Annotated in this window: 102 protein-coding genes and 1 tRNA gene; 11 read left to right on the top strand and 92 right to left on the bottom strand. The window is 53.6% G+C overall.

Annotated elements, in window-relative coordinates; all coding sequences use genetic code 11:
* From GX030_01335 to pdxA, 4 genes are all read right to left on the bottom strand, one after another.
* A partial coding sequence (locus GX030_01335) for a hypothetical protein (GenBank protein NLV91022.1) occupies nucleotides 1–1,644 on the bottom strand: 1,644 nt, incomplete at its 3' end.
* 261 nt (nucleotides 1,645–1,905) lie between these two features.
* A complete protein-coding gene (locus GX030_01330; protein NLV91021.1) occupies nucleotides 1,906–3,246 on the bottom strand; it encodes an oligosaccharide flippase family protein in 1,341 nt (446 codons plus the stop codon).
* Between the two features lie 53 nt (nucleotides 3,247–3,299).
* Nucleotides 3,300–4,454 carry an MFS transporter gene (locus GX030_01325; protein ID NLV91020.1) on the bottom strand — a complete coding sequence of 385 codons (1,155 nt, stop codon included), beginning with the start codon at nucleotides 4,452–4,454 and terminating at the stop codon, nucleotides 3,300–3,302.
* Entirely contained in the window at nucleotides 4,441–5,460 is a 1,020-nt protein-coding gene (pdxA, locus tag GX030_01320; GenBank protein NLV91019.1) for a 4-hydroxythreonine-4-phosphate dehydrogenase PdxA, read from the bottom strand. The genes GX030_01325 and pdxA overlap by 14 nt, the downstream gene beginning before the upstream one ends.
* 134 nt (nucleotides 5,461–5,594) lie before the next feature.
* Here pdxA and GX030_01315 point away from each other — a divergent pair, with 134 nt between their 5' ends.
* The gene (locus GX030_01315) at nucleotides 5,595–6,677 is read left to right on the top strand and encodes a Gfo/Idh/MocA family oxidoreductase (protein NLV91018.1); all 1,083 of its coding nucleotides are present in this window, start codon (nucleotides 5,595–5,597) and stop codon (nucleotides 6,675–6,677) included.
* A gap of 91 nt (nucleotides 6,678–6,768) precedes the next feature.
* Here the strand turns inward: GX030_01315 and GX030_01310 are convergent, their stop codons facing one another.
* From GX030_01310 to GX030_01160, 31 genes are all read right to left on the bottom strand, one after another.
* Complete coding sequence (locus tag GX030_01310; GenBank protein NLV91017.1) at nucleotides 6,769–7,017, bottom strand: DUF1540 domain-containing protein; 249 nt, start codon at nucleotides 7,015–7,017, stop codon at nucleotides 6,769–6,771.
* Entirely contained in the window at nucleotides 7,010–9,175 is a 2,166-nt protein-coding gene (locus tag GX030_01305; GenBank protein NLV91016.1) for a thioredoxin domain-containing protein, read from the bottom strand. Before GX030_01305 ends, GX030_01310 begins: the two co-directional genes overlap by 8 nt.
* 87 nt (nucleotides 9,176–9,262) lie before the next feature.
* Entirely contained in the window at nucleotides 9,263–10,069 is an 807-nt protein-coding gene (locus GX030_01300) for a LysM peptidoglycan-binding domain-containing protein (protein NLV91015.1), read from the bottom strand.
* A gap of 366 nt (nucleotides 10,070–10,435) precedes the next feature.
* Nucleotides 10,436–11,380 carry a hypothetical protein gene (locus GX030_01295; protein ID NLV91014.1) on the bottom strand — a complete coding sequence of 315 codons (945 nt, stop codon included), beginning with the start codon at nucleotides 11,378–11,380 and terminating at the stop codon, nucleotides 10,436–10,438.
* A 51-nt stretch (nucleotides 11,381–11,431) separates the two neighbouring features.
* Complete coding sequence (locus GX030_01290; protein NLV91013.1) at nucleotides 11,432–12,928, bottom strand: hypothetical protein; 1,497 nt, start codon at nucleotides 12,926–12,928, stop codon at nucleotides 11,432–11,434.
* Nucleotides 12,929–13,087: 159 nt separating this feature from the next.
* Nucleotides 13,088–13,936 (bottom strand): class II fructose-bisphosphate aldolase, encoded by an 849-nt coding sequence (locus GX030_01285; protein NLV91012.1) that lies wholly within the window; start codon nucleotides 13,934–13,936, stop codon nucleotides 13,088–13,090.
* Between the two features lie 42 nt (nucleotides 13,937–13,978).
* Nucleotides 13,979–14,899 carry a sugar kinase gene (locus tag GX030_01280; protein NLV91011.1) on the bottom strand — a complete coding sequence of 307 codons (921 nt, stop codon included), beginning with the start codon at nucleotides 14,897–14,899 and terminating at the stop codon, nucleotides 13,979–13,981.
* 103 nt (nucleotides 14,900–15,002) lie between these two features.
* Complete coding sequence (locus GX030_01275) at nucleotides 15,003–15,410, bottom strand: pre-16S rRNA-processing nuclease YqgF (protein ID NLV91010.1); 408 nt, start codon at nucleotides 15,408–15,410, stop codon at nucleotides 15,003–15,005.
* 113 nt (nucleotides 15,411–15,523) lie between these two features.
* Nucleotides 15,524–17,284 carry a hypothetical protein gene (locus GX030_01270; GenBank protein NLV91009.1) on the bottom strand — a complete coding sequence of 587 codons (1,761 nt, stop codon included), beginning with the start codon at nucleotides 17,282–17,284 and terminating at the stop codon, nucleotides 15,524–15,526.
* A gap of 290 nt (nucleotides 17,285–17,574) precedes the next feature.
* Nucleotides 17,575–18,387, bottom strand: a complete 813-nt coding sequence (locus tag GX030_01265; protein NLV91008.1) for a hypothetical protein — start codon at nucleotides 18,385–18,387, stop codon at nucleotides 17,575–17,577.
* A gap of 34 nt (nucleotides 18,388–18,421) precedes the next feature.
* Nucleotides 18,422–19,903, bottom strand: coding sequence for a DUF3084 domain-containing protein (locus tag GX030_01260; protein NLV91007.1), 1,482 nt, complete (start codon nucleotides 19,901–19,903; stop codon nucleotides 18,422–18,424).
* Nucleotides 19,904–19,944: 41 nt separating this feature from the next.
* Nucleotides 19,945–21,030 (bottom strand): YjgP/YjgQ family permease, encoded by a 1,086-nt coding sequence (locus tag GX030_01255; protein NLV91006.1) that lies wholly within the window; start codon nucleotides 21,028–21,030, stop codon nucleotides 19,945–19,947.
* Nucleotides 21,027–21,746: an LPS export ABC transporter ATP-binding protein gene (gene lptB / locus GX030_01250; GenBank protein NLV91005.1), complete on the bottom strand. Its 720-nt coding sequence runs from the start codon at nucleotides 21,744–21,746 to the stop codon at nucleotides 21,027–21,029. Before lptB ends, GX030_01255 begins: the two co-directional genes overlap by 4 nt.
* A gap of 126 nt (nucleotides 21,747–21,872) precedes the next feature.
* A complete protein-coding gene (lpxB, locus tag GX030_01245) occupies nucleotides 21,873–23,027 on the bottom strand; it encodes a lipid-A-disaccharide synthase (protein ID NLV91004.1) in 1,155 nt (384 codons plus the stop codon).
* Nucleotides 23,024–23,851 (bottom strand): LpxI family protein, encoded by an 828-nt coding sequence (locus tag GX030_01240; GenBank protein ID NLV91003.1) that lies wholly within the window; start codon nucleotides 23,849–23,851, stop codon nucleotides 23,024–23,026. The genes lpxB and GX030_01240 overlap by 4 nt, the downstream gene beginning before the upstream one ends.
* A gap of 84 nt (nucleotides 23,852–23,935) precedes the next feature.
* Nucleotides 23,936–24,550, bottom strand: a complete 615-nt coding sequence (locus GX030_01235; protein NLV91002.1) for an isoprenylcysteine carboxylmethyltransferase family protein — start codon at nucleotides 24,548–24,550, stop codon at nucleotides 23,936–23,938.
* 18 nt (nucleotides 24,551–24,568) lie between these two features.
* Nucleotides 24,569–25,387: an acyl-ACP--UDP-N-acetylglucosamine O-acyltransferase gene (gene lpxA / locus GX030_01230; GenBank protein NLV91001.1), complete on the bottom strand. Its 819-nt coding sequence runs from the start codon at nucleotides 25,385–25,387 to the stop codon at nucleotides 24,569–24,571.
* A 67-nt stretch (nucleotides 25,388–25,454) separates the two neighbouring features.
* A complete protein-coding gene (fabZ, locus tag GX030_01225) occupies nucleotides 25,455–25,898 on the bottom strand; it encodes a 3-hydroxyacyl-ACP dehydratase FabZ (GenBank protein NLV91000.1) in 444 nt (147 codons plus the stop codon).
* Nucleotides 25,899–26,060: 162 nt separating this feature from the next.
* Nucleotides 26,061–27,044, bottom strand: coding sequence for an NTP transferase domain-containing protein (locus GX030_01220; GenBank protein NLV90999.1), 984 nt, complete (start codon nucleotides 27,042–27,044; stop codon nucleotides 26,061–26,063).
* 89 nt (nucleotides 27,045–27,133) lie between these two features.
* Nucleotides 27,134–27,967 (bottom strand): UDP-3-O-[3-hydroxymyristoyl] N-acetylglucosamine deacetylase, encoded by an 834-nt coding sequence (lpxC, locus tag GX030_01215; GenBank protein ID NLV90998.1) that lies wholly within the window; start codon nucleotides 27,965–27,967, stop codon nucleotides 27,134–27,136.
* A 151-nt stretch (nucleotides 27,968–28,118) separates the two neighbouring features.
* Nucleotides 28,119–28,847: an amino acid ABC transporter ATP-binding protein gene (locus GX030_01210; GenBank protein ID NLV90997.1), complete on the bottom strand. Its 729-nt coding sequence runs from the start codon at nucleotides 28,845–28,847 to the stop codon at nucleotides 28,119–28,121.
* A 37-nt stretch (nucleotides 28,848–28,884) separates the two neighbouring features.
* Nucleotides 28,885–31,011, bottom strand: coding sequence for a hypothetical protein (locus tag GX030_01205; GenBank protein NLV90996.1), 2,127 nt, complete (start codon nucleotides 31,009–31,011; stop codon nucleotides 28,885–28,887).
* 237 nt (nucleotides 31,012–31,248) lie between these two features.
* The gene (locus GX030_01200; protein NLV90995.1) at nucleotides 31,249–31,983 is read right to left on the bottom strand and encodes a hypothetical protein; all 735 of its coding nucleotides are present in this window, start codon (nucleotides 31,981–31,983) and stop codon (nucleotides 31,249–31,251) included.
* Nucleotides 31,952–32,653, bottom strand: a complete 702-nt coding sequence (locus GX030_01195) for a hypothetical protein (protein ID NLV90994.1) — start codon at nucleotides 32,651–32,653, stop codon at nucleotides 31,952–31,954. Before GX030_01195 ends, GX030_01200 begins: the two co-directional genes overlap by 32 nt.
* Before the next feature lie 31 nt (nucleotides 32,654–32,684).
* On the bottom strand, nucleotides 32,685–34,964 hold the full coding sequence (locus GX030_01190) for an LPS-assembly protein LptD (protein ID NLV90993.1): 2,280 nt from the start codon (nucleotides 34,962–34,964) through the stop codon (nucleotides 32,685–32,687).
* Between the two features lie 104 nt (nucleotides 34,965–35,068).
* The gene (locus GX030_01185) at nucleotides 35,069–36,154 is read right to left on the bottom strand and encodes a YjgP/YjgQ family permease (GenBank protein ID NLV90992.1); all 1,086 of its coding nucleotides are present in this window, start codon (nucleotides 36,152–36,154) and stop codon (nucleotides 35,069–35,071) included.
* A 96-nt stretch (nucleotides 36,155–36,250) separates the two neighbouring features.
* Nucleotides 36,251–37,033, bottom strand: coding sequence for a hypothetical protein (locus GX030_01180; GenBank protein NLV90991.1), 783 nt, complete (start codon nucleotides 37,031–37,033; stop codon nucleotides 36,251–36,253).
* 111 nt (nucleotides 37,034–37,144) lie between these two features.
* Nucleotides 37,145–37,792 (bottom strand): YjbH domain-containing protein, encoded by a 648-nt coding sequence (locus GX030_01175; protein ID NLV90990.1) that lies wholly within the window; start codon nucleotides 37,790–37,792, stop codon nucleotides 37,145–37,147.
* Nucleotides 37,793–37,953: 161 nt separating this feature from the next.
* A complete protein-coding gene (gene lpxD / locus GX030_01170; protein NLV90989.1) occupies nucleotides 37,954–38,997 on the bottom strand; it encodes a UDP-3-O-(3-hydroxymyristoyl)glucosamine N-acyltransferase in 1,044 nt (347 codons plus the stop codon).
* Between the two features lie 58 nt (nucleotides 38,998–39,055).
* On the bottom strand, nucleotides 39,056–39,490 hold the full coding sequence (locus GX030_01165) for an OmpH family outer membrane protein (protein ID NLV90988.1): 435 nt from the start codon (nucleotides 39,488–39,490) through the stop codon (nucleotides 39,056–39,058).
* A 155-nt stretch (nucleotides 39,491–39,645) separates the two neighbouring features.
* Nucleotides 39,646–40,941, bottom strand: a complete 1,296-nt coding sequence (locus GX030_01160; protein ID NLV90987.1) for an alpha-glucosidase/alpha-galactosidase — start codon at nucleotides 40,939–40,941, stop codon at nucleotides 39,646–39,648.
* A 179-nt stretch (nucleotides 40,942–41,120) separates the two neighbouring features.
* Between GX030_01160 and GX030_01155 the strand changes: the two genes are divergently transcribed.
* Nucleotides 41,121–41,744 carry a DUF3298 and DUF4163 domain-containing protein gene (locus GX030_01155; protein ID NLV90986.1) on the top strand — a complete coding sequence of 208 codons (624 nt, stop codon included), beginning with the start codon at nucleotides 41,121–41,123 and terminating at the stop codon, nucleotides 41,742–41,744.
* 74 nt (nucleotides 41,745–41,818) lie between these two features.
* Here GX030_01155 and GX030_01150 read toward each other — a convergent pair whose 3' ends face one another.
* The 38 genes from GX030_01150 to GX030_00965 form a co-directional block, all read right to left on the bottom strand.
* A complete protein-coding gene (locus GX030_01150; GenBank protein NLV90985.1) occupies nucleotides 41,819–42,934 on the bottom strand; it encodes a hypothetical protein in 1,116 nt (371 codons plus the stop codon).
* A 34-nt stretch (nucleotides 42,935–42,968) separates the two neighbouring features.
* Entirely contained in the window at nucleotides 42,969–43,415 is a 447-nt protein-coding gene (locus GX030_01145) for an OmpH family outer membrane protein (protein ID NLV90984.1), read from the bottom strand.
* A 179-nt stretch (nucleotides 43,416–43,594) separates the two neighbouring features.
* Complete coding sequence (locus GX030_01140) at nucleotides 43,595–45,274, bottom strand: BamA/TamA family outer membrane protein (GenBank protein ID NLV90983.1); 1,680 nt, start codon at nucleotides 45,272–45,274, stop codon at nucleotides 43,595–43,597.
* 160 nt (nucleotides 45,275–45,434) lie between these two features.
* The gene (locus GX030_01135) at nucleotides 45,435–49,361 is read right to left on the bottom strand and encodes a hypothetical protein (protein ID NLV90982.1); all 3,927 of its coding nucleotides are present in this window, start codon (nucleotides 49,359–49,361) and stop codon (nucleotides 45,435–45,437) included.
* A 176-nt stretch (nucleotides 49,362–49,537) separates the two neighbouring features.
* The gene (locus GX030_01130; GenBank protein NLV90981.1) at nucleotides 49,538–51,550 is read right to left on the bottom strand and encodes a hypothetical protein; all 2,013 of its coding nucleotides are present in this window, start codon (nucleotides 51,548–51,550) and stop codon (nucleotides 49,538–49,540) included.
* Between the two features lie 13 nt (nucleotides 51,551–51,563).
* Nucleotides 51,564–53,033 (bottom strand): AMIN domain-containing protein, encoded by a 1,470-nt coding sequence (locus GX030_01125; protein NLV90980.1) that lies wholly within the window; start codon nucleotides 53,031–53,033, stop codon nucleotides 51,564–51,566.
* Nucleotides 53,034–53,167: 134 nt separating this feature from the next.
* Nucleotides 53,168–53,407, bottom strand: a complete 240-nt coding sequence (locus GX030_01120; protein ID NLV90979.1) for a hypothetical protein — start codon at nucleotides 53,405–53,407, stop codon at nucleotides 53,168–53,170.
* Between the two features lie 145 nt (nucleotides 53,408–53,552).
* Nucleotides 53,553–53,915 carry a nucleotide pyrophosphohydrolase gene (locus GX030_01115; protein ID NLV90978.1) on the bottom strand — a complete coding sequence of 121 codons (363 nt, stop codon included), beginning with the start codon at nucleotides 53,913–53,915 and terminating at the stop codon, nucleotides 53,553–53,555.
* A gap of 81 nt (nucleotides 53,916–53,996) precedes the next feature.
* Nucleotides 53,997–54,410 carry a hypothetical protein gene (locus GX030_01110; GenBank protein NLV90977.1) on the bottom strand — a complete coding sequence of 138 codons (414 nt, stop codon included), beginning with the start codon at nucleotides 54,408–54,410 and terminating at the stop codon, nucleotides 53,997–53,999.
* Between the two features lie 15 nt (nucleotides 54,411–54,425).
* Nucleotides 54,426–55,661, bottom strand: coding sequence for a flagellar basal body P-ring protein FlgI (locus GX030_01105; GenBank protein ID NLV90976.1), 1,236 nt, complete (start codon nucleotides 55,659–55,661; stop codon nucleotides 54,426–54,428).
* 34 nt (nucleotides 55,662–55,695) lie between these two features.
* Entirely contained in the window at nucleotides 55,696–56,292 is a 597-nt protein-coding gene (locus tag GX030_01100; protein ID NLV90975.1) for a flagellar basal body L-ring protein FlgH, read from the bottom strand.
* A gap of 38 nt (nucleotides 56,293–56,330) precedes the next feature.
* A complete protein-coding gene (gene flgA / locus GX030_01095) occupies nucleotides 56,331–57,188 on the bottom strand; it encodes a flagellar basal body P-ring formation protein FlgA (protein NLV90974.1) in 858 nt (285 codons plus the stop codon).
* 7 nt (nucleotides 57,189–57,195) lie between these two features.
* Nucleotides 57,196–57,987: a flagellar basal-body rod protein FlgG gene (gene flgG / locus GX030_01090; GenBank protein ID NLV90973.1), complete on the bottom strand. Its 792-nt coding sequence runs from the start codon at nucleotides 57,985–57,987 to the stop codon at nucleotides 57,196–57,198.
* Nucleotides 57,988–58,074: 87 nt separating this feature from the next.
* Nucleotides 58,075–58,845 (bottom strand): flagellar basal-body rod protein FlgF, encoded by a 771-nt coding sequence (flgF, locus tag GX030_01085; protein ID NLV90972.1) that lies wholly within the window; start codon nucleotides 58,843–58,845, stop codon nucleotides 58,075–58,077.
* Nucleotides 58,846–58,978: 133 nt separating this feature from the next.
* Nucleotides 58,979–59,989 carry a rod shape-determining protein gene (locus GX030_01080; GenBank protein ID NLV90971.1) on the bottom strand — a complete coding sequence of 337 codons (1,011 nt, stop codon included), beginning with the start codon at nucleotides 59,987–59,989 and terminating at the stop codon, nucleotides 58,979–58,981.
* A 123-nt stretch (nucleotides 59,990–60,112) separates the two neighbouring features.
* Nucleotides 60,113–60,391 (bottom strand): sporulation transcriptional regulator SpoIIID, encoded by a 279-nt coding sequence (spoIIID, locus tag GX030_01075; protein ID NLV90970.1) that lies wholly within the window; start codon nucleotides 60,389–60,391, stop codon nucleotides 60,113–60,115.
* 172 nt (nucleotides 60,392–60,563) lie between these two features.
* Nucleotides 60,564–61,424, bottom strand: a complete 861-nt coding sequence (locus GX030_01070; protein NLV90969.1) for a M23 family metallopeptidase — start codon at nucleotides 61,422–61,424, stop codon at nucleotides 60,564–60,566.
* Nucleotides 61,425–61,437: 13 nt separating this feature from the next.
* Nucleotides 61,438–62,382: a hypothetical protein gene (locus GX030_01065; protein ID NLV90968.1), complete on the bottom strand. Its 945-nt coding sequence runs from the start codon at nucleotides 62,380–62,382 to the stop codon at nucleotides 61,438–61,440.
* A gap of 117 nt (nucleotides 62,383–62,499) precedes the next feature.
* Nucleotides 62,500–62,916, bottom strand: a complete 417-nt coding sequence (atpC, locus tag GX030_01060; GenBank protein NLV90967.1) for an ATP synthase F1 subunit epsilon — start codon at nucleotides 62,914–62,916, stop codon at nucleotides 62,500–62,502.
* A 2-nt stretch (nucleotides 62,917–62,918) separates the two neighbouring features.
* Complete coding sequence (gene atpD, locus GX030_01055) at nucleotides 62,919–64,346, bottom strand: F0F1 ATP synthase subunit beta (GenBank protein ID NLV90966.1); 1,428 nt, start codon at nucleotides 64,344–64,346, stop codon at nucleotides 62,919–62,921.
* A 55-nt stretch (nucleotides 64,347–64,401) separates the two neighbouring features.
* A complete protein-coding gene (gene atpG, locus GX030_01050) occupies nucleotides 64,402–65,298 on the bottom strand; it encodes an ATP synthase F1 subunit gamma (GenBank protein ID NLV90965.1) in 897 nt (298 codons plus the stop codon).
* Nucleotides 65,299–65,311: 13 nt separating this feature from the next.
* Complete coding sequence (locus GX030_01045; GenBank protein NLV90964.1) at nucleotides 65,312–66,820, bottom strand: F0F1 ATP synthase subunit alpha; 1,509 nt, start codon at nucleotides 66,818–66,820, stop codon at nucleotides 65,312–65,314.
* A gap of 18 nt (nucleotides 66,821–66,838) precedes the next feature.
* Nucleotides 66,839–67,381, bottom strand: coding sequence for an ATP synthase F1 subunit delta (gene atpH, locus GX030_01040; protein NLV90963.1), 543 nt, complete (start codon nucleotides 67,379–67,381; stop codon nucleotides 66,839–66,841).
* Nucleotides 67,378–67,869 carry a F0F1 ATP synthase subunit B gene (atpF, locus tag GX030_01035; protein ID NLV90962.1) on the bottom strand — a complete coding sequence of 164 codons (492 nt, stop codon included), beginning with the start codon at nucleotides 67,867–67,869 and terminating at the stop codon, nucleotides 67,378–67,380. The genes atpH and atpF overlap by 4 nt, the downstream gene beginning before the upstream one ends.
* A gap of 204 nt (nucleotides 67,870–68,073) precedes the next feature.
* Nucleotides 68,074–69,228 carry a UDP-N-acetylglucosamine 2-epimerase (non-hydrolyzing) gene (gene wecB / locus GX030_01030; GenBank protein ID NLV90961.1) on the bottom strand — a complete coding sequence of 385 codons (1,155 nt, stop codon included), beginning with the start codon at nucleotides 69,226–69,228 and terminating at the stop codon, nucleotides 68,074–68,076.
* A 110-nt stretch (nucleotides 69,229–69,338) separates the two neighbouring features.
* Nucleotides 69,339–70,376, bottom strand: coding sequence for an undecaprenyl/decaprenyl-phosphate alpha-N-acetylglucosaminyl 1-phosphate transferase (locus GX030_01025; protein ID NLV90960.1), 1,038 nt, complete (start codon nucleotides 70,374–70,376; stop codon nucleotides 69,339–69,341).
* A 189-nt stretch (nucleotides 70,377–70,565) separates the two neighbouring features.
* Nucleotides 70,566–71,033, bottom strand: coding sequence for a cytidine deaminase (locus GX030_01020; protein ID NLV90959.1), 468 nt, complete (start codon nucleotides 71,031–71,033; stop codon nucleotides 70,566–70,568).
* A 40-nt stretch (nucleotides 71,034–71,073) separates the two neighbouring features.
* The gene (gene upp / locus GX030_01015) at nucleotides 71,074–71,703 is read right to left on the bottom strand and encodes a uracil phosphoribosyltransferase (GenBank protein NLV90958.1); all 630 of its coding nucleotides are present in this window, start codon (nucleotides 71,701–71,703) and stop codon (nucleotides 71,074–71,076) included.
* A 59-nt stretch (nucleotides 71,704–71,762) separates the two neighbouring features.
* Nucleotides 71,763–72,197, bottom strand: a complete 435-nt coding sequence (gene rpiB / locus GX030_01010) for a ribose 5-phosphate isomerase B (GenBank protein NLV90957.1) — start codon at nucleotides 72,195–72,197, stop codon at nucleotides 71,763–71,765.
* Entirely contained in the window at nucleotides 72,198–72,683 is a 486-nt protein-coding gene (locus GX030_01005) for a low molecular weight protein arginine phosphatase (GenBank protein ID NLV90956.1), read from the bottom strand.
* A gap of 90 nt (nucleotides 72,684–72,773) precedes the next feature.
* Nucleotides 72,774–73,406: a hypothetical protein gene (locus tag GX030_01000; protein NLV90955.1), complete on the bottom strand. Its 633-nt coding sequence runs from the start codon at nucleotides 73,404–73,406 to the stop codon at nucleotides 72,774–72,776.
* 59 nt (nucleotides 73,407–73,465) lie between these two features.
* On the bottom strand, nucleotides 73,466–74,536 hold the full coding sequence (locus tag GX030_00995; GenBank protein ID NLV90954.1) for a threonylcarbamoyl-AMP synthase: 1,071 nt from the start codon (nucleotides 74,534–74,536) through the stop codon (nucleotides 73,466–73,468).
* Between the two features lie 31 nt (nucleotides 74,537–74,567).
* The gene (gene prmC / locus GX030_00990; protein NLV90953.1) at nucleotides 74,568–75,446 is read right to left on the bottom strand and encodes a peptide chain release factor N(5)-glutamine methyltransferase; all 879 of its coding nucleotides are present in this window, start codon (nucleotides 75,444–75,446) and stop codon (nucleotides 74,568–74,570) included.
* The gene (gene prfA / locus GX030_00985) at nucleotides 75,443–76,519 is read right to left on the bottom strand and encodes a peptide chain release factor 1 (GenBank protein ID NLV90952.1); all 1,077 of its coding nucleotides are present in this window, start codon (nucleotides 76,517–76,519) and stop codon (nucleotides 75,443–75,445) included. The genes prmC and prfA overlap by 4 nt, the downstream gene beginning before the upstream one ends.
* Nucleotides 76,520–76,656: 137 nt before the next feature.
* Nucleotides 76,657–77,574: a DUF1385 domain-containing protein gene (locus GX030_00980; protein NLV90951.1), complete on the bottom strand. Its 918-nt coding sequence runs from the start codon at nucleotides 77,572–77,574 to the stop codon at nucleotides 76,657–76,659.
* 105 nt (nucleotides 77,575–77,679) lie between these two features.
* On the bottom strand, nucleotides 77,680–78,948 hold the full coding sequence (gene hflX / locus GX030_00975) for a GTPase HflX (protein ID NLV90950.1): 1,269 nt from the start codon (nucleotides 78,946–78,948) through the stop codon (nucleotides 77,680–77,682).
* Nucleotides 78,949–79,110: 162 nt separating this feature from the next.
* Nucleotides 79,111–79,371 (bottom strand): hypothetical protein, encoded by a 261-nt coding sequence (locus GX030_00970; GenBank protein NLV90949.1) that lies wholly within the window; start codon nucleotides 79,369–79,371, stop codon nucleotides 79,111–79,113.
* Entirely contained in the window at nucleotides 79,368–79,607 is a 240-nt protein-coding gene (locus tag GX030_00965; GenBank protein ID NLV90948.1) for a hypothetical protein, read from the bottom strand. Before GX030_00965 ends, GX030_00970 begins: the two co-directional genes overlap by 4 nt.
* A gap of 146 nt (nucleotides 79,608–79,753) precedes the next feature.
* Here GX030_00965 and dinB point away from each other — a divergent pair, with 146 nt between their 5' ends.
* Nucleotides 79,754–80,929: a DNA polymerase IV gene (dinB, locus tag GX030_00960; GenBank protein ID NLV90947.1), complete on the top strand. Its 1,176-nt coding sequence runs from the start codon at nucleotides 79,754–79,756 to the stop codon at nucleotides 80,927–80,929.
* Between the two features lie 88 nt (nucleotides 80,930–81,017).
* Here dinB and GX030_00955 read toward each other — a convergent pair whose 3' ends face one another.
* Nucleotides 81,018–81,800, bottom strand: a complete 783-nt coding sequence (locus GX030_00955; GenBank protein NLV90946.1) for a GTP-sensing pleiotropic transcriptional regulator CodY — start codon at nucleotides 81,798–81,800, stop codon at nucleotides 81,018–81,020.
* Between the two features lie 475 nt (nucleotides 81,801–82,275).
* Between GX030_00955 and GX030_00950 the strand changes: the two genes are divergently transcribed.
* The gene (locus GX030_00950) at nucleotides 82,276–83,088 is read left to right on the top strand and encodes a sugar phosphate isomerase/epimerase (GenBank protein NLV90945.1); all 813 of its coding nucleotides are present in this window, start codon (nucleotides 82,276–82,278) and stop codon (nucleotides 83,086–83,088) included.
* 99 nt (nucleotides 83,089–83,187) lie between these two features.
* Here GX030_00950 and GX030_00945 read toward each other — a convergent pair whose 3' ends face one another.
* From GX030_00945 to GX030_00920, 6 genes are all read right to left on the bottom strand, one after another.
* Nucleotides 83,188–83,682, bottom strand: coding sequence for a ferritin family protein (locus GX030_00945; GenBank protein ID NLV90944.1), 495 nt, complete (start codon nucleotides 83,680–83,682; stop codon nucleotides 83,188–83,190).
* A gap of 198 nt (nucleotides 83,683–83,880) precedes the next feature.
* Complete coding sequence (locus GX030_00940) at nucleotides 83,881–85,485, bottom strand: prolyl oligopeptidase family serine peptidase (protein NLV90943.1); 1,605 nt, start codon at nucleotides 85,483–85,485, stop codon at nucleotides 83,881–83,883.
* 36 nt (nucleotides 85,486–85,521) lie between these two features.
* Nucleotides 85,522–85,902, bottom strand: coding sequence for a hypothetical protein (locus GX030_00935; protein NLV90942.1), 381 nt, complete (start codon nucleotides 85,900–85,902; stop codon nucleotides 85,522–85,524).
* A 36-nt stretch (nucleotides 85,903–85,938) separates the two neighbouring features.
* On the bottom strand, nucleotides 85,939–87,156 hold the full coding sequence (locus tag GX030_00930; protein NLV90941.1) for a Gfo/Idh/MocA family oxidoreductase: 1,218 nt from the start codon (nucleotides 87,154–87,156) through the stop codon (nucleotides 85,939–85,941).
* 87 nt (nucleotides 87,157–87,243) lie between these two features.
* A complete protein-coding gene (locus GX030_00925; GenBank protein ID NLV90940.1) occupies nucleotides 87,244–88,314 on the bottom strand; it encodes a Gfo/Idh/MocA family oxidoreductase in 1,071 nt (356 codons plus the stop codon).
* 111 nt (nucleotides 88,315–88,425) lie between these two features.
* Nucleotides 88,426–89,484, bottom strand: coding sequence for a methyltransferase domain-containing protein (locus tag GX030_00920; protein NLV90939.1), 1,059 nt, complete (start codon nucleotides 89,482–89,484; stop codon nucleotides 88,426–88,428).
* A 147-nt stretch (nucleotides 89,485–89,631) separates the two neighbouring features.
* On the opposite strand from GX030_00920, the gene GX030_00915 reads away from it, so the two are divergent.
* Nucleotides 89,632–90,375: a hypothetical protein gene (locus GX030_00915; GenBank protein NLV90938.1), complete on the top strand. Its 744-nt coding sequence runs from the start codon at nucleotides 89,632–89,634 to the stop codon at nucleotides 90,373–90,375.
* Nucleotides 90,376–90,405: 30 nt separating this feature from the next.
* Here GX030_00915 and GX030_00910 read toward each other — a convergent pair whose 3' ends face one another.
* The 12 genes from GX030_00910 to GX030_00855 all read right to left on the bottom strand — a co-directional run bounded on the left by GX030_00910 (nucleotide 90,406) and on the right by GX030_00855 (nucleotide 103,559).
* A complete protein-coding gene (locus GX030_00910) occupies nucleotides 90,406–91,203 on the bottom strand; it encodes a hypothetical protein (protein ID NLV90937.1) in 798 nt (265 codons plus the stop codon).
* A 5-nt stretch (nucleotides 91,204–91,208) separates the two neighbouring features.
* Nucleotides 91,209–91,646 (bottom strand): DNA-binding protein, encoded by a 438-nt coding sequence (locus GX030_00905; protein ID NLV90936.1) that lies wholly within the window; start codon nucleotides 91,644–91,646, stop codon nucleotides 91,209–91,211.
* Complete coding sequence (locus tag GX030_00900) at nucleotides 91,647–92,774, bottom strand: hypothetical protein (GenBank protein ID NLV90935.1); 1,128 nt, start codon at nucleotides 92,772–92,774, stop codon at nucleotides 91,647–91,649.
* Between the two features lie 4 nt (nucleotides 92,775–92,778).
* Nucleotides 92,779–93,219 (bottom strand): dehydratase, encoded by a 441-nt coding sequence (locus tag GX030_00895; GenBank protein ID NLV90934.1) that lies wholly within the window; start codon nucleotides 93,217–93,219, stop codon nucleotides 92,779–92,781.
* Between the two features lie 184 nt (nucleotides 93,220–93,403).
* On the bottom strand, nucleotides 93,404–94,276 hold the full coding sequence (locus GX030_00890) for an ABC transporter permease (protein ID NLV90933.1): 873 nt from the start codon (nucleotides 94,274–94,276) through the stop codon (nucleotides 93,404–93,406).
* A gap of 6 nt (nucleotides 94,277–94,282) precedes the next feature.
* Nucleotides 94,283–95,314 (bottom strand): ABC transporter permease, encoded by a 1,032-nt coding sequence (locus tag GX030_00885; GenBank protein NLV90932.1) that lies wholly within the window; start codon nucleotides 95,312–95,314, stop codon nucleotides 94,283–94,285.
* Between the two features lie 125 nt (nucleotides 95,315–95,439).
* The gene (locus GX030_00880) at nucleotides 95,440–97,260 is read right to left on the bottom strand and encodes an ABC transporter substrate-binding protein (GenBank protein ID NLV90931.1); all 1,821 of its coding nucleotides are present in this window, start codon (nucleotides 97,258–97,260) and stop codon (nucleotides 95,440–95,442) included.
* A gap of 64 nt (nucleotides 97,261–97,324) precedes the next feature.
* On the bottom strand, nucleotides 97,325–98,356 hold the full coding sequence (locus GX030_00875; protein NLV90930.1) for a dipeptide ABC transporter ATP-binding protein: 1,032 nt from the start codon (nucleotides 98,354–98,356) through the stop codon (nucleotides 97,325–97,327).
* 36 nt (nucleotides 98,357–98,392) lie between these two features.
* Nucleotides 98,393–99,382: an ABC transporter ATP-binding protein gene (locus tag GX030_00870; GenBank protein ID NLV90929.1), complete on the bottom strand. Its 990-nt coding sequence runs from the start codon at nucleotides 99,380–99,382 to the stop codon at nucleotides 98,393–98,395.
* A 432-nt stretch (nucleotides 99,383–99,814) separates the two neighbouring features.
* A complete protein-coding gene (locus tag GX030_00865; GenBank protein NLV90928.1) occupies nucleotides 99,815–100,729 on the bottom strand; it encodes an isoaspartyl peptidase/L-asparaginase in 915 nt (304 codons plus the stop codon).
* 17 nt (nucleotides 100,730–100,746) lie between these two features.
* Entirely contained in the window at nucleotides 100,747–101,934 is a 1,188-nt protein-coding gene (locus tag GX030_00860) for an anaerobic nitric oxide reductase flavorubredoxin (protein NLV90927.1), read from the bottom strand.
* Between the two features lie 206 nt (nucleotides 101,935–102,140).
* Nucleotides 102,141–103,559: an AAA family ATPase gene (locus GX030_00855; protein NLV90926.1), complete on the bottom strand. Its 1,419-nt coding sequence runs from the start codon at nucleotides 103,557–103,559 to the stop codon at nucleotides 102,141–102,143.
* 180 nt (nucleotides 103,560–103,739) lie between these two features.
* Here GX030_00855 and GX030_00850 point away from each other — a divergent pair, with 180 nt between their 5' ends.
* The 6 genes from GX030_00850 (at nucleotide 103,740) to GX030_00825 (ending at nucleotide 108,661) form a co-directional block, all read left to right on the top strand.
* Nucleotides 103,740–104,276 (top strand): HAD family hydrolase, encoded by a 537-nt coding sequence (locus tag GX030_00850; protein NLV90925.1) that lies wholly within the window; start codon nucleotides 103,740–103,742, stop codon nucleotides 104,274–104,276.
* A 132-nt stretch (nucleotides 104,277–104,408) separates the two neighbouring features.
* Nucleotides 104,409–105,869 carry an IMP dehydrogenase gene (guaB, locus tag GX030_00845; GenBank protein ID NLV90924.1) on the top strand — a complete coding sequence of 487 codons (1,461 nt, stop codon included), beginning with the start codon at nucleotides 104,409–104,411 and terminating at the stop codon, nucleotides 105,867–105,869.
* Nucleotides 105,870–106,009: 140 nt separating this feature from the next.
* On the top strand, nucleotides 106,010–106,759 hold the full coding sequence (locus GX030_00840; protein ID NLV90923.1) for a CPBP family intramembrane metalloprotease: 750 nt from the start codon (nucleotides 106,010–106,012) through the stop codon (nucleotides 106,757–106,759).
* Between the two features lie 36 nt (nucleotides 106,760–106,795).
* Nucleotides 106,796–108,178 carry an MATE family efflux transporter gene (locus tag GX030_00835; GenBank protein ID NLV90922.1) on the top strand — a complete coding sequence of 461 codons (1,383 nt, stop codon included), beginning with the start codon at nucleotides 106,796–106,798 and terminating at the stop codon, nucleotides 108,176–108,178.
* Nucleotides 108,179–108,267: 89 nt separating this feature from the next.
* Complete coding sequence (locus tag GX030_00830) at nucleotides 108,268–108,486, top strand: hypothetical protein (protein NLV90921.1); 219 nt, start codon at nucleotides 108,268–108,270, stop codon at nucleotides 108,484–108,486.
* A gap of 88 nt (nucleotides 108,487–108,574) precedes the next feature.
* Nucleotides 108,575–108,661: transfer RNA gene (locus GX030_00825), tRNA-Leu, on the top strand.
* The last annotated feature ends 1 nt before the right edge of the window (nucleotide 108,662 follow it).

The following is a 108,662-nucleotide window of genomic DNA, read 5'->3' as shown; positions in this document are numbered from 1 at the left end:
CACGAGACCGATCATTTCCCCAGGCTTAATCTTGACGTTGATCCCCTGGAGTACCGGCTCAGAGGCATCGTAGGCAAAGTGCACATTGCTAAACTCGATCTCTCCTCGAATGGGCTGGGAAGTAACGGTGGTGATGACGGGCTTCGGCTTTACCTCCGGTTCAGTATCCAGGATTTCAAAGACCCGCTCCGCGGAGGTAGAGGCCCGTTGAATCACGTCGGCAAAACCCGACAAGCCCCGCAAGGGGTTGTAGAACTGGTTGACGTAGTAGAGGAACGCGACTAGATCCCCGACACTCAGGCCCGATCCTGAAATCACCAGATACCCACCGTATCCCCAGATGATTACCGTCCCCAAGGCAGTGGCAAAGGAGAGAAAGGGCATGAAGATGCCCCGGTACTTGGCCGCGACCAAGTGCCGATCAAAGAGCTGGTCGCTGCGGTGATCAAACTTATTGATTTCCCTGGCCTCTTGGGTGAAGGACTTAACTACCTGAATTCCGGGAATGGAGTCCGCTAGCACCGAGTTCATCAGTGCCCGGCGAGTCCAAATGCCCCGATACACGCGGTGTATTCTGCGGGAGAAAACCCTCGCTGCATACACGATGAGGGGCATCGGCACCAGGGTCACCAAGGCCAAGCGCCAGTCATAGCGAAACATCACCGCGCCAACGCCGATGACCATGACTACCTGGAGCAGCAACTCCTGGGAACTTTGGACCACAAAGTTTTGCAGGTTCTGAGTATCATTGGTCACCCGGGACATTACCGCCCCGGTACGCACGGAATCAAAGTACTCCATCCGCAGATATTGCAGATGCTGAAAGACGGAACTGCGAATATCCCGGATCACCCTTTGGCCCAGCCAAGCAACGACATAGGAGCGAACACCGGAGATACCGGCATTCAGTAAATGGGTCCCCGCCAGAAGGGCCACCATGAAGGCCAAGCGAGTATAGTTGCTGGTCATCAAAACATCATCGACCAAGCGACCCGTCAAGAAGGGCTGCACCATCGACAGGCCACCATTGATGATGAGAAGTACCGTACTCAAAATGGCCTGGGGGTAATAGGGCTTGATGTAGGACAACATCCGCCGAATCAGTTTACCCTTTTCCAGACAATACTGACAGACTGAGCCCATCATGATCCGCCCACACTTGGGACAGCGATTGCTGTCCTTCTCCATTTTCTTCAGGCGGATTTTCTTAGCGGTATCGTGAGTCCTCGCGAAGTTGACCGCGCCTTGATCTTCCAGGAGGGCTTCCATATCAGCAACGGCGTTTTCAACATCTAAAGACAGTTTCCGAGAAAACCGGGCCAAATGAATGGTTTTCTCGGGAGTCTCCACTGACAACATCCCGTTTCCCACAAAGTGCTCTACATTTAGCTGGACTATCTCATCGCATCTTACTTGCTGTAACTGGTCGGGAAGCTCCGGTGTATAAGCCAACAACCGGTGGTCCGTCAACACCACCCAAGTGTCGGTATAGGTGCCTCCCAAGGACATATCGGTGACTACTGCGAACAAAATCTTCTCATCTGCTGCCACAATTTCTCCAAGAGCGCTCCGGGCTGCCTCAACTAACTGGGCTTGAGGCAACCGGTTGCGAAGATATGGATCCCACTGCTCTTCCAGCGTCAAACCATGACCCTCCTACTTAGATTATCTGACTCCCGACGCAAAAATCGAGGCGGAAGCCTCTCCTTCCACCCCGATCCTTTGATTCCCCAACATTCTACCTCCATTCATTATTCTTCGCAATTCAGGAATATCGGAAGAAATAACTTTCAGGCGCCTTATATCCGACTCCGATAACATCTTCTCATAGTTACGCAAGGTTCCTCCATAAACTTCCATGTTTCGGGCAATCGCCGCAATATCGGAATGCTTAGAGAATTAGATCTATTGTCCAGCCCTCATCCGCCGCAAGACCAAGGCTAAGCTAATCAGATTCAAGGCACCGGTAAGACCGGTATCGGCCACCAGGGCCCAGGCCGCCCCCAAAATCCCCCAGTGGGAATCGGACACCAACTTGAGGATGATGAGAAATCGGGCAGTGTTGCCAACAAAGGTGTTCACCATCACTGTTCCCATCCGTCCCAACCCGTACAATGTGCTGGCTGCCAGCAATCCACAGAAAACAAAGGGAGCAGCAAAGGCCAGGGGACGCACTAGGTCGGCAATATGCGGCGCTCCGTAGAGAATCTGGCCCAGTTGCTCAGGGAAAAACCAGAAAACTACAGAGGTGACGGCACTGACGACTACCGCAACGGAAAAACCCTTGATCAGCAACTGCTTCACTTTCTCCCATTGGTTCTGAGCCATTCGTTCCGCCACCGCTGGAATCATCACCTGGCTAATGGGACCCACCAGGACCAACGGCATGAAGAGTATCGGGGTAACCATTCCGCTCAAGGTACCAAAGGCGGCCGTTGCCTCGGACTGGGACAATCCCGAGATCAGGAGTTGTTTGGGGATCATCGCCGTATTGATTAATCCCATCGCGTTGTTCAAAAGGCCCGAGATCATCACAGGAAGCCCGATGGCCAGGAGCGTCGATCCATAACGAAGGCTAAGGAGAACCCCCTTCTGGGAAGAAGTGCTGTGCAAAAGCGACCGTAACCTTGTTCCCAAGACCACCAGGGATCCGAATTCTCCCACCACCATTCCCAAGAGAATGGCAGTTGCAGCGGGCCCCTGCCCCCAGGGAAGGAAGAGAGATAACATTACCAAGACCGCGGGAACCCGAAGGGCCGCTTCGGTGGTGCCGGCGATGGCAACGGTAGAAACATGACCCCACCCCTGGATACTACCCCGCACAATGGCACAGATGGCCGCAGGTAAGAGCAATAATCCCAGGCAGCGCAGGGGCGTTTCCAGTCTGGGATCGCCATAAAGGGTGTGGGCCAGGGTCGGACCAGTAAACCACAGCAAGGTGGCCAGAAGGCAGCTGAGCGCGGTAACGGTAACCAAGGCAAAGCGAATGTAGCCCTTGGCATCGTCGACTCGCCGGCGACCCAGACTGTCGGCAACCAGCTGTACCAGAGCAACGTGAAAACCGATGGCGGCCACATCAATCAGCAATCGATACAGGGGCATTGTCATTTGAAACAGACCCAGTACCTCTTCCCCGGCGGTTCTGACGAGGGCAATGCGATACACTGCGCCGATCACCCGAGAGACAGATCCCGATGCCATCAGTGACAGGGCCCCGGCTACCACCGGTCTTCTGGTTCTCGCCATGAAAAATCCCTCCAGTTCTGGTAAAACCTATGCCGGAACTGAAGGGATCAGACCTACGATGCCTCGGTCTTACCGGGACTACCATCGATGAGCACTATCATCAGCAGCGCGGTGATAAAGGCCAGGCCGCTGCCCAGTTGAAACATAGAAAAAATCCCAATGCGATCCACCAGTCGTCCCCCGACGGTGTTACCAATAATCGAACCTAGACCCCAGTAAACGGCACCTAACATCGATTGACCCGTGGTGCGCAAATTGGTGGGGCACAGGCTGTCAACGTAGTTCACCGCCGAGGCGTACATCAAGGAAAAGGACAGCCCGTGCAGCAGCTGAAAGGCCAAAGCCAGCTCCGGCACCCGCACCAGGGAATAACCCAGCATGCGCAGACCGTAGGCAGCGGCTCCGATGACAACACCCCATTTGGCGCCGATGCGGCGAATGAACCAACCGGAGAGCAAGAAGAGAGGAATTTCGCTTAACCCCTCAAGCAGCGTTGCCGTACCGATCATGGTGGCAGAGGCGCCGATGTTGTCCAGGTAAATTGAGAGGAAGGAAAACACCGGACTGGAAGCGGATTGGAGCAGTAGGATGCACAGCAAGAATAGCACCAGCCGGCGATCCCCAATCAAGGCCTTCACCTGACTAAAATCGACGCTGCGCTCCTGGGCCCCTTCCTGTTTCACCTCTTCCACCCTGGTACCCAAAAGTAGGGTAAAGAAATTGCCCAAGGAGTTCAACACAAACATGATGGGAAGTCCAAAGGCAGCAATGGCTCTACCGCCGACGTAGGAGAGACTGGACCAGCCCAAGGCACCCCACAGCCTCACCTTCCCATAATCAGCCTTCCGGTCCCTAAGCTCCAACTGCTCCAGCACCAGGCTATCGGTAATGGGCACAACGGGACTGCGAAATAAGGCCATCAAAATCGCCAGCACCAGAAAGTGCCAAAAGACCGATGCCGGCAGGTACAAAAGCACCATACCGACACTGATGCCCAGGGCAAACACCAGGATCTTCTTCCGACCCTTGGCATCACTTACCAAACCCCAGATCGGCTGCGTCAGGACAGTGATCAAAGGACCCACCGCCCAAATCATCCCCAACTCCGTTCCCGACAGGCCTTGATTTCGCAGGTAGACACTGAGGAAGGGACTCATCACTGCACCGGCACCAAACACCCAAAAGTTGAGAGCTCTATATACCCACATTTTTATCTAAACCCCTCGCTAGTCTTGCTCCCAAAAGGATGGCTGCAATCATACTGGCGGGATCGGCCACGCCGGTTCCGGCAATATCAAAGGCGGTACCATGGTCCACGGAGGTACGCACTATCGGGAGACCTAAGGTCACGTTGACGCCGGTTTCAAAGCCCAAGAGTTTTGCCGGGATATGGCCTTGATCATGGTACATCGCCACCACAAAGGAAAACTCACCGCGATGGGCCCGCAGAAAAACAGTATCGGGAGGAAGAGGCCCCACAACCTTCATCCCCCGCTCCCTTGCAGCCTCGATCACCGGAACGATGACCTTTACCTCCTCATCGCCGAAAAGGCCCTCTTCCCCGGAGTGGGGGTTAAGGCCGGCAACAGCGATGGGATGGTGGGTTGGTCCCAAGGTTCTAGCCATATCGGCGGTTAACTCCAGCACTCGCTGCAAACGCTGGGGAGTTACCAGATCTGGGACTTCCCGCAGTGCCGCATGGGTAGTGACATGACTGATATACAATGAATCCAGAGCTAGAAGCATTGCCACCTCTGGGGCTCCCGTTAACTGAGCTATGTACTCAGTGTGGCCGGTGAATCCCTGGTGACCGGCGGCGTTGACTGCAGCCTTATTCAGCGGTGCCGTAACTATCCCATCGGTTTGGCCCTGCAAGGCCAACTCCACGGCCTTGGTGACATACTCCAGCGCCGCTTGACCAGCCGCACCTTGCACCTTACCCAGGGAAAGCCCCTCTGGTACGTTACCAAGGTCCAATACCCAGATCCCCTTCCGGCCAGGCTGGATAGCATCAACTCCGTCGACCACGCGGACTTCTCCAGGCAATCGACACCCCTGGAGGGTCCGATCCAGCCACTGGGCATCACCTACCACCAGGGGACAACAGGCCTCTTGTACCCTGTCGTCCAAAACTGCCTTTACCACAACTTCCGGACCGATTCCCGCGGGATCCCCCATGGAGATTCCCAGAATCGGCAGATCCTTTGCCTTCATTGCTTCGCCTCCTCCCCTGTGTGTTTCCCCAGGAGGAGCGATTTTCCTCTAGGGACACAGTTCCGGTGGCTACAAGGTTTCCCCGGGACAAGGCCATACTAACTCATACCATGTTCAGCAAAGGAAGTGAGCCTGTGCATAGGATTCGACTTGGAGTAATTGGAACAGGCCTGGCCTGGGAGGGCTTGCATTGGCCGGCCCTACAAAGACTGCAGGACAGGTATGAAGTAGTGGCCGTGGCTGACATCGACGCCAGCCGGGCCCACCGGGCCGCCGAAGGGATTGGCCTTAGTGCCGATCGGGTTTACACCGATTACCGCGAGATGCTGCGTCGGGACGACATTGATGCCATCGATGTTCTGGTTCCCATCGCCAAGAACTACTCCGTCGCGGAGGACGTAGCCAAACACGGTTTTGATATGATCTGCGAAAAACCCATGGGAGCCAATCTGCGGGAAGCACGACTGCACCGAGACCTCCCGGAGAAGTACAATATCAAGGTGCTCATCGCGGAGAACTACCGCTACGATGAGGAGTACAACCTGATCAGAGACTTGGTTCGCCAGGGGCGAATTGGCGACATAGTTTATTTTGTCTGGAACTCCGTTTCCTGTTTTCCCTGTCAAATGACCCAGGATACCTTTGCCGCCACAGAGTGGCGTCAACACCCCGATTATCCCGGTGGAGACTTCCTGGATGCGGCCCTGCACGATATTGCCGCGATGCGCCACATCTTCGGTGCCATCGATCGGGTTCACGCCCTAGGGCGGCGCCAAAGACGGGATTTCAGTCCCTACTTGTCCTATCACGTCAACATCGGCTTCAAGAGCGGAGTCATCGGTCAGTTTGCCTATTGGCCCAGTGGTAAAGACAGCCAAGGACCGATGCTGGGCACCCGCATCTTTGGGACCAGGGGGGTAATCTACCTAGAGGATCGAGCCTGTGGAGTGGTCAATGTCTTTAACCCTGACGGCACCTCACAGCAATTGTACTACACCCCCTACCAAGGGTATTACAACGAGTTTGTCAACTTCTATAACGCCCTAACGGGCCAAGAAGCCATCGCGGTTCCCCCGGAGATGGAGTATGGTGATGTAATTACCGTCCTGGCCATCCTGTCGTCACTGGAAACCGGTGGAGTCTGTACCGTGGATCCCACGGCAGATTATCTCGGTCAGGTCACCGAAACCCCGGTGCCCCAACTATCCCTTCATTAAGCCGACGCCGGTGGCAGGGAACACCATCGACACAAAATAAGCCCGGAGTGGTTTTTCCACCCGGGCCTTTCCTGTTACTTGGAAAACGCAATTACACCCGATAGACGCCGTCATCTTCGATCTCCGCTGCATCCCGATAGACAAAGGTCTTGCAGCAGGTATCAACACACACCGCCACCTCGGTTTGTTGTGCCGTGGTGGCCTGGGGTGCGTCAAAACTGTCGTCCAGGGATTCCGCCATCTCGTTGGAGGTGATGAGAATCTGGTTAGCATCGCAACGATTCCCCTGGGCCCAGTAGTGACAGCTGCTCACAGTACACATGATCTCCTGGTTAGCCATCGACTTCCCTCCTTGCTCCTAAGTCGAATCTCCTTTCTAACTTTCCACGGGAGTCGATTTCATATCCCTTCCCCAACTGAAAGGCAAGATCTTGGGCACTGGTCAGGGGCGGGCTGCAGGTGCCCTCTCGGCAAACAAAGGCCACCGCCGGAGCTTCCGAAGAAAGAGCCCCTTGCCGACTAACCCACACCTGAGGTGGCGACTGCCAAATCTCTTCCCAGCCTGGAGTTAGCCCAAAGAGAACCAGACGGGGAATGAACTGAGCCCTCAGACATTCAACCATTTGCTGCCATTCAGACCGCTGGCTGTCACCAAGAAGCATAACCTCCGTACTGGTAGACTGCCACCACTGCAAGGCCGTCAGCAGCGCGGCACACCCCCAGGGGTTGTGGGCCATCTCATCGGCATAGACATCGAAGGTCCTGTCGATGAGAGCAGGAAACCGATGATCTACTTCCGCGAGCCGAATGAGTGCCAAAACCGCTTGGCTGGCGGCCGAGGGATAGGACTGATCAGTAATCCCCTTGGTCCTTAAGAGGGGTGAATCATGTTCCTCATCGCTATCAAACCAGCCGCCATTGGCTTCATCCCAAAATCTCTCCACCATCACTTCCGTCAAGGATCGGGCCTGGGTCAACCAGGAGTGGTCAAAGGTAGCGGCATGCAGATCCAATAATCCATTGATCAGCCAACCATAGTCTGAGAGAAATCCCGGGATTTGCGAAGGTCTGTCCTTGAAGGCGCGCAGCAAGCGGCCTCGACCATCCATCAGGTTCTCCAAGATAAAGTGGGCAGCTGCCTCAGCCTGCTTACCATACCCTGGCACATCGAGAATTCTCGCGGCCTGGGCAAAGGCGGAAATCATCATTCCGTTCCAGGCGGTAATAATCTTTGTGTCACAAAAGGGTTTCTCCCGGTGAGTTCGGTGGGCGAGCATCTGCGCCCTGCCCTGGGCAAGGATGTCCTGTATCCCTGGGAGACTTAATCGGTACTTGTCAGCCAACTGTTCTTCGCCCGTTGACCGATGGAGTACACTGGTTCCCTTGGCGAAATTCCCCTCTGGGGAAATACCGAAATAGTCGCAGAGAATCTCGCCCGGCTCCTCTCCCAAAAGGTCAATTACCTCCTGATAACGCCACACATAGTACCGACCTTCTTCTCCCTCGGTGTCGGCATCGAAGCTGGAATAGAAACCTCCCCCGGGAGCAGTCATTTCCGAGGCCACAAACTGAAGGGTTGACTCCACGACCTCGCGAAATTCCGGTTCACCGGTCAGCTGGTACCCGGCAAGATACAGCGGAACCAGAAGGGCATTGTCATAGAGCATTTTTTCAAAGTGGGGAACCAACCACCGGGCATCCGTTGAATAGCGATGAAACCCACCGCCCAGATGGTCCCGGATCCCACCCCGAGCCATGTGGAGCAGGGTGTCCACCACCATATCAACGCTGGCGGGGTCAGCCTCATAGCCAACGTGGAGAAAAAGCTGCAGCAGATTGGTGGTGGGGAACTTGGGAGCATCGCCGAAACCTCCATGTCTGGTATCGTAACTATACTTAAGTCTAGACACCGCCTCCCGGGGCAGATCTGTCCAATCCCAGGACTCCAGGGAAATGCCAGGCTCCGTATTTTCCGGCAGCAATTGCCCCTTCATCCCTTTGACTATGTCCTGGGCAATTGCCTCCACCCGCTCCCTTTCTGTCCTGTAGACCCGAGCTACCGTCTGGAGAATCCTAATAAAACCCGGTCGCCCGTATTTGTCTTCTGGGGGAAAATACGTGCCGGCATAAAAGGGCTTTAGATCGGGGGTCAAAAATACCGTTAGGGGCCACCCACCGTGCCCCGTCAGGAGCAAACAAGCGGTTTGGTAGGTCTCATCGAGGTCGGGGCGTTCCTCCCGGTCCACCTTGATACAAACGAAGTTCTCATTCATCATCTGGGCAATCCTTGGGTTGGTAAAGGATTCCCTCTCCATCACATGACACCAATGGCAGGCACTGTACCCGGAGCTGAGCAGAATAGGGCGATCCTCGGCCTTCGCCCTGGACAAGGCCTCGGAGCCCCAGGGATACCAATCCACCGGATTGTGGGCATGCTGGAGTAGGTATGGACTTTGCTCATGGATCAGACGATTAGTCGTAACGGTACCTTGTCCCACTATCCCATCCCCTTACCTTGACTCATAGTTAAGTTTAGCCTGCCCGGAAATACCGCCGCCATACAGGTACAAAAAAAGCGACTAACACTAGTCGCCGAGCAATTCCCCTTGGGGACCCTGTGGGATCCTAAGGGCCATCCCTGTCTGTAGTTTCCGAGGATCGCTGATCTGGGGATTGGCCTTCCAAATCTCTTGATACCGACTTCCGTCACCCCACAGCTTCTCGCTGATCCGCCACAGGGTATCGCCGGGTTCCACGGTATAGACTGTATACTCTGTCCCAGATTCCGGGAGCGACAGGACATCCCGATTCCCCGGATCCGGTGCCGGGGTAATCGGCGGCTCGGCCTCGAGAATCTCCTGTGGAGGCCTCTCCACAGTTTCATCGAAGGCCTGCCCTTGCCCCGGTACGGCAGCGGTAACTGACACCGATTCCTGTTGCTGGGACAATAGGTCAATAAACTTCGGTTGTCTCTGGTTCCAAAGGGCCTTCGCCCCGAAAATAATCAGTAGTATCACCAAGATGCCTGCTACAGCGGCAAACCATGGCCCCAAATTAGCTTGGCCAAATAATTCCGTCAAGAGTTCCTCCCTGGGAAGCTTGGGGTTGGGGACTGAACTGGAAGCATCGGTTTGCTGAGCTGAAACTTCCACCGCCTTCAACCCGGACTTAGCCTCTAAGGCTCGAACTCGCCGGCTAGGTCTTAGCTGACCCTCCTGCCAGGACCAAACTCGCCAATTCTTCCGGTCACTATCCACCAACCAGCAGACTTGCCAATGCTCCCCGAATAACTTAGCGCTACGAGCCCGGTCGGCGTTGGTGAGGTCAAGCCCCTGGAACCTCAGGGCGAACCAACCGAGGATGCGGGCCTCGGGATACTGATCTGCAAACATCTCCTGCGCCCGCCGCCAATGATCCACACTGAGTAGGTTGGGAGTCTGATCCAAGGGGTAGAAGAAAACATGCTCAATTAGCAAAACCGGTCGGAATTGACTAAAGACCACCTGGCCCCCGAGAAGACCCTCTACAGGAGAAGAGACCTTGCCCAAATCCACCTGTTGCAACTGGGCAATCACACTCTTGGAGACGAAGATATCCGGTCCACGGCCTTGACCCAATCCTGACTCACCAATTTGATGCTCCACCTCAGTCACCTCCGGGCAAGCAGCAGTACAACCTGTCCCTATCCCGCCAATTACATGAAGGGGAAACCCTATGGTTTCCCCAGGTTTAACTTCTCACCCTAGACAAAACCCAACCTAGTTTTGTCCCAAGGATACAACTAAGCCGTTCACCTTAGCTTCGGTGGCCACCTCTACGTAGAATTCCACATTGCTGTCGATGCTTACATCCTTGCCCTTAACCAAGAGGGCTCCAGCCAAACCAATGGGATTTCCCGCCAACAGCACCACGCCGAGCATACTGGCCCCTGCCGCCATATACAGAGATTGGTTCTCCTCACTGGCTCGCTCCGACAAGACCAATCGGATTCTGCTGCCGTCGATGGCAGTAACCCGACCAAAATCCAGTCGCAGCACACCGTCACGGCCCAATCTACCGGCCTCTCTGGCTTCGGTGACCGTCGCCGTTCCCTTGGTACCCGCGGGAATCACCAGGGTACCGTCGACGATAATGTCCTCGATAATCTCATAGGGGATCTGATCATTAACTTTATTTTTCTCTGAAGAAACCCCTGCCAACAACTGGATCTTCACCAGCGTCGAACTGGGCACTTCCCTAACCGCGGTAGCTATGTCCCGGCCACCCCAGACAATATTGGTCAGCTCCTGGACCCGATTCTCAACGGGCCCGGTATTGGTGGAACCAAAAATCCCTAGTTCTAATTCTTTGATTCGATCGAAAAGGGGCTTATCGGAATTGACGCTTTGGTACATCATCCACTCCAATGCCGTCAACTTAACGGTGAGAGAATTGCCATTGATGCCGGTGGCATCGACGTAACTGCGCAATCGCTCCAGCCGGACCAATAGGGCTCCCCTCTCTGTCCGCCCAAACAAATCGTTTTCCAGTCGACCCAACCGTTCAATAATTGACCCCTCTTCTACAGGGCGCCCATAGAGCTGCTTCTCCAGCTCCGTCAATTGCTGCAGTGGACTTGCTTGGGCACTGACGCCCACGGGAACTGCCAAGGTCCACACCATTACTGCCGTTAAAGCTAGACTGAGTATCCTTTTCATATTCATAGTTTCGGCTGGCCTACCCAATCGCCTAGGCCTGCACCCTTCCCCTCCTGTCTAGAATCTGATGGAGAATTCCGCGGTGGCTACATTATCTGACTCCGCGCTGGACTCAAAGTCAATCATTTTGTAACCGACCAAAAGTGAAGTATCGGCCTGAAAAACAAATCCCAGACTGAGACTTTTGGAACTTTGACCGGCACCCTCTTCAACTTCAACCCCGGCTTGCATGACTGTCTCTTCGCCAACGGGATATTTGACTCCGGCACTGGCACCCCTGCTCCCGAGATTAGCGCCGCCCAGTTGTGAGTCTCCTTCGTACTTCAATCCAAATTCCACACTTCCTGTGGGAGTATCCACTCCCACGCCGATGGCAGCCCTGCGCCGGATGGAAAACTCAGGAGGAACAGGCTCCGGCAACGATGGTTCTTCACCGGGATCCGAGGGTTCCGTGCCAGGACCACCGGATGCAGGCGGTGGCGAGTATGGAACTTTGACATCGCTAAAGCTGTAGTCCGCTCGAATTACCGTGTCGGAACCAACATCATAGCTCACACCCATGGAGTGGACAGTATTGGGTTGGGCAGATTCATCATTTAAAGCATTCACGGTATCTCTAGAGGTTCGAATTAGGATATCACCAACCCGAACGGTAAAGTCGTAACCTCGGGTCCGCATCTGTTCGGTGAAATCAAAGCCCAGCAAGGCCTCCGACCCAGGATTAACCGATCGATACTTTGCTCCCAGCTCCAAGTCTCCAATCTGCCATACCGCTCCGAAATTCTTCAGTTCGGAGTCCGATGGATCTTCTCCCGCTCCACCGGCGTATCCACCAGAAATCACAAAATCCGGCGCCACCCGAATTGTACCACCGATGGAACCGATGCTCTTAGTTTCCTCTTCGAGCAGGCCCCCTCTGGATCTGGTGGCAACGGTAGCCCCGATATGCACCCGATCGTTTAGTTGAACGATGCTGTCACCGATGAGATAGTGTTGCTTGTCCTTAAGCGCAAACAGACCGTTTTCAGGCTCGCTCTTGAGAAGCAACTGTTGCGAGGGTGAAAAGCTAAAATGATTCCAGAATAGGTCCGTTGCCCCCTTTGAAGGCAGAAACCGGTCCACAATCCCCAAGGACTCCAACTCAGAGTCAAAACCTTGGATTAGACGTCGAATCGACTCCAGATGGGTCTTGTTCAGCTCTTGGTTTGAATCCACCGCTCCCATAGCTCGTTCAAAGACATATTCCAACCAAAGGTCAGGATCCACCCCCGTCACCGATTCAGTTCCACCCATTGCCTCCAGCCGATTGAGAACTTTACTTACCAAGAGGGCCATCTCAAAGCGGGTAATGGTGGTCACTCCGTAGGTAAAGTTGAGCTCCGTCGGCTCCAGCAAAGGTGTCTCGGCTAAGGACCTAACCGCGGAATAGCTCCAGTGCTCCACGGGAAGTTCCTGAGCCTGGACTTTGGCAACCACCGGCGGGAAATTTGATGCTGCCAGTGTAAGAGCGAGAAAAATGCCTATGATAAAGCAACCCTTGAGTTTCCTGATCATATCACTCCCTCCGGTAACGGTGTATCAACCATGACTTTCGCCCCTATTTCCATCTTAGCTAATAACTAATAATTTCGGGGTAAAATGGCATATTCCCTGCCGGTAGCGCCGTTGTCCAGGGGAGAATGGACCCGATTCTCACTGGTGAAAGTATCCAATCTAGGCCTTACCCGATGAGCCCAATACCCGCATCCGCGCCTGAATTTTCTCTTGCATTGCTCTCTTGGCTTGTGCCAGCTCTGCCAATCCCACTATCGGGCCTTCAGTGTTTTTCAGAGCCTCTCGCAGGGTGGTGCCAAAGGCGGTCATCACCTCAGTGCCAATGTTCACTTTGCGGATACCCAATTCGATAGCTCGCCGAAGGTCATCATCGGGAATCCCGGTACCACCGTGGAGCACCAGGGGAACCGATACCGCCTCATTGATGGCCGCAAGCCGCTCAAAATCCAACTTGGGTGTATCTGTGTAAAAACCGTGGGCATTGCCAATGGCTACAGCCAGGGCATCTACCTGGGTCTGAGCCACGAAGTCCGCCGCCTGGTCTGGGGCGGTCATCAGATCCGCCTTCGCCCCATCGCCCCGAGCGGCCACTCCGACCTGTCCCAGCTCTGCCTCCACGGAGACTCCACACAAGTGGGCAACCTCCGTCACCCTTTTGGTGATGGCAACGTTGTCCTCGTAGGGCAGACGGGAGCCATCGAACATCACCCCGGTATACCCTGCCTGTAGACACTTGACGACCATCTCAAAACTAGCCCCATGATCCAGGTGTAAAGCCACCGGTACTGACGCGGCCTCGGCTAAGGCTCTGCCGATGGCTGCCGATTCAGCGATACCAAAATGACGTTGGTGCCCATCATAGACCAACAGAATGACAGGGCTTTTTTCCGCCTCCGCGGCGGCAACCACCGCCTGCGTGGTCTCAACATTAAAGGCATTAAAGGCACCGACGGCGTATCCGCCCCGGTCTGCCGCGGTAAGAATGCTTTGCAGGGAGACTAAACTCAATTCCTCTTCCTCCTCACAGACTGCCAATTTGTTCTAATAATCCTACCAATTCCGGTTGGGGGAATGCTCCCGGAGAAATTCCACCACTTCATCGTAGGTGGGGATTCCCGCTCTGCCACCGAGTTTGCGAACCTTGAGCCCTGCGGCGGCGCTGGCAAATTCAGCGGCCGTTAACATGTCCATTCCCCTTAGTTTACCGACGATGTAGGCGCCGTGAAAAACATCGCCACATCCAGTGGTATCGACAACGGGACTGATGGCAAAGGCGGGGACAGCTTCGGCGACATCCCCACTGGCGCAGACACAGCCTTGCTCGGCCAAGGTGATGATTACCTCCTGATGTTGGCCCTCCGCCACCAGGTCCTTGGCCACCTGCATCGGAGTTCGCCCATCGGCAATATCCTCATAGAAGAATCGCGACGCGATGAGGATGTCCACTAGGGGCAAGAGGTTCTCCATACCCCGAGCATTAGTGGCATCCATCACCACCGGAATCCCAGCCCGACGGGCGATCTTGGCTGCAGCGATGGAAGCCGCCATTTCATTCCCGTCGACATGGAGGTACTTGGCACTGTTAATCACTTCCTCATCCAGCTCTTCAGGTCGAAGGGGCGTCGCCGTCTTGTTACTGAGAATGAAGGCCCGGTCTCCGCTGCCTTCCTCAACTAGGCACACGACAAAGCACGAGGTGGCCTTCGGTCTCACCACCAGGTGCTGGGTATCGACACCATAGCGGGCAAAGTCCTTCCGGATAAATTCCCCGGAGGCATCATCCCCCACCACACCGATAAACCCGGCTTTAGCTCCCAAGCGGCTCACTGCCACCATCGCTGTGGCGGCGGGACCGCCGCCCTGTTGACTGGAAGCGCTCATATGCACCGAACTTTCGAACTCCGGAATATGGGAAACCACGGCTAAGTAATCGTGGGTACACAAACCTAACCCCAGTACATCATAGGCCATAATGTGTCAGACGATCCAGCATCACGGGACCGTCTATCTCCCCCCTTCGTCGAAATTATCGAAATATCAAGTTAAGTTTTCAGCAAGGGGGAGGTAACACCTTTTATCTTTCCTGACTTCTCAGATACCGCTGGGCCAAGATCAAGGCCACGTAGTCATCATAGGGTTCCGAGGGATACTGCAGGGAAAGGGGCCAGAACCTCCGCCATCCCCGGCGATTTTCCTCTAGGTACTTGCGGCGGGCCAGTTCGCTGGTACGATGTTCATCGACCAGCTCAACCCTATCCACTAACCTATCAATCCCCGCTTGGGCTAACCTTTCCCGGAAAACCTTGGCTCCCGTACCATCCCCCAGCAGGACCACGTCAATGGGTCGAGACTCCACCTCCAGGCGAATCCGGTCCAACAACTCCTCGGCAGGAACCACTTCCTGCACCAAGACTTCCCCTGAGCTAGCCATCACCACCAAGCCGCATTTAGCCCTTCCTGGATCTACCGCTAACACCAGCACGTGCATCCTCCTTTGCTGCAGCAACCACTATTCCTATAAGTTCCCCAGCAATGAGAAAAACCCCTGAGTGGATTAACCACCCAGAGGTTTTTTTCCTGTCTATAGAAGTCCTACTAGAACTTCACCTTGATACCACCGGTGTACTTCATGTAGGTATCCTCAGTTTCCTTATCCACCTGAGCAGCCTTCAGGCTGAGGTCAACGGCATCGTTGAGTACCGGGACGGTAACACCAAGCTCAGTGGTCTTGGTTACAACGCCCTCGTCATTCTCAGCATTGGTGAAGTCCAACTTCAAGGTCGCGGGATCCAAGGCCAGAGTAAACCCAGTACCCCAGTCATAGGCGTCGGAGTTGTTCTTGAAGCCATAGTTCGCCTTGGCACTGAGATTGTCGACGAAGAACTTCTTGAAGGTCAGGGTGAAGTCGTTATCATCTGTTTCATTCTTCTTCAAGTTGAAGGTCTTCGCGGCATCGAATCTGAGGGGTGCCCCTGCAAACTCGAAGTCCTTGCCTACGCCCAGCTTGAAGTTAATGGAGTCGACATTTGTAGCGTCGGAGACATTGGTGGAGTGAGCGAGCTCACCGTACCAATCCAGCGACAGGAAATCGATGTCCTGGGCCCGAACTGCCAAGCCAACCTTGGTGTCGTCATGAGCATCTTCGACCAAGCTTCCAGACACGGTAACGCTGGTCTTCAAGGTAGCCAGATCGGTGGGTACCGTCATCTCCAGCTTAGCCTCTTGCACAAATTCGTTGTTACCGGCTGCTTCCTCAGTAACAGTGTACTTATTGTCTAAGTACCCACCAAAGCGAACAGCCTTCAGCTGTTTGTTCAGGTCCTCGAGACGAGCGTTCTCCAGCTCCTCAACCCGAGCTGTCAATCTCTCGATCCTCTCGTCCTGGGAGGTGTTCTCGTTCTTCAGCTGATACAGCTGGATCTCGTTGATGGTGCTTTGCACCTCAAGCTCTGCCAACCGAGCATTGCGGTCAGCGTCTGCAGCCCAAAGCTCTTCGGCATCGGCCTCAAGGGCAGCTACCTGAGTCTTAAGAGCGTCAATGTCTTCGCCCTGAGCCTCTAGGGCTTCGATTCTGGCAGCATGATCAGCAACATCCCGCTGCAGAGTGGCAACTCTGTCATAGACCTTGAAGAATACAGACTCGAGGTTGTCCAGTCTAAATCCGAGAACCTCAAGTTCACCGCCAAACTCATCGGTCAAAGCAGCCACATCAGCGCTGATGGTAGCCACTTCAGTCTCGATATAGGACTTTACGTAATCCATATCGCCCTGCAAGGCAGCAATCGCAGCCTGGGTCTGAGTCAGGTTGCTGGTATTCTGCGTAGCCAGCCTAAAGGCAGCGTCAGCCTTCTTGCCAGCAGCCTCAGCAATGGCGGCGGCTTCTTCAGTCACCCGCTCGGCTACGAACTGAGCCAATACAGCCTTAGCCTCATCGGTCAACTCAAAGGGCTTCTCTACGACGGTGGTCTCGATTACCTGACGAACCGGTTGCTCAACAACCTCAGGAATCTCAGCTCTTACCTCAGCGAGACGGCTGTCCATCACAGCGAGGATCTCGTCATAGATGTCTGCCTTCAGCTGGTCACTGGCACCGGCAAATTGATCGTCAATCCAGATCTCTAAACGATCCAAGACCCGAGCAAAAACCATTGCCATTTCATAGCGGGTAAAGCTACGTTGTCCACCGAAGGTCCCATCGGGATACCCGATAATCAGCCCAGCAGCGGCCAATCTGGTCACGGAGTCATATGCCCAGTGATCAGGATCGACATCGCCAAAGGGACTAGCAGCAATGGCCGGGACTGCCATCGCCCAGATCATCGCAAGAACTAAAAGGGCCGTTATTTTCTGTTTCATTCCATTTCCCCCCTGGTTGGTTTCTCTTTATTTGATCTCGAAGGTAATACTCGCCCGCCGAAAAAACAGTTCAGCACCGGACAGCATTCCTTCGAGCGAAACGCCTTTCCCAGCGCAGTCGTGGTCAACCTGGGTCTGGCACCTCCTTTCCCACCACCTGCACCGTGAATAGATAGAAAGACACTGTTGAGGAAGAACTTTCTGGCACAAGCTGAAAAATCCTTCCCGATTCAAAGGAAGATTTCATGGGAATTTCCTATGGGTACCGAAGGTTATGTACCAATTCAAAGTTATTCAAGATATTCTTCGCCATTGGTAGGGTCAAACCCTTTCCCGGATCCTCCCCTTGCAGGAAGGCTGATGGGTATTTTTTCGGTCTCCGAAAAGGGCCTTGTAACCCAAACTTCCAGCCCCGGCCACAGCCACAACGCCTCGGCTTTCCACTCCTTGGAGTGTCCTCCGATCCGGCTTAGGCCCAACTGTCCCACAACCGGGGACTGCTCCTTGGCCGAGGGTTCTGGCGTGGGACTCAACTCCCTGGTCAGCTTCGGAATTGCCAGGCGTCGAGATTCAGTGTCCCGGGGACGAGAGTACAACCCCATCAGTTCCATCTCCTCGGCAAACTCCCGGGTTAGATTTTCCAGGGACTGAGCGGCTCTTGCCGTCAGTCTCCTGAGTTCCGCCACCTCTTGCCGGCTTCTTCCCCCCGTCAAATCGCCGGGAGGGTGCTCCAAGGTAAAATTAAACACTTGCTCCCATAGGGTGTAATCCAGGGCAGCAAGTGCTTGGGCAACATTGGCATCACTCATACTTGTACCTAGCATCAGTTGTTTTTCTACTAATTTCCGTTGATAGTGGTCCAATCTCTGGTGAACTTTACCCACCAGAAGGGCTACCTCATAGCGGGATAGACTCACGGGGCCAAGCAAGGCCTGCCCCTGTTGATATTCCTCTACTAGACCTGCTCTGACTAAGTCCCGCAGCCCCTCGTAACCCCAATGGTTTGGCGGCAAATCTGAAAAGGTCTGGGCTTCACCCACTATTGCCCAGGAACTACACATCACCACGGCGACAAGGATAACAACTAGCCAAGGATGTCCCACTGCCCCTTCCTCCTTTTGGGAGCTAGCCTGACGGCTATGAGTCTAAGGGCACCACCTTCAAATCGATGCTGAGGGGACCTACGGCATTCCAAATATCATGGCGGGCTACTGCCTGCACCTCAATCATACTATCGTGCTGGCGCATCTGCCGGAGTGTAGCCATGAACTCATCGCCGGTAAGGGCGGTACCCAGGGTACCATCGGCATAGGTGATCATTCCCCGGGAAATCCCAATATCGTTGATCCGGCTGAGCATTGCCGCGATTTCATCTTCCACATTCACTCCCGGTGCCGACAAGTCGATCTCACGACTGAGAATAATCTCGCCCTTCTTATAGATCAGAGTATTAGGCAGATAGACCAGCCGAACCTCCACGGGCTCACCGGGTAGCGTGTTGCTGGCAGCCAGGGCGCGAATCACGTGTTTGCCCTCAGCCCGTTCCAGATAATGCAATACTTCCTGGAGATGCTCATTTTCAATCACAAGGGCAGCCCTCGAGGTAGCCTTATCCATCACCCCACGCCTTAGGGCAATCTGATTAGCCTGGTTTAGGAAGGTAATAATCTCCTGCCGCATATCCTCTATATCTCGGCTTCCTTCCATCACCGTGGCCAGAATAATCTCATTGGCCTGAAAGACAAAATTACTGGATTTAATCAGTTCCAGCTCAGTCTGTTTTTCTTGAATCAGCTCGTTCTGCAGGCTGACCATCAGATTGTACTCCTGGGTCAGGGCCTGCATATGGGTCTTCATTTCCTCTTCAGTCTGTCTCAGTTCGTCGATCTTGGCTTGGAACAGCTGATTGATCTCCTTCATATCCTCTAGCCGCTGTTTCTCCAGTGCCAAGGACCTGCGGGTCTCCTCTAGCTCCTCTTCTGTGGCAGCCAAATCCGACCGGGCTTGATTGTACTGGGCCAAGGCAGTTTCGTATTGCTGTGCGATGGCGGTGTAGGCGGCATTCATCTCTTGATACTCCGTTTTGATCAATTCAAAGTTTGTCATCATATTCTCATAGTCCGCTTGTAAGTCGGCAAACTGCCGTTCCATTTCCGCAGCTTCCGCCTGTGCGGACTCCAGTTCCACCTTGGCGGCATCTCTCTGCTCAACCACCTCTAGCAGCTGGTGGCTTAGCTCCTCATACTCGAGGGTTTTCCGTTGAATCTCCTCAGCCAAGGACTGCACTTGGGCTTCCTGGGCAGCTAGCTCCTGTTCCACTTCAAAGAGCCGTTGTTGGCTGGCATTAAAGCGGACTTCACTGGTTGCTAGGGCCGTTTGAATCTCCTTCATGTGAAATAGGGCGGTTCGCACATCGGCAGAAGCAATGGTCAGCACTGCCAGGGACGCCGCGGCAATCAGGATCCCGGTGACAATGGTAATCACGATGGATGTATACTTGGGGCGAAGGCCAAAGAGGCTAAGCCGCTTGCGACCGATCTTCATTCCAATCTTGTCACCGATATAGGCAATCACTCCACCGGACAACACCAGTGTGAGAATTAACCCAAGTCCATACACCGCGGTCACCACCCTTCCTGCTTAATTTAGCGCCTTGATCCTCACCGAGAAGAACGAAACAACAACCCCAATCCCAGAACAACAAAGAAAATATTGGCGATCCAACCACCGACAACCGGGGGCAGATATCCCCCTTGGGCTAGAGCCTCTCCCGCCGTCATAATCACGTAATAGATAAAAATAACTACAATTGACAGCCCAAATCCAATGGAGGTCGCCGATCTATGGGGCTGAATTCCCAAAGGAGCTCCCACCAAAGCAAAGATCAGGCTAGCAAAGGGCATGGCTAACTTCGAGTGCCACTTCACCTGCAACTCGCGGACATTGCGGCCTTGACTGGCTAGGATATTGATATGCTGCGACAATTCCCGAATATTCATCTCTTCGGGGTCCTTTTGGGCCCGAACGATGTCCTGCGGCTTCTGACCGATATCCACGGGCTGGCGGGCTCCAGCGAAGTTCACCGTCACCACCTGGCCATCGGCATTGAAGCGATTGGTCACTCCATTCTCCATATACCATCCTGTCTCATCCCACACAATCTGCTCCGCATAGGTGTTCTCAACGGGCTTGCCGTTGTCTAGGGATACAATCGTCACATCATGCATGATTTGAGTCTTAGCGTCAAAGCGGGCGGCATACAGGAACCAATTCATTATTCCCCGCTCGTGCGTCTGCAGAATAACGTTTCTGGTCACCGTGGGGATACTTCCACCCCGAATCTCCAGCATCAACAGGGCGCTGCGTTCATTGGCCCTAGGGGCCACCTTCTCACTAATAAAAAAACTCATTCCCGTGACGATTACTGCCACCACCAACACCGGTGCAATAATCCGCCGAAAGCTGACGCCACCGGCCTGCATTGCCACAATCTCACTGGTAGAAGACAGCCGACTCATCGACAACAGCGTTGCCAGAAGTACCGACATCGGAAAGGTGTAGGTAAAGATCTGCGGCAGATTATACAGGAAAACCAAAACCGCCTTACTCAGCGGTGCCCCATATCGGACCACCAACTTAGCCATATCGATCAATTCGGTGCCAACGAAGATACTGGTGAAGGCGGCAATCCCAAACAAGACGGGCAAAATGGTCTCCTTGGCTATATATTTATCTAGAATTCTCATAGGCTAAACCGCTCTCCCAGGTAAAACTTGCGGGCAGTCTCGTTGGTGGCGATTTCCTCGGCGGAGCCAGAAACTAGGATCTTGCCCTGATGCATAATATAGGCTCGATCGGTGATGGCCAGGGTCTCTCTCACGTTATGATCGGTGATCAATACCCCCAAACCCCGCTTCTTCAGGTAAGCCACTATCGTCTGGATATCGGCCACCGCGATGGGGTCGACCCCGGCGAAGGGTTCATCCAACAGGATGAAAGCCGGGTTTGTTGCCAGAGCCCGAGCGATTTCCACTCGACGCCGCTCTCCCCCGGACAACATCACGCCCTGCTGATTCCTGACATGCCCCAGGTCAAATTCCTCCAACAGCTCCTCCAGGCGCTGCTGTCGTTGTCTTTTATCCAACCCCATAACTTCTAAAATCGCTAAGATATTCTCCGTCACCGTCAACTTGCGAAAAATCGATGCTTCCTGGGGCAGATAACCAATTCCCAACCGGGCGCGCCGATACATCGGTAAGGGGGTAATCTCCTGTCCGTCGATCTGGACGCTCCCAGAGTCCGGCCTTTCTAATCCCACGATCATGTAAAAAGTAGTAGTCTTCCCTGCCCCGTTTGGCCCCAGTAAGCCTACTACTTCACCTCGAGCTACCTCGAGACAGACTCGATCTACAACTCTTCGACCGCGATAGGACTTCACCAGATCCTGGGCTACGATGGTCAAAACAAACTCTCCCTCATCAAACTGAATACCTGTCCCTACAACAAAATTCGCTATTTTCCCATGGATACCTCTACGCAAACCCTACCACTAGAGCCAGATCCCGGCATACCAGTCCTTCGCAGCAAGTTACCGTGAGCTTTGCCGGGCTGCCTGTAGTACCGCAGCGGCAGCTCTGTCCACCGCTCCGGAACTGCCCAGTCTGGTCCGCATCGCCTGATAATCCCGACGGATCTGTGCTATTTGGTCGGGCTGATTCCACAGCTCCAGTACCGTCCCAGCGATGTTGTCAGTAGTTACCTCTTCCTGAATCAACTCAGGAATAATCTCTTTCTCCATGATGATATTCGGCAGAGCAAAGTGGGAGATGCGCACCACCCGCCGTACAATAAAGGCCGTCACCGGCGCCACCTGGTAAATCGCCACTTGGGGAGTGTCGAGGATCGCGGCCTCCAAGGTAGCCGTTCCGCAGGCGATCACCGCCAAGTCGCTGACTGCCATCACACTATAGGCCTCACCGGTCACTATCCTTAGGTTCAGATCCCTTGCATCCAAGTCATCGAGGATGGCTGCCGCCACGTCAGACACCGTGGACGCCAGGGGAACCACGAATTGGACATCGGCAATCTCCTGGGCAATGAGTCTGGCAGCAGCCAGCATCTTGGGAAACAGTGACTTTAGCTCCTGCTCTCTGCTTCCCGGCAAAAGTCCAATAATGGGATTTTCCGGATCTAGGTCCAGTCGGGAGCAAAGCTCAGCTTTACTGCCATCCACCTGCACGATATCCAACAGGGGATGGCCGACGAACTCCACGTTGGCCCCAGCCTTCTTGTATACATCGTACTCAAAGGGAAAGATGGACACCACTTTGTCGGCAAAGGCGGCTACCTTCTTGGCCCGGCCTTCGGCATAGGCCCATGCCGCTGGGCTAATGTAGTAGACCACAGGAATGTTAGCTGCCTTGGCCATGGGACCCAGGCGCATGTTGAAGCCGCCAAAATCGATGAGTACTAGGACATCGGGCCGTCGTTCCACTAAGGCATCCCGCAGCCGGGACAAAACCCGTTTTAGCACCCGATAACTTTTCAGCGCCTCCACAAATCCAATGGTGGACATTTGGGTGGGATCAAAGAGCAGCTCAACGCCGGCCTCTTGCATCAAGCGACCACCCATCCCGAAGAACTGGATATCGGGATTTTGCCGCCTCAGGCTCTGGACCAAGTAGGAACCGTGGAGATCTCCCGAGGCTTCTCCCGCAACGATCATCACCTTGTAGCCCTTCATTGGTCAGCACCTGCCTGCCCATCCTGATCGGAAACGCCTACGATGGCGATACCTAGTTCGTTGGCCTGGCGAACAAACTGCGGCTCCTCAACAATCAATACGGCACCGGCCTCCACCGCCAGTACCGAGGCTTGGGCCCGAACCATATACTGCAGGGTTCTCTCCCCCACCGTAGGGATATCAAAGCGAAGATCCTGATGGGGTTTGGCCACTTTCACCACTACTGTACCGGGGCCGGCCAGAGCTCCTCCCCGCAGGATGGCCTCATCGGTTCCCTCCACGGCTTCAGCGGCCACCACCGCGGCATGCTTGACCACCACCGTCTGTCCAATGTCCAGGCGCCCGATGCCCTTAGCCATGGGAAAACCAAATCCAATGTCCTGCCACTGCTCTGGAGTAGGGGCCTGGTCGGTTAAGACGCCAGGACGAACCAACAAGGGTTCCAGAATATCCAGTTGGGAGCCAACCTCAAGTCCATGGGCAGCCAAGTCCGCGATAAAGGCCAACACCACAGCGTCGTCGTTGCGGGCTGCCAGGGACCCCATGATTTGCCGAAAACGAGCATCAAATTCCATGGAGGTGTACATCAGACCCTTGGGAACCTTCCCTACCATATACACCCGATCAACAGCCTCTTGCTGCAGGGTACTGAGAATCTTTCCCCACTGCCCCACCGGGATCTGCAGCAACTTGTCCACGTGGGAGGCAAGTTCCGGCCTGGCAGCAAAGATCTGAATCGCCACCACACTGTGCCCCATAGCTTTCGCATTCTCGGCAAAGGCAAAGGGTAGTAACCCTTCACCGGCCAGCAAACCTATTTTCATTTCACTTCCCCCTGTCCCACCTAAGCGAAGATTGGTAAAGAAAAAGCCACTGGAAACCAGTGGCCCATACCGGCAAAGGACAACCTATCCCGTTACCAGAAACAAACATTTTGCAGCAAAACATGCCCCAATAGCAGCGATGAAGAACAGCATCGACCGCTCGCTGGCAAAGGCATCTTTCCCGGCAAAACCCTCTCGGCTAAGGATGGCCTTGCTAACCTTCGGACGAAAGCGATGTACCCTAGCACAATATTGGCGATACTCATCACCATAGCTGGCCACCAAGACATCCTCTTCCACGGGAATCAATACCCGAATCACAAGGAGGCAATAGCCGAAATAGAGCAGGTATCCGATCCACCAGTTTGCAGCGACACTTAATCCCATCCCAATGAGGAAATTCCCAATCTGGCGGGGATGCCGCATCAAACTATAGGGACCATGCTCCACTAAGGGCAACCCGTCCCGTTGCTCTATTGGCTGTCCACCGAGAAACCCCGCTACCCAGAGGCGAACTAGTTCTCCCCCTGCAACCAGGACCAAACCCCAGGTCAAGGACTGGGGATTCGGACGAGACCACAGGATGCTGAGTAACAGTAGAGGCAAAGGCAGGATCCCCCGGATCTTGTACAGCGTTTCAGGCAACGACAGGGAGGCGCACTCCTTTGCCCTTAGGAACACGCTTTTTGACTGGGTCATAAGATCTCCTACCTTATCCTAACGACAAATACCACGATCCACGGATCTCAAGAAGCGGAGGAAATGATCGATTTCTGGAGAACCGGCCAACTCCTGCTCCATTTGTTCGATGGCCTCGGATATAGTCAAATTAGAACGGTACAAAATCTTATAGGCGCGCTTAATTTCGGCTCTAACCTCGGGACTTAATCCATTGCGTCTCAAGCCAACTATATTGATACCGTAGGCTTTAGCGGGATTTCCATCGACGAGAAGGTATGGAGGCACATCTTTGGTTACCATGGTATGGGCGCCGATCATCGCCATCCGCCCGACTTTGGTGAACTGATGGACTCCAACTAACCCACCAAAAACAGCACTGTCCTCAACGGTAACGTGGCCGGCTATTCCAGTGCCATGAGCAATGATGACATTATTCCCGATCTGACAATCATGGGCCACGTGAACGTAAGACATGATCAAGCAACTGTTGCCAATTCGAGTTTCGCCTCCACCACCTTCGGTACCTCGGCTGATGGTAGCATACTCCCGAATGATGTTGTTATCTCCAATGAAGAGATAGCTTTTTTCCCCTTTGAACTTCAGATCCTGGGGCTCATTTCCTATAATTGCACCGGTATAAATTTTATTATTCTTACCAATCGTCGTCCATCCCTCTATAACCACGTGGGCTCCGATCTCTGTCCCGTCACCGATCTCTACATTTTCACCAATAATCGAATAGGGACCGATAGTAACGCCGGAACCAATCACTGCATTGGGATGAACAATCGCAGTCTCGTGTATCTTCTGACGCAAAGGGATGACATTATTTCCCGGCTTTTCCTTTGTGCTCATTCCTGTTCCCCTTCCGGCTGCCCATGGCACAATCCCCAAAGTCAGCTTAAGTTTGTACAGGTGACCGTTACTGTCCGACCTTGTCGGCAGGGGCCACCACAAACATCAAATCCGCTTCGGCAGCCAGCTCATCTTCTACATAACAATAGCCCTTGCACTTGGCCAAGGACCTGCGCAACTGAGTGACTTCAACTTCAATGCGAAGTTGGTCGCCGGGAACCACGACTCGCCGAAAGCGAGCTTTGTCGATCCCGGTTAACAAAGGAACCTGACCGCTGGCCACTCCATCCTTGATCACCGCCAATCCCCCGACTTGAGCCATAGCCTCAAGCATCAGAACCCCTGGCATAATAGGGCGCTGGGGATAATGACCAGAGAAGAATTGCTCGTTGATGGTCAAGTTCTTCAATCCAACTGCCCGAATACCTGGCTCCAACTCCAGGACTCGATCCACCATCAAAAAGGGAAAGCGATGGGGAATTCTGTTTTGGATTTCAAGAATATCTAACATATGAAAATCTTCCTTTACCAATTTGTTCGGGCACAAATTAGTACCTGGAAGCAAGGCTGCTACCATTGTACCCTGCGCCCGTAGACGTGTCAAGCTAATGGATGGGAATAACAACTGCCATCCCATCCTGTTTTTTCTCGTCGGTTTCCCGGACTCTGCCCCCTAGGAACCGGAAATGATCTCCGAAGAGTCCCCGATATTCAGCTTAGTGTACCGACCAGTGACGACAGCGTTATGTCCGATTAAAGACCCATCTAAGGTAATGTCCCGCACAACTGCGCCTTCGTTGAGGATGCTGTCCCTGATCAGGCAGTTCTCCACCACGGCATGATCAGCTACCGACACATAGGGGCCGACGACACTGTTGGCTACCCTAGCAGTTCTGGCAATATGTACTGGGGGAATTACCACCGTATTTTGCAGGGGAGCACTAACGGCTCCATCCCGGTCCAAGAGATATCGATTGGTGGCCAACAGGCTCTCGGGATTACCACAGTCAAACCAGCTTTCCACTGGGAAAACACCCATGGGTTCGCCCAGTTTAATCATCCGGCGCAGGGCATCGGTGAGCTGAAATTCGCCCTTCAAGGTAATTCCCTGATCGATTATGTATTCCAGACAATTAAGCAACAGAGCAGTGTTCTTGATGTAATAGACCCCCACCACTGCTAGGTTCGACGGCGGGTTGGCTGGCTTCTCCACCAGGTCAGCGATACGATCTCCTTCCAAAGAGACAACGCCGAAACTTTGGGGATTGTCCACCTCCCGTACCCCCAAGACGCTGTGGGGACTTCTGACCACCGCTGCCAAATCAGCTTCGACGATGGTGTCGCCCAAAACAATCAGCACCGGCTCCGCCGGGTCGACATGTTCTCGAGATAGGTAGACGGCATGACCAAGACCCCGTCTCTCCTCCTGATTGACCACGCGGACGACAAAATTATAGTTCTCACTGACGTAGTCTACGATCATGTCACCCATCTGACCGACGATCAAGACCACTTCACTTACTCCAACGGGAATCAACCGGTCGAGAATATGTCCCAAGATAGGTTTGCCCGCTACCGGTACCAAGGATTTAGGTAGGGTGTGGGTATGAGGTCGCAATCGGCTACCGATCCCGGCTAAAGGCAGAATTGCGCGCAAAGAGTTGACCTCCTTAGTAAATATTTGTACTCTGAGGAAAAACATCCCTCACATACATTATTGAGACAAGGTCGCCTCCTCTATTCCTGTCAATTCCATCCAACTGCTACTTCGGAAATTCGCTGTGCCAACCAGGCATCCAGCTGATGACCGGACTTGATGGCAATGATATGCATCTTCATCGGCCCCAGCAAAGCCAGGTCACCCACAATATCCAGAATCTTATGCCGGACAATCTCGTCGGGGAATCTCAGTTCGTTCACGTATCCTTCGTCCCCCACCACCACAGCCAGATCCAAACTTCCCCCCAGAGCCCTTCCCTGTCGCCGCATCTCTTCGACTTGATGAGCAAAGGCAAAGGTTCGGGCCGCAGCCAGCTGCTCCCGAAATACCTCCTCGGTAATTGCATAATCGGCGTACTGGGTACCGATTACGGGATGATCGGTAACAAAGGTAAAGGATATCCTGAACTCATCGGCAGGTAAGGCAACCATATACCGGCCCTTGTCGGAGACACTGACCGGCGATGATAAACCCCGATAGACTCGAGCCTGTGGCTGATCGACGACTCCCGCCTCTTGGATCAAGCGACAAAACAACTCGGCGCTGCCATCCCCGACGGGAACTTCACCGCCATCTAACTCGACAATAGCGTTGTCGACGCCCATCCCTGACAGACTAGCCAGAAGATGTTCCACCGTCATAACCTTGACGGTACCAATACCCAAAGTAGTGTTCAACCTGGTATCAACTACGTTCTCCAGCCTAGCCGGAATTTCGAGCCTCTCGGGCAAATCTACCCGCCGAAACACCACGCCAGAGTCGGGAGATGCCGGGTGAATTGACATCCGAATAGTTCGTCCAGTATGAAGCCCAAGGCCTTCATAACTGATGGATTTCGCCAGCGTCCGTTGTGACTGCAAATGCTACTCCCTCCCGCTCCTATCCATTAGAATCACTTTTTCTTGTTTTGTCTCATCATTCCTGCCCAAATCGAGACAAAAGTACCTTATCTAAAATCTTATCATACCACTCTCTCTAACAAAAAAGCCAGGGATCACTCCCTGGCCGCGACTAAGCTGCAATCAGTTTCTTGTATTTATCTCCAATCTCCGACTTCGGATCCACGAATATCGTTTCCGGTGAACCCTCCTCAACTACCCGGCCGCCATCCATGAGTACAATCCGGTCTGCCACCCGCAAAGCAAAGTCCACTTCGTGGGTCACGATGATTGACGTAGTTTGAGTGGTGTTCACCAAGTCCTCCATCACTTCTAGAACTTCTCGCACCAAAATCGGATCCAATGAAGCAGTGGGCTCATCCCAGAGAACCAGCTGGGGGTTGTTAACCAAGGCTCTGGCAATTCCAACCCGTTGTTGCTCTCCACCGGACATCTCATGGGGACGCTTATGGGCAGCGGAACTCAGCCCTACTCTGGCCAAGGCCCGCTCTGCCAAGGACTCAGCCTCACTGCGGTTGAGTCCATTTAGTACCGGTGCCAACATCACATTCTCCTTCACCGTCATCCGATTGATCAGGTTGAACTTCTGAAACACAAAGCCCACCTGTTGGCGATAGGCCAAGAGCTCTCTGTGGCTCATATCCAAAATCGACTGGCCGTTGAAAAGGATTTTCCCGGAATCAGGCTCCGTCAACCGATTGATACAACGGATAGACGTGGACTTTCCGCACCCGCTGGGACCCATAATCACCACTGTTTCGCCCTTGCGAACTTTGAGACTCATCCCATCAAGGGCTACTGTCTTGCCGTAGGTTTTCTTCAGATCATAGATTTCGATCACTGCTTCACCTCCATCCCAAAATCCCGCATAAGCTCCCTTAGAAGGTCTTCTTCCAGCCATTTAGCAGATTGAGCAAACCGGGACGACTCTCTGGAATAACGATATTACGCATGATCTGAACGTAGGTCAATCCCAGGGCCTCACCGGCCATCATTTCATCCTCATTGACGGGGCTGAATCGGTCGCACAAAATAGCAGCCAAGCCCCCCAAGATACCACCGAGGATCAGCATATGCCAAGGAGCTACATAGGGAATCTGCGCTCGGCTGGCCAGATAAATGGTAAATAACAGGATTGCCCCCAGGGCAACTCCGATGAATTTAACGGGACTAAATACTCGCTTCCACAGTGACCGACTGGTGATTCTCGACTCTAGCTGCTTCATCACACTCATCACCGTCGAGTAGTCCAAAATCAAGAAGAGAAGGGTAAAGAATATCGCCAACATCCCGGCGATAGTTGCCCTCACTTCGCTCAACACTCGAAATAGCTCAGCTCTTGCGTTGGGGTTAACAATCCCCACCGGCGAGGAGTATACCGACAGGTACTGGTTGTCCAGAACCTCCCGAATCACCCCTTGAGCCTCCTCGGCCGATACCGAGTCGCCATCCAGCAACAGCTGAATCTTTTCTCCGGGAATCACTTGTCCCTGGATATAGCTGTTGATCAGCTGAATCGACTGGCCAATCTCTTCGTCCCGCAGCTGAGGCAAGGACTCCTTGACCTGTTGAATCTGATCAATAATCAGCTGCACATCCACGGTTTCAACGTTTTTCAATTGTCCCGCTAGAGCAGCCAAAGTCTCCTGCATCGCTGCAATATCGAGATCCTGGAGATTACCGGCACTTTCCTCGGACTTATCTCCCACTAGGCCCCGCATCACCTGGCTGATCAGCATCGACAGAACCACATTACCCGCGCCGGCATCGGGACCACCATTGAGGCTTCGATTCAACTCCTCAATCTGGGTCTGCAATTCTTCCAGCTTCACCAGCGATTCCTGGAAGAGCTCCAGGGTCTCCTGCGCGTTCTCCACCGCCTCATCGGCCGTACCGGACAGACTGTCCAGCTGGGTCAACAGGGCGATACTTTCGTCAATGGCTCGAATTAGTCGATAGCGATCATTCTCCAAGATCACAGACCCGACCCGGGAACCTACCTTACCGGCTCGCACCCGGTAACCATTTAGCTCCCCTTGGCCCTCAACGTCACTGATATCACCCTGGATAATCAAGCCCTTGGCCTCGCTACCGGTAATAGAGGTAACCTCGATCACCAGCTGTTCTTCCCCAACGGGTTCTCCCTCCGCCAGATTATCCTCGGCGGTGAGGACCACTACCCGATTGCCGACATTCAGCGGCTCCAGACCCTCGATGGGGATGGTCACCTTAGTCGCGTAGTTTTCCAGAAACAGCTTCATCTCTGCCAAGGTCTTCACAAAGGCTTGATAGTTCTCGGTATCCTGCGACAGGGTGATGTTTTCGATTAGACTGGGAGCATACCTATTCTCCAGCTCCGCAATTACCACCGCACCGGTGGAAGCCACATCCTCTGTCTCCTGTCCCATGGGAAAACTAATCTCTAGTAGTTGATACTGCTGCAAGATGTTCTTGACCGCTTCATTTACTTCAGTAGACTTGTCCACAGACTCTAGAACAGCATACAAACTGCCTCCATCCCGAAAGACAAAGCTCACTCCCGGTACCGCCTCGATCTCCTCAATCAATCTTCCCCTGACCGCGGAGTGGGTGCCTTGCACGACGACCGTTGGCTCTATCATCAGGGTAAACCCTGACTGACCTGGGATGTCTCCGAAAATATTGTCCAGGTTCTCTAAGGTCTCTTTCGTTTTCTCTTCCTCCGGGATAGCGATAAAGACATTGACCTTACCCGCAATAGTCACTCCGTCACTCATCTTCATTCCCGGTAGTCGATTCTCTGCCAAGGCCTTCAGCTCTGTCATCGCCGCTTCCTTGGCATCTTCTCTAATGTGTAGAATAAGATCATATTCACCGAAATCACCGATCAAACCATTGATGGTATCGCCAAAATAGGCATCAACGGCCTTAGCAATTCCGGTAGACAGAATTGTTCCCGCCACGATACTAACGATCATTAAGACCACCAGATCTCGGCCAAAACCGTCACGAAACAGTGTCATCATTGCCTACTTCACCTCCCAGCATGGCAATTATAACATGACACTCTCGGTAAATATACAGATAATTCTTGCATCAATTGTTAGGTTATGGCCCGAGTTGTTCCCTTTGGTGGCCCTGGCAGAGTTTACATCCTCCCAAGACCAGGGAAGGGACGCACCCTAGCCACCGGAACACCGATGACTGGAACACGTCCCTTCCTATGTATGCTCTATTTATGCTTCATCGAAAAGCACCGAGCTTTAATCTCCTACCGGCTCGGCCTCTTCTTCAGTTTCAAGGATAAACTCGCCCGTTACGGGACCAAAAACCGTGACCTCATCGGTGGCCAAATCCACCACAACTCGATTCCCCTGCAGGCGGTTTCCCGACTCCGTCTCCATTCGCACATCGCCGGTAAAGACCATGATCTCCCGCTGCTGATCATAATCCATGGTTTCCGACCAGACCCGTCGATCCGCCTCTTCCACGTAAACCCTACCTTGAGCCTGTACCGTCTTCGCTGCATCGTTAATAGTTACCTTGTCCGCGGTAAGGTAGAGCTCTTGCGCCCCTCGCTCACCCTGGGCATCAACTTCCCACTGCATCAGGCGCACCTTTCCCTCGGCGATGTACAGATCGTCGTTAAACTGCACCGTCAACTTGTCGGTCCACAGATCAATTTCCGGGTCCGTGACCTTTACGTCCCGCTGCAGCACCGCGACCTGACTCTCCTGGGCATAGTCTACCTGCTTAGCCTCCAAGGTAGTGTTGTCCCGAATCAATTCGACGTAGCCAGAGGGAGGCTCAATATGCAGCTCATTGGTAGCCAAACTATAGGAAGTAGTCTTCGCCTCGGGATCGGATTCAAAGATCTTAATCAATACTCTATCCCGAGATTCCTGGGCCAAGCCCAGCCCGGAACCCGCCACACACAAGCATAACAGCCACAACCCTAAAACCCTTTTAACCCTGGGATTTCCTTTCCTTCTGATCATGTTCTCCACCGCCTATCAGCACTACGATCTCAGCTGGTCCCACCACTTCAATGATTTCCTCTTGCCCCCGATACACCGCCTTGTCACCAATCAGGGTAGAACCACGGTGATCGGAAATTACGACATTATCCGTTAACACCGACTCATCGCTGCCTAGCTCTGCCCACAAATGGTCGGCAGCAATGGCTACCGATGGGGTCTCAATGGTCACCCGGCCCCGAGACTCAAGGGTATTGGGGCTGGATCGCCACAGAAATCCGGGACCAACCACTACCTCATCCTTGGCCGTCAACAGCGTCACACCCTGTTCCAGCTCCAGCTCCTCGGTCTTCTCATACCACTTACCCCAGCCGGCATCGATCCGATACTGCAGCTTTCCGTCCTGTCCATAGAGTTTGCCGTCCACCAGATTAGAGAACACAATATGGGGAGTTTCTCCCCCGATCTGTTCCACCAGATCAAAGCGGAAATCATACTCCTTTACCCCTAACCGATGGCCCACAAGATGGACTGTGGAGAACTGGGCAGCCAGGTCACTGTCATCGATAATCTGAGGCTTCTCCATGGCCGGGGTATCGTCCTGCCTGACCTGCCGATACCATCCCAAACCCAGGATAACCAAGACAATCAAAGCCACCCCCCACCAGGGGTGCCGACGCAATCTCTTCACTGCCCAATCCTCCCTTCAGACTAGTTTCAAGCTAATCAGTGATGACATCCACCAATTCTTCGATGCCCTGGGCATCGAAGAGTAATTTGTCCTCTGCGGTCCCGGCCAACAGCTTGGTCCGTGGGAAGGCATTAAGGCTAAACTCCAGCCAAATCTCCTCCCGAACCGCGCTGTACCGCAGGGTCAGTTCCCGACAATGCAGATCCTTGGTCAAGGCAATGTCGTTGTAGGTTAAGGAATCCGTGGCCCCATCGTAGCTAATCAAGTGCTGCAGGGTCAAACCCCAGGGCAGCTGGGCGGTAGTGGCAGCATCCAGACGTTCCCACCGCTCCTCTAGCAGATCGTAGCCAGATCCAAACTGCACCTGCCACCCCGTCAAGGGGGCTGCCTTGGCTAAAGTGTAGAGATTGGTAACTTCCCCCAATTGCACATCGTAATTGGCCTGCAGATCCAACTGGAGCTTGTCACTGGGCCGATACCCCAGTTGACCAACGACATCTTCATATTTCCCAGCATAAAAATCATATCCCGTAGACAGGGAAGCGGCAACGGCCTTTTGCTGGTATTGGACTCTGCCGGTAAGCAGCTCCTTGTTGTCGATCTGATCCCGCACAAAGGGAGTCTCCCCCGCGATCACCCAATCATCGGTATAACCTAAGGTCAGGGTCCAGGGCTCGGAGGGCTTGTACCGCAGGGAACTTCGGGATCGGAGGCTTAGGCGGGACAGGTCCCCTTGGGTCTCTACCGCCGGTATCCCTCCAACCGGGCTTTCCTTGCTGAGATCCCTGTACCAATCCTGCTGCAAAGTGCTGCTTAAGGTGACCCGGGTTTGCGGGTTGAGATTCCACACCTTGTTGTTGATTCCCCCGGTAACCGTTGCCACCTGCCCGGCCTGGGTCGACCCGTTGGGATACACTTCAGAGTAGCGGCTATAGGATCCGGTAAAGAGCATTGGCAGGTAACCGTTAAACCAGCGCCAATTGCGGCTTCTCCAGAATAGGCGGGGAGCATCCTTGGCGGTGACCCATTTGACACTGCCGATCTCCGAACGCAGAAATTCTGGATTAAGTTTCTGCTCCAGGGCAACACCCACTTGGTACCGGGGTTGGGTCAAGGTGATTTCACCCAAGTAGCCTTCATATTGCTCTATTTCACTGGCCCCATCGGTGTATTCCCCCAGTCGACGCAGGTCCGCCCCCAGGCGAACCCCTAACCCCTGACCGAAGGAACGAGAATAACTGACCCGCCCCAACAGGTCCGACTCTCCCGTGTCATCGGCAAAGGCATTCCCTTCATAATCTAAGGTGGCACTCAACCGGGAGTCCGCTGCCTGCCGAGACAGAGCGAGATTGGCAAGAAAATCCGAGGAGTCTCCTGCAGTCAAGTTCCGGGTGACATACTCCACATCGCTGGCAAACTCCCAGGCTTGACCCAGTTGCAGTTGCTGAGTCCAACCCGCGGTGATGGACTGACCCCAATCACTACCTCCTAGATGATACAAAGAAATTTCACCGTACCCCTGCTCATCGTCTTGGTAGGTGTGATCCACTCCTTTTCCAATCCCCTTTTTCTGAAACCAATCCAGATGCACCTTACCATAGGCTTCGGGACCGCGGTAGTAGTTATAGGCCGTCTTGACATACCAGCCATCGGACTCATTCCGCCCTACCCGGGGAAACTCGAATACACTGGTACCTGCGGCGGTCTTTCTGATTGGGATCACCAAATAAGGCCAATAAAACAAAGGAATCTTGCCCTCATAGTAGACCACATGGCGAACTACGATGCGATCCCCGGGATAAATATCGATGGACTTGCTGGCCAAATGATAATGGGGATCCTCGAGATCACAGGTAGTGATGGTACCGTTATCGATATGCATCACCTGTGAGGTGTTGGTCACCCTTTGCCCCGTCAGATAGGCTAGACCCTGCATTCCTGTGCCGGTGACTTCCGTTCTCACATCGTCCATATAGCTGACCTGTGAAGTAAAGTCATAGGTCAAGGCCTGTCCCCTGACCACCCGATCCGGTTCAATAAGCTCAACATTGCCCACCAGATAAGCCATCCTGTTCTCACTGTCGTAGCGAGCACTGTCAGCCAGTAACACTAGGTCTTGATACTCTAGCTCTACACCCTCTTCGGCGTATACGTTTCCCGTTGTAATATCGAAAACCAGCTGCCCTTCCGCCTGCAAAGAGATCTTCTCCTGGGCAAAGCTGACAGCCGTCAAGATGGTTACCGCTAAGAAAAGGATAACAATCGTGATCATAGATTTTTCAAGGTTTCTCTGGAATCTATCCTGCTGCATGGGGGACCGCCTTTCCCTCCACCGATTGTATTTCCACTTGCATTACATCAACTTCCATGCAGCCCCAGTCAGTTCCTCTTGGGCAATTTTGCTCCCCTTGGTGGCTATCGCCTTTCCAGCCAAAGGATGGCTGCTGCCCCGACGCCTCCAAAGAGAATATTGCTCAGCCACGCCGCCGGGCCAGTGGCAAGGATCCCATTGGCTCCCATGGATCGAAAAATAGAAGTGGCAGCGTAATACAGAAATACGATTCCCAACCCCACCAAGACCGCAAAGAACCGACCGCCCCGACCACTGTGAAAGCCAAAGGGCACCGCCAATAGGACAAATATCAAGCTGGCCCCGGGCAGCGCCAACTTAAGATGATAATCAACGACAAAGGAGTCCACTTTGATTCCACTGGCTTCGAAGACGGCGATGTGTTCCCGCAATTCCCTACGATTCATTTCTTCAGTGGTTTTTTGTTTGCCAAGGTAGGCTTCGGCGGGTTCTTCGGTGACAATATCCAAGGTGGCAAAAACCACTTCCCGTCGCAAATATCCCTGGGAGTCAAATTCCCGCTGAATGCCATTTTGCAGGTGCCAAAGGTTGTCGCGAAACTCTCCGGTCCTGGCGGTGATTAAAGTGGGAAAATCCGACTCGGGATTGGGAACGTAGATCATCACCTCTGACAGCAGGTTGCGGTCGCGATCAACGCGATTGATATAGAAAAAGCGATTATCAGGATCCTTAAAGAACACCTTTTCCTCAATCACCGGCAGCCCATCCTGCAAGACCAACCGGCGAAGGATATTGGCCTCCCGATGATTGGTATAGGGTACCAGATGCTCGTTGGCCGCCAGGGTGATCCCACTAACCGCCAAGCCAATCACCAGGTAGGGAAGGGCAAAGCGAGCCAACCGATGGCCGGCACAGAGCATCACCGTCAGCTCATTATCCTTAACAAATCGACCCAGACTGAGAAAGGTAGCAAAGAGTACACCAATGGGTAGGGTTAATGTCAGGACCGCAGGGATGCGGTATCCCAACAACTGTAACACAACAGCAAAGGGCACCCGCTTGACAAACACCAAATCTGACAGCTCAAACAAATATCCACTGATGAGTAAAATGGTAATGCCGCCCACACAGGCAACAAAGGGACCCAAAAACTCCTTGACGGCGTATTTGTCCAGCAGCTTTATCCCCATAACTCCTCCCCCGTAGCGGCTGATGCTTCTACCACCAATGAGAAAGGCAACTGCAGACCGCCTACAGTTGCCAACCTATCCCCTGATCTACCTTGGCTATAGATTCCATCCTATGCCAATCCAATGGGTGATTCCAGCATCAAGGACAAGGGCCCAATCGACTAACCAATTGTCCTGATGCCAGCCCAATCCCGCTGTCCAGCTTTCCCAGCCCCGGCTAAGGCCTCGATAGGTACCCAATCGAGTTGCCATCGCCTCAGTCAAGCGATACTCTACTCCAACCTTGAGCCCCACTTCCGGTCCCGTTAAATCCGCTAGCTCCAGGGCCAGTGTTAAGTCTGGGACAGCAGTGGTGCTAACACCGAGGCTGGCCTGGGGTCTGGCAATAGCCAACCCATCGGACAATGTAGAATAGACTCGGTTAATCGCTGCCCCCACCACCACCTCTGCACCAGGAGCGAATTGAACACCGAAATCCACAACCGCTCCAGCGTCACCGGTACCGTCAGCTGTTTTGTAATCGACCCAACCGATGGTACCGCCGAAGGACCAGACGTGATGGGAAATCGCCAAGGTATACTGAATCTGATCTATGCCCTCCCCAGGGTTCCAGCGACTGCGGCGCCAACCTAAGGCTCCGGCTCCTAGGCCGTTGTCTGGCTGAAAATACAGCCCCGACCGTCTCCTGACCCCTCCGTCGGCCACCATAGCCGATAAGCCCACACTTAATTGGGGATGGGCAATCATTCCGGCGGGGTTACTCCACAGCGCCTCAATCCCAGGCAAGGCCACTGCCGCATCTGCCATGCCAGCCACCCGAGCGGATATCATGCCGGCAGCTACCGCTGGATGGGCCCCTTGCCACCATGCTAGAAGCAAGGGCACCATCACCAGGGACCGGCACCACAACCGCAACCGGCTCCAACTCAGTCTTCTCGCCCCCTAACGGACAACTCCCGAAGGGCACGCTGGAGTTAGCAGAAGTTACCTCTAGAGTTGAGCACTGAGCTGCAAACCGACACCCAGGGAATCCATGTCATTGATCATGACCCTGACCTTCAGGCCATAGCTGAAGGCGAAGTCGGCACCGATATTGAGGTCGGAACCATCCCACTCGGCCATCAAAGTCGTTACCGGGATTCTCATTCCCTGTCCGGAAGTGGTAACCGTCACGGGATTGAGTACCTTCTCAGCCCCGATGAACAGGCCGTCGACCCTTCCGCTACCGATACCCAGGTGTCCCCGAATGCCCAAGCCCGGCAAACTCTTGCTGGCCACCATGTAATAGGTGGTATCCTCAACGCCGCTGAGACCCAGGGCCAGGGCCGGTAGGTCCGCAGTCTCTTCGATCAGAACACCCTTGACGTTAATGGACAACTCACTGTCGCCGCCTAGGTTGTGCACTCCGATGCCGGCCTCCAAGGTGTCCAAGACGCCGTAGCTGGCGACTAAGGATGTTCGACTCTTCAAATGATGCATCGCCAAATCTAAGCGACCGGGAACGTTGACATCCGCGGTGGGGACATTAATTAACCCCGTTGGTCCCCACGTGGTCGTTGCCGCCGAGCCCAGGCCGACAAGGCCAAACCAGACGGTGGCCACCAATAATGCAGTCACAATTAAGTATTTACCCTTCATGATTTTCCTCCCTATACTCGTTGAGTTCAGGATTTTGCCTACGAAAAGATCGTTAAGCTATACAGGAATTGGCGAGGGGCAGGAGCTTTTCATGAGTTCTGCGTTTGGCTTGTCTTTTCCTGTTGCCTAAACTGGCAGTTGTATCCAATTCGACTTTGGTCCTAGTCCCATTGGCCAGCCAGCTGCGTCTTGAGGGCTTCTAACTCCTTCTCTAGCGCTCTAACCCGTTTGATTAAATCGGGAACTCGCCGCTGGGCAGCGATGGCCCGCATCGATTCGCCATGGTCACGGGCCGGCGAGCCGGAAACGAATTGACGAGGCGGCACACTACCAATAACCAAAGACCGAGCGGCAACTACAGTATCGTCGCCAACCTGCAAGTGCCCGGCAATTCCCGCTTGCCCCGCCACGGTGACACGGTTGCCGATGGGCGCGCTGCCTGCGATTCCAACCATGGCCACGATGAGACAGTCCTCTCCCACAACTACGTTGTGACCCAGCTGCACCAGATTATCGATCTTTGTTCCCCGACCAACGACGGTTCGACCACAGGTGGCTCGGTCAATGGTAACATTGGCTCCAATTTCCACATCGTCTTCAATAATCACCTTGCCAATATGAGGTACCTTGTGATGCTTGCCTTTGACGGTGACAAAGCCAAAGCCGTCGCCCCCTAAAACCGCCCCGGGTTGAATGATCACGTTGGCACCGATTTCTACATACTCCCGGATCACTACGTTGGGATAGATAATTGTATTGTCACCGATGACTGACCCTTGTCCAATATAGGTGCCGGGGTAAACAATCACATTGTCACCAATGGTGGCATCGGCTTCAATGACCACATGGGCTCCGATGGAACAACCCTCACCGAGCTGGACTCCCTCACCGATAACGGCACTGGGATGAACCCCCAGTTCCACAGACAACACCGGGGCAAAATGCTCCAAGAGGGTCGCAAAGGCTAACCGGGGGTTTTCCGTGCGAATCACCGGCTTGTCTAACTCCTCAAGGGCAATATCTTGACCCACGATCAAGGCCTTGGCTGCACTATCCAGCGCCTGAGGTAGGTGCTTGGTTGAATCGACAAAACTGATATCATTGAGGGTGGCATCCTCCAGGGAAGCTATCCCTTGAATCGGCAAATCTCCCGGACCGTGAACTTCTCCGCCCACCAACTCCGCCAGTTCTGCAAGCGTATACATGTCCTTCACCCTTTCCTTCAAAAAAAAGAACCGGAACAGCTCCGGTTCCCTAACTAATCTAGTCCAACTCTTCGATAATAGAATCCGTGATATCTACCCCTCCGTACCGGACACTTTCTCGATACAGTACCAGATCTAGGTTTCGCTTATCGACTACTTTTTTCAGAGCTTCGTTGATTTCGTTCTCTAGTTTTCCTTCCAATTCCTGCTTCAAGGTTAGGTACTCGCTGTAGATTTCCTTCTGTTTTTGTTGGGCTTCCTCCTCATCAAGATCCGCCGTTTCCTCCTCGAGACGGGTCTCGAGCTCCTCAAGCTTATCCACCAACTGCTGCTGATAGGCTTGAGCCTTCGAGCTCTTGGCCACTATCTTGGAGATGTCAATCACACCGACGTCAGCAGTGGTATTGCCAGCCCTGCAGCCACCGATAATCAGCAAAGCGACTGCTGCGATGATTAGTAACCCCCAACGTAACCAAGCCTTTGACTGCACCATAGTTTCCCTCCCAACAAGTAGCTACACTAAGTGATAAAAACCAAGGGTGAAGCCTACGCCTCACCCTTAGTCTAACCAAATTTTCCCTGATTATTTACATCGAACCAAATGCCACTTGTTGCTAACTATGGGGCCAACTCAAGCCTAAAGCAGGTTTACTTGTACTTCGGCAGCCAGTCACCGTGGGCCTCGATGAGGTCATCAACGAGGTTGTAGATCTGGTCAATGGTCAGCTCCGAGGAAGTGTGGGGATCGAGCATTGCCGCATGGTAGATGTATTCCTTCTTCCCAGTCAAGGCCGCCTCAATGGTCAACAACTGAACATTGATGTTGGTCATATTCAAAGCCGCTAACTGGGGTGGCAGCGCCCCTACGTAACAGGGAGTGACGCCACTGGCGTCCACCAGACAGGGCACTTCTACACAGGCCTCCTCGGGCAGATTGGTGATCAAGCCGGTGTTCATCACGTTGCCGCCGATCTTGTAAGGCTTGTCGGTTTCCATCGCTTCCATGATATAGGAGGCATACTCATGGGACCGCCGATGCTCGATGTCTTTGTTCTCCACCAGCTGCTCTCTCATTTTCTCCCAGCCGGCAATCTGCGCCACGCACCGTCGAGGATACTCATCGAGGGGAATGTTAAACTGCTCGATTAACTCCGGGTACTGGCTCTTGATGAAGTAGGGCATGTACTCAGCATTGTGCTCACTGGATTCGGTGACATAGTAACCAAAGCGCTTCATGATTTCATAGCGGACCATGTCATTATGGGGAGTCTCCCGCTCTAGGGCCCGACGCTTAATCTCCGGATACAAGTCTACCCCATCCCGGGTAATCTCTAACAACCAGGCCATATGGTTGATTCCGGCAATTTTCCATTGGATATTGTCGGTCTCCATCCCCAGTCCCTCTAGCAGGTGGGTGGCACAGACCTGAACGCTGTGGCACAAACCTACCGTCTTAATATCCGTCGCTCGGAGCATAGCGCCGGTAAGGATAGCCATGGGATTAGTGTAATTCAAGAACCACGAGTCGGGGCAGACTTCTTCCATGTCCCGGGCAAAATCCAGCATCACTGGAATTGTCCTCAATGCCCGGAAGATCCCACCGATCCCCAAGGTGTCACCAATGGTCTGCCGCAGTCCATACTTTTTGGGAACCTCAAAGTCAATAACGGTACAGGGTTCATATCCTCCGATTTGAACGGCGTTAACTACATAATCTGCTCCCTCTAAGGCCTTTTTCCGATCGGTATAGGCCACGATGGTCGCATGATTACCATTGTTGGCATTGATGTTTTGCAGCATTCTTTCGGAATCCTTCAGCCGCTGCAAATCGATATCATACAGAGCGATGTGAGAGTCCCGTAGTGCTGGGGTCAGCATACAGTCCCCCAAGACGCTCTTGGCAAAAACTGTGCTACCGGCCCCCAAGAAGGTGATTTTAGGCATGCTAATCCTCCCAACAATTAGTGAGATATATAACAGATTCTCTGTCCCTTTGCCTTTCCCCTTGCCCTCGGGGGTTCGCGGACAACTTTCTCACCGCATCTTGAGGCAAGCTGGCCAGAGCACCTTTTCCTCCCTCAAAACATACACTGACAGGAACCCATCAGGAAGGAGGAGTGTGTATGGAGCATGAACAACGGCGGTCCGTGAGGCTACGACAGGCAAGAATCCTGGAACCGATGGTGGATATCCTCTACCCGGAAGTAGTTGGTGGTACCAACAGTCTGGCTCAACAGAGGATGAACCGATCCATACAACGCTTGGTTTATAAGATGATCAAGGAACAAAGGGCGGCTTGGGCTCCCGGAGTAGTTCCTAAGATCACCGGAGACTACACCGTCGAACTCAATCAGCAAGGCCTGTTAAGCATCGTCTTTACCAATTTTGGATTTCCGCCTCAGGCAGCCCATCCGATGACCTTTCAACGCTCCCTCACCTTCGAAACAATCACTGGATATAAGTATGAGCTGGCGGATCTTTTCCGACCGGGATTCGACTATGTAGCGGAGTTGTCGGCCATTATCGCAGCGGAAATTGAAGCCCGAGATATTCCACTCTTGAAGCCCTTTGAGCAAATCTCTCCAGACCAGGATTTCTATTTGACCCCAAGGGACTTGGTGATTTATTTCCAACTCTATGAGATTGCTCCCTATTCAGCAGGTATCCTGGAGTTCCCCATCCCCTATGAAGATCTCGACATGAATCTCTGTACCCTTGGACCAATTCCTCGCCTTTTGATGGGCTAAAAACCACCTGAAGTTCCGCTGCTGGACATAGAATCCTCTCGCCAGCAGGGAACTTCAGGACGTAAACAAGAGCTTTATCGCATTGCATCAATCACACTGTCAGTTACGTCAATCAGGTCCTCGGAAAACTCACTGTCGGTCAAAACCACCTGCAGCCTTTGCCTCTGGGCAACTTGGGTTGCAGCGGCCTGAATGTCTCCGTGGATTGTCTCTAACAAACGCTGGGCCTTGGTCTGCAATTCCCCTTCGATGAAGCTTTGCATCTGCCGACTCTGCTCCGACACCAGGCCCTGCTGGATCAGGGTGTCCAGTAAGGGGCCTTGCATCCGCGCCAAAGTTTCCTCGCGGGTGGTCAATGCAGCGACCATGCTTTCCTCCTTAGCACGCAGGTAGCGATCTAGCTCCTGTTGCGCCAGAGCTTCAGCCTCTTTAATCTGTGCCTCTAGCCTGTTGTTGGCCTCGTCTTCCAGGGACTTGAGATCCCTTTCCATCTGCTGGGCCAGCTCCGCGATCCTATCCTCCAACAGAGCGGTGTAGGCCCCGCTCAATTCCTGGAGTCTATCCTGCATCTCATCCTGAAGTTCTTCCAGCTGCGCTGTCTTTTCCAATCGCTCCTGGGAGGTTAGGCTGTTTTGCAGCAGCAGTTCCACCTGGAGGTTGAGGATCTCCCGCTGGTAAGACTTCCGGACCAGCTCTGCCTCAGCGTTAAGCTCTGCTTCGATGGCAGTGGCTAACTCCTCTTGCTTCTGGGCAAAGAGCTGCCGATGATTCTCCTGGGTCTGCTCCCAGCTGGTTAGCGCCTCTTGCTGCAGCCTCTCTAGCTCTTGCGCCAACTGGGCTTCAATCTTCTCTTGGCGCTGGGCAATCTGCCGATGATTCTCCTCCTGCAGGGTCGATACTCCAGAGCCATACAGGGTCGCCACCCACTCCTGATAGGCCTGGGGGTCTGAGGTCGCCAGAACCTGCCCGACATAGCGATCCCAACGCTGTTCTTCCTCTTGGATCTGCTTCTGCAGCTCCACCAGCTCTGAATAGAGGGGGTGTTGCGTCATCGCCCGCTCCATATCCACATATCCCAGGGAAGCAGCTGCCCCGATCCCGAGTTCGATACAGATCACTGCTGCGACTGTGAGGGCAGCGCCCAAAATCAGGAATGAAATCACGGCAAAGCTCCGATAAGTTCTTGGCATCTTCCTCACTCCCCCCCTATCCGGCCCTGGCACTTCACTTACCAAGCTCTTCCAGTACCTCATCGGTCAGATCAACTCCGCCGTACAAAACCAACTGACTGGCATTGTCGATGACCATATCCACCCGGCGAGCGCTTGCCACCTCTTTAATGACAGTCTTAACCTGCTGAATCTTTGGTTCCACCAACTGGGTCTTGTACTCGTCCAGGCGCCGTTGATACTCTTCCTTTAGTTCATCCACCTTAGGGACTCGCTCCTCCACGGGTAGCTCGGCGGTCTCGGCAATGGCTTGATCCAGTTCCGACTGCAGCCTCTCGGCTTCCTCCTCCAAGGATTTCTGTACCCTGGCAACGACAAATTCCTCCATTATCCGTTGGGAATCTACCACCCCAACCACATCACCGGACAGCATCGTGATCGCCGCGAGCAGTCCCAGAGCTGCTACCACCAGTGCCACCCCGTACAACCAGGTACGCTGCATCACTTATCCCTCCTTAGGTGGGTTATCTTCTCAAATTAGCATGCACAATTATACCAACGGAGGCTACCCTGGGACAATGACAGGAACCTACCACCTGAAGCACTTTTCGGCTCGAAAGGCAGAAAAAGGGCTGTTCCTCCCAGGAAAGGAAAGAACAGCCCAATGCTTACATTTACATTCTAGAACATTTGACCGATGCTGAAGTAGAAGTTGCCGCCGTCATCGCCAAAACCATAGTCAAATCGCAGTACCCCTAAGGGGGTGTCAATGCGCAATCCGGCACCATATCCTACGTTCAGATCCTTCATACTGATGGATTCTCCTGAATCCCAAGCATTACCGATGTCGGCAAAGAGTACACCATGGAAGGCGTCCTTAATCTGGAACCGGTACTCACTGTTCAGCACCAGCTTCCGGTCTCCCTCAAACTCCCCATATTTGTATCCTCGCAGGGACTCAGACCCACCCACACGGTAACGTTCTGGGTCTGGAATATTGTCACCAGTCAAGACACCACCGGAGAGCCGGAAGGCCAGGGTCTGGTTTCGCCGTCCCAGAGGGAAGTACTTGCTGTAATCCGCCTGGTAGTCACTAAACTGACTGTCTCCTCCCAATAGGCCACCGGCAAATTCTGCGGACAAGCGCAGCTTGTTACCGGTAGTCGGGAAGAAGGGGTGGTTCGAGGTATCGGTTACCGTGGTCAGACGCAAACTCCTAGTGGTGTATTCGCCCTCCCAGTCCGATACTTTCTCCATCTTGGGCACCAAGTATCCCCGAGTGTTTGGCGTCAACCGACGGCCCAAGGTGACACTGGCCCCGGTAGACTTGGCTTCATAGATTCCTATCTCTGGATTTTGGTGCTTGTACTCTCGTGTGGTTCGATAGATATTGGCACCGATGGAGTTTCTCCCATCTTCGCCCAGGTAGGGCTCATAGAAACCAATATCGTAGGAAGTGCGATTCTTCCCGAACTCCCAGCGGAAGTTGACCCGTTGGCCATTTCCTCGGAAGTTTTCATCGGCAACATCTACATATCCGATCAGCCCTTCATGGGAGCTGTAGCCCACACCACCGGTGAACACCGCGGTCTTGCGTTCCGCCACTCGAATATGCAGAATCACCTCATCGTCCTTTTCACCGGGCAAGATCTCTCGACTGATTTCATCAAAGTATCCTAGCATCAGAACCCGATGCAGACCCTGGTTGATGGTGTTGAGATTGAGAACATCGCCGGGCTTAATCCCCAATTCCCTGGTAATGACATGGTCATTGGTCTTCTCGTTACCAGAGATCTTGATTTCCGACACAATCTGGGCTTCGAGAACGATATTTACCTCTCCCGTCTCCGGGGAGACACTGGCATCACTCACTCGAACGGGAATGCCATAATCGGTCATCGCCTTCTCAGGAATCACTTGATTCAGGTCATCCCGCAGGCCATTGACGTTGAGAACTTTACCGGGCTGAGTGTACAGGGCACCAAGGAATTCTTCCACCGGCAAAGCAGTGGTCTCGATGGTTACCCGTTCCACCACGGGGTTTTCCACCACTTTGAAAATCAAGTGCACACCGCCGGGAACAAAGCTGACCTCCGCGGGCTGCACACTCCAAAAATACCCGGAGTCAAACAACGCCTTGCGGTCGGCTTCCACCGCCTCTTCATCCAGGGGTTCGCCCAGCTTCGTTGCGGTAATATACTGCATCAACTCGACATCATCCAGCTGCTGGTTGCCTTGAAAGACAATGGCCTTGACGATGGGTTCCGCAGCATACACAGTACCAGATAAGGTAAGAGAAAAAACAAGTAATAATGAGAGCAAAGTTCCGACAAGCAACGCCGGTCGTACTGTAATCGTCACCATAAAACCTCCCTGCTTCCCCGTTAGCAAAGTTGTCCAAGCTCAGCTTCCTTAAGACTCAATTCGATCTCCTAGAGGCACTTCCCTGCTGTCTGTTGTCATGTAGTTGGTGTAAATAACCATACATCTTGACAGTACTGGCAGAGATCTCCACTGAAAATTAGAAGCGGAACTGGCCCCGAAATCCAAACCACTTCTCACCGTTACCGTCCAAAGTGGTGGCGAAAACCACATTGGGGTTAAGACGGTACTCCACTCCAATCTCCTGCTCCGAGGAATCAGAGACCTTTCGGGAGTAGGTGACAAACACCCGATCGTCCACATACTTGCCCACCTCAAAGCGAAGATTCTTATCGATGAAGCTCGGCTCAATCTCCAGTTTGTCCAGACTCAGGGCGGTCCTGAAGGAACGGGTCAAATCCCCCAGGAACTGATTGACAAATTCACCCTCCACCAGCCTCATCACCTCGGAATCGAGATTGGCCCACAGCCTACCATCAAAGGCCTGTCCCATTTTCTCAGGCCACCCTAGTTGGGCCATCAACTCCTGTTGGGATAGATCCTGATCCGATCGGAGGGTGATGTCCAGTTGATCAGCCCTGCCCCTCATGGTGAGAATTACTTCTCCGGCAGTGAGATTGGTCTCCGCCCGCAAATCTACCCAAGGGATGTAGCCATTGATGGGAGCAAAGACCAAACTACCGGAGGTGAGCTGGAATCGGGTACCAAGATAGTTGAAGCTGCCTCGACTTAGCTTTACCGTACCATCCAGCTGTGGCTCCTGCAAAGTTCCCTGGAGACGGGTATCTCCGTGCACCGCCATGTCCAGCCCAAAGCCTTGGACCAATACATCCTCCTTTGCCCTCAGGTGAATGTCCAGGTGTACGTTCCTGGGCAATCCCCCTTGGGACTGGGGAAGTTTCAAGTTTACCCTGCCATCGTCAACCCGCAGGCTGCCCCGAACCACGGGAACAGCGGAGGTTCCCGCCAATCCTAACTCGCCAAAGAATCGACCAGAGCCAAAATCACCGGCCAAGCTGACTCCGTCCACCTGGAAGGTTAGGTCATACTTCCCAGGTACAAGGCCATCGAGGAAGACAACACCGGATCCAAAGACTTTGCCTCGACCCATCTGAGAGTCCAGTCGGCGAAGGATAACCTCGTGCCCAGCCAGTTCAACTGTCAGCTTGACACCCCTAGCTGGCTCCGGCAAACTCCCATGGACTACTTCAGCGCTGAAAAACTCCACCTGTCCCTCGAGTTTCGGATCCTGCCATGTCCCCTGAACCACCACATCACTCATTAGGCGAGGCTGCTGGAAAACTGCACCCATGACATTGACGGATTTCGGCGACTGCTGATTCGGCGCAACGGTCAACCTCAGATCAACATGGGCCCGAGAACGGGGTTGGACCTCGGCGATACCAAGGCTGGTTAAGATCGGTAAGGCCAGATCCACCTGTCCCCTAGCGGTCAAGGTATGGTGGGCCGACTGCAGGGTGAGCCTGTCTAAATGCATCCGAGCCCCATCGAGGAAGAACTCACCGAAGCCTTGGGTAAACCGATGCCCCTGGTACTGTGCCTCGGCCAAGGAGATAGTCCCCCTAACCTTCGGTCTAGTTCGAGTTCCCGTTATCATCAAGTCCCCATCGATTTGCCCGGACAGATGAGCGGGTACCGACAGACTCCCAGGCAATTGCTCCAAAGGGATCCGCCGAGCCTGAAACTTCAGTGCCAGCTCTTGCCAATTCGCGATCTGTCCCTGTCCCGTTAGGGTCGCCTCGCCCCAGTGAACCTGGGATTCCTTGAGGGTAAGAATGCCATCCTGCAGCGCCAGATCAACGGTGGCGGCAAGGGGCTGATCCAGCATCCTGCCATCGCGCACCATCACCTGGGCCTCGCCGCTAGGATCGGAAATTCTCCCCCACACCTGGGCATAACCAGCAACGGGTCCTGCCACAGCCAGCTCTTTAGCCTCTGGAAACAGCAAGGTCAAACCCTCCAGGGAAGCCTGGGCTAGATCCAACTGCAAGTCAAGGGCGGGATCCCTTGGATTCTGGCTCAAATCTACTTCCCCCGATAGCCGGTACACATCGGCTCCCAGCCGCAAACTGACGGAGGGGAGGTGGATGATTCCCTGGGCGAAGGCCACCTGCCCATTGAGCTCATCCAGGCGATATCCACCGACAGCCCCGTCAATGACGGTGACCTCTGCTTTAATCCGCGGCTGAGTCCAGTCGCCGGTCACTTTCCCCTGCCCCTGCAGGAGTCCCTGGAGCCCTTGCCTCTGCCGTAAAGTTAGGTTGAGGGACTCCAGGTCAACGCCCTGGGCCTGAACCAACAGGTTCCATCCCTGGGTCTGGTCGATGACTCCATCGGCCGATACCCTACCTCCACCCACCTGAGCCACCAAACTATCCAGAACCATCGTCTGGTCCTGCCAATGAAACTCGGTGGTCACCTGATCCGCGGTCACCCCATAGGCCCCAAGGCCAGTAACCGTTAGGGTGCCCTCTCCCCTCAAGTTGTCTATCCATCCCTTTATCTCAAGGCCCCCTGCCAGTTGCCCGGTGACGGGTATCCCTTGACCGACAAGGGTGGCGAGCTCTCCGAGGTCCAGTTGGTCGGCGGTAATCCGAAGATCCAAGGCCCCTTGATCTGCCAGGGTAACCTGTCCAGAAAAGTCCAGTTGTTCCTGAGCCAGGCGGAGCTTGCCATCGCTGAGCACCAAGTTCCCGTCGCGCCAGCGAAAGCCCGTTTCCACCCCACCCAGGTGGTGGTCTCGATAGGAGATTCCATCACCAACGACCACCCCTTCCACTTCTACTAGCGGATACTGCCCCGATAACCGAGCTTCGGCAGCCACCTCTCCCGCTAGCTCTGGAACCAGCTGCAGATCTCCAACTTCGAGCCCATCAACGGTGACGATGAAATCCAGTTCCCTATCCAATCCTATCCGGCCCTGGAGATCAACGCTGCCGCTGGGACCCTGCAAACTGAAATAATCGATGTGCAGGCCTTGAGAGGTCAGGACCATTCCCGTTCGAAGGTGCTCAAACTTCCCCTCCTGCCAGGCAAGATCTGTAACAGCCAGATCTCCGATGAATTCCGGAGCACCGCCACCCCCGCCAATGAGCAGGGTGCCGGAAAGGGCCTCAAAGGTCGGTAGGGGGATCGGGGGGGCTTCTGTGATTGATGCAGTAACCAGCTTCCCCAGCCAAGGACTTAACTGCAAATTATCGAAAACCAGGGCGAAGTGATAGTCAAGGGATTGGGGTCCCTTGGTCCTTAGGCTCGGTAACTGAACATGTCCCACTCCCTGGACTTTCCCTCCCAGACCGGTAACGGTTAAGGTATCAACTTCCAGGCGGGGCCCCTTCATACCCCTGGTCCTTCCCACAACGGTGATGGAGTCCCCCAGGAACTTGGCCTGCAAATTAGCGGAAATACCCCCTGGGCCCCAAGCCACGGTCCCGGCCAATCCGGTGATCTCCTCGGGCAAGGCCGCTACCGCCAATGCTCCATCGTAGATTACTATGCGGCGGTGAGCCCGACCATTAATCCCATGGAGCCTAGCCTCGATCCCTTGTCCCTGCTTGATCACCAAGGTGCCGTGACTGACGGTCACTGCAAAGGGTAAGTTTCCCGTCAACATCGTCTGAGCCTCAGAGGAGACAAACTCATTCATCATCACCTGCCAGGCACTCAAGTCGGCTCGATCCACCGTCACTTCTGGTGAGATCAGCTTGACCCAACTAATTACCTCCGTGGGTTGCCACAAAGCCAACAGCAGACCGGCCAGGTCTGCCTTGATCACAATCTTCTCTACTTGGGCCAAAGCTGCGCCATCGGCCGTCAAAGTTACATCGGTAATTTCCAGCTGGCCAAGTCCCGCCGGTCTCATCTCGGCAAAGTCCATAGTAATACCCAGTCTTTCTTCCCACCGCGCTAGGACTCGGTCCCGAATCCAACTCTGTACCGGCAACTGAGTCACTAGGTAAGGAAAGCTAATCAAGGCCAATCCGTAGAGAACCACCAGTGCTGCCACGATGGTCAACAGCCGGTGGGGCGCCAGTTGCTGTCTCATCTGAGGTCACCCCCTTTGCATTGCCCGCAATATTGTATAGTTGGCTACCGGTGAATAGGTCACCTTTGGTGATATCATCCAACCCACAAAGCAAAACCCCGCTGGAGTAGTGATACTCCCAACGGGGCTCAGTCGATGAAATATCTTAATAGGCTCCGGAGCAACCAGCTAATGGGTTACTCAGCCTCTACTTCTACTTCTATTGGTTCAGCCTCGACGGTCTCCAGTGGAGCATCGGACTTGACAGCACCTTCTTGGTCCCTGGGCTGAGGGGGAGCCACGATGGTCAATTCAAATCCAGTCTCACCCTCCAGGTAGTATTGAGTAGCTAGGGTGCTTCTCACAGGCTCAGCATATTGACCATTCCAAGGGGAGGCAGGTGACGAATCCTCTGCTGTCTTCTCACCAAACTCCCGTCCTTCAGTAACCGGTACCAGACCCCTGGTGCCAAAGGGACCACTTGCACCGGATGGATCCTCAAAATCCTCAAACTGGATCTCCGGCTCACCAAAAACGGGAACCGCCTCGTCGTCTTCTGTCCCATGCTTGGAGTTCACATAGGGAACAAACTCAACGACCAGATCCTGATGGCGAGGCCGTTGGGATACTTCCTTGATCAACTTATCGAGGCTCTCGGCATTGCTGGGGGGCGACGGATCCTCAGACTTATTCTCTCCCCCTGCATCAGCCCCATCGTGATAGGGGCTGTAATCGGTAAACAAGTATCCGTAGCCACCGCCTCGAACGGAAACATGCACAGAGCTGGGTTGAGCATTCTCGGGAATATCTAAACGGATGATCTTAGTTTCCCGCTCTCCTCGGTAGGGCCGAATCACCACTTCAACGTTGACAGACTCTCCGGGAGCCACGGTGGTTCTAGCGGGCCTTGCCTTTTCAATCGTGGCCGTCTGGCGACTGGAGTCAATGTCCACCTCCAGTTCCACCCTTTCGATATCGACGGCCTTAAACTCATTGCGCAGTAGCAACTGCGTTACTTCCAGCAGCTCACTCAAAGAGACTGCAGAAATATCAATGGTGCTGTAATAAACATTATCACGGATGATGGGCTCGAGATCATCGGTATAGACTCGATACACTACCCTTGAGGTGCCGGGACCCAAGCGGTCGATTCCCCGGTCAAGGACTCCCAGCAAGGCCGAGGAACTGAACTGGCTGGTAAACTGCTCACTGCGAACCACATCAAACTGATAGTTGGACTCAGTGCCGCTGTCTTTATCCCGCACCCGAACATCATAGTGGACTACAGGAGGCAGTTGCCCGATGGTACCGGCAATTCCTGCCCACCGATCTTCGGAGACGGTGCCCACCGTCTCAATAGGAGAGGCCAGCTTAAATCCGATATCCCGACTGCGGACAATGGCATTGACATAGGCAGTGGAAGCGAAGGCATTGATCTTGCCCCAGTTACCCGCGGTGTGACCAAAGGCGACAAAATTATCGCCGTCCACATAGGTCACCGTTCCAATGGAGGTGAGATTGACGTCACCCCGAACCCACTGTAATCCCAGGGCTGCTCCAGGCTCGATTTCCACATCCTCGGTATTAATTGCCTTGCCGGAACCCATCTGCCCGCCTTCAACGGGATACATCCCCCAGGAACCCGTCTGTTCCGCCAATACATTGAGGGCCCGAGAACTTAGTCCCGAAGCCATCAGCGGTGTCTTCGCTGCTACCATGGTACTGGGATTGAGCGCTATTGGTTCCGTGCCTTGGACTCTGTCCAGCACCTGCAGCATATCTTCAATGGGGGTAATGGCTGCCAAACCATCGGGGTTATTGCGGTAGGCACCGCTGATGGCACCAATCAGTTTGCCATCAACATATACGGGACTGCCGCTCATTCCCTGCACAACCCCACCGGCTCGCTCAATTACTTCATCGCTGACCTTCCCGAGGATCAGGTCGCCACCAGCCCCCGCATCGGGAAGAACGCTTAAGATCTCAACATCAAATTCTTCAATGGTGGTTCCGTGGAAAACGGTCTTGGCAACCCCCTTCATTCCTTCCCTTAGTTGCCCAACAGACATGAACCGGGCATCACTACTCTGGGTTTCGACGGCGGCTGCCGCCACGGGCCACTGCCAAAGCACAGCTCCCATCAATCCGAGCCAGAGCATCAATGAGAAAACAAAAACCCTATGTCGACTAAAGTCCCGTGCCCTCTCCAATCCGTAACCTCCCTTAGTCCGCCAATACCAAGATAGCACTCCCTACCGGCCGTTCCCGTCCATCGGAAGGAAGGTTGAGAACCCTATCTCTGACAACTAACGTAGCACTACCTCCACCATCGAGGTTGATGGCATCCACTGCTCCCAGGGTAATCATCAACTCCGCCAGTTCCCGCAACGTCATGCCAACGCTAACGGCACCTCTGCGGCCATTAACCGTCACGAGTACTATCTCCCCGGTCTCAGTTACTCCGAAACCGGTTCTCGGTGCCCGACCATAAAGCACATCGGACTGAAACCGCTCTTCCACTCCATTGATCGCGATTTTCCCATCCTTCACCAACCTCGGGCCGGCACCGACGGCGTGCACTACTCCCATCTCAATCCAATCGGGCCGCAGTTCCCAATGGGCGGTAACGGGATCACCGACTGCTATATCAGAGAGGAGCTCCCGGCTATTTCCATGGGCAGAAAGTACAAACCCCTGGGGAGGAATCAGGGAATTTCCCTCCTCGGAACAAGCAATGACCACACCCTGCTCTACCACTACTTCCAGTCCAAAGTGGTTGGTTCCTGTGGTTTTGCCATACTCGGGAGTATAAAGGATGAGATCATCGGTCCGCCGGACCCGGTTGACGCCGGAAATGGTGATCGGCTCCCTATCGGCCCATTGAAAATAGCCGACGGCGTCCACTTGATCAATCAGCACTTGTCCCGTTGCCGTGATGCCAAAGGCACTGCGATTATATATCGGATAACCGGCAATCTCACCATCGATCATCAAGAATCCCAGGGGTTTTCCATTGCCGGCAAAGAAATTCCCGTTGACTGCCGCAATGGCATCGTGGGCCTTGGCCATGGAGTCTACCGTCTCCAAGCCGCCGGCTCCCCCCTTAGCCAATACCGGACGAATCGAAGCCCGAGAGCGGGGAGAGACCCGCAAGTAGTTGACAAGCACCTGGCCAGCCTCACCACCCTGCCGGAACTGCCCGTATCGCACCCCGGGAGCAACTAACGTCTCATATCCCTGACGGTAGTTTCTGTTGATATATACCATTAACGTATTGCCCTGAACTTCATGGATCGGTGTGGGGACGGAATGAGCAAGATCAACTACTACCCGAGAGTAGTTGGGGTATTGAGTGATCCGCACCCTTTTTGCCAAGACATCGTCAAGGGCAAAACCCTGTACCCCAGTTCCTACCACGGTATTATGGAGATCGATAATCACCTTGCTCGGGGAAGGGGTGCTCCACACCCGATAGGACAGAGGTCCTTCAAGACCTAGCTGCACCACAAGTCCATCAGTGTCACTGTCAACGCTGACCGACTGCAAGTGGGCTCCCTTGTTACCCGCGGCTGGTTCCTTGGCCGCCACCTGGTCCCATACACCAAGAGTCACCACTGCACCTATACTTATGTAGATCAATAAGAGAAATAGTATTCCCCTGGTCTGGAAAAATCTGTCGCCAAATTTACCCATACACCACACTCCCGTCTGGCTGTTTATTTCTTGTTTTCCCTGGGTAATCCTGCCGTCCCAAGGTCCAGGTAATATTTGACTTACCCTTGCCAAAAAAATCCGGGGCAGGTGTAAGACCTACCCCGAAAGCTAAGCTATCGCCTTCTGTCGCCTTCCCACATCTCCTCTACCCAACGGTGGATATCTCTGGTAAGGCGTAAAGTGGTGTTGGTGGTTCGCTGAATTTCCCGTAACAAGCGGGTATTTTGGTTGACGGCATCCAGTACCCGATCGTCACGACCGGGGGGTCTGCGACGGTCATACCCTCTGTCCCACGGGTCCATGCCCCAGTAATACTCATCGTATTCATCCGGTACCCTTGGTCTACCTGCCATGCTGTATCCCCCTTCTAGAATGCTAAGACTCGGTCTTACCAACAAAGCCGAATACGCTTTCAGTCTATGCATAAAGGGGAGAGCCTTCATAGGAGCAGGGGGTAGTTATCGGGAAATTAGGTAGCAGGTACTAACATCTCCGGTTCTATTTACTCTGCAAGTACTCCTTGTACTCAGACGCATAGTCCCGGGCCATGTTCTTGGAGTACTTTTTCATGAAAGCTTGGGAAAACTCATGGGCATCAATCTCAAAACAGGCCAACAGATCGATGTAGTACATCATCACATCGACAAGCTCCTCAACGAAGGCTTCGCGCACGCCGGGCTCATCCATAATGGCCCCCTCGCCCCGTTTCTTGATAATGGCTATGGCCTCCCCCATCTCCTCCAGCATCCACAACAGGTAGCTGCGCCCCTCCTTGGGTGAAAGGGGTGCCCACTTCCCCTGATTCTTTTCCTGCAGGTCCCTTTGCATTGCGATCATCTCAGATATTTTCAGGTCCAGCATCCTATCCCCCTCAGTCCGTCTGCAGTTCAGACATGCCAGTATACAAAAACACCCGATGATCAACCGGGTGTTAAGCTCCTGTTATTTTCTCGACTCCGGATCTTGGTCGTCGGCAACATGCCCAGCCAGTTGTTGGTAGATCATCTCCGCCAGCCCCAGGGACTTAGTCTCAGCTAGGGTCCCAGCCAGCTCTTCATCGAGCATGTCCTGCCAGACCTTTTCCGCGTTACTGCGGGCAAACATTCCTTGAGATTCCGGTACCGTCTGTCGCATGGCCTTGACCAATTGGTGGGCAAAGAGGGCCTCCAGTTCCCGGGCCGCCTCCATCAGCGCCGCCTTGTTCTGCCGCGGCTGCTGGGACTCGTCCTGCTTCATGGTAGACTGCAGGACTTCAGAGAATTGACTACCCTCGGCGCTGCCCCTCTCCAGATTGCGGCGAGTATCAGTTCCGTATTTATAGGCGGTGTGAGTTCCGATTTTCATCGTACCTGACATACCCGATCCCCCAGACTATATTGTCTCCAGTTCCCCGTATAGGGCCCCCGCCTCTTTGATAGCCTGTAAAATGGCGATCACATCCCGAGGCGAAGCACCAACGGCATTAAGCGCATTGACCAGATCCTCTACACTGGCTCCCGTCGGCAAGACTGCCAGCTGACCGGGCTCTTCCTCAACCTGCAGACGAGTCTGACGGGTAACCACCGTTTCACCATCACTGAAGGGAGGCGGTTGGGAAACCACATCCTCGGTCCCCACTCTTACCGTCAGGCCCCCATGGGACACCGCTACCGTGGCGAGACGAACCCGATGTCCGATCACTACCGTCCCCGTTCGTTCGTTGATTACCACTCTAGCCATAGAGTCCGTAGCCACCGGCAATTCTTCCATTAACGTGATGAAATCAACCAAACTCTCCTGATACCGACTGGGGATCACTACTTCCACCGCACTGCCATCGATGGCCTGAGCCAAATTATCTCCCAATTCTGCGTTGATGGCTGTCGCGACACGACTGGCGGTGGTAAAATCCGGCTGATGCAACAGCCAGGTGATCCTCCCATCGGCACCTATTTCGCTGATCACTCGACCCTCGACGATGGCACCGGAGGGAATACGGCCTACGGTTGCATGATTTCTCGCGGCGCTGCTGCCACCGGCGGAAGCTTCAAAACCCCCGATGGACACGGCACCCTGGGCCACGGCATACACCTGCCCATCTCCGGCCTGCAAAGGTGTCTGGAGCAAGAAGCCACCGGCCAAACTCCTGGCACTCCCCAGGGACGAAACGGTGACATCAATGGTATCACCAGGCCTGGCAAAGGGTGGCAACTCCGCTGTCACGGTCACCGCCGCGGCATTGCGAGACCGCAACTCACTTTCCGCAATGGTCAGACCAAAACGCTCCAACATATTGGCCACCATCTGCAAACTAGCCCCGCTGCTATCTCCCGTTCCCGCCAAGCCCACCACCAATCCCAACCCCACTAATTGGTTGCTCCTGACCCCATCAACCCGAGCGATATCCTTGACTCGCATCTGGGGCTGGCCAAGATCGGAGGATATTTTTTGGGAAGGGGGAGTCATCGGCGCCGGCGGACTTTCCTCCCTTTGGACCGGGAAAACATATACCTGCGGTAATCCATCATCGGAAGCATAGCCAAGATGGGGAAGCATCAGCAGGCACAGAAGCAGGATTGCGGCGACTGAAATGGGTCTAACTACCCATCGGCAACTTTGTATGAGCAACGGATTACTACCCCCTCGACTGACAAAACCGAAATTAGAACAACCAATTGAGCAGCCGGCTAAGTATTCCCGGCTCCTGTTTGGAGCCCAACGCACCCTCACCACTGTATGAAATGGTAGCATTGGCCACATAGGTCGACAAGACACTATTGTCCCGAGCTACATCCTGAGGCCGAATTGTCCCTGATACGGTAATTTGCTGCTCTTCTCCGTTGACAATTATCCTTTGCTTGCCTTCGATTTGCAGGTTACCATTGGGTTCGATGGCCTTGACCATGGCGGTCAATTTGGCGGACAGGGTTCCTCCCCGGGTGGTACTGCCTCCAGCTTCGAAATCTTCGCTACCGTCAACGGAAATCAAGGGGATGAAGTCTAGAAGGCCTCCGCCGGGGCCAATCCCCACTCCTGCCGATTGCCCGGTAGTGGTCTGGGCTGTGGACCGGGCTTCCGTCCGCTCAACAATGATAATGGTGACCAAGTCTCCTACCTGCAAAGCCTTGTGATCGCTAAACAACGAGCCCGAAGTTTGAGTATTCCACAGGGACTGGGCCTGAACCTCACAGACAGCCGGCAGGGACAACAGTACCATCAAGCACAACACACCAAAGACCCGTGATCTTGGTTTTCCCATCACTGAATCCACCTTCAGTTCAAAGATTAGCTCGCCCCTCAAGGAAACAGTCTAACACTGACGACACCTAATCCCGTTACCGTGGCAAAGATAACCCTGTCGCTTTGCACATTGCGTACAGGTATCACTTCGCCCCAATCGCCGTCCTCCAGGGCAAGACCAACGGCAGTAATCCTAATCCCATCCCCGGAGGCGACAATGGTCACCCTTTGTCCCTCAACTATTGGAGGGATGGGCTCAAGATCACCCTCGGTGAGCACTTTCCCGCTGCGGAGAAACCGGGTGGCCCGCATTCCCTCCACCGTCTGGGGATCGGTTACTGCCCTTCCGACAAAGCGGCGGGGAGATACCGTTGCTGGAGCCAACAGGTCGGTCCTTAGCGGTGCCCCTCTACCAACATCCTCCACTAACACCCAAACCTCAACTAGCTCCTCAGGCTTGGGGACATCGGCCAAGGGCTGTTCTGGCCCTGGAGCCAACTCTTCCGTCTCCGGGGCCACGGGCGGATCGCTGCGATACACGACAATCCGTTCCTGCTCGGTATTAGTGGTTATTTTCAAGCCCTGCAGGGAAAAACCAGCCCGCCGCAGTCTCACTTCAACATGACCGGGACTGAGATGGCGGGTCAAACCCGGCATCGGAGCCCTGCCCACCACCACGCCAGCCAATTCCTCGGCTAAGGAGGGATTAGCCCCTTCAAAGACCGCAATTTCCCCTAAAAGGATGTCATCGTCATGGACTACGGCACCATCCTGCATGACGATGGTTACCACCGAGTTAGCACTGGCTAGTTGGGAGAAGACCCCACCAAGCACGATGAATCCGATGACACAGGCTAACCACCAGCCCATCGCGGAGAGGTTACGCCGCTGCCCCTTGGTTCTGACACCAACCAATTACCCTCTACCTCCGCAGGTTATTAGCGGTTTGAAGCATGTCGTCAGAGGCCTGGATCGCCTTGGAGTTGGTCTCGTAGGCCCTTTGAGCAACGATCATATTCACCATTTCTTCTACTACCTGCACGTTGGACATTTCTAGATATCCGTTGGCAATAGCTCCAAAACCGTCTAAGTCAGGATAGCCGACGATGGGTTGACCGGAGGCAACACTGGCTGCCAAGAGGTTTCTTCCCAAGTTGCGCAATCCCGCGGGATTGACAAATCTCACCAGTTCGATTTGGCCCGCACGCTGGGGAACGTCATCAATTCCTGCACGCTGTACCGACACGGTGCCATCGGTTCCGACATTCACGCTCACAGCATCATCGGGAATAATAATTTCCGGCCAGAGGGGGAAGCCGTCGGAGGTAACGATCCGGCCTTCGCCATCCTTCTTGAAGGCTCCATCTCGGGTATAGGCAATGGTGCCATCGGGACGCAGCACCTGGAAAAAGCCCTCTCCCTCAATCACCAGATCTAAGGGGTTGTCCGTCTGCTTAAAGGTGCCTTGAGTAAAAATCTTCTGGGTCGCCACTGGCCTGACGCCGTGACCGGTTTGAATTCCCGTCGGAATCTGCGCACCGGCAGCCACCGGAGTACCGGCATACCGGGACGATTGATACAACAGATCCTGAAAATCCACTCTGCTTTTTTTGTAGCCGGTGGTATTGACGTTGGCGAGGTTGTTAGCCATGGTATCGATACTCAACTGCTGCCCCATCATGCCCGATGCGGCAGTCCACAACGAACGCATCATTTCATATTCCTCCCGAATCCGGCGGCCTCAATCGGTCAGCCGCCTCGGGCCCCTGCTAGTCGGCAGTCCAGCCCGATGTCAAGATGATTATGCTAACCTTCCCACTTCGTTGACCACTTTACCCAAAGCTTCATCCTGGGCCTGAATCGCCCTTTGACTCGCTTCATAGCTGCGAGTGGCATTAATCATGTTCACCATCTCACTGATGACGTTGACATTGGATTGCTCCCAATCGCCTTGGCTAACGGTCACCCCCGTCGCCTCTTGGGCTAGGCCAGCAGCCTCTAGGGCTTCAAAGTACTGCCCGGCATGTTTGATCAGCCCGGCGTTGTTGGCAAAGGTGACAATTCGAAGCCTGTCCACCAACTGGTTGTTAACGAACACCTGCCCATCACTATCGATATCCACGGTGTTACCGGCTATGGTGATGGGCCCGTTTACTCCCAGTACAGGATCCCCCGACGAAGTCACCAAAAGGCCCTCTTCATTCGCGGTGAACCTGCCATTCCTGGTGTATCGCACCCCCTGGGGAGTGTCAACGGTGAAAAAACCATCGCCGACGATGGCTACATCCAGGGAATTACCGGTATGCTGTAGCGCCCCCGGTGTGAACCTAGTGTAGCTGCGAACCACCTCAGCCCCGGTTCCCAGGGCACCTACGGGACGATGGGTCTGCCGTTGAACGGGAGTACCATCGCCTTCGAGGGCATGGAGCCACATTTGCCGAAAGGACTCCACCACAACCTGATCCTGCTTGAAGCCGGCAGTGTTAACATTGGCGAGATTATTGCTGGTCACGTCCATTCTCGCCTGGTCCACTAGCATCGCGGAAGCCGCAGTATATATCCCTCGGAGCAACACCTGTCCCTCCCTTCTCCAAAAGGGTGGTTTCTAAAGATAGTACCTCATAGTTTATATCGGCAAGAAAAGGCCTCTACTTAAGACCAATTTAGTCTAAGTAGAGGCTTGTCCATCACTTGTCGGGAAAAAATCACGCCGAGTAGGAACTGAGAACGGGAGAGCGTGCCCACTTGTCCAGGGATTCCAGGACGATTCCCGTTCCCATACCGACACAGGTGGTTGGATCCTCAGCTACAAAGGTCCTAATCCCTGTCTCAGCGGTAATCAGTTGATCCATCCCCCGCAGCAAAGCTCCGCCACCGGTCAAGGTAATTCCCTGTTCGATAATATCCGCGGACAACTCCGGTGGGGTGGTCTCTAGAACCGTCTTGATTACCGAGGCTATTGCCATCACATGTTCTTTGATCGCAGTATACACTTCTGCGGAGGACAGGTCGATGGTCTTGGGCAAACCCGACACCAAGTCGCGGCCGCGAATAGACATGGTCGCCGGCTCCCAATCCGACAGGGCCCGAGCCAAATCGATTTTGATTGACTCCGCGGTCCTCAGGCCGATTGCGAGGTTGTGCACCCGTTTAACATAACGAATGATAGCATCGTCGAAATCATCGCCCCCGATGCGTAGGGATTCACTGACTACGATTCCACCCAGGGAAATGACTGCTACGTCGGTGGTTCCCCCACCGATATCTACGACCATATTCCCACTGGCCGTTTCGATGGGTAGGCCAGCTCCGATGGCCGCTGCCATCGGCTCTGAAATGAGAAAAACCTTTTTCGCCCCGGCCCGGGTACAGGCATCGACAACAGCCCGCTGTTCTACCGTGGTGATCCCGGAAGGTACGCACACTACAACCCGAGGGCGAAACAGTGGTCGTTTACCACAGACCTTATGGATAAAATATTTCAATGTGGTTTCTGTTACGTCGTATTTGGCGATAACTCCGCTCTTTACGGGACGAATCACAAGGATGTTTCCCGGGGTGCGCCCCAACATCTGACGGGCCTCTTCACCCACCGCCAGAATCTTATTGCTATCCCTGTCCATGGCCACCACAGAAGGTTCCTGAATGACAATCCCTTTCCCCCGTGCATAGACTAAGACATTCGCTGTCCCAAGATCGATTCCAATATCTGGCATGATGTATCGTTACTCCCCTCTGAAATAGCCATCCTCTGGTAACTATTGGCGTACTAGCAAGTGTTCGCAGTTGGTGCCCCGAGATCCTGCATCAGAATGGGAATAAGACACTCATAATGTGATTTATATCGGTTCTGCCGGTGAGGCCTTTCGCCTTTGGCTGCGGTATTTTCGCTTAGTGGCTTCCCCTCCCCGGAGATGGCGTTCAGCCTTGTTTTTCTCCAACACCTTCTTCACCAGCTTTGCCAGCTCCTCATCAATCTTGGGCAACCTCTCCGTTACATCCTTATGCACAGTACTCTTGCTTACACCAAACACCTTGGCCGCGTGGCGAATAGTGGAATCGGTATCTATAATAAACTGGCTCACGTCCAGTACCCGTTTGCGGATGTAGTCCCTCATCCCCTGACCCCCTCGCACTTTTATTGACATATATATGCGGGTTTGGGCAGAGTATGTCAGGGGCGTACCGGTGCAAACCGGTGATGTATTAAGCTTTAAACACAAAAAAGGGCAGTCCAAAGCTGCAGACTGCCACCAAATCAATATCCTTTCTCAGATAAGTTGTGGGCAATTACCGTAAATAGGCCAGAGGGTCTAGGGCATCGCCATTATGTCGAACCTCAAAATACAGCTGCCCCCTCTGCCCATCACCCCTCCTGGAGGCTGTTTTTCCGATCACCTGCCCCTGGGCAACGGGACTGCCAAGAGAAGGCACGTCTTGGACATTGCCGTAGACTGTCCGCACACTGCCACCGTGTTCAATTACCACAACGGTTCCAAGATAATTGTCATGATAGATTTCTTCAACCCGTCCTGGAAGTGCGGCCTTCACCGGGTTGTTAACGGGAGTAGCGATGGCGATCCCTGGATGCATCCGCCAATCATGGTACATCGGATGACGCCACCAGCCGTATTCGGTGACGACCTCCCCCTGCACTGGCCACTGCAGTTTAGACAGATTCATTGCCGCCAGTGCTTCCGGGGACATCCTTTCTGGAGGGCTGGCTAGCGCCGGCTCCACCTGCGGAGAGGCCTCTGAAGGTATCGCTGCAGCCAATTCTTCTGGACTCAGGCCCAAGGTCACTCCACCGGTGGAGAAGCCGTCTTCCGATTCAAAGGTAACCGATGCTTGTCCCCCATCCAAGCTGGCGGTCATCTCTTGGCTGTAGTGCTCCAGCACCCTAGTTGAGTTCAGCCAAAGCGCGGCTCCCGTTAGAATTGCCACCGCCACCACGGCAAAGAACTGAACCACCTGCCGCTTCCGTGCCCCTTGAGAGAAAAAGGCCCTGGTCCTTCTCTGCACTCTTTCCAGGGTAACAGCGGCAGACTTCATGATAGAATTTAGCCAGCTGGTTTGCTCTACTTCTTGCCGCTTTTCCCCTTGCTTTTGCTCCTGTCGCAGTTTCTTCTCTTCCTGATCCCTTTGATTCATTTTCACCACCTCCCTAGTATTCTGTCCACTTACTGGTCACATATGTAAGGGACTCCACTTTTTCCGGCATTTTTGTTGCCGGATAGACGGAGGCCCAAATCCGAGGAGGGCTGCCGGTTCCTGCCCGACCAATCTCAAAGGTCAGCACCCGGTTTTTGGGCACCCGAGCCCTTCCTACCAACAGACAAACACCATCCTTGGCCGGCGAGACATTGGCCGTGGGCACGCTGAGCTCCACCGGCCAAAAACGATGCCGGGTCAAGGTCCTTTGCATTTCCCCGATCAATTCCGAAAGAACTCTCTCTGGGACAATCCCGGCAGCTGTCACGGCACATTGGGCGGAAGATCCCGTTAGCGCCGAGACCAGATGGGTATAGCGGCGGGAGTTTTCCTGCATCTCCTCCCTGGATAGACCTCGAACCTGAAGGACCGTCAGGTGGTTTTTGTGTTCCTTACCGGTGGCCGGTTCCCAACGGCTAATTACCGTGAGTTCCTGGTGCTTTTTCTTTGCACCAACTTCGCAGACCCAAGCTCCTTCCACGGGATAGCATCTCGACTCACCGACCGCAGTGAAATTGGCCTTTTCGACCAACAGCATTGCACCTTGGCTCAACAATTCCCGGTCAGGCTGCTGACCCGGTAGATGGCGAGTACTCCAAACGGTCAGCTGGTAGGCATCGGACTGCACCTTGGCGGCATCCAAAGCCACAGCAATGGGATTGTACTCCAGCAAACCGGCATCAACTACAGAGAATTGGTAGGTAAGCAAGAAGAGGAACATCCAGACCAGAAGCAATCGTCGACAATACCCAGCAAGAAGCCTGTACCCTCGGCTGCGCCAGTGCTGCCATTCTACCGTCAGCCTCTGGCGCCCCAACCCCAGAGAGTCTTCCTCGATGAGCTCCCACTGCGGGTAGTCTGGCTGATCCTCCCTGAATCGCTGCCTTTGCCACCACATGGGCCTACCCCCTTCTGGCAAAATTTCGCTTCCATCCCCATTATTGCCAGGCAAGGGCCCGTTATACAAAAAAAGGCTGCGCACTAAGCGCAGCCTGTACATCAACAAGCATTTTCTTTATGGAATGGGCTCTCCGGCCACTTTCAAGCGATTGACTGCCTTTCGCAGCTCTAATTCAGCCATTCTGGCCTCTCGCTCCGAGGTACGGGTTCGCAGACTTTCTCTGGCTTTTTCAAGATCCCTCCGGGCTCTGGCAACATCGATGTCTGCAGCCAATTCCGCACTATCGGCATGAACCACGACCTCGTTGTCTTGGACCAGCATAACTCCCCCGCTGACAGCAGCTATTCGTCGGTCCTCCCGAGTCCCAAACTCAAAAACACCAACATCTAAGGCTGCTACCATCGGTGCGTGGTCCTTCAGTACCATCAAGGCTCCGTCAATGCTGGGCGCCAAGATGCATTCCACTTGCGTCTCGATTAACAATCGTTGGGGGGTGAGAATCTGCAACCGAATTGGCCCTTCGGCGATCATTATTACTCACGCTCCTCCATTTCTCGAGCCTTGGCAACGGCATCATCGATGGTACCCACCATGTAGAAGGCTTCCTCCGGTAGGTTATCGTGTTTGCCCTCCAAGATTTCCTTGAAGCCCCGCACAGTCTCCTTCACCGGAACGTACTTGCCCGGTATGCCGGTAAACTGTTCGGCGACAAAGAAGGGTTGCGATAGGAATCGCTCAATTCTCCGAGCTCGGGCCACTGTCATCCGGTCATCCTCAGACAATTCATCCATACCCAAGATGGCGATAATATCCTGCAGTTCCCGATAGCGCTGCAGAATCTCTTGTACTCCCCGCGCCACCCGGTAGTGCTCTTCCCCTAACACCTCAGGCGATAGGATCCGAGACGTAGAAGCCAAGGGATCCACTGCCGGGTAAATACCCTTCTCCACAATACTCCGCTCTAGGTTAGTGGTGGCATCGAGGTGAGCAAAGGTTGTTGCCGGCGCCGGGTCAGTGTAGTCATCCGCGGGCACATAAATCGCCTGAATCGAAGTAATAGACCCTCTCTTCGTGGTAACGATCCGCTCCTGCAATTGGCCCATTTCCGTGGCTAAGGTTGGTTGATAGCCAACGGCCGAGGGCATCCGCCCCAGTAGTGCCGAGACCTCTGAACCAGCCTGGGTAAAGCGGAAAATGTTGTCAATAAAAAGCAACACGTCCTGACCTAGCTCGTCCCTGAAGTATTCAGCCATCGTCAAGGCAGTCAAGGCTACCCGTTGACGGGCACCGGGAGGCTCGTTCATCTGTCCGAATACCATTGCCGTCTTGTCAATAACTCCGGACTCGATCATTTCATAATACAATTCATTTCCTTCCCGGGTCCGCTCTCCCACACCGGAAAAGACCGAATATCCACCGTGCTCTTGGGCCACGTTACGGATGAGTTCCATGATGAGAACCGTCTTACCGACACCGGCTCCACCAAACAATCCGATCTTTCCTCCCCGGGCATAGGGGGCCAACAAGTCGACAACCTTAATCCCGGTCTCCAACATTTCATCGGCGGGTTCGACCTCGTCTACCGCCGGAGCCGGCCTGTGGATGGGCTCCACTCGGACCGCTTTCACCTCATCATCCCGGCCATCGATGGTCTCGCCTAGTACGTTGAAGACCCTACCGAGGACGCCCTCACCTACGGGAACCGATATCGGGCGCCCGGTATCTACCGCCTTCGCACCCCTTTGCAAACCATCAGTGGATGACATGGCGACACACCGGACTGTGTTGTTACCCAGATGTTGCGCCGCCTCTAAGACTATCCGAGTCCGTTGGTCCCCGTCGCCTAACTCGACGGTAATAGCATTATTCAAATCCGGCAGCTGGTCGGAAGGAAACTCAACGTCAACTACAGCACCAATAACTTGACTAACACGGCCAATGCGCTGCTCCTCGCTTCCCATGGCGCTCCCTCCTCATCGAAAGTGACTAGTCTTGCAACTGTTCCTTAAAATCCTGTTACCCCTTCAGTGCCTCGGCGCCACCGACAATTTCGGAAATCTCGGTAGTAATACCGGCTTGACGCGCCCGGTTGAAGGATATGGTCAGCTCATCGATCATTTCCTGAGCGTTATCGCTGGCGTTACGCATCGCCGTTCTCCGAGCTGCCAATTCACTGGCCTTCGATTCCACCAGTGCTCTATAAATGACATTCTCCACATATCTGGGGAAAATGTGGTAAAATATCTCCCGGGTAGAAGGCTCATAGATGTATTCCTTTCGCCAGTCCGCTTCTGGCTGCGATGCCGTGACCTTCTCAACGTCGATGGGTAGGAGTTGTTCATCCACCAACTCCTGACTAATCGCTGACTTGGCCACGGTGTACACGAGGCGAATCTCATCGAATTCTTCAGCCAGATACCCGCTGACCAATCGGTCACTAATCACCCGGGCCACCGTGGTCGAGGGTTCATCTCCCAGCTGCACCCACTCTCCGACCCTTTCCACTCCCCGGTGGGCAAAATAATCCCGACCGACACGTCCCACTATTGCGAGACTAGAACTGGGATTCTCTGCCAACTTGCGTTCCACATACCGGGTGATATTTGTATTGAACCCCCCTGCCAGCCCTTGATCTGAGGTGACAACAAGGTAACATACCTTATCGCCTTCCCTCAAGGCCAACAAAGGATGCAGGTCGCCGAGAGCCCTTTGTCCATAGCTCGAGGCTTCGCTGGCCACCAGCTGCGCCAACACCTGACTCAACCCTTGGGTGAAGGGTCGGGAAGAATTAACCCGTTGTTGGGCTCGTCGCAACTTTGACGCAGCGACCATCTCCATCGCTCGAGTAATCTGTTGAATGCTATTAATACTGTTTATCCGGCGCTTGATATGCCGCATCGATTGTCCTGCCATGGTCGCCCCCCCCTTAGTCGGTAAAGAGCTCCTTAAACTCCTCCACGGCCTGCCTGAGCTCTGCCAATCGCTCGCCGCTCATCTTGCCTTCGTTCTTAATCGCCGACAACAGATCAGCCTTCTGATTGCGCATATAGTTGAGCAAGCCCTGTTCGAACTTACCGACATTCTCCGTTGCGATATCATCCAAGTAGCCGTTGGTCGCGGCAAAGATGGACACTACCTGCTCCTCAATGGGCATCGGCACATGCTCACCCTGCTTGAGGATTTCCGTGACCCGCTCACCACGGGTGAGGCGCGCTCTGGTAGCCCGATCCAAATCGGAACCGAATTGGGCAAAGGCAGCTAACTCCCGATATTGCGATAGGTCTAAGCGCAGTGGTCCAGCCACTTGCTTCATCGCTGGAATCTGGGCAGAACCACCGACCCGGGACACAGAACGACCGACGCTGATGGCTGGACGAATACCAGAGTAGAACAGGTCGGACTCCAAGAAGATTTGTCCGTCGGTAATTGAAATAACGTTAGTTGGAATGTAGGCGGAAATATCCCCGGCCTGGGTCTCAACGATAGGTAGAGCCGTCAAGGATCCCCCTCCCAGTTCATCGCTTAACTTAGCGGACCGCTCCAAGAGACGGGAGTGGAGATAGAAGACGTCGCCTGGAAAGGCTTCACGACCCGGCGGACGCCGCAACAAGAGAGACAACTCACGGTAGGCGGCAGCGTGTTTGGTCAGATCGTCGTAGACAATCAGGACGTGTTTACCCTGATACATAAACTCTTCACCCATAGCACAACCGGCATAGGGCGCAATATACAACAACGGCGCAGGCTCTGAAGCCGTGGCTGCCACTACGATGGTGTAATCCATCGCGCCGTATTCCTTTAGAACATTAACTACACCGGCGACGGTGGAGGCCTTTTGGCCGATAGCCACATAGATACAGATCACATCTTCGCCCCTTTGGTTGATGATCGTATCTACCGCTAAGCTGGTTTTCCCCGTTTGCCGGTCACCGATAATCAGTTCACGCTGACCTCGACCGATGGGAACCAAGGAGTCAATGGCCTTGAGTCCCGTCTGTAGAGGCTCATGTACACCACGACGATCAACGATTCCCGGTGCCTCAGATTCAATGGGTCTAAACTTGGTGGCATTAATCTCGCCCCTACCATCCAAGGGCTGACCCAAGGGATTGACTACCCTGCCAATCAGCGCTTCGCCCACAGGCACCTCGACAATCCGACCGGTGCGCTTGACGGGATCCCCTTCCTTAACTTGATCGTAGGGCCCAAGGAGAACACAACCGATATTCTCTTCTTCGAGGTTTAGTGCGATTCCATAGAGTCCATTGGGAAACTCCAGGAGCTCATTGGACATGGCATCCTGCAAACCCCAGACTCTGGCAATTCCGTCTCCAACACTAAGTACAGAACCAACGCTGCTGACTTCAACTTCCATCTGGAATTCCTGCAGCTGTTTTTTCAGAATAGAGCTGATCTCTTCTGGCCTGATAGCCATAGCCTCACCTCATCCCTTTCACACACTGGTGGACTGTAAGTGCTTCGTTAATGCTTGCAGTCGATTGGCCACACTGCCATCTAACACAAGGTCCCCTACCTGTACCCTAATACCTGCTAAGAGGCTTGGGTCTACCTTGACTTGTAACTCAACATTTTTTCCGGTCATGTGCTGCAGTTTGACCTTAAGAGTCTTGATTTCATCCTCTGTTAAGTCCGTGGCTGCAGTTACTTGCACATCCACCAGATTCTTTCGTTGATAAGTCAGATCTTTGAAAACTTCCGCGATAGTCTCCAACTGATCTTCTCGACGCTTCTGGATCAAGAACTGCAAAAAATTCAACGTTAGGTCCGTAACACTGGAAGCAAAAATCTCCCGGATGATTTCTTGCTTTGCGTGAGGCTTCACCTGACCATAAAACGCCCCTTGGAAGTCCTCACTGGTGGCGAGGGTATCAACTACTAAAGTCAGATCCCTGCTCACCTCATCTACTAAAGACTGCTCCTCGGCGAGTTCCATCAACGCACTGGCATAGCGCCTTGCTAAACTTCGGCTTTTCATACCTGATTCCCAACCTCGCTGATGAATTTACGATTAAGACGTTCCTGGTCCTCCCGGGTTAGATTATCTCTAACCAGCTGATGCGCTGTTTGGGCAGCGGTCTGAAGGATCTGAGCCCGCACTGCTGCCAAAGCCTTCTCCCGTTCCATCTCAGCATCAACCTTTGCCCGCTGCAGGAGCCGCTCTGCCTCCTGAGCGGCCTCCTCAAGAATCCTCTGGGAAGCATCCTTGCCTGCCTGCTCTGCCCGCTCCAAAATGGCCTTAGCCTCTTCCTCCGCGCTGTTCATTCTCGCTTGATACTCGGCTAACTTCTTCTCCGCCTCCTGTAAGCGAGCTTCTGCGGCTTCCAAGGAAGAAGCTACATCCTCTTGGCGTTTGGATACCAAATCACCAGCAGGTTTTCGCAGCAGTTTATAAACCACGAATACCAACAGGATCAAGTTAACAACTTGAGCGATGGAATCCCAAGCAATTGCCGCCGGAACCATTCACCTACCTCCTTTGCCATGACGTGTATCCGTGTAAGTGGTAGCCATGCAACAAGTCTCATTGTAGTATAATTTCCCAAATCACTCAATGAATTAACATAAAACCCGAATTCTCATTCACTCACTTAGAGAAATATATCACAAATACATTGGAAATGCTAGCCATCGAGCTAAAACTGCCCACTAAACTTGCTCAACCCCCAGCTAACAGTCAAAGTCCCCAGGCCGCGCTTGAGTTAACCCTAGTTTGTAGGCAAGACCCGCGACTACCCGCTCTGCTGCACCCCCATCACCATAGGGATTCTTTGATTCGACCATCCGGCGATAGACATCAGCATCGGTGAGCAGCCGATTAATCCTGCCGGCAACGGTCGCAATCTCAGTCCCCACCAGCTCCGCGGTGCCCGCGGCAACTCCCTCGGGGCGCTCTGTGGTGTTGCGCAGGACCAATACTGGTTTACCTAAAGCCGGACCTTCTTCCTGCAATCCCCCTGAATCTGTAACAATCAAGTAACATCGGGCCATCAGGTTGGCAAAATCCTTGTAGGGCGGAGGATCAATTAACTTGATATTGTCCCGTCCTCCTAACATTTCCTCAGCTAACTTTCGAATTAAGGGATTTTTATGTACCGGAAACACCACCAAGACCTCGGGATGAGCCGACGCGATCTGCATGATAGCCGAAAAGATCCGGGTCATTGGCCTTCCCCAATTCTCCCGGCGGTGGGTGGTCAAAAGCACAATCCTACGCTCCGCTGCCATCTCTGCCAAGGCGGCTAGTTGGGGATCCTGAAAGCGATAGTCCGGCTCCACCATGGATTGCAAAGCGTCGATCACAGTGTTGCCAGTGACAAAGATGTCTTCGGCGGGCACATGTTCCCGGAGCAAGTTCTTGGCTGCTGCCACCGTCGGGGCGAAATGAAAAGCGGCTAAGACAGAGGTGAGGCGGCGATTCATTTCTTCAGGAAAGGGATCAAAACGGGCATTGGAGCGCAACCCTGCTTCCACATGGCCCACTGTAATCTGATGGTAGGAAGCCGCCAGACTGGCAGCAAAGGTGGTAGTCGTATCCCCATGGACCAACACTACATCGGGATCCATGTGTCGAAAGACGGGTTCCAAGCCACGAATCACCGCGGAGGTCATATCCGTTAGGCTTTGATTATGACGCATAATCTGGAGATTGATATCAGGAGTGATTTCAAACAGGTCCAATACCTGGGTGAGGAGCTCACGATGCTGTCCTGTCACCACAACTTGCGTTTCAAACCAATGGGTTTGTCTTTGGAGTTCCTTGATCACCGGAGCCATTTTAATCGCCTCCGGTCGAGTCCCAAAAATAGCCATTATTTTCTTCATACCGACACCCCTTCCACCACCCAAACCTATGGCATAGATATTCTAAATAAAGCAAGTGCCCGCCACGAATCGGGCAGGCAAATACTGAGTTACAAAGACTGCATGACTTCTCACAGAGATAATCCATTGTGACCGGATCCCGGGGAGGACTGGGACGAAACACCGGGCAGTCGACGGGCTACGCTGACTGCGGTGAATACCACGCCTAACAAAATGGTGAGTGCCATCACTTTACTAGAAAAGGCTACCACCACAGCGGCGGCACCCAAACCACAGGCAACACCGTACAGCACTCCCACTACCTGTCGCTGAGAGAACCCTTCCGCCAACAAGCAATGATGCAGATGACTGCTGTCAGCTTCATAAAAGGGTTTTCCGTTCCGTACCCGACGGATCACCACACAGGTGGTGTCAAAAATCGGCAGCCCCAGGGCTAGGGCAGGAATAGCCATAGCTACCGTGGCAGCTCCCTTCATCGCCCCAAGGACTGAGACCACGGCTAGAGTGAATCCAAGAAACAGTGCCCCAGTATCACCCATAATGATCTGGGCGGGATTGAAGTTATAGCGCAGAAATCCCAGGGCAGCACCGGCTAAGGCGATTGTCATCGCGGCGGCATCAAGATGCCCCATCTGCAGGGCAACCAAGAGTAGCGGAGCACAGGCAATGGCCGAAACCCCTGCTGCCAATCCATCTAACCCATCGATGAAATTAATCATGTTAGTGATGGCCACAATCCAAAGTACCGTTGCCGGGATACTCAACCAGCCGAGATACCACATCCCACCGAAGGGGTTGGTCACAAACTCGATCCTAACGCCCCCCAGGGCCACAATGACAGCAGCCCCCACCTGACCGATTAACTTCGATAAGGGGCGCAATTCCCGGCGATCGTCAATAATTCCAGTGATTAGAATTATTATCGTTCCCAACAGAAGCGCCAAGGTCTCTTGCCCTAACAGGCCGGAAGCCAAAGCTCCAGCCCAAAAGGACAGTACGATGGCCACACCACCGGCTGTGGGAATTATCCCTTTTTTAATGCGCCGTTCATTGGGATGCTCTACTGTGCCAGTCCGTAGGGCCAATCTACGAACAACGGGGGTAATCCCCAAGGCCACAAGCAAAGCAACGAAAAAACCCTTGGCCAAACTCCACCAAACTGAAGGCTCAAACTGCGAAATAGTGGCGAAAAACTCCACAGCAGATCACTCCCTCCCAGGCACAACAGAAATCAAGCAGGCACAAATTTAAGTTAACTCTATCGAAATAATTCTAACTTAAGTGTATATATCCCTTGCCATCAAGTCAAAGCCTTAAGGGGAGGTTTGTAGAACCTACTAGTCCTGGGAGAGTTGTACCAGCTCCACCTCAGCTTCCGTCAGCAACTGGCGAGACAGTTCGTCAGGGTAGTCTCCCGCGAAAACTACCCGCCGAATGCCGGCGTTGATAATCATCTTCGCGCAGAGAATGCAGGGCTGGTGGGTGCAGTAGATGGTGCCTCCTTGGGTACTGACTCCATGAAGTGCCGCTTGGATAATAGCATTTTGCTCGGCATGAATACCACGGCACATTTCATGCTGTACACCGGAGGGAATCTGGCGCTGATCTCGCAAACAACCCACTTCGCTACAATGGGCCAGTCCCGCAGGAGCACCGTTATAGCCCGTCGCCAGGATATGCTTGTCCCTGACTAGGACCGCCCCCACCTGCCGTCGCAAACAAGTGGAGCGCTTCGCTACTAGGGTAGCGATCTCCATAAAATATTGGTCCCATGATGGTCGATTCTGCCTTTGTTCCACCGGCATCACATCTTTCACTTCAAGAGCTTGTCCTATCGGTGTGCCTCTATTTCGTTCCGAAGAGACGATCCCCGGCATCTCCCAATCCAGGAATAATGTATCCTTGGTCATTGAGTCTTTCATCCACCGCAGCCGTGAAGATATCCACATCAGGATGGGCTGCCTGTACCGCCTCAATTCCTTCGGGAGCAGCGATGAGATTCACTAGCTTGATATTACAGCCTCCCCGCTCCTTAATGAAGCTGATGGCGGCGATGGCCGATCCGCCAGTGGCCAACATTGGATCCACGACAATCAACTCACGCTCTTCGATATCCGTGGGCAGCTTGCAGTAGTACTCGACGGGCTTGAGGGTTTCCGGATCCCGATAGACCCCAATGTGTCCTACCTTAGCCGTTGGAATCAACTGCAGGATCCCGTTGACCATACCCAATCCCGCTCGCAGTACCGGAATGATGCCGATTTTCTTACCGGAAATCGTCTGGCAGGTGGCTGGCCCCATGGGAGTCTCCACTACGATCTCTTCCAGAGGCATATCCCGAGTTACTTCATAGCCCATCAGGAGTGAAATTTCCTCGACCAATTCCCGAAACTCCTTCGGTCCGGTATCGACGTTGCGAATAATAGACAGCTTGTGTTGAATTAAAGGATGATCAATAACCGCTACTCTTCCCATTGTCCTTCCCCTTTCATCACTAACCGACTCAAATCACCTTGCGCCTGTGCCTAAATCTGCTAATCCAAACTGTTGATCTTGTCCACTCTGCGTTGGTGGCGATCACCACTAAACTCGGTGGTCATCCACGTCCGCAGGATCTCCTCCGCTAGCCCCGGACCCAGCACCCGAGCCCCCAGGCAAAGGACATTAGCATCGTTATGTAATCTGGACAAAGCTGCGGAATAGGGCTCCGCACAGAGGGCCGCCCTGACACCGGCCACCTTGTTGGCGGCAATGGACATGCCGATACCGGTACCACATACTAGGATTCCCCGGTGGTATTCACCGGAGGCAACAGCCTTGGCCACCTGCACCGCATAATCAGGATAGTCCACGCTCTCCGTAGAGAAGGTACCGATGTGCTTGACTTCACAGTCCATCTCCCGCAATACTTCAACCAAAGCTTCTGCCACCGCTACTCCTGCGTGATCATTTCCGATGATTACTCGCAATCACTGTTCCTCCCCAGTCTTCAAACTCTCTACGATGATCCTCAACAGACGTTCTAGATGCTCCGCGGTTTCTTCATAGGCAGCCAAGGGCTGGCCGATGGGATCGGGAACATCACCGTACTCCTGTGAACTGCCAGAGGTTGGTGCAAGCTTTGCTGCGTACTCACCCAAGGTGTACAACTTGCCCTCTATGCCGGGAGTATCCTGCAGTTGCCGCTTGTGACCGGAAGTCATCACTAAAATCAGGTCCGCCCATCTAATCAACGGCTCAGTCAGCGATGTCGCTGTATGGTCCGAAATATCGACGCCTCGCCATTGCATCGCCGTTACACTGTGTTGCGAGACCGGCTGCCCGGACCAAGCACTCAGTCCGGCGGATTTTACGTCAATATGCTCAAGACCTACCTCTTGAGCCAGACGTCGCAACAATCCCGCGGCCATAGGACTGCGGCAGGTATTACCGATACAAGCCAGCAAAATGTTCACAACATCCTCCGCCTTTCCCAACAAGCTAGTTTCCACACCGACTCAGGGTTTCCCTGCGCTAACTTTCCCGGGGCACCAAACCATCTTCACCTAAGCCAAGAGTCCACAGGCAAGAAAAAAATGGATTGCCAAGGCGATCAGCAGCACTCCGCCGACAATCTCGGCTCCAGACCCAATCCACCGGTGGATCTGCCGGCCCAAGAGCAAGCCCACCAAGGCCATCCCGCCGATGACCAGGGAGAGAATCAAGGCTCCCATCCAGTAGTTGATGTGGGTCAGCATTCCCACGCCAATTCCCGCGGTCAAGGCATCAATGCTGACACTAAAAGCCAAGGCCAGCAACCCCAGCCAGCCGGAATAGTATACCGGAGTTGTCGTCGAGGACCGGCGCCGCAGAGCTCCCCATAGCATATTGATACCCATTCCCGCTAGCACCGCTGCTCCAATCAGCGAAAATACGGTAGCCAATACCGACACCAAATCCGCGGTCAGTGTAGAATTAAGCCCGGTACCGGACCAGTTGGCAGCCCATGCCAAGAGCCAATCCATGATGGCATGGATTTGTCCGCCACCGGTAAACAGAATAACCTGAGTTAAAGAAAACAATAAGGCCAACTTGACGATAGTGGTCCATCGCAAAGGGTTGAGCCCGATTCCCACCGAGACCGAAAAGGAATCGGTGCCCAGAGCGATTCCTAAGGAGATGAACTCCAGTACGCTCACAATACTACCCCCCACTACAGGTTGTAGTATGTTCTATGCGACTTTTCCCCGTTCTAAACCTATATCGTGATGATATTGTACCCCGCAGCCTTTCGCAGCCGGTTAGCCACTGCCAGGCCCATCCCCGACAGGGGTACTCCCTCAATGACGATATGATCCACTCCAATTCGATCCAGTTCCCGCAGGGCCCAGTAAATATTAGCGGCAATTACCTCGGTATCGCCCCGAGGACCGACATTAAGGGCAAAAATCCTCTCCTGCTCCGGCAAGGCTGTAACCCGATTACAGGTGGGTTCTGAGGCCATTACTCCCACTCGAATCCCCGATTGGGCTAGCTCGGCCACTACCTCCTGGACTTTAGCGGCAAGGGCTTCGAGGTCCTCGCCTTCGATCAACGTCGCCGGGGCCTTTGGCGCATAATGCCGATACTTCATCCCCGGGGAGGCAACGGGACCCTCGACGGGAACCTGACCCAGGGCACCGGCATCGACTATCACCGGCGCCACCTGCCGAAGCTGCTCTACCGTTACTCCTCCCGGCCGCAGCACCCGCAGGGCACCGGCTTCCAGGGACACTACCGTCGACTCAATCCCCAAGCCTGTCCTACCGCCATCCACAATCAAATCGATCTTACCCTTTAGGTCTTCCCAAACATCCCCAGCATCCACGGGGCTGGGGCGACCGGAGGTATTGGCGCTGGGAGCGGCAATGGGAAGCTGAGCCGCTTGCAACAGGCGCAGCGCCACGGGATGGGAAGGCATCCGAATCCCTACCGTTGCCAACCCGCCGCGGGTGATGCCAGGAACCACGGGAGAAGCTGGCAAGACCAAGGTCAATGGCCCTGGCCAAAACCGGCTAGCCAAGGCTTGGGCAGTATCGGTCCACTCCGTTACCAGCTCCTTCACCTGATCGATCCTCCCGATATGGACAATCAAGGGATTGTCAGCGGGCCGACCCTTGGCCGCGAAGATGTCGGCGACGGCATCTGCGTCCAAAGCATTGGCACCCAAGCCATACACCGTCTCCGTGGGGAAGGCAGCAAGACCTCCGCGGCGCCAAACCGCAAGGACTTCCTGAATCTGTTTCTCCGTCAAATCTCCTGCTTTGACCTGTAGTATCTTAGTTTGCACAACCTTCACCGCCCGAGAACACCCCTTCCCTCTACCGTACCCTGCCAATCACCACTCTATCTAGGTTGGCCAGATCCTTGATGATCTGAGGGCTGTCAAACCTACCACTCTGCTCCATTAGCCTTTGCACCCTAGGGCCTTGATCGGCACCGATTTCCAAACACAACCAGCCTCCGGGCCGCAGGAGCCCAGGAGCCTGGTCCACCAAAATCCGGTAATAGGCAAGTCCGTCTCTGCCGCCATCTAGAGCCTTGCGAGGCTCTTTGAGCACCTCCGGACAGTCTTTACCGATGGCGGCAGTGGGTACGTAGGGGGGATTGGACACAATGAAATCAAAGAAGTCCGGGCCCAGATGTTCCAAGGGCTTTAGCATGTCTCCCTGGACCCACCTTATTTTCCCTTCCACCTGGTGCCGAGCAGCATTGGCCCTTGCCACCTGCAATGCCGAAGGCGAGATGTCCGTTGCCCAAACCTCTTCTACCTGCGACTGTAGAGCAAGGCAAATGGCGATGACTCCACTTCCCGTACCAATATCAGCAACTTTGGCGCCCCCGGTGGCAAATTCCCTCGGAAGGAGGGATACCACCCTTTCTACCAGCAACTCCGTCTCAGGGCGGGGAATCAACACCTGGGGATTGACACTAAAGGGCAGCGACATGAACTCCTTCTCTCCGGTGATATAGGCCACCGGCACCCGCTGGGCGCGGCGAATCACCGCTTGCCGATATCGGTCAACTTCAGCCTCCTCCAAGGGGCGATCGAAATTGACATACAAGTGAATTCGGTCCAAGCCAAGGACGTCGGCAAGCAGGACTTCCGCATCAAGCCGGGCCGAGGCAATCCCCTCCGCGGCGAAAAAGTCCGCGGTTTTCTTGACCAATTCCATCACCGTCGGTAGCCCTTTTCTCATTTTCCAGTCTCCAGCGCTTGCAGCCGTTCAGCTTGCTCTACGGTAGCCAACGCGTCGATGATCTCATCGATATCACCATCGAGCACCCGTTCCAGCTGGTACAAGGTCAGGCCGATCCGATGGTCGGTGATCCGGCCCTGGGGGAAGTTGTAGGTACGAATACGCTCACTGCGATCCCCTGTTCCCACCTGGCTGCGCCGCGCCTCAGCTAGCTCCGCCTGCTGCTGGGCTTGCATCATGTCATAGAGCCGAGCCCGGAGAATGCGCATTGCCTTCTCCCGGTTCTTGTGCTGGGACTTTTCGTCTTGACAGGAGACCACCAAACCCGTTGGGATGTGGGTGATTCGTACCGCCGAGTCGGTGGTGTTAACTGATTGACCCCCGGGGCCACTGGATCGATAGACATCAATCCGCAGTTCATTGGGGGCAATCTCCAACTCTACTTCCTCCGCCTCGGGCAAGACTGCTACCGTTGCCGTGGAGGTATGAATCCGACCGCCGGATTCTGTGGTGGGAATGCGTTGGACCCGATGCACTCCGCTCTCATACTTAAGGCGGCTGTAAGCACCGGAACCTTCAATCATAAAGATGACTTCCTTGAAGCCACCGAGACCGGTGTCGTTTTGGCTCATAATCTCGCTTTTCCAGCCCTTTTCTTCGGCGTAGCGGGTGTACATCCGGAAAAGATCTCCGGCAAACAAAGCAGCTTCCTCACCGCCGGCTCCGGCCCGAATCTCAATGATGACGTTCTTATCATCGTTGGGGTCCTTCGGCAGCAGCAGTACCTTAAGAGTATGCTCCAGCTCTTCTTGCCGTTCCGTCAGCTCCTCTAGCTCGGCCTCGACCAGTTCTCGAAAGTCCTCTTCCAACTGGCCGGCCAGCATCTCCCGGGCATCGGCTAATTCCTTCGTTACCCGCTGATACTCCCGAAAGTGCTCCACTAATTCCTGCAGATCGGCATGTTCCTTAGCCAACTTCTGAAACCTACTTTGATCGGCAATCACCTCAGGATCACTGAGGGATTTGTTCAATTCCTGGTAACGTTCTTCGACGGCTTTTAGTCTCTCTATCATTACTTCACCCTCTTTCTCTACCGCTTTTGTACACAACAAGACCCGGATATCACCTTCTCGACTACATCAAAACAGGAATTAGGCATGGCCTAACCTGCCGGAGTTTGGAGAAAGTACCCGGGTCCTCTGACAATCTACTAATGCACCAATCCGGTACGAATTTGCTTCTCGTTACCTGTCACCGAGTCAGCTTGAATGGTGTCCTGAGCCAAAACCGTGTTCAACGCCTTGATGGCCACTTCAATCTGACTATCGTCGGGTTCCCGAGTTGTTAGCTTTTGGAGAAGCAAACCGGGATACACCAAAACCCTAACTAATTTATTGCGAGCCGCCAGTTTGATCAGCTCGTAGGAAATCCCTGACACCACCGGCAGCAGCGCCAGATGAGTGAGTACCCTTTGCAAGAAGGGCGGACGGCCAAAAAAGGAAAAGACGAGGATACTAGTCAACAAGACCAGCAGGACAAAGTTGGTGCCACAACGGGGATGTAGGGTTGTAAAGCTCCGTACATTCTCCACCGTCAAGGGCTTTCCCGCTTCATAGCAGTTGATCGTCTTGTGTTCAGCACCGTGGTATTCAAACACCCGACGAATGTCTTCAAGGGTGGAGATTCCCACAACGTAGGCTAAGAAGAGCCCAATCTTTATGGCGCCTTCCACCAGATTCAACACCACGTTACTGGTGATACTACTTTGTACCCACCGGATCAAGAAGGCCGGCAACACGATGAATAGGCCAACGGCCAAACCGAAGGCAACTACCATCGTCAAGACTACTTCCTTGACGGTCAATTCCTCGCCATCTTCCTCGGCATAGGCACTGGCGGAAAAGGATAGTGACTTAAGACCAATGATCATCGTCTCAACCAGAGCAAACATACCGCGAAGAAAGGGCAAGCCGAGGATGGGATATCTTTGGGACCAGGGTTGCAGTCTTTCCTCCTGCACGATGATATCATCGCTGGTCTTGCGAACGGCTGTCGCAATTCCCTTGGCTCCCCGCATCATCACTCCCTCAATGACAGCTTGACCGCCGTAGCTGAAGCCTCTAGCCATGGGTACACCCCCTTATTGCATCGAACAGAAGCCACCTGACCACTGTCGTTGCCATATCGTCTTAGTATTATATCACACCCGGGCCGCTATCGGTACCCTAGCTTGTCATTTCCCCTGAGCAAAGGACTGCCAGCGACTGTTCCATACCGGATCTACCTCCAGCTCCAACTGGATCCCCGCCTCTGTGTATTCTTCCCGGATCACCCTTGCCCACTGGTGCATCTGCTCCACAACGCCGGCTTCTGAATAGGGAACCAAGAAGACTCCCTGGATCAATTGCTGCGGGATAGCCTCTAAAAGGAGCTGCTCTAGTTCCTCTAGCCCTTCACCGGTGACAGCCGAGATACTTACCGCCTGGTGATACCGGGCGGCAATATTTTCCCCCTGTTCCTGGGGAAGGAGATCCCGTTTGTTAAAGGCGGTAATGGTAGGTTTCCCCGCCGCCCCCAGATCCTCTAGCACCTCGAAGACTGCCTCCATTTGCTGCGGGTAATTGGGGTGAGCCACATCGACAACATGTAGGATCACATCAGCCTCTACCACCTCTTCTAAGGTGGCCCGAAAGGCAGCCACTAGGGTATGGGGTAGTTTCCGGATGAAGCCCACGGTGTCGGAGATAATCACCCGGCGCACTCCGGCCAAGTCCACCGCCCGCATGGTGGGATCCAAGGTAGCGAACAACTGGTTGGCGGCATACACCTCTTCACTACCGGTCAGCGCATTCAACAAGGTGGACTTGCCGGCATTAGTGTACCCCACCAGAGCCACTACCGGCACTTGATTCCGACTTCGCTCCTGCCTGAGCACCTCTCGCTGGGCGACTACCTTGTTCAGCTCCCGCCGCAGATCTCGAATTCGGGTTCGAATCCGGCGCCGATCTACCTCTAACTTGGTTTCCCCCGGACCCCTGGTCCCGATCCCGCCACCCAATCGGGACAGGACCGTGCCCATCCCGGCCAACCGGGGAAGCAGATATTGCAGTTGGGCCAACTCCACCTGGAGCTTTCCCTCCCTGGACCGGGCTCGCTGGGCGAAAATATCTAGGATAAGCTGGGTTCTATCCAATACCTTGACGGCCAAGGCCTCTTCAAGGTTGCGCAGTTGCGCCGGTGACAGTTCATCGTCAAAAACCACTATGTCGGCTTCTAAGTCCTCGACTACCGCCTTAACCTCCGCCACTTTCCCTGTGCCGATTAAGGTCGCCGGCTCTGGGGCACCGCGGCGTTGGATCACCTCTGTCACCACTTCTCCTCCCGCGGTCCTAACCAATTCCGCCAGCTCCGCCAAGGACTCCTCCACAGGCCATTGCTGTCCTTGAGACAACTCTAACCCCACCAGGACCGCCCGTTCAGTTCTTCCCTGTTCCTGTGTCACTGTGATCGCCTCCTATACTTCCCCTGACCCTTATTTCGCCGCCAATGCCCCTTTCCCCCTACAGATTCTGGAGGAGCTGACTGTCACAGCTAAAACCAAGTAATGCTCTGCCCGTAGCAGAGCATTACTGCAAGCAAACTCTCCGGTCCTGACGCCATCCCCTTATTCTGGCAAGCTCAAGGCATTGACAATATCCTCAACCTCCAGATCCGGTCTGTCTTCAAGGTAGGACCACTGCTCCTGATCGATATCGGCGCCGGTTTGCTTTCTGATCAAAGCCAGTAATTCCGCCCTTTGGGTGCCGTTGAGGTCATGAAGCGTTGAATATGGGGGTTTAAAGGCCTCTAGGTAATCCTCAGCCGCCTGTTCAACGATGGCATAGAGCTCGTTCCTTGGGACTGGACAGGCCTTATCCGCCATCACCGCTCCTCCTCCTTGTCCTTGGTGTTGGGAACCAGGTAAGGCATCATCTCGGTATCGACGGTGGAATTATCCCCGTCGTAAGTGACGATCAACCCGGCTTCCCTCAGTTTCTGCACCACTTGAAACATCGATTCTCTATCACTTTCCGGTAGTTCCCGGACAAATCGATTGATCTCTTCCGGCGGGGCCAAGTTCTCAAAGCGAACTCCACCAAACCTAATGTGTTTCTCCCGCACCTTGCGACTCCCTCCTTGCCAAATTAGACAACACTTCAGGGACAAAACTAGTGTATCCCAGGCAAGGACGGGATAACCGCACCCTGTACACCGGGGACATCCTAGCATACAATAGGGCTAGAACCAGCAACAAGGAGGAAGAATCCATGGCCACTAAGCCAGGGCGCCATCTGCCAGACAGAACGATTATGCACGTGGACATGGACGCGTTCTTTGCCGCCATTGAGCAACGGGACAATCCTTCTCTGCGGGGAAAACCCGTTGTTGTCGGCGGTCGTCGGGACTCTGTCAGGGGCGTTGTCTCCACCTGCTCCTACGAAGCCCGACGCTATGGGATTCATTCGGCAATGCCTATAGCCCAGGCGGTGAAGCTTTGTCCCCATGCCATCTTTATTCCCACTCGCATGGAGGTATACCAGTCTGTCTCCCGACAGATCCATGACATCTTTCGCCGGTTCTCCCCCGTGGTGGAGCCCATCTCCGTTGATGAGGCCTTTATCGACATGACGGGATGCGAACACTTCTACGAATCCGCCGAGGACATCGGCCGCCAGGTCAAAGCCGCGATTTACCAGGCCACATCCTTGACCGCCTCCATCGGAATTGCCACCAACAAATTCTTGGCCAAACTGGCCTCGGATCAGCAAAAACCCGATGGTCTTACGATAGTCTATCCCGAAGAGATCGACGATTTTCTCTTGTCCCTAGATATTCGTCAGCTTTGGGGTGTGGGAGAAAAAACCGAAGCTCTCTTACGCAGCTATGGGATCGAAAGGGTGGCAGACCTGCGGCGCCAAAGCTGTGACTGGTTAGAGGCTCGATTTGGGCAACAGGGTAGACATTTATACCAATTAAGCCGAGGAATAGACAATCGTCCGGTCATCGCCGACGGAGAAGAGGCGCAATCCATTGGCCATGAGACCACCTTTCCCCGGGATTTATCGGCCCGGGAGGATTTGCGCCGCGCGGTGGCGGAGCTTGCCGCCAATGTTGGCTGGAGAATGCGCCGCAGTAACGTCTTTGGCAGAAGGATTACTCTAAAAGCCCGGTACAGTGACTTTACCACCGTCACCAGAGCCAAAACTCTGTCCCGGGGAATCAACGACGATCAGAGCATCTTTGACACCGCCTGGGAACTCTTTGAGACTTCGGTAACTCCCGGTGCCTTTCGCCTGTTAGGTGTCTATGCTTCTTCATTGAGTCATAGACAGCAACTTAGTCTCTTTGACCAGGATCCTGCCGCCGACAAGTTAACAGAAACCCTCGATCAGATTAACCTAAAATACGGCAAGGCCGTCATCAAGCGGGGAATCATCTACTAGCTCCCCTTCCCCCCGATGGCGGAAAACGTCTTTCACCATAAAGGGCCGCCTCCTGGATGGGAAGCGGCCCTAATTTATCCTGTTATTCCTACGCCTCTTGCTTAACTGAAGAGGAGGTGTTGAGGAAGGGATAGCGTTGTGCCTCTAACTCTGCACGAATCTCCTTATTAAGGATTCTCAGATAGGTTCCCTTCATTCCCAAAGAACGGGATTCAATTACGTTGGCAGAAGCCAGCTTACGTAAGGCGTTGACGATGACGGAGCGGGTAATCCCGGCCTCATCGGCAATCCGACTGGCAACCAACAGACCCTCATCGCCCTGCAGCTCATCAAAGATATGTTGCATCGCCAAAATCTCGGAATAGGAGAGACTCTTGATAGCAGAGCGAGCCATGCGGCGCTCTTCGGCCTCGTCTTCTTCTTCCTCAATCAATGCTGCAGAGATAATCATACCGGCAGCGGTGGCTGCATGTTCGGCGATCACCTGGTCGTCCAAGTCAAAATCTCCATTGCTCTTGAGGAACAGCAAAGTGCCCACCCGACGACCGGCTCCGACAACGGGAACAATCATGGCGTTAGGCTGATCGAGCATAGCGCCGGTCTCCGGTCCATAGGTGGTGGCTCCGACCTTAAGCAACACCGAATTAACTTCCATTGGCATCCGCCCGACGTTAATCCAGGCAGCATCGAAATCGGTGCTCTCTTGATTCTGTTCTAGCGCATAGCCTAGCACTTTACCCTTGCGGCTAACCAAGTATACGCTGGTTCTTTCATAGGTGTCTCGCAAGACCTCCGCCAGATCGTGAAAGTCGATATCGTTTCCCTCATTCTGGAGAACCTGCGAAACGTTTTGCATACGCTTCAATAACAAATTGAACATCCTCTCTAGTGCTTGTACTATCTAACCCACTCAATTGGTTGGTGTTTAGCAGGAAAACATCTTTACAAAGTTGAAACGTTGTAAATGGTAGGCGTCACTTCTAAGTCCTCATACAATTCACTGACGCACAATTAAAAACAAGAAGAAGTAAAAGAACCTTAAAAAATATATTTTATTTGTGTAACCTCATTATATTTCATCCTATTCTAGGTCGCAAGTCCATTTATCCGTATAAGTGTGAATTTTTGATTACAAATGCTTCACTTTGATCAATTAGTAGATTATCCCACGGGCTTCGACACCTGGTCCTGAGCGGCTAATGGATTCCTCCCTTTTCTTGTATTTTTGGGCGCATTCATAATTGAAGGAAAGATTACCAGTTTAACGAATTATTAATTCGCCAAGAAAAGCCAAATACATGAGAGGGAGCGATGATATGAGTAAGCCAATAGTCGCGGTACAAGCAATGACGGTCCGAGAAAGTTTCCAAACCGATGGTGCCTTTGCTACCCTAAAGAAACTCCATGACATAGGATACAGAGCTGTGGAGATGTCTCAGGTAGAAATGTCCGAGGCTAACGTCAAAGAGATGAAGACCGCGGTCGATGACCTGGGGATGGATATTTGTGCCCTCAGTACCGTCGTTGAGAACACCAATCCACGCAGAAGGATGGATAGCCTAGCTGAGGACTTTGACAAGCTCCTTGAGCATGCTGAGCTGCTGGGGACCAGATATCTGAGGATAGGCGCCCTTCCCTTCGAATACATGGGCAAAAAAGATAAATACCTGGAGTATGCTGAACAGCTCAATAAGTACGGTCGGAAGTTAAAGGAACATGGGCTTAAGCTCTTTTATCACAACCATCACTTTGAGTTCGAGAAGTTTGACGGCAAATTCGCCCTTGACCTCCTAGTGGAGAACACCGATCCTGAGTATGTAGGTATTGAGCTGGATACCCACTGGATTCAGCGGGGTGGACAGGATCCCATCGCTTGGATTAGAAAACTCAAGGGCCGCGTTGAAATAGTTCATCTCAAGGACTATAGAATAGCTCCTCCTAAGGAGTTCACCGGGCCCCAGTCCATGGCTGAAATGGTACAGTTTGCCGAAATCGGTGAAGGCAACTTGGATTTCCCTGGAATTATTCAAGCCTGCATTGAGTGCGGTACAGAATACATGCCTATTGAGCAAGACAACACCTATGGTCGGGATCCCTTTGACTCCCTGCGTATTAGCATGGAAAACATCAAGAAGATGGGCTTTGCTGACCACTTCTAGAGAACCTTGACACACAAAAGCTACTATGGGGCTTCCATAGTAGCTTTTGTCATCTTAGTGCCCGTTCCCTAAGGCAGACTGGTCCCAGGCCGTTGATTGTTAGTACTCTTCCAAATGATAGAACTCTGCACTTTCCACCCAGGTCTCCGGTCGACCAATGACTTCCATCAGGTTTTCCAAAATAATCCTATGTCCATCCTCTTCCTTGGCCAATTTCAAGAATAACTGCCTTTCCCCGTCGCTGGTGGCTTCCTCCGCTAAAGTGGAGTAAAGCTGAAAACTTTCCTTTTCTAGATTGACGGCGTGTTGATAGGCCTCTAAGTAATTGGTCTCGACGCGAAAAATCTCACCGGACTTGACCCGGCTAGCGAAAATCTTCCTGGCCGCGGCTACAGCCTCTGAGTCAACATCGAGGTCCTGATACTCACCACGATCTCGCATGCTCTTGATGATCTGGTAGTGCTTCTCCTCGTCCTCGGCTAACATGGTAAAGAGCTGTTTCAGCTGAAGGTCATCGATAGCCTCCGCCTGCTGCAAATAATACTCCTTGCCGTCAACTTCCAGTTCCAGAGCCAAATCGAAGGCACTTTTCACCAAATCAACCCCCATATGTATCCTTTTGGTGGTTACTTACCTCCTTTTCCCACTGGTGAAACCTAAAAGCCCACTCCAAGGGCCGACGAAACCGTCGATCCCACTGCCACGGCATCGATAAGGGCAAAGGAGAAATCTACCAAGAAAAAGGGAGTGCACCAAGAAACATGCACTCCCAAGCTGGTCTAGCAATTGCTTCTAGCTAGCGCTGGTTCGCAGGCGACCTCTACCATCAACGGAGGATTTGACCGTCACCGAATCTCGATACTGGGCTAAGAGACCGGGAATATCCAGGATTCGAGCCAGGTCGAAGGCCTCCAGTCGATGTTCACAAAGGTGCAGTTCTGTATCAATCACTGAGGTAAGGTCAGCGAGCAGTCGATGGTACTCCATTTGGGCAACGGTGTTGTCCCAGGCAGCCACTGCCGCCAAGGCAATGGGTCCCAGCCAATCATAGGCAACAAGGGAAGGGCTTTGTCCGGTAACCCCCTGCACATACTCCAAGGCCCTAAGGACATCGTAGGCCCTCATCCAAACCAGGCTGTCCTTGAGCATAATGGCGTTGTAGTTAAGGACAAACTCCGTTCCATATAGCCCGGAATAGTCCCGGGGATTGATGGGCCGCTGTTTGACCGCTCCAATCCCCCTCACATCGAAGAGGAACAGCCGCCCCTTTTCCCGAGCCAAGTCTGCAATACCGGCGGGATTTGTCGCCAGAACCTCGGTGCCCTCCTCGGAAAGCACTAGCCAGGGAGCAGCCTTGGCATCAGCGGTAACCCAGATCCCACTGACGGCTATGCCGGGTTCCGTGAAGAAGAACACCTGATGCCACTCTAGATCGCCTTCACGGCCAGAGTCCAGGCATCGCACCCAAAGGGGATTGCGAACCCGCTCACCGAGCACCGCCTGCCGTAACACTTCTCGCGGGTTGGTCAGGGGAGGAGCCGATTGGGATGCCTCCCGATTGAAATGAAATACCTTAGGTGCCTTGGGCTGGTCAATGTAAACCTGACCAGACTCGGTGCACCACAACTCCTGATCCGGAAGGGGCTCCAGGGCAAATCCCTCGTCCTGCTCCTCGGTGAAGTCCCGTTGTGAGGTGATGGTCTCCCAATGCTCCAGGGGATCCGTGACAATAACATCCTCAAGTTGCGACCCGATCCCCATTAAGTGATACTGGAACCACTTGACAGCTTCCCGGCGCAGCAGCGAAGCATAGCGATGAATTCCCGGCGCTACAACCAACCGGAAGTTCTCCGGACGCTGGTACAACTGGTAGACATGCCGAGCTCGCTTGGCACTCTGCAAGGTCCCTTCAATGACGAAGAAGTCTGAGGCCACGGCACCAATCATAACGGGATTGGGAGCGATGGCAGTCACGAAATCATCGTAATTTATCCCTTCAGACACAGCTCCATACAGGTTTTGCTCGGCATCGTGGGCCTGGCCCGTTTGGAGATAGTGCTCCCTTGATGTAATGTAGGTACAGGGCACTCCCACTTTGATTCGCTGGTCAACCATCAGCAGATAACTGGTCTGAGTTCCACCACCGGAGTTACCGGTGACCCCAATACGATTGGGGTCAACCTCCTGGCGGGTACAGAGGTAATCCACGGCTCTGACGGCATCGTGAACAAAGTAGCGAGCAATGTTGGCACCGGTCAAGGTGCACTGCAATCCCGCATGGGAATGCTCGGTGGTTCCCCAATTGACCACCAGCTGGCCGGTCTGGGGATCTACGTACTGCATCCTCTCCCCTTGACCCAAGGGGTCCATGGCCAAGACGACAAATCCAGCTCTCACCAGAGCCTGACATACCCGCTGATAAACGGGATACCCCTAGGCCTCCCGGGAGTGACCGCACAGGAACAGGACCGCGGGTCGAGGAGAGTCGAGATCCTTAGGCAGATAGAGATTGGAGGTCACGGGAAAACCCGGGAGACTTTCAAAAATTACCTTCTCAATGCGAAAGTGCGGTCGCTCCACTACACCGGTGACCCGGGCACGCAGGGGATGGGTCCCATCGGGAAGTCCCCCTAAAGCCCGCAAAAAGGCTTCCTTTACCCGGCACCTACGGGCCTCGAACTCCTCGACGGACTTGAGTCCCTCCTTGATGAGTCCTTCCTGGGCCGTGGCCTGAATGATTCTCCCCTTGATATGTTCCGCCAGCTGATTGCCAGCATCGTAGTAGCCATTGAGATACGGGCGAAACGGCTGCATTGTCCTCCCCCTCTTGGGTATCGTTGTTGCAAAGGGCTACCTGATCCTAAACAGCATGGGATCTGCCTTTGCCTCCTGGACCATGTCCAGCAAAGAGATGACCCTTCCCTCCTGGACTGAGCGCTCCGCAGCCAAACTAACCAAACAGCTGAGAGCCCCCGTTCCCGCATCGGCCAAGGGCTGTGTCTTGTTTCTGACGCAGTCGATAAACTCCCGCACCAGACCGGCATCTCCCCCACCGTGTCCACCGAACTGTTCACCCACTTTGTATTCAATCTCATCGGCATTGTTGCTGAGCCGAAGGGTGATGGTGCGGGAGCTTTCATCGAGCTCAAGCTTACCCTGATCACCAAAGACCATCATCTGCCGGGTGTTCACCGGCGCATACAAAGCCAGATTGTAGCTGGCCTTCACCCCATTGTCATACTCCACCAACGCGCTCCCGTGATCCACCGTTGTCTTCTCCGATGTGAACACACATACGTCCCGAATATATCCGTCCTCAGACTCAGCCTCAAGGTACATACTTTTTAGGGGCTCCTGGGTCAAATCATAGTACTCTGGGCACTCCCGCCGGTGCCGGCAGGTCAGGCAACGCTCACCCTGCCATTTCCCAGGAGTGAACACCCCAAGACCACCGGTGGCTACCACCTTGGTGGGGGATCCTCCGGCTATCCAATTGACGATATCCAAGATATGGGTGCTCTTGTGGTTGAACAATCCACCGCTTTTTTCCCGGAAGCGATGCCAGCGACGGAAATAGTCGGCACCCCGCCGGTTATCGGTGGCCACAATCTGCTGAACCCTTCCAATTACGCCATCGTCGATCAGCTTTTTCGCCGTCGAGTACACTCGGTTATAGCGGAGAACAAAGCCCACCTGCAGTACCTGCTCAGGCCCCTGGGCAGCTAGGATCTTCTGGCAACCGGCAACGGTAGTCGCTAAGGGCTTCTCGCAAATTACGTGTTTGCCCGCCTGAAGAACGTCCGTTGCCACCTGTTCATGGGTAAAGTCTGGAGTCGCAACTACCACCGCATCCAGTTCCGTCTCCGCCAACATCCGATGATAATCCCGATACAAAGCGATACCTTTGACATCCAACAGTCGTGCCACGGCCTTGAGCCGCTTCTCGTTGGTGTCAGCCAGTGCCACCAATTCCGCTTCCTGGGCAAAGGCCCCCGTTAACAACCGTCCATAGGCACCGTAGGCTCGCTGGCCGGTACCAATAATTCCAAATTTGATTTTCTCTGCCATGCCCCTCACCTCACGCTGGTCAGCCTTTTGTTGCAGTTACTTGGTAGTTTCCTTGTGCTTTTCCCTCTAGATTTCTTTTACCTGATACTAGGCTAATTTGACCGCTTGACCCTTTTCCGCTGACTCATAGAAGGCCGACAGGATCTTGGTGACCTGTAATGCCTCCTCGGTCTTGACCAAGGGTTCCTTGCCTCCCAGAACGCACTCATTAACGAAAAATTCAATTTCTCGATAGTGATGGGACTTAGGATCCCGGGGTTCAAGATCAGGGACTACGTCCACCAGTCTGCCGCCTTCTTCACGGTAGACTACCACCGGCTTGTCGGGACGGCCGATGGTAAAGACCTCCATTCCCCCCTTGGCTCCGAATAGGACACTTCCGCCCCATTCCTTTTCGGTATGCAGGGCCCAACTGGCGTCTAGGGTGACACTGGAGCCGTCGGCAAAGCGAATAAAGCCAAAGGCGGAGTCCTCGACGGTGAACTGCTCCGGGTCCCAAGGACCGTGGGGATTGAAGCCTCCCTGACGTCCGATCAAATTGTGGCAGGTAGCAAGCACCTCAACGGCATCGAATTTGTCTGCCAGCCACAAAGTCATATGTAAGGAGTGGGAGCCAATGTCCACCAAGGGACCGCCCCCCTGAACGTCCCGATCAAGATAGGAACCCCAAGTGGGAACTCCCCGGCGTCTGATCGCGAGGGCCTTGGCGTGGTAAATTTCTCCCAGTGTACCGGTCTGCAGCAGACCCTTGGCATACTGCAGAATGGGATTAAAGGGACGGGGATAGGCAATCATCAGTTTCCCCGGGGATTGCCGTGAGGCTGCTAGCATCGCCTCGGCATCGGCCACCGTGGTGGCCATCGGCTTTTCGCACAAAACATTGCATCCCGCCGCCAGGGCGTCAATGGTGATTTGCGCATGGGTGCCGTTGGGAGTACAGACGCTAACAACATCGAGGTCTGCCTTGGCCAACATCTCCCGATAGTCGGTGAAAACATAGGGAATGTTATACCGGGCAGCCGCGGCCTGTGCCCTTTCGGGAATGATATCACAGACTGCGACCAACTCCGCCCGATCCAGTTCCGCATAGGACGGCAGATGGGCAGAGTTGGCAATAAAACCAGCTCCGACCACACCAACTCTAACTTTACTCGGCATTTTGGTTCTCCTCCTGGTAGGAATATAGTAATACCGGTGCTGTCAGGACCCGAGTATCGGTCACTTAGTGCAAGGGTTCTGCATGCATCCTCGGGTTCCTTGTATGACATTCTAGATCCGTCGGCAGGCGAGGATCAGGGAGCTGTGCCCCAGGATCTTTACCGGTACTCTCTCTTCGGTATAGAAGGGCAAGTCCTGCAGACTGCGACGAAACAGTTGGTCTTGGTCCGTTAATACTACCAACCGCGCTCCCGGTTCCAGGACCCGGGCCGCCTCTTTGAGAAAGGCTGGATACAAGGTTTGCATCTCCTGGGGAGTACCGATTTTGCGACCGAAGGGAAGATTTACCGCCATGGCGGTAATGGAACCGGAATCCAACGGCAGGTCGGTGGCATCCCAATGCTTGACCTCGATGGGCTTAAAGCGGGGACCGATGTTGCCCTTGGCTGCCTCGACGGCCTCGGGGTTGATGTCTCCTCCCAACAACTGGCGATACCGACCCCACATTCCCCGCTCGATAAGAATAGTACCGGCACCACACATTGGGTCACAGAAAACATCGTCATCCTTGGGCTGAGTCAAGGTGACCAGGGCATGGGCCACCGTCGGGCGCAATGAGGCCTCCAAATGCTGGGTCTTGTAGGTGCGATGCCGCATAGTCCGATCGGATAGGCGGACTCCGATCACACAGTGGGTATCACGTACCGTCACCCAAAATTCGACGTTGGCATTACTGTCCACGACCCGCCACCGACCATTGGTCCGTGTGTCCACAGCGGAGTAAATCGCGGTGGCCAAGTCTGAACGATTGAAGTTGTGCCGGCCTTCCTTGCGCGCGATTACTCGATAGGTAACCCGCTTGGGCCATTTTCGGCTGATAGCCCGGCGCAGAGCCACGCCTTGAGCAAAGGCTTCGCCCCGGATCACCGCGTTGTGAATCTCGCCTAAAGAGGAGCGGGAGCGAGTTATCCCATCACTTTCATAGAGCAAGTAAAAGACGTCCTCGGGGATTTTTAACTCCAACAGGCTCTCAGGATCGATGTCTCCACTGATCTGGACATACCCACCGGGATAGCTTTGTACCTTAAGGCCGGGATCTAGGCTGCGCACTTCCTTGGCCGCCAGCTTTTCTAGTCCTTCTACCGTCTGTAAATAGAATTTTCCCTGCAACATTCTCACCTCTGGACATTGGTCAGACTAAGACAACCTGCAACACTAACCTTAAACAATACTGCCACCCCATACCCTACCAGGAGTCTGGAACTATGTCAGAGAAGGTAATCTGAGAACCTGTACTGTCGAGAATTGGGGGATTGTATGTCATACAAATACGCCATCCATCGAGTCAACTATGAGGATTTTTCCAGCGGTCGAGTTCTCTACAACCAACGAGGGGCAACGGCCTTTCCCGTTCGCCTAGCCAGTGAGATCTACCAACGCTGCCGGGCCTTCCTAACCACCTTGGGTTTAGAGACGGGCTATACCCTCTACGACCCCCTTTGTGGCGGTGCTTATTTGCTAACGGTGATCGGGTTCCTCCACGGTACCGATTTGGTCCGAATCGTGGGTTCTGATATCGACCCCGAGGTCCTTGCGCTGGCAAAGCGTAACCTGACCCTCCTGACACCGGAGGGACTTAAAGGGCGTCTTGCAGAGCTAGAGCTGCTCTGGCAGCAATACCACAAGACCTCCCATGCTGAAGCCATGGCCAGCGCCATCCGCCTCTTGGAAGAGCTTGCCGGGAGATCTCCCATTGCCACCCAGGTTTTCTGCGCGGATGCCACCCACGGGGAACAACTGATAGCCCAAGTTGAGGGGGTCAATCTGGTTATTACCGATTTGCCCTATGGAGGTCTCGTCGATTGGCACCTCACTCCCGACTCATCTTCCCAGGCACCGGAACATCAACTCCTGTCGGCCCTAAAGCCGACTCTCACCGAACCAGCGGTGGTGGCGATTGTCGCTCCGAAGAAAGTCAGAATCAACCATCCCGCCTATCGTAGAGTTCAGCGCTTTTCCATCGGCAAGCGGGAGATCACCCTGTGGACACAGACAGACTAGGGCACTTTCTTCAAGTGCCCTTACTCCTTCTTAGCTATTCCGATAAATTTCCTCCAGTACATCGGGGTAGTTGGTGGTCATTCCATTGACTCCGCACCTCACCAGGCGAGCCATCTCTTGCTCATCCCTTCCCTTGAGTCCCCAGGCTCTAATAAGTAGACCGGCAGCATGGGCCTGTTCTACCACCGCTTCGGTAATGAAACCAGCCGGTGGACAGAGAATATCTACATCGTGGGCCAAGGCATCGGCAATTAGATCCTGGGGCTTGGTGTACACCGGTACCTCTTTCCCATCGATGCTGCGGGGTGGGGGTGTCGGCTGGTTACTGCAGACCACCAGAGCCGATGTCCGGATCTTGGATGTCAGGGCCTTGACTCTGTCCAGTACCTGCCAGTGAAAGGCGGAAATATGCACCTGGCTTTCCAGGCCCCGGGCTATAACCATCTCCACTACAGCATCGGTAATCTCAGGAAAGTAGATCCCGTCTTTGATTTCCACCACCAACTCAGTGGCATCATCAAAGAGCTCTAACACTTGGCCCAAGGTAGGAATCCGGGCACCGGCAAACTCAGGAGAAAACCAGCTCCCTGCGTCTAATTTAGCCAGTTGTGAATAAGTAAAATCCCTAACGGCTCCAGTTCCATCGGTGGTCCGATCCACTGTGGCGTCATGAATCACCACAATTTCTTTATCCCGGGTAAAGCGAACATCGCACTCCCACATTTTTGTCCCCAGCTCCATCGCCAGCAGGAAGGAAGGCACCGTATTCTCCGGCCGATAACCGGAAGCACCTCGATGGGCAATGTTATAAAAGACCTTGCTTGGCATAAGCATCATCCTTCTAACTTGGGGTGCAGGCGACCAAAACCCAGCTCATTGACGATTCGTTCCGTCCTACCACTTAAGCGGAGTATGACTATTTCCGCCAAGGTAAGAACCTCGCACCCCTCCTCCAAATGACCGCCAAAGGCCTGGTCATCTTGGGACATAGCGATGTGGAGATGAGGCTCACCATTGGATATCAAGCCAGAAATAGAAAGGATCTCTATCGTCCCCTTGCGCTCTAAGAAGGTATCCTTCCAAGGCAGCCGGTCGCCGGGCTCCACAATATGGTAACGGGCCTTGGCTAAACTGCCGATACCTGATACCACCACCCCATCGGTGATCCCCTCTTCTGCAATCACCCGCCGAATCGCGGGCAAGATGTCTTCTCCGGTATCTAGAGCCACCAGCACCGTACCTTCCACCTTACCTCCAGAGAAATGACGCACCTAGGCTCCCTCCCCATCGGCAATTTGGTTCTGGTTCAAAGCCGCTTCCAGATCGGCAACTACCTGCTTCTTCCGATTCATCTCATTGATAATCGCCTGGGTGATGCCCTGGGCCGTTGGACGTAACAGACGCTGCGACACTGTGTACTCGTTTTGTAACGTCGCCTCATCGACGGTATCAATCCATTCTGCGGGGATGTTCCTGGTGCCCTCTAAGGCCCCGGCCAAGCCTGCAGCCACCGCGGCAACACAATCGGTGTCCCGGCCAAAGTTTACCCCGGCAACAATTGCATCGTAGCAGTTGCCCTTGGTCTGATAGAAAATCGCAAAGCCCTTGGTAATTACCTCCTGGGCCCAGGACATGGCATAGGGAGTACCGGAGCCGTTATACCGAGCATAGAACTTGTCTCGCATCTCCCAAACGTCGGCACTGGACTGGGCTAGTTCAATGGCCCAGGCCAGCTCCCGCTTCGGTTGCTGATTGGTATCGCCCGCCGGCAAAGCATCTAATCCCGCTTGAACCACGGAATCCACCGTGGCATTGGGTTTCATAGCCTCGGCGATCCCAGCATTCACCGCGGCCCCGTAGTCCAAACCATAACCATGGCGAGCTTGGTACAGCTGTCCAATTTCGTAGGTATCGGCGATGGCCTGCGGTACATCACAGGCATTAATCAGCCCGATGGGATGGCCGGAACGGGCAAAGGAATTGATGCCCAAGAAATTCGTATACCGTCCGGCATCGGTAGGGGGGATCCCTGCCATCACCGCCCGATAGAGAACTTCATCGCAGGGTTCCATTTGGACACCGAAATTGGCAGGGTTGATGTCCCTAACCCAAATGGCTGCCAGGTCCGCCGCGGTGATTCTGCCGCCCTTTTCGATGATCGCGGTACACATCAGGCGTTGCCTCTCGATTCCGTCTTCAGTAGTTCCTGCGGGCCGCAGGCGACCGGCTCCGGGTTTGTCATAATGGGTGTAATGTGCATAGGGCAGTAACTCCGTTAACACTCCATACTCCGCTGCGATCCTTTCCGGGGGCCACCCCTCCACCGCGGCTCCCATGGCAGAGCCGATATTTGAACCTGCTAAGCATCCCAACACTTTGTCGTACAACAGGTTTGTCACTGGCTTATGCGCCTCCTTTGGCTTTCATTAGTGCCTTCACCTGGGTCACTAGAACTGTTTCTCCCCTTTGATTGGTCACCGTGGTCTTCATCCCGACAATACCTCGCCCCGGTTTCGATGATGGTCTCAGCTCCGATACGACGATCTCCGCCCGTAGTTCATCACCGGGACGAACCGGTGCCTTCCACTGCAGGTAATCAAGGCCGAGTCCACCAATTACCTCAGCACCCAATCGATTCTGCCTTGTCCATTCCCCCCAGATTGCCACTAAGGTGTGGAATCCTGAGGCAATCAGACCTTCAAAAAAGGAGTCCGCGGCAAAGGCAGGATCAGTGTGGATCGGAAGGGGATCATATTTGGCAGCAAATTCTTGAATCTCCTCGGCCGAGAGACTGATGGGACCAACGGTGAATACCTGTCCCAATGAGAATTCCTCAAAGTACACCTTTGTTCTCTCCTAACATCCTAACTTAGCAATTGCTTCTCCCCGATTATATACACCACCGCCCCGGCTACTCCTAGGGAGTACCCTTTCCTTTTGGACAAAACCTTCAAATTAAAAAAAAGAGCCTCCAGGTTCTTTGACTTGGAAGCTCTCTTTATCGTAAAAGTCATTTTCCTTCTCCCGATTAGGCTTGGATTTTCGGATCCATGATGTCTCGGAAGGCGTCTCCGATCAAGTTCCAGGACAGAACGAAGAGGACGATAGCCACTCCGGGATAGACAACAGTATACCAATAAAGCAGGGGATCTCCCGGTGCACCTAAAATCCAGGCCCGGGCAAAACTGATCATCTGACCCCAGTCGGCATAGCCTTCGGGAGCACCCAAGCCCAAAAAGCTCAAGGTTGCAGCAGAAACAACAATCGATCCCATGTTCATGGAAGCTTGTATCAAGACCGGGAAGATGGTGTTGGGCAAAATGTGGCGCCAGAGAATCTTGTAGGGCTTGACACCACAGGCCCTAGCTGCCTTGACGTACTCCTCCTGTTTGACCTGGAGAACACTACCTCGAATCAGCCGGGCATAACCCGTCCACCGGAACAAAATCATCGCCATTACCACTTTATCCAGTCCCCTACCCAGCACTGTGGTAATGACAATCGCGCCAATCAGGAAGGGAAAACTCATAAACATATCCACGAATCGCATGACTACTTCGTCAAATTTCCCGCCGATATAGGCCGATACGGAACCGACCAAAACCCCAATCGCGCAGGTGACACTAACCACCGTTAGCCCCACCTTGAAGGCGGTACGGGTACCCCAGACAACACCATAGAAAATGTCGTACTGACCCTGGGTGAGACCAAAGGGATGATCCTTCGATGGCGGCCTTGGCGTTGTCAACCAGCCGTACCGGGGAATCCGATAGGGCTCATGGGCATACCGCTCCGGGGTCGGAGCCAGTACCGGCGCAAGGGTAGCAACCAGAATAAATCCAAGCAAAATCACTAGACCAAGTAGTGATAATGGATTCCTAACTAATTTTCTCCAAACCACGGCTCATCACTCCAATCTGACTCTCGGGTCAATTACTGCATAGAGAACGTCGACAATTAAGTTGGTCAAGACCAAGAGGACACCAAAGAAGAGCGTTGTCCCCAAGACCAACGTATAGTCTAACTGCTGGGCTCCGGTGGCGATCAACAAGCCAATACCCTTGTAGTCAAAGACCGTCTCGGTGATCACTACTCCACCCAACAGACCGAGAATCATGGAACCGGCCACGGTCGCAACGGGAATCAAGGCGTTACGTCGGACGTGATGCTTAATCACAACGCCCTCCGGCAGTCCCTTAGCCCGGGCAGTACGAACGTAGTCTGTATTGAGAACGTCCAGCATACTGGATCGAGTAATTCGCAGCAAAAAGGCCCACCACAAATATGACAGGGTCAAGATCGGGGCAATCATATGACGGATAGCATCGAAGAACACCGCCCAGTTCCGATTCAGAAGGGCATCAATGGTGTTCATTCCGGTGTATCGAATAAACTCCCCGGACAAAATCAACTCATCAGCCCAGACAGATAGTCGCCCCGGTGGGAACCATCCTAAGACTCCATAAAATACCATCAAAATTATAAGGCCGAAAACAAAGTCCGGTAAGGACCAACCGACGATAGCAAACACCCGAGCAAAGTGGTCCAGGAAACGATTGTGATTCATCGCGGCCAGAGAACCCAGCCAAACACCGCCAAAAATAACTGGGATGATGGCAAAGATGGTCAGCTCCAAGGTAGCCGGAAATCTTCTCTGGATGGCCTCGGCCACAAACATATTAGCTGACTCGGAATATCCCAAGTCTCCCCGCAGTAGGTTCTTTAACCAACGAAAATACCGGACATGAATGGGATCGTCCAGTCCATATTTCCGGACTAGATCGTCCAAGCTTTGGTTCTTCAATTCCTCCGGACTCTGAATGTAGGTGCTAACCAGCTGATATGGCGACAGAAAGGACATCGCGACGAAAATCATCAAGGTAACGCCAAAGAGCACCACCGGAATAAAGAGCAATCTCCGAACAATGAAACTTAGCATCTGTCTCTTCCCCTTATGAAGAAATCCTCAGTGAAGAAGTCCTCCTTATTTTGCCTGAAGTAGTCGAAGTCAGAGAGATCGCACTGCAGGCGATCTCTCTGAGACTTACTGTCGTAACTAGACAACTACTTCCAGATGGAGTAGAAGTCGTAGTTGGCGCTGTATGCCGGGTTGAACTCAAAGCCCTTCACCCAATCACGGTAGACCCGGATGGCCTGGGAGTCAACATAAGGCATGACAACGGCATCTTCATAGGCTAGTCTTTGCAGCTCGGCGTAAGCGGCGGCACGCTCCTCATCGCTAGTGGCGTTGATTCCTCTGGCGATGACAGGATCGTACTTCTCCTTAGCAGTTTGCATCAAGGCCTCACCACAGTAGCCGGCAAAGGCACCGGCCGAATGCATGTAGGCAACATAGAAGTTGTGGACATCAGCAAAGTCGGCCAGCCAACCCATGAAGAAGACTGGGAGCGAACCCATGGCCAGCTTGTCAAGATAGGTAGACCATTGCATACCCTGTACCTCGACCTGGAACTTCGGGTTCAACATCTCAATGTTAGCCTCTAGAATCTCAGCAGCAGTCTTGCGCTGATCGTTTCCGGTGTTATACAGGAGGGTGACCTTGAAGCCCTTCTCCCACAGCTCACCGTTAAAGGCCTTTCTGAAGTGCTCTTCAGCCTTGTCAAGATCATAGTCATACCAAGGTTGAGTGGTATCGACATACTCCAAAATCGCCGGAGCTACGCCGTAAGGCTTGGAGCCAAGACCCATCGCAACCTGCTCGATGTAAGACTCATAGTCAAAGGCATAGTTAAAGGCCTTTCTCACGTCAGCATCGGCAAAGAAGTCGGAAGGAATTCCTCGACCATCTAGCTTACCACTGCCAACAAGGTCTTCGTTGCCCTCGATGGGGATGCTCCAGTTGAAGAACAAGGCTGCGTTGCCCAAGTAAGGCAGACCCTTTTGAACTACGACGCCTCTCATGGCTTCAACTTGCCCCAGCATAGGAGCGGAGACGGTAGCTGCGTCGGCCTCACCATTTTGCAGCATCAAGAGCCGAGTGCTTTCCTCATTGATGTACTTAATGAAAACAGTTCTGAGCTTGGCAGGGCCACGCCAGTACTCATCAAAGCGCTGGAGGACAACCTGACCGGCGCTGAGATCCCAAGCCTGCAGCTTAAAGGCACCGGTACCCATGGCCTTGTTGTACAGAGCCATTTCTTCCTTGGCTAGATTGTACCAGTTTTGCCAGGTATCGGGGTTGCCGTCCCAGCCACCGTTGGCGGCAGTCCACTCTTTGTTGATGATTGCACCCCAGCTGCCGCCCTTAGCCAGAATTTGCAGGAAGGGAGGATAAGGCGCCACCAAATTGAAGACAACGTAGTCGCCATCAACTTCTACCGTCGCATCAACGATGTCGTAGGCTGCCCGCAGGATAGCAGGATCTACGTCATTCACATTGGCGAAGTCTCTGGGACCACCGGCCATGGCGATGACATCCCGCATCGTCTGGACACCCAACAGAGGCTCGAAGAACATCCAGATGGGTCCACCAGCAGGATCTGCCAGCATTGCCCGCTCAAAGGTGTACTCTACGTCCTCCGGGGTCAGCTCCGCACCATTGTGGAACTTCACGCCCTTGCGAATGGGGAATCGGATGGTCCGTCCATCCTCAGAGATCAGGCCATTTTCTACGGACGGTACCTCAGTGGCCAACAAGGGCATAAGATCGTCAGGCGAACCGTCCTTCAGGCCAAGCAAAGTGTCATAGACTTGGTGAATTACCTCTCCACTGGCGGTATCGTAGGAACGAGCAGGATCCAGAGTATTAACTTCACCGGAAGTTACAAAGACAAAGGTCTCTGAATCCGTCGCTGCCAATGCCGGCACCGCCGCTCCCAGCAGCATCAGGACACTGAGTACTGCTGCAAGAAACTTTCTCTTCATCTACACACTACCTCCTTAAATTTTCTGGCCTTTGGCCATCTTTATTTGCCAAACTTGACCAGCCTTATCCTGCGTGAAGTTCAACAACTCCGGTCAAGTCAAGCTCCTTTGCTCGGTGACAGGCCACTTGATGTTCTGGTCCAATCTCCTGGAGCTTGGGATCTTCCTTCCTACAGATATCAGTGGCATATCTGCAGCGGGGGTGGAAGTGACACCCAGAAGGAGGATTGGCGGGACTAGGCACATCACCTTGCAGAACTATCTGTTCATACTGTAAATCCGGGTCTGGCACAGGGATTGCAGAGAAAAGCGCCTCGGTATATGGATGTTTGGGATTTTCAAACAGGTCATCTACGTCGGCAATCTCAACAATTCGGCCTAAGTACATAACTGCCACCCGATCACTGATGTGCTCCACAACGGACAGATCATGGGCAATAAACAAATAGGTTAGACCAAACTGTTGCTGCAGGTCTTCCAAAAGGTTAATTACCTGAGCCTGAATCGACACGTCCAAGGCAGAGACCGGTTCGTCACAAATCACCAAAGATGGATTCAGAACCAAGGCTCTGGCGATACCAATCCGCTGCCTCTGTCCCCCACTAAATTCGTGAGGAAAGCGATTCATATGGTGACTGCCCAGACCCACTGCCTTGAGTAACTCCTCCACCCGGTCCATACGCTCGGTCCGGTTTTTCATCCCCTGGGCCTCTAAAGGCTCTGCCACGATATCCCGAACCCGCATCCGGGGATTGAGCGAGGAATATGGATCCTGGAAGATTACCTGCATTTCATCCCGCAGACCCTCAATTGTCTTGGAGTTGACCTCTTGCCAACCACCATTCTTCCGATTGAAGCGAATTTGCCCCGCGGTCGGTTCAATCAGGTGCAGGATACTCATACCGGTTGTGCTCTTTCCACATCCACTTTCGCCAACCAGTCCGAGGGTTTCGCCGCGCTTAATGGCAAAGTCCACTCCGTCAACGGCCTTCACCCAACCTACAGGCCGACGGAATACTCCACCGAGAATGGGAAAGTATTTTTTCAACCCCTTGACTTCTAATATATAATCGGATTTCCTTGCTGTTTCAGTCACGATTGTGCATTCCTTTCCCCAGTTGTCTTGACTATCTTAGGCATGCAGCCAACACCGCACTTGATGACCCGGTTCGATTTCCACCACAGGGGGTTGCTGCAGACACTGTTCCGTTGCCTGTGGACAACGGGGTCGGAAACTACAACCCTCTGGAATGTTAGCGGGATCGGGGACAACCCCTTCAATGGGTATTAGCCGCTTGTGACGATGTCCTAGCCGTGGAACAGAGTTGATCAACCCCACAGTATATGGGTGGGCCGGGGAACGTAAAATAGTGCGAACATCGGAACGCTCCACAATCTTACCCAGGTACATTACTGCAACCTCATCACACATCCGTCCCACTACACCAAGGTTGTGGGTAATCATGATGATTGCCATGCGTTGGTACTGTTCCTGAATCTTGATCATTAAGTCAAGAATCTGGGCCTGAATAGTCACATCTAAGGCAGTAGTTGGCTCATCGGCAATGAGCAACGTGGGATTGCAGGCCAAAGCCATGGCAATCATGGCCCGTTGACGCATTCCACCACTCATTTCGTGGGGATATTCCCCGGCCCGTTGTCTTGGGCTGGGAATTCCGACCTTGGCCAACATATCCACAGCCATCTCCCAGGCTTCCTTCTTGTTCACATCCTGATGGTAAACGATGGCTTCTACGATCTGAGCACCGACGGTGTGTACCGGATTCAGAGAAGTCATCGGTTCCTGGAAGATCATGCTAATCTCGTTTCCCCGAATACTGCGCATGGCCTTGCTCTTCGGCCTCAATTTGGCTATATCAATGACGCCCTGCTCCGAATTAAAGAGAATCTGTCCCGAGGCAATGCGCCCATGGGGTTCGGGAACAAGTTGCATAATCGATAGAGCGGTCATACTCTTACCGCAGCCACTTTCTCCTACCAGTCCCAGGACTTTCTGCCTCTTTACCGATAGGCTGACTCCATCTACAGCCCGAACGATGCCGTTGTCGGTATGAAACTGGGTATACAAGTCCTCGATCTGCAAGATAGTATCTGCCGGCATCTGATCAGGAGTAGTAGAGTTTGCTGCAGTAGTCCTTTGCGCCCTCGCGTTAGAACTACCTAATGCTGAAACGAACATTCTAAAGAACCTCCGCCGTCAACTAATCTCGCGATTACGTACGTATAACTGCTGTCATAATCACGGAGTCCACTTCACCAATAACCAGAAAACACCCGAAAATATCGCCGATAGCGGCGGCAAATAACCCTCTGTTGGTTTTCGTGGATTTTATAATAGTTTTCCAAGGCAGGCGAAATCTCCTGCCTAAATTCCTGGCAGACATTGTCAATAGGGTCATGTATTCCGTATACATGACCGGTGAGCTGCCGATCTTCGACAAAAATCGGGGGATCCACTTCCAAATCCGCATCAAAGAAAATACCCCCGCATCCTCAAGATACAGGGGCATTTTCCACACCCAAGCATATCTTTTTATCCCTTGATATATACTGCTTCCGATAGTTCTTCACTTTGGTAAAAAGCGGGCATAAAGGCACCATTATGCTGTGCTGAAGGTCGTCCCCGGCGATCTAAGGCAATTACTCCCAAGGGAATTTTCGCCCCTTTCCCCGCGGTGACGATGTCCTGGCAGGCCGTATCTACTTCCCTTCCCTTGTTTACTGCTTCCACCACCGTCCGAGTTACCCCTAGTTTGATGATTCCCTCACCGTGACCGGTAGCGGAAGCTCCAGCGGCGGATGCAGCAAAGGTGCCGGCACCCAGGATCGGGGTATCCCCCACTCTACCCGGGAGTTTCTGGGGGTTCCCGCCGGTAGAGGTAGCTGCCGCGATGAGACCACGACCATCGACAGCCACCGCCCCTACCGTTGAGTAGGATTTATGTTTCTTTCTAATCTCTTGATACCGCTTCAGTACCTCCCGCAGTTCCTCGGGCAGCTTGGCCACCTGTTCCTCTAGAAGACGCCGGGCCATCTCCGTTGCCGGATCATACTCGGGAAACCCATGGAGGCGGGCAAAGAGCTCGGCACCTTCACCCACGATCAGTACATGGGGAGTTGTCTCCATCACCTTGCGAGCCACGCTGATGGGATTCTGCACCCGCTGAATACAAGCCACCCCAGCTCCCTCGCCGGCACTAGTCATGATTGAAGCGTCCATCTCAATTTCGCCACAGAGATTGTAATAGGAACCGGTACCGGCATCAAAAATCGGGTCATCCTCCATACAACGCACTGCCGCCTCAACGGCGTCCAGGGCCGATCCCCCTCGCACCAGAGTTTGGTACCCAAGCTCACAGGCCCGCTTGGCACCGCTGTTGCGGCGTTCTGCAAGGTGCGGTGGAATAACCGTATCTTCCATCCCACCGTGGACAATGATGGCTAGCACGAACTCTCACCTCGATACTAAAGTTGACGGACAAACTCCCTACCAAATCTGATGGAGTTCTCTAAGGCAGTATCATGGGGCATCCATAGTTCCTTAATTCCTTCATTCACGATGGCAAACCCGGCATCCTCTAAAATTTCAGTAATTATCTTGTTTCCTTCACCGCTCCAACCATAGGTACCAAAGGCCGCAGTCTTCTTATTCTTAAAGCCCAGGCCCCGAATTTGTTCGAGAATCCCCCCGATAGACGATAACAGCCTGCGGTTGACCGTCGGTGAGCCCACAAGGATGGCCTTGGACTTGAACACCTCCGTCACCACATCGTTCTTATCGGAGCGAGCGACATTATAGGCCTTGACCACCACCTCAGGATCCTCAGACTTGATCCCTTCGACAATCGCATCGGCCATCCTTCGGGTGCCATTCCACATGGTGTCATAGAGGACGGTAATCTGGTTCTCCTGATAGTCCTGGGCCCACTGGGCATACTGATTGACAATCTGCATTGGTTCCTCACGCCAGATCACTCCATGACTGGGGCAGATCATGGAAACCGGCAGATTGAGGCCAACCACTTCCTCAATCTTCTTGGCAACCAATCGACTGAAAGGCGTCAGGATATTGGCATAGTACTTGATGCATTCCTGATACAACTCCGCGGGATCAACGAGATCATTAAAGATCTCTTCGGTAGCATAGTGCTGTCCAAAGGCATCGTTACTAAATAGAATGTTTTCCCCGGTCATATATGTAAACATTGAATCGGGCCAATGCAGCATCGGAGCTTCCACGAAGACGAACTCCTTGGATCCCAGACTCAGTTTGTCTCCGGTTTTGACCACCTGGAAGTTCCAGTCTTGATGATAGTGCCCTTTGAGGGACTTGACAGCATTGGCTGTGCAGTAAATGGGCGTATCGGGGATCTCCCGCATCAGTTCCGGTAACGCACCACTGTGATCGATTTCTCCATGTTGGATAATCACATAGTCAATCTCAGACAGGGAGATTTCCTCTTTTAGTTTATCGACAAATTCCTTGGCGAAGGGTTCCCAGACTGTGTCGATCAGGGCCACCTTCTCATCCCTCACCAGGTAAGAATTGTAAGTAGATCCTCGATGGGTAGAGTACTCTTCTCCGTGAAAGGTCCGCAGTCCCCAGTCCACTTTACCTACCCAGGTTACGCTATCGGTTACTTTGAAGCTCACAATATCGCCTCCGCTACTTGGTAATAACTCGTGTTAGCTTGTCCCCCAGTAACTTATTATGAAGGCAACAGACTGTTCCCAGGGCAAGAAGGGGAAGAGGGGCTATCCCCTTCCTGCGCAGGCAGCCTTTGCCTTGACAAGCTCACTTTGGTGATAGCTTACCCTCTGGCGACCTTCGGAAAACCCGACTAATGATTATTTGTGAGTTATCCTGTCTTATCAACCACTTGATACATGTCAGCATCGGCCGGCAGGAAACTGGTTAGCTGACTGGAATGAAGAAAAACCACATCGCTGCGGGCACTGCTGACCCCGGCTAGTAAAATCCTGGCCTCCCGTGCCTCGGCTTCGGCCTGATCATCCCAGGTTCTTGTTTCCTCAGGATCGGGCATCACATCGGCATCACAGTGAGGAATGATGACAACATCAAACTCTAGGCCCTTTGCAGCATGAAAGGTACCGACCCAAGCCGTTGGCTCAGGGAACCAACTCTCCACATCTCTGTCAAGTTTTTCGGCTTGACAACCCAGCTTTCTCAGTTCTGCCAGGGCCGCCTCTGCCTCCTCGCCGGTTCGGAACAAGACAGCTACCGAGTACTTCTGGGAGGCTCTGGCAGCTAGTTCCAGAGCAACCTCCAGCTGATGGGCAGGATTTTGGCACTGCACGACAATAGGACGCCGCCCCTCCTCCCCTTCGGGTTCCTTGGGCAAGACTAGATCAGTGATACCGGCAAAGGGGGACATTACAGCCATCGCCCTGGTTAGTCGCGCTATTCCCCAGGTATGTCGGTAATTGGTCCTGAGCATCCACACTCGCTCCACGGCAAGGCCAGCATTCCTCCATGACATCTTGGTCTTGGAGTCATAGATTTGTTGAGCGGCATCGGCGAAGATAGTTAAGCTGCCGTAGGAGGGGATAGCCTCCGCCAAGGAACGCAGCATCACCGGGGAAAAATCCTGCCCTTCATCAACGATAATATGAGTATACTGCCGCTGATCAATATCCCGGGCCAATTCCTCTAAGAAACCGATGGCAATGTCATTCCAGTCGTAGAGATAGCCCATTTCCTTCCTTACCTGTAAGTACTCCTGATACACCTGGAACACAAGGGCACGCTCACGGGGGCTAATTCGCAGGGTCGAGCCCACTTTACAAGCCCTTTTCTCATATTCGTCGGGGCTGGTAATCCCATTTCCCGCGATCCAGGCAAATTCCCGCTTGAAGGCCTCTACCGATCGATCAAGCAGCGGTAGATTCCCTAGGGTATCGCGCGCTCGCTGGATAACATCTTGAATCAAGATGTCTTGCTTACTCCCTTGAAGCACCCCACTGTGTCGGACTGCCTGTCCCCGTTCGTCCAGATAACTGGTCGCAAATTGATGATAAGTCATCGGCTTAACATCGGTAAGTACATGGGCATACATAGAATCGAGATATGCAAGTAAACTTCGATTAAAGGTCAACAGCAGCACCCGATGGGAAGGATTGCGAGACTGCAGCCGGGCCGCTCGGTAAACCGCGGTAGTGGTCTTACCGGTGCCGGTAGGCCCCAGAACTAGGGCGTGCCCATGGAACTCGTGGTTAACGATCTCCCGTTGGATATCGTTCAGTTGGACCAACGCCATATCATAGACCTCCCTTCTTGCCAAGAGCAAGCAAATTTCTACAGTCTATGACATTGCGAAGGGTTTTACGACCAGTAACTGCCGACATCTGTCCCGGAACCTTTCCTGGCGTTTTTTCAATAACCTGGATGGGTAACACTGTAACAAAGCCCAAACTCCCCGTTGATAGGAGTTGTGAAAATGAAAAAATCTGCAGTTTTTCTTGATCGCGATGGAGTGATCAACAGAAATGACCGAGGACCAGTCAACTCCCCCAGTGAGCTGGTGCTCTACCCCAAGGCCGCCGAGGCAATCCGAGCCTTGAAACAGGCAGGATTTCCTCTCTTCGTTGTCACCAACCAGGGTGGTGTCGGTCTGGGGTATCTGTCCAAGGAGGAATTAGAGGAGATCCATCGATATCTCATCGCAGAAGTGGAGTCGGCCGGTGGTGCCATTGACGATATCGTCGCCTGTATCCATGACCCCTCAGCGGGCTGTGATTGCCGCAAGCCTAAGCCGGGCATGATTTTCGCCTTGGCTGAGAAATATGGGCTCGATCTTAAAACCAGCTATATGGTTGGAGACAGAGATACCGATATCCAAGCGGGCCGGGCCGCCGGCACCAAGACTGTCTTTGTCGGCGCCACAGACCGCGCACCCAAAGAGGCTGACTACGTTGCCCCCGATCTCTGGACCGCTGCCCAGTGGATCCTGGATCAAAGGGCGACAAAATCTTAGGAGGTCATTACGGTTTATTCGCTCCCCTTAGGGCGGGACCAATGGTGCCGTAATATTGACTGTAATGGGGTTTTTTGATATCATTACCGGGACAATCACGAAATCGAGGTATATGGGGATGGAGGATAACAAGTGAATTTTGCAGAGAAGTTTGGTAAAGAAGGCTTGACATTTGATGACGTACTTCTGGTTCCCCAAGAGTCAAGTGTGATCCCTCGAGAAGTGGATACCTCCACTAGACTAACCCGTAATATTAGACTCAACATACCAATTATCAGTGCCGGCATGGATACCGTTACCGAAAGTCGCATGGCTATTGCCCTGGCCCGTGAGGGTGGTATCGGCGTTATTCATAAGAATATGCCCATAGAAGCTCAAGCCGGTGAAATTGATAAAGTGAAGCGGTCGGAAAGCGGGATTATCGTCGATCCTATCTACCTGTCACCGGAGCATCGGATTCACGACGCTCTGGAGATCATGGCTCGCTATCGCATCTCCGGGGTGCCGATCACTGAAAATGGTCGACTGGTCGGGATCTTGACTAATCGTGACCTGGTATTTGAGGAGAACTTCGATCAGGCCATCGCCGATGTAATGACCAAGGAGGATCTGATCACCGCACCGGTAGGGACCACACTTGAAGAAGCCAAGCGGATCCTGCATCAGCACAGGATTGAGAAGCTGCCCTTGGTGGATGAAAACATGATGCTGAAGGGACTTATCACCATCAAGGACATCAAGAAGGCACAGCAATATCCCCGAGCTGCCAAGGACGACAAGGGTCGTCTGCGGGTAGCAGGAGCCATTGGTGTCGGTGCAGACTTACAGGAACGGTCCGATGCCCTTGTTAGTGCCGGGGTAGACGTCCTGGTGGTTGATACCGCCCACGGCCACTCGCGGCGAGTGATTGACGCGGTAACCTGGCTAAAGGATCGCCACGGCGATCGAGTTGATATTATTGCCGGTAACGTGGCGACGGCTGAGGCAACGGTAGCTTTGATCAAAGCCGGTGCCGATGCGGTCAAGGTTGGTATCGGTCCTGGCTCCATCTGCACTACGAGAGTGGTGGCTGGGATCGGTGTTCCCCAAATCACGGCAGTGTTTGACTGCGCCAATGCCGCCAGGGAATATGGAGTACCGGTAATTGCAGACGGAGGAATTAAATACTCCGGTGACATCACCAAGGCACTGGCAGCCGGTGCCGATACGGTAATGTTAGGTAATCTCCTCGCCGGTACCGAAGAAAGTCCCGGTGAGACAGAGACCTATCAGGGACGGAGATACAAGGTATATCGCGGTATGGGTTCCCTAGGAGCGATGAAGGATGGCAGCAAGGATCGCTACTTCCAAGAAAGCCAGGCTAAATTGGTACCGGAGGGAATCGAAGGTCGGGTTCCCTATAAGGGTCCCGTCTCGGAAATGCTCTTCCAATTAGTCGGCGGCCTCACCGCGGGAATGGGTTATTGTGGTGCGAAGGATATCCCCTCCTTGCAACGGGATGCCAAGTTTATTCGCATCACCTCAGCCAGCCTCAAGGAAGGTCATCCCCATAACGTTCAGATCACCAAAGAGGCACCAAACTACCAAGTCTAGGTATTAGCCATAACCATAGTAGTAAGTCACAGATTGATACCAAGGCCACCTGATTTTGCAGGTGGCCTTTGCTATGTCGACACAAGAGGTTTACCTATTTGTGATGCAGAACTCATAGAGATGTAGAGGGAGGTGGGGCTTTGGGGCAAAGAAGTAGAAGGATTATCCAAGGTAAGCTGATTGACGTTTTCATGATCATGCTGGTGAGTATGATCATGATTCCCCTGCTGGTAGCCACAGTGGCCGATTTTGTCGTCCGCCTAACAAACTCGGAGGTTATTACCGAGAGCATTGTCACTATGGTGGCGATGCTGGTTCAGGAGCTATCCTTTATCTGGCTGACCATTAAGGTTGTCCTTACCAGTGGATATAAAATAGTAGATATTGGCCTTCACCTCGATACCTGGTTCAGGGATCTTCTCCTGGGAATTCTTGGCGCCATAGGTCTTTTGCTAATAAATTCCTTCGGTGGTAGATTTAGCATCTGGATATTTGAGGTCCTTTTTAGTCAGGAACAGGTTGCGGCGCTGATGGAAAGGGAAAATTCGGTAATCGTCGAATTGCTGCAGCCCAGTCAACCGATGGGACAATTTGTGTTCTTGCTCCTATTGGTAGGAGTTTTAGCACCTATAGCTGAGGAAGTTTTTTTTCGAGGGTATGCATACTCTGTCCTGCGGAGTAAGTGGGGATCGACAATAGCAGCAGTGGTGACTTCCCTAGTGTTCGCAATGGTACACCTATACACCATTCACTTTCTGCCAATATATCTGCTGGGCTTGGCCCTCTGTTATCTCTATGAACGGAGCAAAAGCTTAGTGCCAGCAATTATCGCCCATGGAGCTATGAATTTGGTCATCGCCTGGCTCACCTACAGCCAGGGACTAATCTGACAAAAGCTAGCATCAAGAAAGATAGGAGACGTAGCCATGAACGTGGTAGCTCGTAAGAAGAAGCAGCAGCAACAACCAAATCGCCTGAGGCGGGAGGTTTGGAGATTGGCTGCTCCCGCAGTTGTGGAGCAGGTGCTGGTGATGAGTGTTGGCATCGTCGATACTGCAATGGTAGGTCGGGTAGGTCCTGATGCCATTGCTTCCGTCGATGTCAGCAATCGATTCATGATGTTTGCCCTGGCGGTTTTCGGGGCAATTCAGGTAGGAACTACAGCCATTGTGGCTCGGCATATTGGTGCCGGAGAGCGAAAGGAAGCCAATGAAGCAGCGAAGCAGGCACTGCTAATGGTGCTGAGCGTTGCCTTTCCCCTTGCGGCCCTCGGAATTCTTCTTGCGCCTAAACTAATTGGATTCATGATGATCATGAATAAAGCGCCGGATCCCCGAGTTGTCACGCAAGCTATTCAATACATGCGGATAGTATTTGCATCGATGCCCTTAGCCATGATCATGATGACCGTTAACGCTGTGTTGCGAGGAGCCGGCGACACCCGTACACCCATGGCCGTTACCGGGCTAACCAATGTGATCAATGTCATTGGGAATTCCTTGTTTATCTTTGGCCTTGGTCCTTTCCCCAGAATGGGAGTGGCCGGTGCTGCCCTAGGTACCGCTATCGCCCAGATCTCCGGAGGACTGCTGGTGCTGGCGGTTTTGTACAGCGACCGCTCCGTTCTCCACCTGACTCTACGGGAAAGTTACCGCTTTGATTCCCAGATCCTCAAACGGATTTTGAATGTAGGAATTCCTTCCGCCGTCGAGCAGTTTCTCATGCGGGGCGGGCAGCTGGTCTTTAGCATGATCATTGCCAGCATGGGTACGGTGGCCATGGCGGCCCATGCAATCACTTTGAATGCAGAATCCCTCTCCTTTATGCCAGGAAGTGGATTTGGGATCGCGGCCACCACCTTGATTGGGCAATATCTTGGCGCAAAGGATCCCGAGATGGCCGAGAGAAGCAGCTATGAGTCAGCCAAAATGGGAGTAGCGGTCATGGGAGTGATGGGGCTGATCTTCTTCCTGATGCCGTCCCCATTGATTCGACTGTTTACCAATGATCCAGAGGTTATCGCCCTGGGCACTAAGTGCCTTCGCTTAGTAGCGATTTCCCAGCCCTTCCTGGCGATGCTGATGATCCTGTCGGGAGCCCTGCGGGGTGCTGGAGATACTCGTTGGGTGATGATTGCTACGGTGTTAGCCCTTTGGCCTTTGCGGGTGGGACTGGCCTATGTCCTGGGGGTTTATCTAGGCTGGGGTCTGGTAGGCGCCTGGACAGCAATGGTAGTGGACCTCATTGCTCGAGCCTCGTTGATGACCTTCCGGTTCCGCAGCGGACGCTGGAAGACAATTCGGGTCTAGGGTTACTCACCTGGCATCAGTAAGGAGAATGGAATATACCATGTCTATCCTGACTATACTAGTGACGCATAGTATTAGGAGGGATGGACATGGCTGTTATTGATTGCCCTTTCTGTGGGAAATCCCTGCAGATTGAACCCGATACCACCGAGTTGCGGAAGGATTGTCAGTGTGGTTCCACCTATTTCATTGAGCCTGACCATGACAGCTATCGGATGGAACTGGCCGAAGAGATCTATATTCCCGGAAAGAGGAGTATCCCAGTCACCGACGAAAAAGGTAGATCCTTTCATGTAGTCTTCTACTAAAATTCCCGCTTCGATTCTTGACTTAATCCTCAGACCGTGGTAATATACTTATTGTCGGTGAGGCACCGAAGATAGTAAAAAGCTCTGTGCCGAAGTGGTGGAACTGGCAGACGCGCTGCGTTCAGGGCGCAGTGGCCGCACGGCCGTGTGGGTTCGAATCCCACCTTCGGCACCAT

The sequence above is a fragment of the Bacillota bacterium genome, assembly GCA_012727955.1.
Taxonomy (GTDB): domain Bacteria; phylum Bacillota; class Limnochordia; order DTU087; family JAAYGB01; genus JAAYGB01.
Note: the sequence above shows the minus strand (reverse complement) of the source record. Positions and strands in the feature narration are given on the sequence as shown.

Bases quoted from the DNA above. Each gene is read 5' to 3' on its own strand.
- GX030_01330 (NLV91021.1), bottom strand. From the start codon at position 3,246: ATGGCGAGAACCAGAAGACCGGTGGTAGCCGGGGCCCTGTCACTGATG.
- GX030_01325 (NLV91020.1), bottom strand. From the start codon at position 4,454: ATGTGGGTATATAGAGCTCTCAACTTTTGGGTGTTTGGTGCCGGTGCA.
- pdxA (NLV91019.1), bottom strand. From the start codon at position 5,460: ATGAAGGCAAAGGATCTGCCGATTCTGGGAATCTCCATGGGGGATCCC.
- GX030_01310 (NLV91017.1), bottom strand. From the start codon at position 7,017: ATGGCTAACCAGGAGATCATGTGTACTGTGAGCAGCTGTCACTACTGG.
- GX030_01300 (NLV91015.1), bottom strand. From the start codon at position 10,069: ATGTTTGCAGATCAGTATCCCGAGGCCCGCATCCTCGGTTGGTTCGCC.
- GX030_01295 (NLV91014.1), bottom strand. From the start codon at position 11,380: ATGAATATGAAAAGGATACTCAGTCTAGCTTTAACGGCAGTAATGGTG.
- GX030_01290 (NLV91013.1), bottom strand. From the start codon at position 12,928: ATGATCAGGAAACTCAAGGGTTGCTTTATCATAGGCATTTTTCTCGCT.
- GX030_01280 (NLV91011.1), bottom strand. From the start codon at position 14,899: ATGGCCTATGATGTACTGGGGTTAGGTTTGTGTACCCACGATTACTTA.
- GX030_01270 (NLV91009.1), bottom strand. From the start codon at position 17,284: ATGAAACAGAAAATAACGGCCCTTTTAGTTCTTGCGATGATCTGGGCG.
- GX030_01255 (NLV91006.1), bottom strand. From the start codon at position 21,030: ATGAGAATTCTAGATAAATATATAGCCAAGGAGACCATTTTGCCCGTC.
- lpxB (NLV91004.1), bottom strand. From the start codon at position 23,027: ATGAAGGGCTACAAGGTGATGATCGTTGCGGGAGAAGCCTCGGGAGAT.
- GX030_01240 (NLV91003.1), bottom strand. From the start codon at position 23,851: ATGAAAATAGGTTTGCTGGCCGGTGAAGGGTTACTACCCTTTGCCTTT.
- GX030_01235 (NLV91002.1), bottom strand. From the start codon at position 24,550: ATGACCCAGTCAAAAAGCGTGTTCCTAAGGGCAAAGGAGTGCGCCTCC.
- lpxA (NLV91001.1), bottom strand. From the start codon at position 25,387: ATGAGCACAAAGGAAAAGCCGGGAAATAATGTCATCCCTTTGCGTCAG.
- fabZ (NLV91000.1), bottom strand. From the start codon at position 25,898: ATGTTAGATATTCTTGAAATCCAAAACAGAATTCCCCATCGCTTTCCC.
- GX030_01205 (NLV90996.1), bottom strand. From the start codon at position 31,011: ATGATGACACTGTTTCGTGACGGTTTTGGCCGAGATCTGGTGGTCTTA.
- GX030_01200 (NLV90995.1), bottom strand. From the start codon at position 31,983: ATGATCAGAAGGAAAGGAAATCCCAGGGTTAAAAGGGTTTTAGGGTTG.
- GX030_01190 (NLV90993.1), bottom strand. From the start codon at position 34,964: ATGCAGCAGGATAGATTCCAGAGAAACCTTGAAAAATCTATGATCACG.
- GX030_01185 (NLV90992.1), bottom strand. From the start codon at position 36,154: ATGGGGATAAAGCTGCTGGACAAATACGCCGTCAAGGAGTTTTTGGGT.
- GX030_01175 (NLV90990.1), bottom strand. From the start codon at position 37,792: ATGAAGGGTAAATACTTAATTGTGACTGCATTATTGGTGGCCACCGTC.
- lpxD (NLV90989.1), bottom strand. From the start codon at position 38,997: ATGTATACGCTTGCAGAACTGGCGGAGTTGGTGGGCGGAGAAGTTCAC.
- GX030_01165 (NLV90988.1), bottom strand. From the start codon at position 39,490: ATGGTGCAGTCAAAGGCTTGGTTACGTTGGGGGTTACTAATCATCGCA.
- GX030_01160 (NLV90987.1), bottom strand. From the start codon at position 40,941: ATGCCTAAAATCACCTTCTTGGGGGCCGGTAGCACAGTTTTTGCCAAG.
- GX030_01155 (NLV90986.1), top strand. From the start codon at position 41,121: ATGGAGCATGAACAACGGCGGTCCGTGAGGCTACGACAGGCAAGAATC.
- GX030_01150 (NLV90985.1), bottom strand. From the start codon at position 42,934: ATGCCAAGAACTTATCGGAGCTTTGCCGTGATTTCATTCCTGATTTTG.
- GX030_01145 (NLV90984.1), bottom strand. From the start codon at position 43,415: ATGCAGCGTACCTGGTTGTACGGGGTGGCACTGGTGGTAGCAGCTCTG.
- GX030_01135 (NLV90982.1), bottom strand. From the start codon at position 49,361: ATGAGACAGCAACTGGCGCCCCACCGGCTGTTGACCATCGTGGCAGCA.
- GX030_01125 (NLV90980.1), bottom strand. From the start codon at position 53,033: ATGGGTAAATTTGGCGACAGATTTTTCCAGACCAGGGGAATACTATTT.
- GX030_01120 (NLV90979.1), bottom strand. From the start codon at position 53,407: ATGGCAGGTAGACCAAGGGTACCGGATGAATACGATGAGTATTACTGG.
- GX030_01115 (NLV90978.1), bottom strand. From the start codon at position 53,915: ATGCTGGACCTGAAAATATCTGAGATGATCGCAATGCAAAGGGACCTG.
- GX030_01110 (NLV90977.1), bottom strand. From the start codon at position 54,410: ATGTCAGGTACGATGAAAATCGGAACTCACACCGCCTATAAATACGGA.
- GX030_01100 (NLV90975.1), bottom strand. From the start codon at position 56,292: ATGGGAAAACCAAGATCACGGGTCTTTGGTGTGTTGTGCTTGATGGTA.
- flgG (NLV90973.1), bottom strand. From the start codon at position 57,987: ATGATGCGTTCGTTGTGGACTGCCGCATCGGGCATGATGGGGCAGCAG.
- GX030_01080 (NLV90971.1), bottom strand. From the start codon at position 59,989: ATGCCAGATATTGGAATCGATCTTGGGACAGCGAATGTCTTAGTCTAT.
- spoIIID (NLV90970.1), bottom strand. From the start codon at position 60,391: ATGAGGGACTACATCCGCAAACGGGTACTGGACGTGAGCCAGTTTATT.
- GX030_01070 (NLV90969.1), bottom strand. From the start codon at position 61,424: ATGAATCAAAGGGATCAGGAAGAGAAGAAACTGCGACAGGAGCAAAAG.
- GX030_01065 (NLV90968.1), bottom strand. From the start codon at position 62,382: ATGTGGTGGCAAAGGCAGCGATTCAGGGAGGATCAGCCAGACTACCCG.
- atpC (NLV90967.1), bottom strand. From the start codon at position 62,916: ATGATCGCCGAAGGGCCAATTCGGTTGCAGATTCTCACCCCCCAACGA.
- atpD (NLV90966.1), bottom strand. From the start codon at position 64,346: ATGGGAAGCGAGGAGCAGCGCATTGGCCGTGTTAGTCAAGTTATTGGT.
- atpG (NLV90965.1), bottom strand. From the start codon at position 65,298: ATGGCAGGACAATCGATGCGGCATATCAAGCGCCGGATAAACAGTATT.
- GX030_01045 (NLV90964.1), bottom strand. From the start codon at position 66,820: ATGGCTATCAGGCCAGAAGAGATCAGCTCTATTCTGAAAAAACAGCTG.
- atpH (NLV90963.1), bottom strand. From the start codon at position 67,381: ATGAAAAGCCGAAGTTTAGCAAGGCGCTATGCCAGTGCGTTGATGGAA.
- atpF (NLV90962.1), bottom strand. From the start codon at position 67,869: ATGGTTCCGGCGGCAATTGCTTGGGATTCCATCGCTCAAGTTGTTAAC.
- wecB (NLV90961.1), bottom strand. From the start codon at position 69,228: ATGAAGAAAATAATGGCTATTTTTGGGACTCGACCGGAGGCGATTAAA.
- GX030_01020 (NLV90959.1), bottom strand. From the start codon at position 71,033: ATGCCGGTGGAACAAAGGCAGAATCGACCATCATGGGACCAATATTTT.
- upp (NLV90958.1), bottom strand. From the start codon at position 71,703: ATGGGAAGAGTAGCGGTTATTGATCATCCTTTAATTCAACACAAGCTG.
- prmC (NLV90953.1), bottom strand. From the start codon at position 75,446: ATGAGAAAAGGGCTACCGACGGTGATGGAATTGGTCAAGAAAACCGCG.
- prfA (NLV90952.1), bottom strand. From the start codon at position 76,519: ATGATAGAGAGACTAAAAGCCGTCGAAGAACGTTACCAGGAATTGAAC.
- GX030_00980 (NLV90951.1), bottom strand. From the start codon at position 77,574: ATGGCTAGAGGCTTCAGCTACGGCGGTCAAGCTGTCATTGAGGGAGTG.
- dinB (NLV90947.1), top strand. From the start codon at position 79,754: ATGGCCACTAAGCCAGGGCGCCATCTGCCAGACAGAACGATTATGCAC.
- GX030_00950 (NLV90945.1), top strand. From the start codon at position 82,276: ATGACGGTCCGAGAAAGTTTCCAAACCGATGGTGCCTTTGCTACCCTA.
- GX030_00935 (NLV90942.1), bottom strand. From the start codon at position 85,902: ATGCAGCCGTTTCGCCCGTATCTCAATGGCTACTACGATGCTGGCAAT.
- GX030_00930 (NLV90941.1), bottom strand. From the start codon at position 87,156: ATGGCAGAGAAAATCAAATTTGGAATTATTGGTACCGGCCAGCGAGCC.
- GX030_00925 (NLV90940.1), bottom strand. From the start codon at position 88,314: ATGCCGAGTAAAGTTAGAGTTGGTGTGGTCGGAGCTGGTTTTATTGCC.
- GX030_00915 (NLV90938.1), top strand. From the start codon at position 89,632: ATGTCATACAAATACGCCATCCATCGAGTCAACTATGAGGATTTTTCC.
- GX030_00910 (NLV90937.1), bottom strand. From the start codon at position 91,203: ATGCCAAGCAAGGTCTTTTATAACATTGCCCATCGAGGTGCTTCCGGT.
- GX030_00885 (NLV90932.1), bottom strand. From the start codon at position 95,314: ATGCTAAGTTTCATTGTTCGGAGATTGCTCTTTATTCCGGTGGTGCTC.
- GX030_00880 (NLV90931.1), bottom strand. From the start codon at position 97,260: ATGAAGAGAAAGTTTCTTGCAGCAGTACTCAGTGTCCTGATGCTGCTG.
- GX030_00870 (NLV90929.1), bottom strand. From the start codon at position 99,382: ATGCCGGCAGATACTATCTTGCAGATCGAGGACTTGTATACCCAGTTT.
- GX030_00855 (NLV90926.1), bottom strand. From the start codon at position 103,559: ATGGCGTTGGTCCAACTGAACGATATCCAACGGGAGATCGTTAACCAC.
- GX030_00850 (NLV90925.1), top strand. From the start codon at position 103,740: ATGAAAAAATCTGCAGTTTTTCTTGATCGCGATGGAGTGATCAACAGA.
- GX030_00835 (NLV90922.1), top strand. From the start codon at position 106,796: ATGAACGTGGTAGCTCGTAAGAAGAAGCAGCAGCAACAACCAAATCGC.
- GX030_00830 (NLV90921.1), top strand. From the start codon at position 108,268: ATGGCTGTTATTGATTGCCCTTTCTGTGGGAAATCCCTGCAGATTGAA.